Origin of the sequence: Roseobacter litoralis Och 149 (assembly GCF_000154785.2) — a bacterium.
Classification (GTDB): domain Bacteria; phylum Pseudomonadota; class Alphaproteobacteria; order Rhodobacterales; family Rhodobacteraceae; genus Roseobacter; species Roseobacter litoralis.
In genome coordinates this window covers 283237-398579 of sequence record NC_015730.1, presented here as the reverse complement: position 1 = coordinate 398579, position 115343 = coordinate 283237, and the positions used below count along the sequence as shown (strand labels likewise).

The 115343-nt window shown below is 57.5% G+C and carries 86 protein-coding genes (2 of these 86 only partly in view); 45 read left to right on the top strand and 41 right to left on the bottom strand.

The window, feature by feature from the left end:
- Positions 1-323: the 3' portion of a DUF1045 domain-containing protein gene (locus tag RLO149_RS01845; protein WP_013960348.1), read on the top strand. 361 nt of this gene lie to the left of the window's left edge; 323 of the gene's 684 nt are visible here — the last part of the coding sequence; its start codon lies beyond the left edge, outside the window; its stop codon occupies positions 321-323.
- Positions 324-378: 55 nt separating this feature from the next.
- On the opposite strand, the gene RLO149_RS01840 is transcribed toward RLO149_RS01845, so the two are convergent.
- A complete protein-coding gene (locus RLO149_RS01840; protein ID WP_425357868.1) occupies positions 379-3534 on the bottom strand; it encodes a reductive dehalogenase in 3156 nt (1051 codons plus the stop codon).
- Between the two features lie 182 nt (positions 3535-3716).
- Positions 3717-5312, bottom strand: a complete 1596-nt coding sequence (locus RLO149_RS01835; RefSeq protein ID WP_013960346.1) for a GMC family oxidoreductase — start codon at positions 5310-5312, stop codon at positions 3717-3719.
- A 107-nt stretch (positions 5313-5419) separates the two neighbouring features.
- Between RLO149_RS01835 and RLO149_RS01830 the strand changes: the two genes are divergently transcribed.
- The 4 genes from RLO149_RS01830 to RLO149_RS01815 all read left to right on the top strand — a co-directional run bounded on the left by RLO149_RS01830 (position 5420) and on the right by RLO149_RS01815 (position 9595).
- Positions 5420-6652: a TRAP transporter substrate-binding protein gene (locus RLO149_RS01830; RefSeq protein ID WP_013960345.1), complete on the top strand. Its 1233-nt coding sequence runs from the start codon at positions 5420-5422 to the stop codon at positions 6650-6652.
- A 116-nt stretch (positions 6653-6768) separates the two neighbouring features.
- Positions 6769-7437, top strand: a complete 669-nt coding sequence (locus RLO149_RS01825) for a TRAP transporter small permease (protein ID WP_013960344.1) — start codon at positions 6769-6771, stop codon at positions 7435-7437.
- Positions 7437-8798 carry a TRAP transporter large permease gene (locus RLO149_RS01820; RefSeq protein ID WP_013960343.1) on the top strand — a complete coding sequence of 454 codons (1362 nt, stop codon included), beginning with the start codon at positions 7437-7439 and terminating at the stop codon, positions 8796-8798. Before RLO149_RS01825 ends, RLO149_RS01820 begins: the two co-directional genes overlap by 1 nt.
- A gap of 17 nt (positions 8799-8815) precedes the next feature.
- The gene (locus RLO149_RS01815) at positions 8816-9595 is read left to right on the top strand and encodes an IclR family transcriptional regulator (RefSeq protein ID WP_013960342.1); all 780 of its coding nucleotides are present in this window, start codon (positions 8816-8818) and stop codon (positions 9593-9595) included.
- 163 nt (positions 9596-9758) lie between these two features.
- Here the strand turns inward: RLO149_RS01815 and RLO149_RS01810 are convergent, their stop codons facing one another.
- From RLO149_RS01810 to RLO149_RS01760, 12 genes are all read right to left on the bottom strand, one after another.
- Positions 9759-10556: a transglutaminase family protein gene (locus RLO149_RS01810; protein WP_013960341.1), complete on the bottom strand. Its 798-nt coding sequence runs from the start codon at positions 10554-10556 to the stop codon at positions 9759-9761.
- Positions 10556-11497 (bottom strand): alpha-E domain-containing protein, encoded by a 942-nt coding sequence (locus tag RLO149_RS01805; protein ID WP_013960340.1) that lies wholly within the window; start codon positions 11495-11497, stop codon positions 10556-10558. Before RLO149_RS01805 ends, RLO149_RS01810 begins: the two co-directional genes overlap by 1 nt.
- A gap of 1 nt (position 11498) precedes the next feature.
- A complete protein-coding gene (locus tag RLO149_RS01800) occupies positions 11499-12923 on the bottom strand; it encodes a circularly permuted type 2 ATP-grasp protein (protein WP_013960339.1) in 1425 nt (474 codons plus the stop codon).
- Between the two features lie 132 nt (positions 12924-13055).
- Positions 13056-13526, bottom strand: a complete 471-nt coding sequence (locus RLO149_RS01795) for a CIA30 family protein (protein WP_013960338.1) — start codon at positions 13524-13526, stop codon at positions 13056-13058.
- A gap of 97 nt (positions 13527-13623) precedes the next feature.
- Positions 13624-13971, bottom strand: a complete 348-nt coding sequence (locus RLO149_RS01790; RefSeq protein WP_245538107.1) for a potassium channel family protein — start codon at positions 13969-13971, stop codon at positions 13624-13626.
- Between the two features lie 273 nt (positions 13972-14244).
- Positions 14245-14511, bottom strand: coding sequence for a universal stress protein (locus RLO149_RS01785; RefSeq protein ID WP_083825434.1), 267 nt, complete (start codon positions 14509-14511; stop codon positions 14245-14247).
- Between the two features lie 7 nt (positions 14512-14518).
- The gene (locus RLO149_RS01780) at positions 14519-16606 is read right to left on the bottom strand and encodes a recombinase family protein (protein WP_013963133.1); all 2088 of its coding nucleotides are present in this window, start codon (positions 16604-16606) and stop codon (positions 14519-14521) included.
- Positions 16596-16760, bottom strand: a complete 165-nt coding sequence (locus RLO149_RS23730) for a hypothetical protein (protein WP_158308131.1) — start codon at positions 16758-16760, stop codon at positions 16596-16598. The genes RLO149_RS01780 and RLO149_RS23730 overlap by 11 nt, the downstream gene beginning before the upstream one ends.
- A gap of 260 nt (positions 16761-17020) precedes the next feature.
- Positions 17021-17257, bottom strand: a complete 237-nt coding sequence (locus RLO149_RS01775) for an adenine nucleotide alpha hydrolase family protein (protein ID WP_013960333.1) — start codon at positions 17255-17257, stop codon at positions 17021-17023.
- On the bottom strand, positions 17254-19854 hold the full coding sequence (locus RLO149_RS01770) for a TRAP transporter permease (protein ID WP_013960332.1): 2601 nt from the start codon (positions 19852-19854) through the stop codon (positions 17254-17256). Before RLO149_RS01770 ends, RLO149_RS01775 begins: the two co-directional genes overlap by 4 nt.
- A gap of 97 nt (positions 19855-19951) precedes the next feature.
- The gene (locus RLO149_RS01765) at positions 19952-20920 is read right to left on the bottom strand and encodes a TAXI family TRAP transporter solute-binding subunit (protein WP_013960331.1); all 969 of its coding nucleotides are present in this window, start codon (positions 20918-20920) and stop codon (positions 19952-19954) included.
- A 35-nt stretch (positions 20921-20955) separates the two neighbouring features.
- On the bottom strand, positions 20956-21816 hold the full coding sequence (locus RLO149_RS01760; RefSeq protein WP_013960330.1) for a MurR/RpiR family transcriptional regulator: 861 nt from the start codon (positions 21814-21816) through the stop codon (positions 20956-20958).
- A 110-nt stretch (positions 21817-21926) separates the two neighbouring features.
- Here RLO149_RS01760 and RLO149_RS01755 point away from each other — a divergent pair, with 110 nt between their 5' ends.
- On the top strand, positions 21927-24317 hold the full coding sequence (locus RLO149_RS01755; protein ID WP_013960329.1) for a GcvT family protein: 2391 nt from the start codon (positions 21927-21929) through the stop codon (positions 24315-24317).
- A gap of 103 nt (positions 24318-24420) precedes the next feature.
- Complete coding sequence (locus tag RLO149_RS01750; protein ID WP_013960328.1) at positions 24421-25761, top strand: aspartate aminotransferase family protein; 1341 nt, start codon at positions 24421-24423, stop codon at positions 25759-25761.
- Positions 25762-25778: 17 nt separating this feature from the next.
- Here RLO149_RS01750 and RLO149_RS01745 read toward each other — a convergent pair whose 3' ends face one another.
- The 8 genes from RLO149_RS01745 to RLO149_RS01710 form a co-directional block, all read right to left on the bottom strand.
- Entirely contained in the window at positions 25779-26918 is a 1140-nt protein-coding gene (locus tag RLO149_RS01745) for a M56 family metallopeptidase (RefSeq protein ID WP_013960327.1), read from the bottom strand.
- The gene (locus tag RLO149_RS01740) at positions 26902-27300 is read right to left on the bottom strand and encodes a BlaI/MecI/CopY family transcriptional regulator (RefSeq protein ID WP_013960326.1); all 399 of its coding nucleotides are present in this window, start codon (positions 27298-27300) and stop codon (positions 26902-26904) included. Before RLO149_RS01740 ends, RLO149_RS01745 begins: the two co-directional genes overlap by 17 nt.
- A gap of 80 nt (positions 27301-27380) precedes the next feature.
- Entirely contained in the window at positions 27381-27779 is a 399-nt protein-coding gene (locus tag RLO149_RS01735; RefSeq protein ID WP_013960325.1) for a DUF2160 domain-containing protein, read from the bottom strand.
- On the bottom strand, positions 27779-28576 hold the full coding sequence (locus tag RLO149_RS01730) for a carbohydrate ABC transporter permease (RefSeq protein WP_013960324.1): 798 nt from the start codon (positions 28574-28576) through the stop codon (positions 27779-27781). The genes RLO149_RS01735 and RLO149_RS01730 overlap by 1 nt, the downstream gene beginning before the upstream one ends.
- Positions 28573-29436, bottom strand: coding sequence for a carbohydrate ABC transporter permease (locus RLO149_RS01725; RefSeq protein ID WP_013960323.1), 864 nt, complete (start codon positions 29434-29436; stop codon positions 28573-28575). The genes RLO149_RS01730 and RLO149_RS01725 overlap by 4 nt, the downstream gene beginning before the upstream one ends.
- On the bottom strand, positions 29433-30506 hold the full coding sequence (locus RLO149_RS01720; protein WP_013960322.1) for an ABC transporter ATP-binding protein: 1074 nt from the start codon (positions 30504-30506) through the stop codon (positions 29433-29435). The genes RLO149_RS01725 and RLO149_RS01720 overlap by 4 nt, the downstream gene beginning before the upstream one ends.
- The gene (locus RLO149_RS01715) at positions 30506-31570 is read right to left on the bottom strand and encodes an ABC transporter ATP-binding protein (protein WP_013960321.1); all 1065 of its coding nucleotides are present in this window, start codon (positions 31568-31570) and stop codon (positions 30506-30508) included. The genes RLO149_RS01720 and RLO149_RS01715 overlap by 1 nt, the downstream gene beginning before the upstream one ends.
- A gap of 98 nt (positions 31571-31668) precedes the next feature.
- Entirely contained in the window at positions 31669-33402 is a 1734-nt protein-coding gene (locus RLO149_RS01710) for an ABC transporter substrate-binding protein (RefSeq protein ID WP_013960320.1), read from the bottom strand.
- 695 nt (positions 33403-34097) lie between these two features.
- Here RLO149_RS01710 and RLO149_RS01705 point away from each other — a divergent pair.
- Positions 34098-38003: an Ig-like domain-containing protein gene (locus RLO149_RS01705; protein ID WP_013960318.1), complete on the top strand. Its 3906-nt coding sequence runs from the start codon at positions 34098-34100 to the stop codon at positions 38001-38003.
- A 135-nt stretch (positions 38004-38138) separates the two neighbouring features.
- Here the strand turns inward: RLO149_RS01705 and RLO149_RS01700 are convergent, their stop codons facing one another.
- Positions 38139-39167, bottom strand: coding sequence for an extracellular solute-binding protein (locus RLO149_RS01700; RefSeq protein WP_013960317.1), 1029 nt, complete (start codon positions 39165-39167; stop codon positions 38139-38141).
- A gap of 351 nt (positions 39168-39518) precedes the next feature.
- On the opposite strand from RLO149_RS01700, the gene RLO149_RS01695 reads away from it, so the two are divergent.
- The 5 genes from RLO149_RS01695 (at position 39519) to RLO149_RS01675 (ending at position 44505) form a co-directional block, all read left to right on the top strand.
- A complete protein-coding gene (locus RLO149_RS01695) occupies positions 39519-40610 on the top strand; it encodes an ABC transporter ATP-binding protein (RefSeq protein ID WP_013960316.1) in 1092 nt (363 codons plus the stop codon).
- Positions 40610-41536 carry an ABC transporter permease gene (locus RLO149_RS01690; protein WP_013960315.1) on the top strand — a complete coding sequence of 309 codons (927 nt, stop codon included), beginning with the start codon at positions 40610-40612 and terminating at the stop codon, positions 41534-41536. Before RLO149_RS01695 ends, RLO149_RS01690 begins: the two co-directional genes overlap by 1 nt.
- A gap of 3 nt (positions 41537-41539) precedes the next feature.
- The gene (locus tag RLO149_RS01685; RefSeq protein ID WP_013960314.1) at positions 41540-42349 is read left to right on the top strand and encodes an ABC transporter permease; all 810 of its coding nucleotides are present in this window, start codon (positions 41540-41542) and stop codon (positions 42347-42349) included.
- 17 nt (positions 42350-42366) lie between these two features.
- Positions 42367-43401, top strand: coding sequence for an extracellular solute-binding protein (locus RLO149_RS01680; protein ID WP_013960313.1), 1035 nt, complete (start codon positions 42367-42369; stop codon positions 43399-43401).
- 66 nt (positions 43402-43467) lie between these two features.
- Positions 43468-44505, top strand: a complete 1038-nt coding sequence (locus tag RLO149_RS01675) for a histone deacetylase family protein (RefSeq protein ID WP_013960312.1) — start codon at positions 43468-43470, stop codon at positions 44503-44505.
- A gap of 45 nt (positions 44506-44550) precedes the next feature.
- Here the strand turns inward: RLO149_RS01675 and RLO149_RS01670 are convergent, their stop codons facing one another.
- Complete coding sequence (locus RLO149_RS01670) at positions 44551-45846, bottom strand: flavin-containing monooxygenase (RefSeq protein WP_013960311.1); 1296 nt, start codon at positions 45844-45846, stop codon at positions 44551-44553.
- 275 nt (positions 45847-46121) lie between these two features.
- Here RLO149_RS01670 and RLO149_RS01665 point away from each other — a divergent pair, with 275 nt between their 5' ends.
- The 5 genes from RLO149_RS01665 to argE all read left to right on the top strand — a co-directional run bounded on the left by RLO149_RS01665 (position 46122) and on the right by argE (position 51688).
- Positions 46122-46538 carry a RidA family protein gene (locus RLO149_RS01665; RefSeq protein WP_013960310.1) on the top strand — a complete coding sequence of 139 codons (417 nt, stop codon included), beginning with the start codon at positions 46122-46124 and terminating at the stop codon, positions 46536-46538.
- A complete protein-coding gene (locus tag RLO149_RS01660; protein ID WP_013960309.1) occupies positions 46535-47209 on the top strand; it encodes a DUF1028 domain-containing protein in 675 nt (224 codons plus the stop codon). Before RLO149_RS01665 ends, RLO149_RS01660 begins: the two co-directional genes overlap by 4 nt.
- Positions 47210-47416: 207 nt before the next feature.
- Positions 47417-48352 carry a LysR family transcriptional regulator gene (locus tag RLO149_RS01655; protein WP_013960308.1) on the top strand — a complete coding sequence of 312 codons (936 nt, stop codon included), beginning with the start codon at positions 47417-47419 and terminating at the stop codon, positions 48350-48352.
- Positions 48353-48457: 105 nt separating this feature from the next.
- On the top strand, positions 48458-50527 hold the full coding sequence (locus RLO149_RS01650; RefSeq protein WP_013960307.1) for an oxidoreductase: 2070 nt from the start codon (positions 48458-48460) through the stop codon (positions 50525-50527).
- A gap of 12 nt (positions 50528-50539) precedes the next feature.
- On the top strand, positions 50540-51688 hold the full coding sequence (gene argE, locus RLO149_RS01645) for an acetylornithine deacetylase (protein WP_013960306.1): 1149 nt from the start codon (positions 50540-50542) through the stop codon (positions 51686-51688).
- A 67-nt stretch (positions 51689-51755) separates the two neighbouring features.
- Here argE and RLO149_RS01640 read toward each other — a convergent pair whose 3' ends face one another.
- Both RLO149_RS01640 and RLO149_RS01635 read right to left on the bottom strand, forming a co-directional pair.
- Entirely contained in the window at positions 51756-54158 is a 2403-nt protein-coding gene (locus tag RLO149_RS01640; RefSeq protein WP_013960305.1) for a YbcC family protein, read from the bottom strand.
- A gap of 21 nt (positions 54159-54179) precedes the next feature.
- Positions 54180-55739: a proton-conducting transporter transmembrane domain-containing protein gene (locus tag RLO149_RS01635; protein WP_013960304.1), complete on the bottom strand. Its 1560-nt coding sequence runs from the start codon at positions 55737-55739 to the stop codon at positions 54180-54182.
- A 108-nt stretch (positions 55740-55847) separates the two neighbouring features.
- On the opposite strand from RLO149_RS01635, the gene RLO149_RS01630 reads away from it, so the two are divergent.
- Positions 55848-56726, top strand: coding sequence for a LysR family transcriptional regulator (locus RLO149_RS01630; RefSeq protein WP_044025501.1), 879 nt, complete (start codon positions 55848-55850; stop codon positions 56724-56726).
- Positions 56727-56794: 68 nt separating this feature from the next.
- Here the strand turns inward: RLO149_RS01630 and RLO149_RS01625 are convergent, their stop codons facing one another.
- Positions 56795-57739 (bottom strand): N-acetylmuramoyl-L-alanine amidase, encoded by a 945-nt coding sequence (locus RLO149_RS01625; protein ID WP_013960302.1) that lies wholly within the window; start codon positions 57737-57739, stop codon positions 56795-56797.
- A gap of 237 nt (positions 57740-57976) precedes the next feature.
- On the bottom strand, positions 57977-59209 hold the full coding sequence (locus RLO149_RS01620) for a urate hydroxylase PuuD (RefSeq protein ID WP_013960301.1): 1233 nt from the start codon (positions 59207-59209) through the stop codon (positions 57977-57979).
- A 100-nt stretch (positions 59210-59309) separates the two neighbouring features.
- Between RLO149_RS01620 and RLO149_RS01615 the strand changes: the two genes are divergently transcribed.
- A complete protein-coding gene (locus RLO149_RS01615) occupies positions 59310-60239 on the top strand; it encodes a LysR family transcriptional regulator (RefSeq protein ID WP_013960300.1) in 930 nt (309 codons plus the stop codon).
- Positions 60240-60293: 54 nt separating this feature from the next.
- Here RLO149_RS01615 and uraH read toward each other — a convergent pair whose 3' ends face one another.
- Positions 60294-60647, bottom strand: coding sequence for a hydroxyisourate hydrolase (gene uraH, locus RLO149_RS01610; RefSeq protein ID WP_013960299.1), 354 nt, complete (start codon positions 60645-60647; stop codon positions 60294-60296).
- Between the two features lie 147 nt (positions 60648-60794).
- On the opposite strand from uraH, the gene puuE reads away from it, so the two are divergent.
- From puuE to RLO149_RS01595, 3 genes are read left to right on the top strand one after another with little or no spacing between them, the layout of a single operon-like run.
- Positions 60795-62207: an allantoinase PuuE gene (gene puuE / locus RLO149_RS01605; RefSeq protein WP_013960298.1), complete on the top strand. Its 1413-nt coding sequence runs from the start codon at positions 60795-60797 to the stop codon at positions 62205-62207.
- Positions 62204-62695 carry an ureidoglycolate lyase gene (locus tag RLO149_RS01600; RefSeq protein ID WP_013960297.1) on the top strand — a complete coding sequence of 164 codons (492 nt, stop codon included), beginning with the start codon at positions 62204-62206 and terminating at the stop codon, positions 62693-62695. Before puuE ends, RLO149_RS01600 begins: the two co-directional genes overlap by 4 nt.
- Positions 62696-62740: 45 nt before the next feature.
- Positions 62741-64159 carry a uracil-xanthine permease family protein gene (locus RLO149_RS01595; RefSeq protein ID WP_013960296.1) on the top strand — a complete coding sequence of 473 codons (1419 nt, stop codon included), beginning with the start codon at positions 62741-62743 and terminating at the stop codon, positions 64157-64159.
- A 228-nt stretch (positions 64160-64387) separates the two neighbouring features.
- On the opposite strand, the gene RLO149_RS01590 is transcribed toward RLO149_RS01595, so the two are convergent.
- The 3 genes from RLO149_RS01590 to RLO149_RS01580 form a co-directional block, all read right to left on the bottom strand.
- Positions 64388-65230 carry a bifunctional allantoicase/(S)-ureidoglycine aminohydrolase gene (locus tag RLO149_RS01590; RefSeq protein WP_013960295.1) on the bottom strand — a complete coding sequence of 281 codons (843 nt, stop codon included), beginning with the start codon at positions 65228-65230 and terminating at the stop codon, positions 64388-64390.
- Between the two features lie 113 nt (positions 65231-65343).
- Positions 65344-65901 (bottom strand): hypothetical protein, encoded by a 558-nt coding sequence (locus RLO149_RS01585; protein ID WP_013960294.1) that lies wholly within the window; start codon positions 65899-65901, stop codon positions 65344-65346.
- Between the two features lie 31 nt (positions 65902-65932).
- Complete coding sequence (locus tag RLO149_RS01580) at positions 65933-66562, bottom strand: OmpA family protein (protein WP_245538106.1); 630 nt, start codon at positions 66560-66562, stop codon at positions 65933-65935.
- Between the two features lie 198 nt (positions 66563-66760).
- On the opposite strand from RLO149_RS01580, the gene RLO149_RS01575 reads away from it, so the two are divergent.
- From RLO149_RS01575 to RLO149_RS01565, 3 genes are read left to right on the top strand one after another with little or no spacing between them, the layout of a single operon-like run.
- Positions 66761-68197, top strand: coding sequence for a TolC family outer membrane protein (locus RLO149_RS01575; protein ID WP_013960292.1), 1437 nt, complete (start codon positions 66761-66763; stop codon positions 68195-68197).
- Positions 68194-70464 carry a type I secretion system permease/ATPase gene (locus RLO149_RS01570; RefSeq protein WP_013960291.1) on the top strand — a complete coding sequence of 757 codons (2271 nt, stop codon included), beginning with the start codon at positions 68194-68196 and terminating at the stop codon, positions 70462-70464. The genes RLO149_RS01575 and RLO149_RS01570 overlap by 4 nt, the downstream gene beginning before the upstream one ends.
- Positions 70461-71768 carry an HlyD family type I secretion periplasmic adaptor subunit gene (locus RLO149_RS01565; protein ID WP_013960290.1) on the top strand — a complete coding sequence of 436 codons (1308 nt, stop codon included), beginning with the start codon at positions 70461-70463 and terminating at the stop codon, positions 71766-71768. Before RLO149_RS01570 ends, RLO149_RS01565 begins: the two co-directional genes overlap by 4 nt.
- Here the strand turns inward: RLO149_RS01565 and RLO149_RS01560 are convergent.
- Entirely contained in the window at positions 71765-82735 is a 10971-nt protein-coding gene (locus RLO149_RS01560; RefSeq protein ID WP_013960289.1) for a calcium-binding protein, read from the bottom strand. The two genes, RLO149_RS01565 and RLO149_RS01560, sit on opposite strands and share 4 nt — an antisense overlap.
- A 492-nt stretch (positions 82736-83227) precedes the next feature.
- Here RLO149_RS01560 and RLO149_RS01555 point away from each other — a divergent pair, with 492 nt between their 5' ends.
- The gene (locus RLO149_RS01555) at positions 83228-84358 is read left to right on the top strand and encodes a lytic murein transglycosylase (RefSeq protein ID WP_013960288.1); all 1131 of its coding nucleotides are present in this window, start codon (positions 83228-83230) and stop codon (positions 84356-84358) included.
- Between the two features lie 3 nt (positions 84359-84361).
- On the opposite strand, the gene rarD is transcribed toward RLO149_RS01555, so the two are convergent.
- Both rarD and RLO149_RS01545 read right to left on the bottom strand, forming a co-directional pair.
- Entirely contained in the window at positions 84362-85258 is an 897-nt protein-coding gene (gene rarD, locus RLO149_RS01550; protein WP_013960287.1) for an EamA family transporter RarD, read from the bottom strand.
- 116 nt (positions 85259-85374) lie between these two features.
- Positions 85375-85965 carry a L,D-transpeptidase gene (locus RLO149_RS01545; protein ID WP_013960286.1) on the bottom strand — a complete coding sequence of 197 codons (591 nt, stop codon included), beginning with the start codon at positions 85963-85965 and terminating at the stop codon, positions 85375-85377.
- Between the two features lie 496 nt (positions 85966-86461).
- Between RLO149_RS01545 and acs the strand changes: the two genes are divergently transcribed.
- The 7 genes from acs to RLO149_RS01510 all read left to right on the top strand — a co-directional run bounded on the left by acs (position 86462) and on the right by RLO149_RS01510 (position 95126).
- Positions 86462-88411: an acetate--CoA ligase gene (acs, locus tag RLO149_RS01540; RefSeq protein WP_425357857.1), complete on the top strand. Its 1950-nt coding sequence runs from the start codon at positions 86462-86464 to the stop codon at positions 88409-88411.
- Positions 88412-88415: 4 nt separating this feature from the next.
- A complete protein-coding gene (locus tag RLO149_RS01535) occupies positions 88416-89102 on the top strand; it encodes an adenylate kinase (protein WP_013960284.1) in 687 nt (228 codons plus the stop codon).
- 55 nt (positions 89103-89157) lie between these two features.
- Positions 89158-89442 (top strand): DUF4212 domain-containing protein, encoded by a 285-nt coding sequence (locus RLO149_RS01530; protein WP_013960283.1) that lies wholly within the window; start codon positions 89158-89160, stop codon positions 89440-89442.
- A 3-nt stretch (positions 89443-89445) separates the two neighbouring features.
- The gene (locus RLO149_RS01525) at positions 89446-91248 is read left to right on the top strand and encodes a sodium:solute symporter family protein (protein WP_013960282.1); all 1803 of its coding nucleotides are present in this window, start codon (positions 89446-89448) and stop codon (positions 91246-91248) included.
- A 94-nt stretch (positions 91249-91342) separates the two neighbouring features.
- Positions 91343-93169, top strand: coding sequence for a DUF294 nucleotidyltransferase-like domain-containing protein (locus RLO149_RS01520; RefSeq protein ID WP_013960281.1), 1827 nt, complete (start codon positions 91343-91345; stop codon positions 93167-93169).
- Between the two features lie 33 nt (positions 93170-93202).
- Positions 93203-93727 (top strand): hypothetical protein, encoded by a 525-nt coding sequence (locus RLO149_RS01515; protein ID WP_013960280.1) that lies wholly within the window; start codon positions 93203-93205, stop codon positions 93725-93727.
- 1 nt (position 93728) lies between these two features.
- Positions 93729-95126, top strand: a complete 1398-nt coding sequence (locus tag RLO149_RS01510; RefSeq protein WP_013960279.1) for a 3'-5' exonuclease — start codon at positions 93729-93731, stop codon at positions 95124-95126.
- A gap of 99 nt (positions 95127-95225) precedes the next feature.
- Here RLO149_RS01510 and RLO149_RS01505 read toward each other — a convergent pair whose 3' ends face one another.
- Together RLO149_RS01505 and RLO149_RS01500 are read right to left on the bottom strand one after the other, a co-directional pair.
- Positions 95226-95885 (bottom strand): DUF2306 domain-containing protein, encoded by a 660-nt coding sequence (locus RLO149_RS01505; RefSeq protein ID WP_013960278.1) that lies wholly within the window; start codon positions 95883-95885, stop codon positions 95226-95228.
- A gap of 48 nt (positions 95886-95933) precedes the next feature.
- On the bottom strand, positions 95934-96692 hold the full coding sequence (locus RLO149_RS01500) for an SDR family oxidoreductase (protein ID WP_013960277.1): 759 nt from the start codon (positions 96690-96692) through the stop codon (positions 95934-95936).
- A gap of 112 nt (positions 96693-96804) precedes the next feature.
- On the opposite strand from RLO149_RS01500, the gene RLO149_RS01495 reads away from it, so the two are divergent.
- The 4 genes from RLO149_RS01495 to rpe all read left to right on the top strand — a co-directional run bounded on the left by RLO149_RS01495 (position 96805) and on the right by rpe (position 101274).
- On the top strand, positions 96805-97836 hold the full coding sequence (locus RLO149_RS01495) for an L-idonate 5-dehydrogenase (RefSeq protein WP_013960276.1): 1032 nt from the start codon (positions 96805-96807) through the stop codon (positions 97834-97836).
- A 67-nt stretch (positions 97837-97903) separates the two neighbouring features.
- Complete coding sequence (locus RLO149_RS01490; protein ID WP_013960275.1) at positions 97904-98653, top strand: sulfite exporter TauE/SafE family protein; 750 nt, start codon at positions 97904-97906, stop codon at positions 98651-98653.
- A 92-nt stretch (positions 98654-98745) separates the two neighbouring features.
- Positions 98746-100443: an AMP-binding protein gene (locus tag RLO149_RS01485; RefSeq protein WP_013960274.1), complete on the top strand. Its 1698-nt coding sequence runs from the start codon at positions 98746-98748 to the stop codon at positions 100441-100443.
- Between the two features lie 138 nt (positions 100444-100581).
- Positions 100582-101274 carry a ribulose-phosphate 3-epimerase gene (gene rpe / locus RLO149_RS01480; RefSeq protein ID WP_013960273.1) on the top strand — a complete coding sequence of 231 codons (693 nt, stop codon included), beginning with the start codon at positions 100582-100584 and terminating at the stop codon, positions 101272-101274.
- Positions 101275-101295: 21 nt separating this feature from the next.
- Here rpe and RLO149_RS01475 read toward each other — a convergent pair whose 3' ends face one another.
- A complete protein-coding gene (locus RLO149_RS01475) occupies positions 101296-101781 on the bottom strand; it encodes a class I SAM-dependent methyltransferase (protein ID WP_013960272.1) in 486 nt (161 codons plus the stop codon).
- A gap of 170 nt (positions 101782-101951) precedes the next feature.
- Between RLO149_RS01475 and RLO149_RS01470 the strand changes: the two genes are divergently transcribed.
- The 4 genes from RLO149_RS01470 to RLO149_RS01455 are packed head-to-tail and all read left to right on the top strand — an operon-like array spanning position 101952 to position 107821.
- The gene (locus tag RLO149_RS01470; protein ID WP_013960271.1) at positions 101952-103727 is read left to right on the top strand and encodes an ABC transporter ATP-binding protein; all 1776 of its coding nucleotides are present in this window, start codon (positions 101952-101954) and stop codon (positions 103725-103727) included.
- The gene (locus RLO149_RS01465) at positions 103720-105645 is read left to right on the top strand and encodes an ABC transporter substrate-binding protein (RefSeq protein ID WP_013960270.1); all 1926 of its coding nucleotides are present in this window, start codon (positions 103720-103722) and stop codon (positions 105643-105645) included. Before RLO149_RS01470 ends, RLO149_RS01465 begins: the two co-directional genes overlap by 8 nt.
- Positions 105642-106670: an ABC transporter permease gene (locus RLO149_RS01460; protein ID WP_013960269.1), complete on the top strand. Its 1029-nt coding sequence runs from the start codon at positions 105642-105644 to the stop codon at positions 106668-106670. The genes RLO149_RS01465 and RLO149_RS01460 overlap by 4 nt, the downstream gene beginning before the upstream one ends.
- Positions 106667-107821 carry an ABC transporter permease gene (locus tag RLO149_RS01455; RefSeq protein ID WP_013960268.1) on the top strand — a complete coding sequence of 385 codons (1155 nt, stop codon included), beginning with the start codon at positions 106667-106669 and terminating at the stop codon, positions 107819-107821. The genes RLO149_RS01460 and RLO149_RS01455 overlap by 4 nt, the downstream gene beginning before the upstream one ends.
- Before the next feature lie 52 nt (positions 107822-107873).
- Here the strand turns inward: RLO149_RS01455 and RLO149_RS01450 are convergent, their stop codons facing one another.
- From RLO149_RS01450 to RLO149_RS01440, 3 genes are all read right to left on the bottom strand, one after another.
- Positions 107874-108254 carry a VOC family protein gene (locus tag RLO149_RS01450; protein WP_013960267.1) on the bottom strand — a complete coding sequence of 127 codons (381 nt, stop codon included), beginning with the start codon at positions 108252-108254 and terminating at the stop codon, positions 107874-107876.
- A gap of 71 nt (positions 108255-108325) precedes the next feature.
- On the bottom strand, positions 108326-109066 hold the full coding sequence (locus RLO149_RS01445; protein WP_013960266.1) for a helix-turn-helix domain-containing protein: 741 nt from the start codon (positions 109064-109066) through the stop codon (positions 108326-108328).
- A 94-nt stretch (positions 109067-109160) separates the two neighbouring features.
- Positions 109161-111542 (bottom strand): mechanosensitive ion channel family protein, encoded by a 2382-nt coding sequence (locus tag RLO149_RS01440; RefSeq protein WP_013960265.1) that lies wholly within the window; start codon positions 111540-111542, stop codon positions 109161-109163.
- A gap of 256 nt (positions 111543-111798) precedes the next feature.
- Between RLO149_RS01440 and RLO149_RS01430 the strand changes: the two genes are divergently transcribed.
- The 3 genes from RLO149_RS01430 to RLO149_RS01420 all read left to right on the top strand — a co-directional run.
- Positions 111799-113031: a glycosyltransferase family protein gene (locus RLO149_RS01430; protein ID WP_013960264.1), complete on the top strand. Its 1233-nt coding sequence runs from the start codon at positions 111799-111801 to the stop codon at positions 113029-113031.
- Positions 113028-114275: a glycosyltransferase family 4 protein gene (locus RLO149_RS01425; RefSeq protein ID WP_013960263.1), complete on the top strand. Its 1248-nt coding sequence runs from the start codon at positions 113028-113030 to the stop codon at positions 114273-114275. The genes RLO149_RS01430 and RLO149_RS01425 overlap by 4 nt, the downstream gene beginning before the upstream one ends.
- 65 nt (positions 114276-114340) lie before the next feature.
- Positions 114341-115343 carry the 5' portion of a glycosyltransferase family 4 protein gene (locus RLO149_RS01420; RefSeq protein WP_013960262.1) on the top strand. The gene runs 5 nt beyond the window's last position, so 1003 of the gene's 1008 nt are visible here — the first part of the coding sequence; it begins with the start codon at positions 114341-114343; the stop codon falls past the right edge of the window.

Sequence of the window (115343 nt, the reverse complement as noted above, 5' to 3'; positions counted from 1 at the left end):
ACCCTTTTCGCGCGCCCTTGAGCGAAGCGGAGCGTCTGCGAAAAACAAAACCGCATATGACGCAGGCGCATCGCCAGAACCTCGAACAATGGGGATATGCCCATGTGATGGACTCGTTTCGGTTTCACATGACGCTGAGCGGTCCGCTCCCCAAACACATCCGCGACAGGGTGATGACGCAGGCCGAGGCGCATTTCGCACCAGCGCAAATTGCACCGCTGACAATCGCCACGATCACGCTTGTCGGCGAACGCGCGGATGGTACTTTCAAGTCGATAGAACAGGCGAGGCTGCGCGACCCGCAGACCGGTGCCGCAATATGAAGGCCAGCCGCATGAGGTCGCTCCCCACCTGATCCACAAATGCGGGCGGCGTGTTTTACAGATCAAGCACCAATTCACCGCCATCCTGCAGCGCACGCGACTGGCACAAAATCATCTGATCGCTGCGCTGTTTAGCGGACAGAACAAAATCTCGATGCTCGACCTCACCGGAGATGACGCCGCATTTGCACACGCCGCATAGACCGTCGGAACATTTCAGATCAACGGCGACGCCCGCTGCAATCAGCGCCTGCGCGGCAGATTGATCGGCGGGCACCGGGATGCGCCGACCGTCTTTCAATGCCAGCGTGAAATCATGGTTTTGATACTCCGGCAGGTCGGGAACCGTAAAATACTCCTGATGGCGCGCCTCCTCAAAGACGCCCGCCTTTTCGGCCGCCTCCATAACGGCCGCCATATAGCGATCAGGGCCACATGCGTAGACATGCGCACCTGTCCGGGGGGCGAGGAAAATCGCATCGAGCGGTGCGCGCGTGCCATTCTGACTGTTATGAACATGCACCCTGTCTGCCCAAGGCACGGAGTGCAGCAACGGCACAAATGCCGCCGTTTTCTGATGTGAGACCGAGTAATGCACCTCGAACGACCGCCCCTCAGCATGAAGCGCATGGGCCATCGCGATCATGGGTGTCAGCCCAATGCCCCCGCCCATCAGAAAACTGTGGTCGGCGTCGCGCACCAGCGGGAAATGGTTGATCGGTCTGGAGACAAAGACCTTTCGGCCCTCAGCGAAAATACGGTGCAGCAGCCGCGAACCGCCCTTGCCGGTCTCTTCGCGCAACACCGCAATTTCATAGCATGTGCGATCTGCCGGGTCTCCCATCAGGGAATACTGGCGCAGGGCATCAGGCGCGATGACAATGTCCAGATGCGCCCCGGCGTCCCAGCGGGGCAGCACCGCACCATCTGTCGCTTTCAGCAGGTAGTGACTGATTTTATCCGTCAGATGGGTAACGCGCGCGACCTGCACCTGAACGACAGGGCTGTCATTGGTGTCGGCCGCGTAAGCGTGCGCCCAGGCACCTGTTTCGCCGGCCTTGCGCCGACGCTTGTATTCCGCTGCAGATATCAGGTTCTGATAGGCCGCGATCCCCGCCTCACGGTCCATCGGAAACGGGTAGGCCCAAGGCGGTGGGGCCAGCGGTGCCGGGTATACCGCCAGCGTCTGATCGGCGTATTTCAGGTCGAGGTCGACCTGCAGATCCCGCGCATTCACCGGTGCGCGCGCAGGGTGGTAGCCGCCGTCCTGATCAAGCTCGATGTCCCACCACCACTTTTTGACGGGCTTCAGCCCCCCATTGCCCAAAGCGTCATCCAACCGCGCCAGCACCGGTGCGGCCTTTGGCACCTTCATCGCCGCCCAGCGAAACGGCTTTTCCGCAAACAAACCCTCAAGGTTCCACGGGCAGGTTTTCATGCAGCGCCCACACATCGACCCGCCCTTGGTCGTAATGCGATAGGTTGCGCATTTCTGGCTGTCCGATTTCCAGATTTCATAGCCGTTGAACATCTTTTTCGGCCCTGCGGTGATTGCGCCCGAGGGACACTCCCGCGCACATTTGTTGCAGCTTTCGCAAAACCGCTGGAGCCCGAAATCAATCGGCTTGTCATGCGCAAGCGGCATATCGGTCGTCACCACCCCGGATTTCAGGCGCGGCCCCAGAAACGGGTTCAGGATCACCTCACCAATGCGGCTGACCTCGCCCAGACCGGACAACAGCAACAGGGGCGGTTGCAGCACCTCGCCATCCATGACCGTGTGCGCCTTGGCCTGATACCCCATGCGTCTGATCTGACGCGCGATCACCCCCCCGAGCAGCGAGAACCGCAGATAGGCCCGCATGGATTGCGCCACGCTGATCCAGTCATCCCCCGAGGCCCCCTCCATCGTTTCGAAACCCTGATCTATAATCATGCTGATCGCCTGATCGTGCGGCGGATCCAGCACGGCACCCGTTGCATCATGGCTATACCACGTCCAGTCTGGGCAACGGCTGATGCCGACCGCATCCACGCCCAGATAATAACTCGTGGCCTTGATGTTAGCTGCGTTCTCTTCTGCCGTCGCAATGTGTTTCTGCCCCGCTTCGGAGCCATCCTGAAACGGGATCAAAGCACCCAACATCCGCCGTTGCGCCATCGAAGGGGCCGATTTGAGCGCGTAGTAGCCCCCGGCGGCGGCCTTTTGCACCGCCTTGCCCAGATCACCGAATTGCGCGCGCGCGAACATGTCCGCCCGTTTGGGCACCCGCGCGACATGCGCCTCATCAATATAGGTCGTCGGCTGCTCAACCCGTTTCAGCGTCTCGAAAGGGTGCGGTCCTTTGGCAAAATCGCGCCGCGCAAACGGGTCCTTGTTCAGTGCTGATTTTGCGGTTCCATAGCCAACCCACCACGCAGGTGCATTTGTTTTCAGCCATCTTTGCTCGGGCAATGGACGCAGCGGTCGGTCATGCGCGACTGGCAGTGTCGTCGTGACAACCGCCACCCCAAAACGATCCCCCACAAAGGGGTTCACCAGTTTACCGGCATCAACAACGGCCAAGCCTGCCGCGACGGTCAACTGGTTCAGATCAACGTCCGTGCTGGTGGCGGTATGCGCCTTGGCATCCCAGCCCAGCAACCTGATGTATTCGGCCAGAACGACCGCCGTTTCGGACGCGCGCAGACAGGCCCGATGCGCCTGCGCATGCTGGATCCAGGCGGCGCCCGTTTCGTCGGCGCGTGGGTCGCGCGGCATGTCATAAAGAAAGACCAACGCGTGCTCATGATCCACAATGGTGCTGGGGGGTGCCTGCACGCTTTCCTGCAAATCCGCCATGATCGTATCGATGCCGGACGCCAGCGTCTTGACCTGCTTGGTCTTGAGTTCCTGCGCCAAGCGATCAATGCCCGCATTTCGCACAGGCTGCGCGAGCAAGGCGCTTCGGGGCACAGGCCCAACGCCCACCATGGCCGCATCGCTGAAATAGCCGAAGGCTTTCAAATGCTTGGACCGCTCATCCGGGTCATCCGGGCAGGTCGCACGGGTGCGGTTCACCAAACCGTCGCGGATCGCATCCATGGTGGCCTGATATTCATCCATCGCATGAATGATCGACAGCGGGTCATCGTGGTTTTCAAACGACAGGGGCTTCATCGCAGGCACGGACGTAAGGTCGGGCATTGCGCCACGCTCCAAGCGTTCCATCGGGTAAGGGCCAAGGTGCGGCGGGCGTTTTGCAGTAGAGAAAAACCTTGTCGTCACTGTGGACACTCAATCAGCCTGACAGGAGACCACAACGGCACCCTTCACCGGGCAGCAGCACCGCCAGATCAATCAAACCTATACGCAAACGGCGCGGCTTTACCAGCCCTGCGCCATCACGCGCATCAGGCAGCGTTCAAAACCAGATCGGACGCCTTTTCTCCGATCATGATCGCGGGCGCATTCGTATTGCCTGAGACGATCTCGGGCATGATCGAGCAATCGGCAACGCGCAGCCCGTCGATGCCGTGAACGCGCAATTTATGATCCACGACCGCATCCGCGCCATCGCCCATTTTACAGGTGCCCGTGGGGTGATAGATGGAGGCGGTATTGTTGCGTGCCCAATCAAGTGTCGCGTCAAAGTCATCCATATCCAGACTTTCATGCGGGCGATACTCCTGCGAAATCTTGGAGGTCAGCGGGGCATGGCGCGCAATGGAGCGGGCGATGTTGACGCCAGCCACCACCGTCCGGCAATCCGTTTCAGTCGAGAGGTAATTGGGGATGATCTTGGGGTAGGCGCGCGCATTGGCCGAGGCCAGTCTGATTTCACCTTTGCTTTCAGGGCGCAGCTGACACACGGACATCGTGAAGGCTGAGAACTTGTCCGCCCCCTTGCCCGGGTTTTCCGCCGACAAGGGTTGCACATGAAACTGGATATCAGGGGTTTCCAGATCATCGCGGGTTTTCAGAAACCCGGTGGCAAGGCTGGCGGCCATGGTCATGGGACCAGCACGGAACAAGGCGTATTTCAGCCCGATCTTGGCTTGCCCCATCAGGCTTGTCACCTCATCATTGAGTGTGGGTTCATTGCATTTATAGACTAAACGCGCCTGCAAATGGTCCTGCAGGTTCTTGCCAACGCCCGGCAGGGCCTTTTTGACGTCTATGTTGTGTTCAGACAATTGCTCCGCATCGCCGATCCCCGACAACATCAAAAGCTGCGGCGAGTTGATCGCCCCGCCACACAGGATAACCTCGCGGTGGGCATGGATCATGTGCTGTTGACCAGACCGATCCGTATAGGTCACACCAACCGCGCGGCCCTCTTTGATCTCGACCTTGTCCGCCTGCGCATGCGTAATGATCTTGAGGTTGGGCCGTTTCTTGACAGGATTCAGATAGGCCACCGCAGAACTGCACCGCCGGCCATTGCGGCTGGTCAACTGGAAAAAGCCGACGCCTTCCTGTTCGGCGCCATTGTAATCGGGATTATATTTGTAACCCGCAGCCTGCGCCGCCGCGACCCATGCATCCGTGATGGGCCGCTGGATACGCATGTTCGAGACCGAAAGCGGCCCCTGATCCCCGTGAAACTCATCCGCACCGCGTTCATTGCATTCGGCCCGCTTGAACAGCGGCAGAACATCATCCCAGCCCCACCCGGTATTGCCCATCTGCCGCCAGCGATCATAGTCCTGTGGTTGCCCACGGACATAGAGCAACCCGTTCAGCGATGACGACCCGCCCAGCACCTTGCCACGCGGCCATTCAATGGACCGCCCGTTCAGGCCCGGATCGGGTTCGGTTTTGTAACACCAATCAACGTTTGGATTGTGGATGGTTTTGAAGTATCCAACGGGAATGTGGATCCACGGGTTCAGATCGCGCCCGCCTGCCTCCAACAGGATCACCTTGTTTTTGGGGTCAGCGCTTAAACGATTGGCAAGGACACAACCGGCTGAACCTGCTCCGACAATGACAAAATCTGCTTCCACGACGCACTCCCCCATGTAGAATAAAAAAACTCTAGGCAAAAACGATTAACCATACTAGGGTTTTTTGGGACGAAATGTCTCAATAATCGACGTTCAGGGAGGAACGCATGAAATTACATAACAATTTGAAGGGCATCTCACGCCGCGATCTGTTTAAAATCGCAGGTCGCTACGGCATGAGCTCGACCCTCCTTGCAGCCGGCACGTTCGGCGGTGCAATGAGTTTTGCAAATTTGGCAAAAGCTGCTGAATCCACATATGAAAAACGCTTTGCGAAAGAGGCGAAGTATACGCTGAAGTTTGGTGCTTCGGGCTTCAATGCACGCAACCTTTTGATTGAGCGCGCAGGCTGTCTCGAATTCGCGCGCGACCTCGAAAGCCGCACGGACGGCGAGATTCGCGTCGAGTTCATCGGCGACAATCAGATCTGTGGACAAACATCCTGCGTTGAGAAGACGCAGCAAGGTATCGTCGATATCTATGCGGCATCCACGCAGAACTCTGCGGGTGGTGCCCCATATTTGAACGTTCTCGATTACGCTTACATGTTCCGCAACCGGGCGGATCAGTACCACTTCCTCTATTCACCCGCGTCGCAGGCTCTGCTGCGCGAGCCCTATGAAAAGCGCCACGGCCTGAAGTTCCTGTTCAGCCATGCAGAACTACGCGGCATCCAGTTGGGCCTGAACTTTGAAGACAAGCCTTTGGTGACGTCCGTTGAACAACTTGCAGGCACCAAGAACCGTGTCACAGGGACACAGCTTGGCCGGATCGCTATGGAAGCGCTGAACCTCAACCCGGTTCCGGTGGCGTGGGAAGAAACCCTTGATGGCCTCAAGCAGGGCCTGATTGACGGTGCCGAAACATGGGCATCTGCCGTTGCCTATGCCAATATGTCACCAGTTGTATCGCAGTCGGTTCACCTGAACTTCTTCTGCGGCACAGAGCATACAGCTATGTCTGCGTCTGTCTTTGACAGCCTTGGTGGCGAATTGCAGGATGCTGTGATGGAATCGTCCTATTTGGCGCAGGTCCATGTTCAGGCCGCGAATGAGGTCGCGCTGATCAACACTGTTGGTCAGTCTGATCCACAGCTGCCAAACACGATCTTTGCCCAGAACAACGTGCGCAACGCGTTCCTGTCTGCCGAAGAGATCAAGAAAGCCGAAGAAATGTGCTCGCCAGAGTATCAACCACAATTGTGGGAATCATGGCGCGAGCGGCTCAACGGCTGGTCCGGTGGCCTCGACACTTATCAGGACATCTACGACGAAGTACGCAAGATTCCCGGTGACACCTTGCCCGAGAATGTTGAACCTCGCCGGTGGTGGAAAGCCTAAATCAGGCTTGATACAAATGAGAAAGGGCCGACCCGAAGAGGCGTTTGGGTCGGCCTTCTTATCTCAAAAATACCACCTCATAATGGTGGAATTCCTAAAGTGAGGGGGAGATCTATATGTCTTTAATTTCTGAAGCCGTAGCTATTGTTCCTGCTCTTTTTTCAGGTAGTGCCTGGGAAAAGAGAAGCGCGTTTGACACAGATGGCATGTGGCTGTTCTGTTTCGTGGCCACGCTCGTTTGCGGGTATCTGGCGCATCTGTTCTACAAGTTTGTCCCGTTCTGCGAAAAGCATCTTGAACGTGGCTTGTCAGTTACAATGTATCTCATCATCGCGGGTATCATCTGCTGGGGTGTGATCGACCGCTTTGTGTTCTCGCACCAATGGTCCGGGTCCACGACGGTTCCCCCCTTCCTCTTCATGGTCATGGCGTGGTTTGCCTGTTCCTATAACGTCAAACTGCGAACGCACCTTAGTTTTAGTGAATTTCGCTCGAAAATGCGCCCTGTCGGGCAGATGGCGACACTGACGCTGGACGCTGCTTTGTGGCTCGGTTTTTGCTGGATCGCTATTACAACCTCCTTGCGGTTTACCGCACTGTCCGCTGACAATTTCCAGTTGGTCGATGGCGTCGATGATGTCATGAAATGGTGGTTTTACCTGACCGTCCCGATTGCATTCACGCTCATGTCAGGCCGCGTCATCGGGAACTGGCTGGAGGACTGGAACAATTTCCGCTCCGGCACCCCCATCATCAAACAAGCTGTTATCGGCGGAGACGTATAATGTCAGATGGATCTTGGATTACACTTATTTCGCTGGCGGTCACGGCTTTGTTCATGCTCGGCACGCCTGTCCTGCTCGTCATTTTCTACTGGGTGATTGGCTGTAGCTTTGTCATTGATCTGCCACTGGCCAACACTGGCAACGAGTTGATCAACGTGTTCAGCAAAGGCTTTGCCCTGCTTGCCATGCCCCTGTTCATCCTGACCGGGGATTTGATTAACCAATCCGGAATTGCGCGACGATTATCGAATTTTGCCTATTCCTGTCTGGGGTGGCTGCGCGGCGGTTTGGCCATGGCATCCATCGCGGCATGCGGGCTTTTCGCGGCGATCTCAGGGTCGAACTCAGCCACAACAGCTACCATCGGGTCGATGCTGCATCCCGAAATGGTCAAAGGCAACTACGACGAACGCTTTTCTGCGGCCACGGCGGCGGCGGGCGGTACGGTCGGCATCATCATTCCGCCGTCGATCATCTTTATTGTCTACGGGTTTCTGATGAACCTTCCCATTTCCGAGCTGTTCATCGCGGGTATCGTGCCCGGAACGATGATGGTCCTCGCCATGATGACGGTTGCGTTCATCGTCTGCACGATCAATGGCTGGGGTATCCTGATCGGTCTGTCCTTTCAGCGGGTGATCAAAACCGCATTCGGGGCGTGGCTGGGGTTCTTTGCAATCGGGTTGGTACTCTGGGGTATCTACACGGGTAAATTCTCGCCAACCGAGGCTGCGGGTGTGACCGTTGGTTTCTGTGTGTTCGTGGGTCTGCTTTGTTATCCGCTCAACAAGGTCCTCGGTAGTGATGCCGACGTGCCAGTGAACGAAAAGAGCTTTCTGTCGATGTTTGTCGTCGAAGGTTTCACCTTGCCAAGCGTGCCAGGCATCGTGTCCCGGTCCGCACAGATTACAGGTATTCTGGTGCCACTGATCGCGGTGTCGGTTGCGATGCAACAGGTCCTGTCATCGCTGGGTGCAAAAGAATACATCGGCGAGTTCGTGACCGGCATGGGCGGGTACTACGCGGTGCTGTTTACGGCGATGGCGATTGTCTTCATCACGGGCATGATCCTTGAATCCCTGCCTGTGACCATCATCCTTGCGCCAATTCTGGCCCCGATTGCCGTGTCTGTCGGTGTTGATCCGGTCCACTTTGCGGTTGTCTTCCTTGTGGGTGCGTCAATTGGGTTCATTACGCCGCCCTATGGGTTGAACCTATATGTGGCCTCAGGGGTGACAGGGGTGCCTTACTTCAGGCTGCTCAGGTTCTCCACGATGTACCTTGCTGCGCTGCTGATAGTTTGGGTATTTGTCGCACTCACGCCGATCACCGCTTTGTGGTTGGTTGGGTTCATGCAGTAACCTGAGACGGAACCACTATGCCTGACGACCTCTCTCCTGAAAAGCACGGCCAGATACCGACGAATTTGCGGCTGCTGGTCTTGCTTGAAGAGGTCGCCAGGGTTGGGGTTCCGGTCACGCCTTCGGCGTTAAAAGATACGCTCAACTTGCCGAAACCAACCCTGCACCGCCTCTTTCACACCGCAGAGGAAGCAGGGTTCTTACAGCGCGACATCGACGGCCGGTCCTATAGTCCCGGCCCTCGATTGCGCAAACTGGCGGTCAACACGGTTTCTTCGCAACGGGTGCGCATGCTGCGACTCGTGATCCTGCGCCGCCTTGCCGAGGAAATCGGAGAGACCTGCAACATCTCGACACCTGACCGCGAAGGGATGACCTATCTCGACCGGGTGGAAACCCATTGGCCCTTGCGTATTCAACTGCCTGTCGGCTCAAACGTGCCCTTTCATTGCACCGCAAGTGGCAAGATGTACCTCTCTGCACTGCGCCCCGCCTATCTCGACAGGCTGCTGGCCAATCTGAAATTGGATGAATATGTCCCCGGCACAATCACCGACCGAGACGCGCTCAAGGCAGAGCTGGAACTGACCCGCAAACGTGGTTTCTCCACGGATGCCGAAGAGTTCATGGAAGGTATGGCAGCCGTTGCTGTACCAATCTATGATACGCAAAAGAGACTGGTCTCAACCCTGTCCGTGCATGCACCCTTGCAACGCCAGAGCCTTGAGGACCTTGTCGCCAAAGTTGACAGTCTGTTTGCCGCTGCAAGCGATCTGTCAGAGCTGATCAACTCCTAGCCGACGACGCCATCCACCCAAACGTAGCTTGTTTAAGCGCAATGATTGAACCGCTTGTTCATTATTGGAGGCCACGCTGTTACAGCACATGAAAGCGCGACACAGGCGCAAGCCAGAGGCTATTTGACCTCAATCCAACACGTTTTTGCCGCGCTGCTCCGGGCTACTGCTGGACTTGCAAAGAGACCATCATGCTCTCTGCCCCGGACCCGCTGCGCAGACCGGACACTGGTGCTGCGTCATGCGCATCTCGCCCGATGGCAATACGAATGTACTTTTCATCCGGGGAGACACCATTGGACACATCAAAGCCGACCCATCCAAGGTCATCAAGATGGACTTCGGCCCATGCGTGGCTGGCATCCTGATCAATGGTTTCGTTCATCAACAGGTATCCGCTGACATAGCGCGCGGGCAATCCGGCGACCCGGGCGGCAGACACAAAGATGTTTGCATGATCCTGACACACGGCCTTGCCCACATTCACCGCCTCTTCGGCCGGGGTCGATGAATGTGTGTGGCCAGCCTCGTAAGGCACCGTTTTCAGGATCGCCGCGCTCAGCGCATGCAGCCCATCCAGCCTGTCCTTTTCAGCGCCGACAGTCTCAGCGAGTACTGTAATCTGCGGTCCCGCCTTGGTCAGCGGCGTGTTCTGCGCGAAATGCCAAAGTGGCGCGCACCCGTACACTTTGCCCACGACACCGGCGGTATCACGCGTTTGCACGACCCCGCTGGCGACAAGCTGCAGTTTTTGCGTGCCGGTTTCGGCGCTGACCAGATCAACGTGATTGCCGTAGTGATCACTGTAACTCGCCTCCACCTTGCCACCGGTAACGTCAAGGCTCCAGCGATGGACCGTTTGCAGGCCAGAATCCAGCGGATGCAGCCGTACCTTCTGCAAGGCAAAACCAACTGGCGCTTCATACGCGTATTCGGTTTTATGTCGGATGGAGAGTTCCATTATGCGTTGAACCTGTAATCTTGCTGGATCTGAAGACCAAGCGTGTTTGTATCGCGGATCACCGCATTCAGAAATTCGTGCAACCCTTCATCAAAAATCGAACTGATATCGCGGTCCCTGAGACGTGCGTTCAGATCCTGCGCAAGATCAAGGCTTTGGGGACGGTCGCGGTATTCGTCCGAAAGATAGGTCAGGTGATCCACGATCTGTGACGCGCAAAAGGCCAGAGATCGCGGCAGGCGACGGTCGAGGATCAGAAAGCTGGCAATGTTGGGTGCGTTGTAATCTCCTTCGACAGCCCAGCGAAACGAGGCATGTGCTGAAACCGACCGCAGGATCATTTCCCATTGCACGTTGTCCATGCGGCTGCCCACAAAAGACGTGGCAGGCAGCAGGGCGTGGTACTTCACATCAATGATCCGCGCCGTGCTGTCCATCCGTTCGATAAAATTCCCCAAACGGCTGAAATCGTAGATGTCATTGCGCAGCATCGTGCCATGCAATGCGCCGCGTACCAACGCCGATTGCTGGCGGATCAAGCTCAAAACTTCGGGCAGATCTGTTTCCGGAACAGGATCTTTCAGGGCTTTTGTCAGCACCATCCATGTTTCGTTGACCGCCATCCAGACTTCGGTGGTCAGTGCCGTGCGCACCAGTCGCGCATTGTCGCGCGCGCCCTTGATCACGGATAGAACCGAGTTCGGGTTGTCCGGGTCGCGCAACAGAAAATCCGTGACCCGCGCGCTGTCATAACCATCATGTTTGGCTGTGTACGCCGGCCGCGACGCCGAGGTTACGATGACCGATTTCCATTCAGATTCCGGATCGTTTGATCGCGTCAGCGCGATGCGAAACCCTGCCTCAATCAGACGCGCCGTATTTCCGGCACGTTCCAGATTGCGGAACATCCAAAATAATCCACCTGCGGTTTTGCCCAGCATATCAGCTCTCCAATACCCAAGTGTCTTTGGTTCCGCCACCTTGGCTTGAGTTCACAACCAGACTGCCTTCGGTCAGCGCCACGCGTGTCAAACCACCCGGCACGATATTGATGGAATTGGGGGACACCAATGCAAAGGGTCGCAGATCAACATGCCGCGGGGCAAGACCCGCGTCGGTCAATATGGGCACAGTCGAGAGCGACAACGTCGGCTGCGCAATATAGTTCGCAGGGTTGCCCCTTAGCTTATCCGCAAAATCCGCCAGTTCCTTTTTGTTGGCGGCTGGTCCTACAAGCATGCCGTAGCCGCCCGAGCCATGCACCTCTTTGACCACCAGATCCGCGAGGTTATCGAGCACATATTTCAGCGTGTCCGGTTCTGAACAACGGTGCGTCTGAACATTTTTCAGGATCGCCTTTTCACCGGTGTAGAATTCAATGATTTCAGGGACGTAGCTGTAGATTGCCTTGTCGTCCGCAACCCCTGTGCCCGGCGCATTCGTGATCGTGATATTTCCGGCACGGTACACATCCATAATACCCGGCACACCCAGCATGGATGCGGGATTAAAGGTGAGTGGGTCGAGAAAATCATCATCCACACGCCGGTAGATGACATCGATCACCTTGTAGCCGCGTGTGGTCCGCATTGCGATGTGCCCGTCAATGACGCGCAGGTCGTGCCCCTCCACCAGTTCGACACCCATCTGGTCCGCGAGAAAGCTGTGCTCATAATAGGCAGAATTGTGAATGCCCGGGGTAAGTACCACAACACACGGTCGCCCGGTGCATCCCGCAGGTGCCGAGCCCTCAAGTGAGCGGCGCAAGTTCTTGGGATAATCGCTCACCCGCTGCACTTTGATCTTGCTGAAAAGCTCGGGGAACATCTGCAGCATTGTTTCGCGGTTTTCGAGCATGTAGCTGACACCGGATGGCGTCCGCGCGTTGTCTTCCAACACGTAGAAATCATCTTCGCCGGTGCGCACGATATCTGTCCCGACAATATGCGTATAGACGCCACCGGGCGGTGTAAAATCCATCATCTGCGGCAGAAATGCTGCGTTCTTTGCGATCAGTTCAACAGGAACAATACCCGCACGCAGGATTTCCTGCCGATTGTAAATATCATGCAAAAACGCATTGATTGCCCGCACGCGCTGTTCGATGCCGCGCGACAGCTTTGTCCACTCCGCCCCCGACAGAATACGCGGCACCAGATCGAAAGGGATCAGCCGTTCTTCGGCGTCCGATTGGCCGTAAACGTTGAATGTAATCCCGGTGCGTCGAAAGAAGACTTCCGCTTCCTGCGCTTTTCGCGACAATCTGTTAACATCCTGTCCGGCAAACCAGGATTGATAGTGGCGATAAGGTGCGCGCACATCATCCCCTGCCGTCATCTCACTGAAGTGATTTATTTTTTTTGTCATGTCGCCAGCGTAGCGGACCGTTCAAAGGGTGCAACCAAGTTTATGAAAAGGCCCTGACGGCGTAGCTAACAGGCTGAAAAATATGACCTTTGCCTAAATATTAACCAATTCCAGCATCGTGTTCAGGCAAGGCTAGCGGTAAAATCCAATGTGCGCGACGCTAATGTCAGCCTCAAACGCTTTGCCAATCGCCAGAATACCAATCCTGCGCAGGGCCGCAGGGTTAAACGTACTGTCGGTTCGGTGCGGTTGAAAACTAGAAAAGGGAAGACGTGCAACGCGCCACGATGCGGTTGATGTGACTTGTGCGCGAAAAGACTGCCACGGTCGGCTCAGCTGTGCAGTGCGCAACCTGACATCATAGCTTTCGCCATTGCCCCTCAATTTGATTTCCAAACCGGTCCAATCCGATGCATCCACCACGCCGTCGTCCGGGGACAGATCAAAAGCCATCTGAATAAAACCACCATTGTTCTGCAGACTTACGTGCCCCGTCAGTCGCGCCACCAGTTGTTGAGCGTCCATATCAATGGACAAGCTACCGTCGGACACACCGCCCATGACACGGTCCGACACATATTCCCATGTTGGGTTCAGTTTCACAAAGCCCCCAAAAGTACATTGCTTTGGCACAGAAAGATCATGGAACGGCCCGTAAAAGAGCCGACAATTGAAATGCGGTTTTCGCGGCGAAAATGCATCACGGTTTCGGGTCGTCCTTTTCTGTCGGCAAGCCAAGGACACGCGGAAACAAGCCAACCAGAAAGGCTGTCGTCATCCCAAACGCAAGAATCCCGTTCACCGATGCCATGGCCCCAAAAATGCGGAAGGCAGGCCCAAGCGTTGTGTCCCCATACCCAACAGTTGTGTAGGTCACGAGTGCAAAATAGATCGGCTCTTCGTAGCCCGGTAAAGCCCCAAGGGCCCAGATAGAGAATGCCCAGATATAGAGGTGTATCGTGTGCGACAGCATCAATGCGAAGACGACAGCCGAATGGACCGCAAAATATTTCTTTTGGGTGGTGGGCTCCATGGCCTGCTTCATCATTCGAAGTCGCCGGGTCAACGACACCATGACACCCACGTGAATAAAGGTGCACAACACCAGTAACGAGCTGCCTAGCGTGATTTGAAACAGAACGGACACGTCAGATATACATCCAGATGACACTTGTCGGACGCGATAGCAAAAACGCGCTGCAATCTAAAGGCAAAACAGTTGCCGTTGCACAGACCCGGTTTCAACAGGAACGGGCATTTTAGCGACGGGCCTTTCGGATCATCACAGCCTTGGCGAACACACCTGTATCAACTCAATCGATTACACCCGCAAAACCAACGTCGATATCCCCGCGTGTCGCGCAATACGGGCGGCGTTCGGCCCCATAAAGCGATCGGCGAGGTCCGGCTTGTGCGCACCAACGATAACGAGGTCAGCGTGGCTCAACGCGATGGCTTCAAGAACCTTTTCATAAACCACGCCGATCTCAACGATATGCTGGACACCTTCCGCCTGTGGCAGCGTATCGCTGACGAGTTTATGGAGCGCCTCATTTGCCGCTTCGGCGAATGGTTGGTCATTATGCACCCCCTTTTTAAGTGCTTGTAAACATTGAAAGCTGCTGGTCGCTTTGTCTGCGACACGGGCGCTTTTTGCGGCGTAGTGCTTGTATTACCTGACCAGATTGTAGGTCTTCGGTCCTGATTTGGTAAGGCGCGCCATCGACAACCTGTTTTGCAGGCAGAATTGCGTCCTTGATCAGCCGTCGGATCACGTGATTGGTCACACCGAGCTCTTTTGCGGCCTCAGACATGGTGCGCCACGGGCTATCCTTGTCAGCGGAGAGGTAGCCGCGGATGTTGTTCACGCGCCTTATGGAGGACACGCGCTTTGCATTCCATGTTTTGTCCTGACCGGTGCGGATGCCCATGCGGTTCAGCGAGGCCGCAATGGATCCATCTGACCATCGCCCTGCCATCTCGCGGATGATCGCTAAGGCCTCCTCGCTGGTTTTTGCACCATGCTCGCCAGTCTTTGGTTTTTTGACCCGCAATTCCGTGTGTCGCCCGCCTTTCCAGTGGACGACCAGCACAATCTCACGGCTTGTGTCATCCACATCGGCGACGATGTCCTCGATCAAGGTCCGGAGCAGTTGCTGGCGAGCACGCATGCTCACCGTAGGTGCCTCCCATGCGGCTTTTAGATCCTGCGCCAATCCGTTCAATGCGCTTGGATCAAAGGTCTCGTGCGCGTCTGGAGAGCTCGCCATGCGTTCCTTGAAGGCTTGGACCCGCGAGAGAGCTTCCTCCCAGCGTTTCTCCAGCGTCGCGGCTATCAGGCGGTTCTCCGGGTCACACGCCGCATATCGACGTTCTGCAAGCGTGGCGTCATATTCCGCTTGCTTCAGTTCCAGCTCCAACAGCTGGCGTCGATCTTCCTCTGCATTGCTCATGTAGATTTGCGCCTGTAGCGCTGCCTCAATGGCCAGCGGGGCAACGGCTTGCAAAACGGCGCTAACAATGAGGGTCTCTGCGCGCGCACCACCGAATGTGAAGCACCGCTTTTGGCCCAAAAGCAGGTTGGGATTGTCACACCGATAGACAGGACGGTGTGTTCGGCCCGCATAGACAACGTGCAGCCGTCTCCCACATTTGGCACAGGACATGAGCCCGGCGAGCAAAGCTCGACCACCGCGGGCCGACTTTGTCCCACCGGCCTTGCCAAACGCATTGCGCGCGAGTTGCGCCTGATTGCGTTCATACGCCCCCAACTCGATATAGGCAGCGTGGTGGTCGTGGAGAACCACCTCCCAATCCTCGGGCGATTTGTGATTTTTGTAGCTGACATGGGCGCGGCCGTCCCTGATCTCCGTCTTCTTCCCAGTTTTACCATAAGCATAAACGCCTGCGTAGAACGTATTTTTGAGAATGCTGATGACATTGCGATACCGGATTGGCTGCCACTCAAAAGATGTCAGCCGGATACCGTCCGATGGCCGTGGAAAATGGATACCCTGATCAGCCATCGACAACAGGACCTGTCTGGCGCTGCCAAGTTCTTCAAAACGAGTGAATATCCCGCGTATCACCTCCTGAATCCGCACGTCTGGATCAAACATGATCCCGGCATCTCGGTCCCAAAGATAGCCAATCGGTGGGGTGTAGCGCAGTTCGCCACGCCTGGCCTTCGCACGGGCAGCGTCCAGCATCCGCGTTCGCAGTATCCCCAGTTCAAACTCGCTGATGCTGCCCTTCATGCCTAACAGAAGTCGGTCGTTCGGGAGGCGAGGATCATAAACGCCATCGTGATCCACAACGCGTGCCTCAACCATGCCACAGATCTCAAGAACATGGTGCCAGTCCCGTCCGTTGCGGGCCAATCGAGAGACTTCTAAGCAAAACACTGCACCAACTTCGCCAGAACAGAGAGCCGCAACCAAACGTTCGAATCCCGGTCGGACAGCGCTTCCACTCGCGGATATCCCGAGATCATCGTCGATGACATCTACCGCTTGGAAACCGTACTGGCGTGCAGAAGACACCAGGTCGTATTGCCGCCGTTGGCTCTCAAGATTGGTCATGACCTGGCTTTGTGTCGATTGCCGGACATAGACTATAGCCCGGCGCTGCAACAACGCAGGCGGCAATATTGCGATAGGTGTGAGGTCATTGTTACCCATCATTTGATCCCTCCTGTGTCAGGCTGGCCGCTTCCAGAAGCAATTGTGCAAGAGCCTGCCTCAGCATCTCTCGCTCCTGCTCGTTCATCGGGGCAGTCACTGGCGGATGAAATGGAAGAGGCAGTTGCGCCAGATTGGTTGTTCTGAGGGTGGTCATGTTCGGCTTCCTTCGATGAGTCGCTCTCATCAAAGCTTCGCCGAAAACCTTGCAATGTCAGAATTGAGGACAAATCCAGCAATCCGGCCACCGACACCTCCGGTGATCCCAATGTCATCAGCCCGCAAACTGTAGCATCCAGAACCCAGGCCGGAGCCATGACAGCAACGCCCGGATCTCGTTCAATCCCCACATACGTCCCATCGCCGCGCCGATAGGACCTATAGACTTTTACATTGGCACCAAAATATGCGTGCCACCTATACTGCACGCGATAAACTGACCCGACATGGGCAGAATAAACGGAAACTGGCGGCGTCATGCATCGTGCCCTCTTTGAAAAACGAGCCGACCCATGATGACCCATAATCCGGCAGGACCGTCACAACGCTGAGCGTGGCACCATAGAAACCCGCCAGATTGTAAGCTTCACGCAGCAATTTGGCAGCTTCATCCTCATGGGTCAGATCAACAGAACACAGGATGTGATTTGTCATGCGACGGCCTCCTTCGCTTCATGTTTGCGTTTGCGGCCCATTTGCAGCAGGTAAACACCGCCCACCAAAAGGAAAGCGGGGAGGTAAAAGACCTCTTTGGGTATCCGGTCCGCTTCGACTTCCAACTCGACAATTTCCCAGTCAAAATCGATGCCCAATTGCTCGGCTGGTCCGCCAAAGTTGAGGTTGTCGACAAATATCCTGTCGTCTTCCTCACGGAATTCTATGCCTGCGCCATCAAACAGGCGGGTAACCCCGTCGGCACCTGCATCCCCCACCGGCAAAAGATAGCGCGCGTCGATCATGTCACCGTTGAGGTTTTCACCAACCAATCGCACCCTGAGCGACGCCCCCGATTCAGCCGATTGCGCCATTTCAAAGAGTTGCGTGCCCGGCATCGTTTCGAATTCCGGTGCAATCCGGTTCAGGAAATACCCCGGCTGGAACAGCATAAAGGCCGCAAACAGCAGCACAGCACTTTCATAAAGCCTCGATTTTACCATGAAGTAATTCATCGTCCCGGCGGCAAACAAGAGCATGGCGATCAGGGCCACGATAAACACGAAGATGGCCTGCACCGGCCCCACATCAATCAACAGAAGATCCGTGTTGAAGATGAACAGGAAAGGCAAAAGCGCGGTCCTTATCGAATAAAAGAACGCCTGAAACCCGGTCTTCAGCGGATCGCCCTTGGAAATCGCGGCGGCGGCAAAACTCGCCAGTCCCACAGGGGGCGTCACATCCGCCATGATACCAAAGTAAAAGACGAACATATGCACCGCGACCAGAGGGACAATCAGACCCGATTGAGCACCCAGTTCGACAACAACACCGGCCATCAATGAGGATACGACGATGTAATTTGCCGTTGTCGGCAGACCCATCCCCAGAATGATCGAAATCACCGCGACGAAGAACAGCATCGCCAGAAGGTTCCCGCCAGACAGGAATTCAACGAATTCGGCCATGACCTGACCGATACCCGTCAGGGTCACCGCACCAACGATGATACCGGCGACGCCCATCGCGGCGGCCAGTCCGATCATGTTGCGCGCCCCGGCAATCATGCCTTCCGCGATGTCGGAAAGACCTTCGCGCACGTGACGCAGGGCCTCCCCCTCGCCTCTGAAAAAGGCCTTTAGCGGGTTCTGCGTCAGCAGGATGAAAAGCATGAAGATCGTGGACCAGAAAGCCGACAGCCCCGGCGATTTTCTTTCAATCATCAGCAGATACATCAACAAAAGGATCGGCATCAGGTAATGCACGCCAGTCTTGAAAATCTCGCGCGTGGGCGGCAGGTGCTGCATGGAGTCGATGCTCATATCCAGATCAGGACCCTGAGCTGCGTAGCGCACAGCCGCGATATAAGCGACCAGCATGATCGACAGAATGACCCAGAGAGATGCGCCGCCAAAGGTTGAACTGATCACGTCCACGAGAAAGCCGCACAAAAAGAGCGTACCGCCCGCAATAACGATAGAAATCGCAATGATGAAAATCGCGCCAAGGATAAACTTGACCGGGTGCATGCGGCTTGTACCCGTCATGCCCATTTTAAGCGCTTCAAGGTGAACGATGTAGACAAGCGCCACGTATGAAATGGCGGCAGGCACGATAGCGGTTTTCACAACCTCGACGTAGGATATGCCCACATATTCCGTCATCAGAAAGGCAACCGCGCCCATGACAGGTGGCGTCAGCACCCCGTTGATCGAAGAGGACACCTCAATCGCGCCAGCCTTTGTGGCCGGAAAACCGACCTTTTTCATCAGTGGGATCGTGAATGTGCCTGTCGTGACCACGTTGGCAATCGAAGACCCTGAGATCAGTCCGGTGGCAGCCGAGGCGATAACCGCCGCTTTGGCCGGGCCGCCGCGCAGATGGCCGAGTGCCGCGAAAGCCAGCTTGAGGAAATAGTTGCCCGCCCCCGCCTGATTGAGCAAAGCACCAAACAGCACGAACAGGAACACAAAGCCTGATGAAACACCAAGTGCGACGCCAAACACCCCTTCGGTCGTGAGCCACATGTGACTCATCGCCTTTTCGAAGGAGGCCCCTTTCCATTGCACCACTTCTGGCAAGCCTGACCAGGATCCAAAGAAAACATAGGCGAGGAAAAACAGCGCCACACCCATCAGCGGGAACCCGAGGGACCGTCGTGCGGCCTCCATCAAGAGAACGATCCCGATGCCCGCGATCACCACATCTGTCGTGTTGGGCGCGCCGGTGCGTTGGGCGACGCCGCGATAGTCCCACCAAAGGTACGAGGCTGCAATCGCCGCGACGATCGCTACGGCCCATGTGATCGCCGGAATACGGTTGCGCGGGCTGGATTTCAGCCCCGGAAAGGCGAGGAAGGCCAGCAAGACCGCAAAGCCAAGGTGGATGGCGCGCGTCTGCGTGTCGTTCCAGACGCCCATGCCGAGCATGAACGGTAAGGGGGATGCGATCCAAAGCTGATAGATTGCCCAAACCAAGGGCAGATACCAAAGAGCCGCTCTGCCAAATGCGTCGTCCGGGTTGCGCCCGCCGGTATCGGCATCGGCCACGATATCTTGAAGGGCCGTATCCGGGCCCTTTGACTGTGCATCTGTCATGCTGTCCCCCTTGTTGGGAATATCAATTTATTTTTGTTTTTATCGGTTTTTGCTCCCGCCGCTCAGAGCGCCGGGAGCTGTTTCAATTCTGAAAGGCTTACATCCAGCCACGCTCAGCATAGTATTTCGCAGCACCGGGGTGCAGCGGGGCGCTGAGGCCATCCTTGATCATCTCTTCTTCCGTCAGGCGACCAAAGGCAGGGTGCAGTTTCTTGAAATCTTCAAAGTTCTCGAAAACCGCTTTGACAAGCACGTACACCACTTCATCCGGTGTATTGGCGTCTGCTACGAATGTGGCTTTGGGACCCCAGGACGCAATTTCTGCGTCATTGCCCGGGTACAGGCCCGCCGGGATGGTCGCGGCCGCATAGGCAGGGTTGGCTGACAGTACCTTGTCCGTACCCGAGGTCGTCAGGTCGAGGATTTTGATCCCGCAGGTCGAAGTCGCCTCCATGGTGGAGCCGTTTGGAAGACCAGCGGCCCAGATAGCTGCATCAATCTTGCCATCACACAGTGCTGCTGCTTGCTCTGACGACTTCAATTCCGCCGCAAGAGAGAAATCACCCGGCGTAACACCGGCAGCTTCCATCAGGACGTCTGCAAGCACGCGCGTGCCCGATCCGGGGTTGCCGATATTGACCCGCTTGCCCTTCATATCCATGACGGAATTGATGTCTGCGTCTTCGCGGACCATCACATGCATCGGTTCAGGGTGTACTGAAAAAACTGCGCGCAGGTCAGCGTATGGTTCATCCCCGTCAAAGGCACGAACACCTTCCATGGCTGCGGATTGAACGTCTGACTGAACAATGCCAAAGTCCAATTCACCTTCGCGAATTGTGCGTGTGTTATAGACAGACCCGCCAGTGGACTCCACAGAGCAGCGGATATTGTGCTCTTTGCGGTCCTTGTTCACAAGACGGCAAATTGCACCGCCGGTTGGATAGTAAACGCCCGTGACACCACCTGTGCCAATCGTGATAAACGTCTGCTCGGCACTTGCGGCTCCAGCCATGCCAAGCGAAGCGGCCATTGCCGCCCCTGTCAGAAAGTGTTTTGCGAACATGTGTTGATCTCCCTTTATATGTTGCAAGTCGGTATTTACGGCGTCCAGTTCTCTCCAAGACGCTCAATAGTTTGTTCTGCTGCGCGTATTTGCTCTTCAGCATCGGGTCCGGCCCGGGCGATGAGCATAGAAATTATCGTCTCCAGTAATACTAGCGTTGCCGCATAGGATGAAAAGAACTGAGGGCTCTGCGTCGCCACGATGAAGCTATGATTGGCAAATTGCAATGCGGGAGATGTCGGACTGTCAGAAATGACAACCGTTTTCGCCCCCCTGTCTTGCGCAGCTTTCAGCGCAGCGACGGTACGGCGTGCATATGGTGCTTTGACCAGTCCGACGACGACATCGCCCTCATTGATCCGCGACAGCGTGGCAGAAAGCTCAATCCCGTTGCGCCCTGCCACCTTCCAGTTTTGTTTGAACCACTGGCCCATGTATCCCAGATAATCGATAACCCCCGCCGACCCCATGGAGCCGACCAACAAAACGGTCTTCGCCTCGTCAATTTGCCGGACGGCGCGCTCAAGCGCATCCCTGTTTACGCTTGCGACCAGCTTTTCGACATTTGCAATGCAGGCTGCGGATTGATGTTCAAGCAGCGCGCGGCCTTGCTCCTTGCCTGCCTGCGCGCGTAGTTTGGCCGCGCGCTCCGAGAATGGCGACATCTGACGCTCAACGACAAGACGACCCTCTTCGCGCAACTGTTCGTAGTCACGATACCCCAGCGCGCGCGCAAGCCGCGAAAACGTCGCCGGTGATACGCCACTGCTCTGTGCAACCGAGCGCAGAGAGCGCGTTGCAATTTCCGCAGGGTTTTCCGACACGAATTTTGCAGCAACCCTCAGCTTGTCGCTCAAATCTGCATATGACCCGCTGATCCTGTCCTGAACTGTCATGTTGGCAATAATGGCTCCATCCTAAACGTTAAATACACTGTTTCATATGTTTTGATATTGTCAATGGCTGAAACAAGTGTTTCAAATGGGGTGTAACCGAAAGAAATACCATGACACCTTCAGAATTACCTGCACATGCCTCCGTCGTCGTCATCGGGGGCGGCATCATGGGCTGCTCGACCCTCTACCATCTGGCCAAGATGGGCGTTACAGACGCGATCCTGCTAGAGCGCAACAAGCTCACCTCGGGCACCACATGGCATTCCGCGGCGCAGGTGCGCGCGCTCAGACACTCGCGCAACCTGACGCGCATGATCCAGTATTCTGTGGATCTATATGCGCAGTTGGAAAAGGAAACCGGCCAGAACGTGGGTTGGATCCAGAAAGGGTCCCTGTCCATCGCGACAACACCAGACCGGGCAATTCACGTCAGACGGCAAGAAGCCCTTGCGCATGCTTTTGGCATCAAGGCCGATTGGGTCAGTGCGGGCGAAGCACAAGAGCGTTGGCCCCTGATGAACGCAAGCGATGTGCTGGGAGCTGTCTGGTCGCCTGAGGATGGCCGCGTTTCACCCTCAGACGTCTGTGCCGCGCTGGTCAAATCAGCCAAAAGCCACGGCGCAGGCATTTTCGAGAACACAGGCGTCACCGGCATTCTGACTAAAAACGGGCGCATCACGGGTGTCGAAACAACAAAGGGAACCGTCAGTTGCGATGCCGTGGCACTATGTGCGGGGCTGTGGTCGCGCGAGATTGGCGGCATGGCAGGTGCCGAGGTACCCGCGCTGGCCTGCGAACATTTTTATCTGCTGACAAAACCGCTTGAGGGGATCGAGGGCAATGTGCCGACCCTCAGCGATCATGACAATCATCTTTACATCCGCGACGACAGCGGCGGTTTGTTGGTGGGGTGCTTTGAGCCGATGGGCAAGCCAATTGCCCCCGGAGTTCTGGATCAGAATTTCGAATTTGGCCTCTTGCCCGAAGACTGGGATCATTTCGAGCCCATGATGCTCAACGCCCTGCACCGCCTGCCCTGTCTGGAAACGGCAGAAGTTAAAATGCTGCTGAATGGCCCCGAGAGCTTTACGCCCGATGGCATGTTCATGCTTGGGGAAACGGCTGAGACACGCGGGCTGTTTTTGGGCTGCGGCATGAATTCGGTCGGCATGGCATCCGGGGGCGGGGCGGGCATGAATCTGGCCCATTGCATCGTCCATGGGCATACTGCTTATGACCTTGGCGAAGCGGATGCCAAACGGTTCGCGCCTGTGTTCAACTCGGTTGATCATCTGATGGCCCGCGCGCCTGAAATCCTTGGCACACATTATGAAATCGCCTACCCCGGACGTCAGCTTAAGACCGCGCGCGATCTGCGCGTGCTGCCGCTGCATGCGGAATACGCCAAGGCCAATGCGCATTTCGGTCAGGTCTACGGGTGGGAAAGGCCGCTCTATTTTGGCAAATCAGCGGACCCAAAGATGACCTTTGGACGGCCCGACTGGTTTGAGAATGTGCGCAGGGAAGTCCACGCAGCACATGAGGCCGCCGCAGTTTTTGACGCATCCCCTTTTGGCAAAATCGAAGTGACAGGCCCGGATGCCTGCGCCTTCCTGCAGCATCTGGCCATGCGCAACATGGATCGCCCCGCCGGAACGGCGATTTACACCCCCCTGCTGAATGAGCGCGGCACCTATGAAAGCGACATCACGGCACACCGCATCGCAGACGATCATTACAGGCTTTTCGTCGGCACCAATGCGATCAAGCGCGATCTGGCTTGGGCACTGCGGCAGAGCGACGGTTTTGACGTCACGCTGAAAGACAGCACCGAAGACTACGCAGTTCTCTGCCTGATGGGGCCGGAGGCCGCACGCATTGTTGCCGCGACGGGTGCACCGGAACTATGCGACCTTGGGTATTTCAAAGTCGGGCCTGCATTCATTGCAGGCAAACATGTCCGCGCCGTGCGTATGTCCTATGTGGGCGAAGCGGGCTGGGAAATCACCTGCAAAGCCGAAAACGCGCAGGCGATTTACGCAGCATTCCAATCTGCGGGTGCGGTCCCTGCAGGTCTTTTTGCGCAATCCTCCATGCGCATTGAAAAAGGGTTCGCGGCCATGGGCCATGAACTTGACGGTGATCTCAGCCCGGTCGAGGTTGGCATGCACGGCATGGCGAAAAAGACCGGTGGGTTTATCGGTGCACAGGCTTTGGCAGAGCGCGTGCAGACGTCAAAACGCTCTCTGGTCACGATTGTCTTTGACGATGAAACCGCCGTGCCTCTGGGTCATGAACCGGTTTACGCAGGCCCGGACATCATCGGCCAGATAACCTCTGCCAGTTTCGGGTATCGGATTGGCGCACCTGTCGCCTTGGCCCATGTAAACGCTACCGTTGATGGCGGCGCGGTCGAGATCGATATCGCAGGGACCAAATACACCGGACGCATGCAGTTTGCAGCGGCGTTTGATCCCAGCGGTGCGCGGATGCGCCCATGATCAACCAAACCGCCCCGGCAGACGCAGATGGATTCTGCGCGCGTCATGCTCTAGAAAAAACCAACGCTCACTTCGCCATTCCGCCTTGCACAGGAGAAACCTGATGTCGCATGTGTTTCCGCGTCATTGTAAAAAAACCATCCCCACCGCCGTCCGTGGCGCGGGGTGTTATCTCTATGACAGCACCGGCAAGGCGTATCTGGATGGATCAGGCGGTGCTGCCGTTTCCTGCCTTGGGCATGGTGATGCGGATGTGATCGCCGCCATACAGAAACAGGTCGCTGACCTTGCCTTTGCGCATACCGGGTTTTTGACGTCTGAACCAGCCGAAGCGCTCGCCGATCTGTTGATTGAACATGCACCCGCTGACATAGAACGTGTTTATTTCGTCTCTGGCGGTTCCGAGGCGACGGAGGCCGCGATCAAACTTGCGCGGCAGTATTTTATCGAAAAGGGTCAGCCAGAAAAACGGCGCCTGATTGCGCGGCGGCAAAGCTATCATGGCAATACGCTTGGCGCATTGGCGGCAGGCGGGAACGAATGGCGGCGGCAGCAATTTGCGCCTTTGCTGTTTGACGTTCATCATATCGCACCCTGTTACGAATATGTGCTGCGTGAAGAGGGTGAAAGTGCCGCCGCTTATGGTCTTCGTGCCGCGCAGGAGCTGGAAGACGAGATTTTGCGCCTTGGGCCTGAAACCGTCATGGCCTTTATGGCCGAACCTGTGGTGGGTGCGACACTCGGTGCTGTTCCCGCTGTTGAAGGGTATTTCAAGCGCATCCGTGAGATTTGCGACACCTACGACGTGCTTCTGATCCTTGATGAAGTGATGTGCGGCATGGGTCGGACGGGCCATCTGTTTGCCTGCGATGCAGATGGGATCGCGCCTGATATCCTGTGCATCGCCAAGGGGCTTGGCGCGGGCTATCAACCCATTGGTGCGATGCTGTGCACAGGCGAAATCTACGAAACGATAAAGAACGGAACAGGCTTTTTTCAGCATGGTCACACCTATCTCGGCCATCCGGTTGCCGCCGCTGCCGGGCTGGCGGTTGTGAGCAAGATTGTTGGCGACGGACTATGCGATCGGGCCCGGCGGCAAGGCGAGGTGCTGTCAAAAGCGCTGCATGACCAATTCGGTCAACATCCACATGTGGGCGATATCCGCGGCAGAGGGCTGTTTCAGGGCATCGAAATCGTTGAGGACAGGGAAACTAAAACACCCTTTGACCCTGCAAAGGGATATGCCGCGAAAATCAAAACAGCAGCCTTCGACGCAGGGCTGATCTGTTATCCAATGGCGGGCACGCGCGACGGACGGGCGGGCGATCACGTGCTTCTGGCGCCGCCTTTCATCATCGAAGACAACCAGATCGATGAATTGATCGGCAAGCTGGCGACAGCCCTTGAACAGGTTATCGGTGCTGACCCTGCTGCGGTTTAACCGGGTCTGACGCTCGCTTAGTTACGGCCAAATGCGGACAAGCGGTTTATTTCATCAAGCCGTTCGAGGTTAACGACCGTGGAGAGCATCAAGCGATCCTGGCTCCAATCTGGCGGGGTTTGGATCGCCAGCGACAGCAGCGCTACTGCCGCAACGAAAGGCAAAACCAATGCCACAACGGCGAGCCGCGATTGCTTGGCATCCCGCAAGTTCGTGAGCGACAGAATGCGCGCTTCCAGAAAGCTCTTGCCGCCCTGCCGTAATGTGGGTCTGTCAGCGCTCACCAGCGTCACCTTTGGCACGGCGATGACAAAGTCACGGTCGCGGCTGAGGGTTTTTTGACACACCGACAAAAGCGTATCGCAATACTCGCGCATATCGATACGACCGCGCGACAAAACCTCGCTGTCGCAATTCAGTTCACGCAGGTTTTCGACCTGCCGCTTCCATGCGTGATAAACCGGGTTGAGGAAAAAGACCGGCTTGAGCGCCTCGATCAGGATTTCCCATTCAAGATCACCCTGCCGGATATGCTGAAACTCATGCGCCAAAGACACCTTAAGCTCATGTGCCTCCGCCAGCATGTGAGATGGGATCACCACGTAATAGTTGTAAAAACCACGCGTGGAGAACGGGACAAGCGATTGGTCTGACAATCGCAAATGCACCCTGCCAAAACGACGCCAAGCATAGCTGCCCCGCACAATCCGTCGCAAGCACATCACGGACACCACCAAACGCATCACCCCTATGACAAAGCCCATACCCAGCACAGCCATGGTCAGCCAGGCAAACCACCCCACGCCGGACACGATGTTCAGCGTGACCGTGTTGCGCAGCGTCACCAGCGCCTCAAACTCTGTTGCGCGCATCTGCAGACCGCCGTTCAGGTAGTAGGAAACCACCATATCAGACAGGTTCAGCGTCACACCCTGTGCAAGCCCGGTCTGTTGCAGCAGCCCGAAACCCATCGCGATCAGAGGCGCCAGCAAGATCGTCAGGAAAATACTGTTGAGCAACCGCAATTGCGTCCCATAGGCGCGCTCCAGACCAAAAAGGCTGAGCCGCCCGCGCACCAACACCCAGAAAACGTACGCACAGACAAAAAGGATATTGGCATTCACATAGGCGTCTAGCAGCTTATCCGCCGGTATCATTTTTCAACCTCCGGTCTACAAGTGCGCGGATTTCGCCAAGGGCTTCTTCGGTCAATTCGTCGTCGTTGACCAATCGCGCCACAAGGGATTCCGGGGTGTCGTCAAAGAGTTTGCGCGACAGATCCTTAAGTGAGCGGGATTGATAGACGTCTTTCTCCAACTCAGGCTTATAGACAAGCTGTTTGCCCACCTTGCGGCTGGTCACGAACTCTTTCTGCTCGAGGATTCGCAGAATGGTCGCGCCGGACGTATAGGCAAGGTCACGTTCTTTGGGCAATTGACTTAACACATCGCGCACGGTCCCCTCCCCCAAGGCCCACAGCTCGTTCATGAATTCCAACTCCACCTCAGTCAGAAGCTCACTTTTTTTGCGTTCTCTCATGAAAAAGCCATCCCTTGGCGCTGCTCATGCCAGAACGCCTGTAAGTAAATACTATGATTTTCGTATTCCAAAGAGATTTCTCATACCTTTCGAAAACAAAATATGGCCCAGACGATGGATATGCCCACCGGCCACCAGACGGGCTGGCCCACCAGACCGAGCCACGCAAGAAAGATGTAAGACGTCCCCAAAAGGGAAATAAACAGCCTGTCGCCCCGCGTGGTGGTCAGCCCGAGGATACCGCGCCGTTCGTCCCCGCCCGGCCTGCGTATTTCAAGAATGGTGAGGATCGCCATGGCACTGAATATACCGCAAAACAGCAGGAACGTTGCGGGCGTCCAGGCCATCCAGAACTCCGGCCAGAGCGGCTCGGTCCACGAAAACCCCGTCTCTTCCTCCTGTTGGGCGACGTTTCCCCAGCCTTGGGCGAGGACTGGGCTTGCCAGAAGAAATGTCAATAAGACTGTCAGCCGTTTCATCACACCCTCCCCAGGGCAAAGCCCTTCGCGATATAGTTGCGTACAAAGTAGATCACGATAGCGCCCGGAATGATGGTCAAGGTGCCTGCCGCTGCCAGCAGCCCCAGCTCGTATCCCGCAGAGGATGCCGTTTTGGTCATAGTGGCGGCGATTGGCTTTGCTGCAACCGCCGTCAGGGTTTTGGCGAGCAAAAGCTCAACCCACGAGAACATGAAACAAAAGAAGGCTGCAACGCCGACGCCCGCCTTGATTGTCGGCAGGAAAATCGTGACGAAAAAGCGCGGGAAGGAATAGCCATCCACATAGGCCGTCTCATCCAGTTCCTTGGGCACACCGCCCATGAACCCCTCAAGGATCCAGACCGCAAGCGGGATGTTGAACAGGCAATGCGCCAAAGCCACCGCGAGATGCGTGTCGAACAAGCCAACGGATGAATAAAGCTGAAAGAACGGCAGCGCGAACACCGCCGCAGGGGCCATCCGGTTCGTCAGCAGCCAAAAGAACAGCTGCTTGTCCCCCAGAAAGCGGTAGCGCGAGAACGCGTAGGCCGCGGGCAGGGCCACACAGATCGAAATCACGGTATTCATCGACACGTAGATGATCGAATTGAAATACCCCCAGTACCATGTCGGGTCCGTGAAAATGACCCGGTAGTTGTCCAGCGTGAATGTCTCGGGAAAGAGGCTGAAGCCCGAGAGGATGTCATTGGTGGTCTTGAAGCTCATCGTGACGAGCCAATAGATCGGCAGCATTAGAAAGATGATATAGAAAATGGGGATGAGGGAGCGTTTTCTCATTTGTCGTCATCCTTGGTCATCAATGTGTAAAACAGCCACGACACCAGCAATGTGATCGCAAAGTAGATCAGCGACATGGCCGCCGCAGGCCCCAGATCGAATTGGCCCAGCGCGATTTTCACCAGATCAATCGACAACAGCGTCGTCGAATTACCCGGCCCCCCACCGGTCAGCACAAAGGGTTCGGTGTAGATGTTGAAGCTATCCATGAACCGCAGCAGTATCGCGATGGTCAGAACGGTTTTCATCTTGGGCAGCTGGATGTAGCGAAACACCTTCCAAGGGGACGCGCCGTCGATCTTGGCCGCCTGATAATAGGCATCCGGGATCGACACGAGGCCCGCATAACACAGCAGCACCACCAATGAAGTCCAGTGCCACACATCCATCACGATGATCGTGATCCATGCGGCCAGCGGGTCCTGCGTCATGTCATAGCGCACGCCCAGCACGTCATTGATAAAGTACCCCATCATCCCGATCTTTGGCAGGGTAAAGATGTTCCACATCGCACCCACCACGTTCCACGGGATCAGCATCGGCAAGGCCATCAGCACAAGACACACCGGCACCCAGATGCCACGTTTCGGCATGGAGAGGGCAATGATAATGCCCAGTGGTATCTCGATTGCGAGGATCAGGCCGGTAAAGAGAAACTGGCGACCTAGCGCTGCGTGAAACCGCTCAGAACGCAGGATTTGTTCGAACCAGTCCAACCCCTGCCAGAAAAACAGGTTGTTGCCAAACGTCTCCTGCACGGAATAATTCACCACCGTCATGATCGGGACAAGTGCGTTGAACGCCACAAGGAAGAGCACTGGCAGCACAAAGAACCATGCTTTTTGGTTTTCGGTTTTCATGATGCGGCCTCCGTCGCGATCCAGTCGTTTCGGTAAAGGCGTGTCTGATCCTGCCGGAACGCCAGATGCACGGGCGCGCCCTGCTCGGGCACATCGCCTTCGACGACCGCTTTGACGGGTGTGTCGCCCACCATCGCCTCAACGACAGAATGGCGGCCCACATCGGACACTTTGCGCACCCGCGCAGGCAAGCCCGCATCGGAGAGCGTGACGAATTCGGGGCGGATGCCGATGGCGGTCTTGCCGCCCTCGCCCGCGATTGATCCCTCGAGCGCGACAGGGTGGCCTTCAAAGTGCACCGCACCACCGTTTTCGACCACCGGCAGCACATTCATGCCTGGCGAACCGATGAAATGGCCGACAAATGTGTGCTGCGGTCGGTCAAACAGTTCAACCGGCGTGCCGATCTGCACCACCTCGCCGTCCTGCATGACGACCACCTGATCCGCAAAGGTCAGCGCTTCGGTCTGGTCGTGGGTGACGTAAATCATGGTGGCTCGCACCCTTTGGTGCAGCTCTTTCAGCTTGGAACGCAGCTTCCATTTCAAATGCGGGTCAATGACGGTGAGTGGCTCATCGAACATTACCACATTCACATCATCGCGCACCAATCCGCGCCCCATTGAGATCTTTTGCTTGTTGTCCGGCGACAGATGCGCGGCGCGTGTATCAAGCATGTCTTCCACATCAAGCATGCCCGCAATCTCGGCCACGCGCTCTGCGATCTTTGCTTCGGGCACACCACGGTTGCGCAACGGGAACGCAAGGTTATTGCGCACCGTCATTGTGTCGTAAATCACCGGGAACTGGAATACCTGCGCGATGTTGCGTTGATCGGGTGGCAGGTCGGTGACGTCCTTGCCGTCAAACAGGATGCGCCCCTCCGACGGAACCAGCAGCCCCGAAATGATGTTCAGCAAGGTGGATTTACCGCACCCTGATGGCCCCAAAAGCGCATAGGCGCCCCCGTCCTGCCAATCGAGGTCGATTGCTTTAAGCGCATAGTCCTCAGGTCCCGACGGATTTGGGAAATAGGAATGGCGCAGGTTTGAAAGCGTGATCTTAGCCATCAGGCAACGAGGCTCCCGTCCGGGGCAAAGTAAAAGGCTTTGCTGATGTCCATGAAAAAGCGATGCTCCTCGCCGATTTGATAGGGATGCACGCCATGTGCCAATGACACCCAACCCTCATTCCCCATTTGGAAATGCGCGCTGGATTCCGACCCCGAAAGCTCGGTCACCTGCACCACGCCGTTCAGTTCCACCTCATTTTGCGAGGCTGAAAACGGGGTGACATGGTGGGGCCGCACAGCAACCGTATAGCTGCCATCCGCCAGATCAGCGACAGGACCTGACAGTGGCCATGTCACGCCAGTGTCCAGCGATGCCATGCCGCCCGTCTTGGTGATCTGTGCGGCATTGATCGGCGGGTCGGAAAACACCCGTGCCGCCGTCAGCGTCGCGGGTTTGCGATAAATCTCGGCGGTCGTGCCGAATTGAGTAACCAAACCGTCATCCATGAGGGCCGTTTGCCCTCCCAACATCAACGCCTCTTCGGGTTCTGACGTGGCATAAACCACAACCGTTCCGCGCCCGGCGAAAAGCTCCGGCAATTGCTCGCGCAGTTCTTCGCGCAGTTTGTAATCCAGATTGGCCAGCGGCTCATCCAGAAACACCGCGCGACTTTCTTTGGCAATGGCGCGCGCAAGGGCGCAGCGCTGCTGTTGCCCGCCGCTCAATTCCTGCGGGCGGCGGTGTAGCATCGGGCGCAGTTGCAAAATGTCTGCCGCCTCCTCCACCCGTCCTGCGATCTCTGACTTGGCCATCCCGGCCACTTTCAGCGGCGAGGCGATATTATCGTAAACGGTCATATGGGGGTAGTTTACGAAAAACTGATGCACGAGGCCGATGTTGCGCTTTTGTGTCGAGAGTTTCGATACGTCCTGCCCATCCATCATAATTTTGCCGGACGCCAGCGGATCAAGGCCCGCCATCAATTTGATCAGGGATGTCTTGCCTGCTCCTGTCTGCCCCAAGAGCACGTTGAAGTGCCCTGTGTGCAAAACCAGTGATGTGGGTTTGATATGGGTGATCCCCCGGACCACCTTGGTGGCGTCTATCAGTTCGATGCTCATCTTGTACCTTGCGCCCTCGGTCCTTGAAACCGGAGCATCGCATCGGATGCTCCGGCTGTGTTCAGTGGCCCGACACGACTGCCGGGCCGCAGGTTGGCTTACTGGTTCCAGCGCGCAACGAGGTCGTCATAGTTGACGGTCTCGCCTTGCGGCTTTTCGTTGTCCAGCTTGGGCTTGGCACCGCCATTGGCAAACCAGAACTCGGCATCGCGTTCTTCGTTGAGGCGCGGACCACAGCCACCATAGACATTCGCAGCTTCATCCGCCTGCTGCATGCGTGCCATGGTGATGTCCATCTCTTCGGCCAGACGGTTCATCGCTTCCTGCGGCGTAAACGCACCGGAGTTCACGTCACCGATCTGCTGCCACCAGATTTGCGCCAGCTTGGGATAGTCAGGCACGTTGATGCCGGTTGGTGACCATGCCACACGGTCGGGCGAGCGGTAGAACTCCACCAGACCGCCCAGTTTAGGCGCGCGTTCGGTGAAGCTTTCGTGATTCACCGTGCTGTCGCGGATAAAGGTCAGACCCACGTGGGATTTCTTGACGTCAACGGTCTTGGAGGTGACAAACTGAGCATAAAGCCATGCCGCTTGCGCACGATCAGTGGGTGTTGATTTCAGGAAGGTCCACGATCCCACATCCTGATAGCCGACCTTTTGCCCTTCGGTCCAATAGGGACCATGCGGGCTGGGTGCCATCCGCCACAGTGGGTTGCCGTCTGCATCGACGGTATTGTTGCCTTCAGACTGCGGTTTCACCATGTCTGCGGTAAAGGCCGTGTACCAGAAGATCTGCTGTGCGACGTTACCCTGCGCGAGCGCTGGCAACGACTGGTAGAAGTCATAGCTCGCCGCACCCGGAGGGGCATAGTTACGCAGCCATTCGTCCCATTTGCGGATCGCATAGACAGCCGCCGGGCCGTTCGCCGCGCCCCCACGGGTTACAGATGCGCCAACCGGGTTGCAGGAACCCGCTTCCATCCGGATGCCCCATTCATCAATCGGGACGCCATTGGGTTCACCAACCGAACCGGCACCGGCCATGGAAAGCCACGCGTCAGTCATCCGCCAGCCCAGATCAGGTGCACGTTTGCCATAGTCCATATGGCCGTAGATCGTCACGCCGTCGATTTCCTTGACGTCGTTGGAAAAGAACTCCGCGATGTCTTCATAGGCGGACCAATTGACCGGCACGCCTAGTTCATAGCCGTATTTTTCCTTGAACGCCGCCTTGAGATCTTCGCGGTCAAACCAGTCCTTGCGGAACCAGTAGAGGTTCGCGAACTGCTGATCCGGCAGCTGGTAGAGGTTCCCATCGGGACCCGTCGTGAACTGAATCCCCATGAAGTCATCAAGGTCCAGCGTCGGCGACGTGGTGTCGGACCATTCGCCAGCCATCTGTTCGGTCAGATTGTAGGCCAGTTGCAAACGTGAGTGCGTCCCGATCAAATCGGAATCGTTGACATACCCGTCATAGAGGTTGCGGCGGGTCTGCATCTGGGTTTGCACCGCCTGCACGACTTCGCCCTCACCGAGGATCTGATGGTTTACCTTGATCCCGGTGATCTCTTCGAAGGCTTTCGTCAGCACCTCGGATTCGTATCCATGGGTCGGGATACCCTCGGACAAGACGTTGATTTCCATTCCGTCAAAGGGTTCCGCCGCCTGAATGAACCACTCCATTTCAGCGAGCTGTTCTTCTTTACTCAGGGTCGATGGCTGGAATTCCTGATCAATCCATTTCTGAGCTGCAGCCGTATCGGCAAAAGCAGTCCCAGACCCCGCGATGACGGCCATAGCCGCGGTCGCGGAGAGCAGATACTTGCGCATCTTTTCTCCTCCCAAATTTTTTAAAGTCGCCAGCCTGTGCCAGCGGGATCACGCTACTGTTATCTGCACAATTCTGTCAAACTAAATATTTAGTAGATATTCATACCACTGTTTTTATTTGACTATTTATGACTGGCAATACTCCGCTCAACTCGACAGACCTTTGATGCGAGTCTTTCCGGCGCGCACTGTTACTGTGGTAGCACCCTATCAGCGCCTCAAAAGAAAAGCGTGCATGCACGCATGATCCGGGCCGTTCACCGTCGCGAAATAGCACCTGCATTGGTTTCTTGCTGCATGCGGGCATTAACAAAAGATTAACCTTATTCGCTCTGTACTATGGTTAATGGACGCCTCAAAAAAATGTGTTCACATGCTCAAATCTGAGGCCTTGACCCGCAAAAAGGAGACGTTCAGCAAAAAAGAAAAACCAACAGGTTTGCGCGCGAAATACGGCTTTTACAGAACATTCATTATCCCACCACTTTACGTCGATTTGGACACGCACCAACCCGCCTCATTTAATTAAAGTATGACCAAAAGCCGCGAAACACTGCCGAAAACGATAGCGGCCAATTGAAACATTGCAGTAATCGTCCGTTTTCTTTTACAAATTTCGGGACGATACGAAGTATTTAAACTTTAATATCAATTAGAATGGACCGTAAGATGAGTGACCAATCGGTGGCCCTTTCATGAGTGGAAATATCAAAACAACCAGTGGCTCGGGCCAAAGCGTTCTGGCCTTTGAAAACAGTCTGGGCACGTATGGCCAGACCTCCCGGCTGGCGCAGTCTCTTTCGGATGCGAACACCACAGCCGCGGACAACCTTTCAGGTGGTGCCAAACCCATCGTTTCTTTCACACCCGGTCTTTTTGGCGCTGATGAAACGCAAGACGATATCCCTTTTGTCGAGATCAACCACCTGACCGGGTGCTGTTGTATCGGCTGCGGCGGCATGCCCCCCGAAGACCTCGTTCTCACCAGAGCCATCGTCGCGAATGATCCGGACAACGAGCTTGGGGCAGTCAACTTGTCCGCCCCCTCACAGCTCAGCGATCTGGCTGGTTTTCTGACGACAGATTTCTGGACAGCCTTTGGCACCGTCCCACGACAATTCAACCTGACGGATTCGGGCCTCAATCCAAAAAGCGGTGTACTGCATTATAATGTAAGCGGTTTTTCAAACGTGAACCGCGCTGGCACGGACACAAATGGGCTGACCGCGCCGCGTGCTGATCTGGTCCGCGATGTCATGGATGTCTTTGGCGAGGTGCTCGGTATCTCATTCGTTGAGACGAGTTCCTCGAACGCCGATTTCACGGATATTTTCTTCAAGGATACCGACGCAGGTCGTGCCTATGCGAACTCAACAGGGTTTTCAGCAGGCGTGCAATATTCATGGATCAACATTGGACAAGACTGGTCCGGGGGTACATCGACCTACAACGACTACACGCTGCAGACGATTTTCCACGAAGTCGGCCATGCATTGGGCTTGGGTCATCAGGGTCTCTACAATGGCAGCGGTTCATTTCCGAGTGATGCCGATTTTGACAATGACAGCTGGCAGGCGACGATGATGTCGTATTTCAGCCAGAACGAAAACACCACGATCCCGGCCAGCTTTGCCTTTCTCCAGACACCCATGGCCGTGGATTGGATCGCCTTGCAGGACATGTACGGCGATCAGAGCTCTGGCGGCACGAATTTTGGCATCAGCAACGCGTTTCTGGGCGATACGGTCTATGGGTTCAACACCAATATCTCCGCCAACACGTCGAATATCTGGGCTGAGTTTGCAACCTATGCAAACAGAACCGCCTCGACGATTGTGGATGCAGCCGGCATCGACACGCTTGATTTCAGTGGATATTCCGCAAACCAACTGATCAACCTGACCCCCACCAGCCAGTTCGCGACGGCACCGTCTATCTCCAACATCGGCGGTCTGACGGGCAATCTGACGCTCGCTGAAGGCACGATCATCGAGAACGCCATTGGCGGTTCGGGATCGGATACGTTTTTTGGCAATGATGCCTCGAATGTTTTCAGGGGCAATGGTGGCAACGACACCTTTAACGACAGCCTTGGGGATGACACCTATTACGGCGGCTCCGGCACCGACACGGTCGATTTTCTCGGTCTGTTTTCAAACTATTCCTTCAGCATCAGCGGCACGTTCCTTTCTGTGATCAATGTCGCGATGAACCTTGTAGAAAACACTGTTGAATTCCTCAGCTTTGATGATCAGACCTTCAGCTTTCAGAACATTCTGGATGGGCTGGGAAGCAATGCGGCACCCGTTGCGAGCGACGATGCCTTTGCAACCGATGAGGCCAGCCCGCTTGCAGCGGCCAGTATTCTGGCCAATGACACCGATGGCGATGGCGACCCGCTCAGCGTCGCCACCGTGAACAACGAAGCCGCGAATGTCGGCAGTCAGATTGCCCTCGCCTCCGGCGCATTGCTGACGGTCGATCCGAATGGGACGTTCGATTATGACCCCAACGGCGCGTTCGATGCCCTTAACGAGGGGCAATCAGCTACCGACAGTTTCACCTATACCGCAACCGATGACAGTGACCAATCGAACACGGCTACTGTGACGATCACGGTGAACGGCGTGGATGATAGCCCTTCGGCGGCACCCGTCGGGCAAAGTGGCGTGGCCACCGTGTCGCAAGCCGGCCCTGGTCAATGGCACACGGTCAGCTTTGCAACGGCAATTGCAGACGCTGTCGTCGTGATGGGCCCGGCAAGTGACTTTGACGATGCCCCGCTCAGCACACGGGTGCGCAATGTCACGGACACAGGTTTCGAGTTCCAGATCGACGAATGGGATTATCTGGATGGAGTCCACACAAGCGAGAGTATCGGCTGGCTGGCCGTGTCCGAGGGATCCCATACGCTCAGCAGCGGCGAGACGATTGTTGCCGCGACCGCATCCGTTGGCACCGGCCTTGAAACGCTCAGCTTTGGTGAAACGCTGAGCAACGCCGTGGTTTTGGCTGAGGTTACATCACTCAATGAGGCCAGTGCCGTGACCACCCGCATCCGCAACGTCACCGATCAGGGCTTTCAGACGCAGATCACCGAAGAAGAAGCAGGCGGCGCGCATGTGGATGAAACCGTGTCGTGGATCGCGATTGAAACCGGTCAAAACGCGATTTTCGAAGCGTTCATCACCCCGGATGAGGTGAACGAGACAGCGTCGCGCTATGATTTCAACGCCAACTTTGTGACCGCGCCGGTGGTGCTGGCCGACATGCAATCCACTGATGGCGCAGACACATCAACCACGCGCCTCGCCGCTGTTGACGCCACGGGCGTCTCTCTCTTTGTCGAGGAAGAGCAATCTCAAGACACCGAAATTGGCCATACGGATGAAACCCTTGGTGTCGTGGCGCTCAAAGGTGGCCTGATCTTTGTCAATGACCAGCCAAACACCGCACCGGTGGCGCAGAACGATACCGCAACCGTGACCGAGGACGTGGCGCTGTCGCTGGATGTTCTGGCGAATGATGTGGATGCAGACGGTGATGTGTTGTCTTTGTCCGGCATCGAGGGTCAGCCAGTTACCATCGGTCAGACGGTCACGCTTGCTTCGGGCGCGCGCGTCAAATGGGATACCGACCAGACCCTCACCTATGATCAGAACGGTGCATTCGATGCATTGAGTACAGGGCAGACCGCGACAGATCAGTTTGTTTATTCCGTCACGGATGCGGATGGCGCCATATCCAGCGCCTCCGTGACAGTGACCATCAACGGGTTGGACGAACCGCTGCTGACGGATGCTATCGGACAAGGTGGGGTCGCTTCGGTAGGTCAAACGGGACCAGATCAATGGCATAGCGTGGCGTTTGACACGCAAATCGAAAACGCAGTCGTGGTGCTGGGTCCCGTCACAAGTAACGACGCGCAAGAATTGACCACGCGTGTGCGAAATGTCACCGACAACGGTTTCGAGTTCCAGATCGACGAATGGGATTATCTGGATGGGGTCCATGGCGTCGAGGATATCGGATGGCTGGCCATCGCCGAAGGCTCACACACCCTAAACAGCGGCCAGACCATCGTCGCATCAACGGCGTCTGTTGGCGTTGGGTTCGCCGCTGTCGCCTTTGGGGAAACGCTGGACGATGCCATTGTCTTTGCGGAGACCACCACGGTGAACGACGCTGCAGCCCTTGCCACGCGCATCCGCAGCGTCACCGACCAAGGGTTCGAGGTTCAGATCGAAGAGGAAGAAGCCGGCGGCGCCCATGTCGCCGAGACCGTCTCCTGGATCGCCATTGAAACCGGCGGCAGCGGCGGGTTGGAAGCCGTGCGCACAGGCGATCAGCTTGATGAACGCGCCGACAGCTTTGTATTCACGCAACCCTTTACCGACACGCCCGTCTTTATTGCAGACATGCAAACGACAGACGGCGTTGATACGGCCACGCTGCGCCTGAGCGAGATCGACGCAAACGGCGTCTCGATGTTTGTGCAGGAAGAGCGGTCTGCGGACACTGAAGTGGACCACACAAACGAGGTTGCCGGGTATCTCGCCCTGCAAGACGGGTTGATCTATCTGGATAGTTTCATGGCCTGATCCGGTGGCTTTTACCTGTGGGAGAGATTTTTGCGCCAGCCTGCGCCGCGGGACATCTGTGCGTGGCAGAGGCCATCGTCTTTGGCTCCGGGATCCGGCGGTGCGTAAACCCGCCGGATCCATGCTATCGCCGGACTACTTTTTCAGATTGACCCAAATCTGATCGTACACCGCCTGTGTCGCCTCATCGCAAACCTGAATAAAGGCACCCGCACCCGCATCTGCTGGCGGGTTTGATTCAGGCAAAGTCGCCAGTTCCGGGTCAAGGAATTCACCGGTGCCCGTCACGCCATTGCCATAGCGGGCATAATTCGACACTACCGCGATGTTTTCGGGTTCCAGCAGGAAATCCATGAATTTGATGGCGTTGTCCCGGTTTGGCGCGTCGTTCAACAAAACCACATTGTCCATCCAGACAACGTACCCTTCGGCCGGGAAAGCATATGTGATCGACGCTTTTTCCGCACGGGCCTTGGCGCTGAAGCCGTCATAGATCATGCCAACATCCACATCACCGGACACAAGAACCTCTTTGGCGGTGTCAGAGTTGAAAGACGCCCAATGCGTTTTGGCCTCCTGTAGCATATCGTTCAAAGCGCTGAGTTGCGCACGATCCGTTGAACACTGCGGGATGCCCATATGCAGGGACGCCATGGCCAGAACTTCACCCTGACTATCCAGCATGTTGATTTTTCCCGACAGTTCGGCAGGCGGGTTAAACAGAATATCCGTCGTGTTGATGGCCCCGCTGAACGCGTCGGTATCAACGGCAAAAGCGGTAGAACCCCATTGATAGGGGATTGAATGCTTGCGTCCGGGGTCAAAGCTGGGGTCCGCCCATTCCGCTGCGATATTGCCCTTGTTGGACAGTTCACCTTCCGCAATCGTGTCCAGCAAACCTTCGCCCGCCATGATCTCAACCATATAGTCGCCCGGCACGGCGAGGTCATAGGTGCCCATACCACCGGCCTTGAGCGACGCCAGCATGGCTTCGTTTGAATCATATGTATCCATGGTGACGTTTACGCCGGTTTCAGCGGTGAACTTTTCCAGCAATTCCTGCGGCATATACTCAAACCAGTGATACAGAACCAACTCGCCCTCGGCAGCAACGCTGGTGGCGAATAATGCGGTGGCCAGGGCGGTGGAATTCAGTAGCTTCATGTTTTTCTCTCCGAGTTGTCGTTTGCTTTTTTATCGCTTTGCGTTGAAACAAAGCAGAAAATCGCAACGTTTGCGACCATCAATGACAAAATCACGGATCGCTGTGCTATGATCCTGAGCGGTGTTGCACGGTCTGCAGCCCCGACCCCCGGAAGACGCCTAAACCACAGGTAGAAAGACTTGCGCGACTGCCCCCTGTCTGTGCGGGTTGATCAAAAAATGGTCTGATTAATGTAGAAAAAGAACGATCCCCTTAGGCTGTGCCTAATACAGGCTGAGGCAGAGAATGCTTACGTGGTACAAGACCGCTCAATATGTTTTGTTAAATTCTGACGACTTTGGGGAGAGCCGGTGTCTCAAGAGGTTCCAAACGCGATTGATGTGCGAAATGCCGTAAAGCGCTATGGTGATTTCACCGCTCTCAAAACGATCTCACTGTCGATCAGAGATAATGAATTTTTCACGCTGCTTGGCCCGTCCGGCTGTGGGAAAACAACGCTTCTGCGGATGATCGCCGGTTTCGAAGACGTGACCGAAGGCGAGATATTCCTCTATGGCGAAGAGATTGAGGATTTGCCGCCCAACAAGCGCCCGGTCAACACGGTCTTTCAGAATTACGCGCTTTTTCCGCATATGGACGTGATGGAAAACGTGAGTTTCGGGCTGGAGATGCTGGGTAAACCCAAGGCGCAGGCACGCGCGCGGGCGGGCGAAATTCTGGAACTTGTGCAGTTATCGCAATTCGCCAATCGCAAGCCTTCGCAACTGTCTGGCGGCCAGCAGCAACGTGTGGCGCTGGCCCGCGCGCTGGCCCCGCAACCAAAGGTCTTGTTGCTGGATGAGCCACTGTCGGCCCTCGATCTGAAACTGCGCAAAGCGATGCAGCTGGAGCTAAAGCATTTGCAACGCGAGACAGGCATCACGTTCATCTTTGTGACCCATGATCAGGACGAGGCGTTGACGATGTCGGACCGGATCGCGGTGATGTCCGCAGGCGAATTACAGCAACTCGGCGATGCCCGCGACATTTATGAAAAGCCCGCAAACCGGTTTGTCGCTGATTTCATCGGGGAGACCAACCTGATCGAGGTTACGATCAAATCGCGCGACGCGACCCGTGTGCTTTGTGCGTTTTCAAATGGCCTCACCCTGACCTGCGACGCGGTGGAGGGTATAAACGTCGGCGACAGGGTGCATATGTCCATCCGCCCTGAACGGATAAAGCTGCGCAGCACCAAAGTTGAAACAGAGAACTTTCAGGGACAAGTCGTTGAAAATATCTATGCCGGAACAGATGTGCAGACCATTGTGCATCTGCAGGGCGGGATGCAGTTGGCCGTGCGCACGCAGAACTCCGAAACAGGCAGGACGATGACCTTTGAACCCGGCGCGGAGGTTTTCGTCGATGTCGAATTCGGCTCTGCCCGGTTGCTGGCGAACTGATGGCGGGCGGCACTGCCAGCGGCGGCACACAGGGCGATACTTACAAGGAAGCACGCACGTGGCTTTTGATGCCCGCCTGGGTCACGCTGATCGTGCTTGTCCTGCTGCCTGTATCGCTGATGCTGGTCTATTCTTTCCTGACCAAGGAGTTTCGCGGTGGCGTCATCTGGGAGTTCTCGTTCGCAGCTTACGAACAGTTTTTCTGCGACCGGGGCCTTTTCGATGATGAACCCTGCGCCATCGAATGGACATATATCACAATCTTCTGGCGCTCTATATGGCAGGCCGGGCTGGCGACCATCCTCAGCCTGCTGATCGGCTTTCCGACCGCCTATTTCATCGCCACGCGCCCTGCAAATGTGCGCCCGCTCTGGGTGTTCCTGATCACCATTCCCTATTGGGTCAACCTTTTGATCCGCACGGTCTCCATGCGGTTCATGCTGCGCGAGGAAGGGCCGATCAACAACACCCTGATGTGGAGCGGCCTGATCGACAGCCCCCTGCAGATGATCAACACCAATTTCGCAGTGCAGATCGGTCTGTTCTATTCCTACCTGCCCTTCATGGTCCTGCCGATCTACGCCGCCGTTGAACGCTACAACTTTTCCCTCAGCGAGGCGGCATCGGATCTTTATGCCTCCAAATGGACGACGCTGCGGCGGATCATTCTGCCTTCGATCAAACCGGGCGTCATCGCGGGCTGCATTCTGGTGTTCGTACCCTCTTTGGGCGCGTTTCTCGCCCCCGACCTGCTGGGCGGGGCCAAGAATTTCATGATCGGCTCACTGATCGAAGAGCAGTTCAAGGGCAACGCAGGCAACTGGCCCTTTGGGGCGGCGGCCTCCATGATCCTGCTGACCCTCGTGTTGCTGATCCTGCTCTTTTACGCGCGCCAGCAGGCACGCGCCAATCGCGGGAGCGGTTAAGCCATGGCCGCACGCAAATTCGACGTCAAAGCCTATCCCGGCTTCGCCCAGATCACAGTGCTGTGCCTGCTGATCCTCTATGTGCCGCTGATGGTGGTCATGATCTACAGCTTCAACGCATCCGCATCCATCGTGGTCTGGGAAGGGTTTTCCCTCAGATGGTACAAAGACGTCTTTGTCGGACCGGAAAGTGCCAAGTTCAAAGTCGCGGCACGCAACAGCTTTGTCATCGCCATCATCGCCGCCACGGTGTCCACGACGATCGCGACCTTTGCGGCAACGGCCATGATCCGGGGCGGGCGTTTTCGACTGCGCCTTGTGTCGCTGGGGCTGATTTCATTGCCGCTGATGGTGCCGGAGATCGTCACCGCCGTTGCGACGCTGATTTTCTTCAACTCCATTGGCTTTGACCGGGGTCTTTTGACCATTCTGCTGGCACATATCGCCTTTTGCATTCCCTTTGCCTATCTGCCCATTGCCGCGCGCATGCAGGGTATCGAGGACACATATGAACAAGCCGCCATGGACCTTTATGCCACCAAGCGGCAGGCGTTCACCAAGATCCTGCTTCCGCTGATGATGCCCGGTATCATTTCGGGGTTTCTGCTCGCCTTCATCATTTCGCTGGATGATTTCATCATCACGAATTTCGTAAAAGGCGCGGGCGTGGAAACGTTGCCGACGGCGATTTTCGGGGCGGTCAAACAGGGCATCAAACCCAATATCATGGCCATTTCGACCATGTTGTTGGCATTCTCGATCGTGATGGTCACGATCTCATATTTCGTCAGTAAATCCGGCGACAAGAAATAAACCAACGGGGAAAACCAATGAAACCACTACTCAGACCAACAGCCGCCATCGCGGCACTCATTTTGGCAACGGGCGGCGCACAGGCCGAGGGAAAGCTCTCCATCTATCATTGGTTTGAGTATATCCCGCAGGAATTGCTCGACAAATTCGCGGCAGAACACGATGTCGAAGTGGTCATGGACACCTACGACTCCAACGAAGCGATGCTGGCCACGCTGAAAGCCGGGGCCTTGGGCAGCTATGACGTAGTGGTTCCGACAGATTACATGGTCTCTATCCTGATTGCGGAAGGCATGGCGGGTGAGATCCCCGAGGGTGCGCGCAAAAATATGGCCAACATCAAAGCCGAGTTCCGCGACCCCGCCTATGATCCCGGCCTGCGCCATTCGATCCCCTATCAAGGGGGCACGACCAGCTTTTCGGTGGATACGGCGGCTTATTCCGGTGAGATAAACACCACCGACATTATCTTTAACCCGCCCGCGGAATTGCAGGGCAAGATCAATATGATCGACAGTCAGGGCGAAGTTCTCGCACTCGCCGCTGTACATATGGGCATCCCGCAGTGTTCAACCGACCGTGAACAGCTCAAGGCGCTGGATGCAATGCTACAGGCGGCAAAACCACATTGGGCCTCTTTCAACTCCGATACCGCCAAGGAAGTGCTGGAGGCCGGCGATGTGGCTGCGGGCATGATTTTTAACGGTTTTGGCGCCAAAGCCCGTGAGGCGCGCGCGAGCCTTCAATATGCCTTTCCCAAACAGGGTTGGGTGAATTGGATGGACAGCGTCGTCTTGCTCAAAGACGCACCAAACCCGGAAAATGCGATATTGTTCATGGATTTCCTGCTGGAACCTGAAAACATCGCCGCCGTGACGAACTACGCCCGCTATCGTGATGCGATCGAAGGCAGCGAGGCCTTTCACGATCCAACCTTGGCGCTGGAACCCGAAGGCAACCCACCGGCGGGTATTGAGGGCGTGTTTGTCGAAACATGCACGCAGGAAGTTCAGGCCGTCTATGACCGCATCTGGACCAACCTCAAGAAATAGGGACACTGGCACCGGGCGCTGCAGGCTGCACCGCCCGGTGCCACCAATGCCTGAGAAAGACCCCCGATGGAAACCATCTATACGGAAAAACACAAGCTCCGCGACGCCAAGACGGAGCTCTGCGGCGGTGAGCTGGTCGAACCTTTCGAGCGGCCCAGCCGCGCCGAATACGTGCTGGATCGCGTCCGCGAAACCGATCTGGGCCCGGTCAGCGATCCCGATGATTTCGGCATGGACCCGATCCTTGCCATCCATGATACCGAGTTCGTCGCCTTTCTGAAAACGGCCCCCGCGCGCTGGAAAGAGGCGGGGTTTAACGGTGAGGCGATCCCCACAACATGGGTCGGGCGGCGCATGTCACATATCCGGCCAAACCATGTCGAAGGCCAGTTGGGCTACTACGCGCTTGCCGGTGAAACGAGCCTGACGGAAGGCACATGGGAGGCCGCCTACGCCAGTGCGCAGGTCGCACTGACAGGGGCGGCCCGTATTCGTGCCGGTGCGGGGGCTGTCTTTTCGCTTTGCCGTCCACCGGGCCATCACGCGACGGCGGATATGTATGGCGGCTATTGCTTCTTCAACAACGCCGCGATCAGCGCGCAGCATTTCCTTGATCAAGGGGCCAAACGCGTTGCGATCCTCGATGTTGATTTTCACCACGGGAACGGCACGCAGGATATCTTCTATGACCGCAGCGATGTGTTTTTTATCTCGTTGCATGGCGACCCGCTGGAGACCTTCCCCTATCACCTTGGGCACGCCGAAGAGACAGGCAGCGGTGCCGGGACAGGCTTTAACCTCAACTTCCCAATGCCACCCGATACACCGTTTGATGTCTGGCAGGCAGCCTTGCACAAAGGGCTTGCGCGCATCGCTGAATATAAACCCGACGTGCTGATTATTTCACTTGGCGTTGATACGTTCGAAACCGACCCGATCAGTTTTTTCAAACTGAAAAGTGATGATTTCCTGACCATGGGTGCCGATATCGCCAGTGCAGGGCTGCCAACCCATTTCATCATGGAAGGGGGCTATGACGTCGATGAGATCGGCGTCAATGCGGTCAACGTTCTGCAAGGATTCGAACGCGCGAATGCCCCATAAACGATTGGGCCGGATCAGCGCATGCGCGTATTGATCCGGCGCCACTCAGCCAGTGGCGACCTTGTTCACGGTGTCTTCGCTTTGTGACTGCTGCGATGGGCGATAGGTCAGATAGCTATGCTGCGTAGCAATGTGATCCGCCACAAATTTCGCATCATGCCACACGCCCCAGATAAACGAGGAGCCGCGCCGCGACTGCCATGGCAGTCCGAGGAAATAGATCCCCGACTCTTTTGAAACACCGCGCGCGTGGATCGGCTTGCCGTTTGCATCAAAGGTATCGACCTGCAGCCAACTGTAGTCGCAGGAAAACCCGGTGGCCCAGATGATCGACGTCACCCCCGCCTCAGCCAGATCAAGCGTGCGGATCGGCTGCGTCAGACAGGCGGGGTCGGGCCAGCGCTTGCGCTCCTCCGGGTCCGGCGGCAGATCGAGGCCCAAACGCTCGATATAGGCGTCCGCCTCATCTAACAAAGATCGGTGATTTGCATCCCCCTTCGCGATGTTCGCGCGCAGGTCATCCGCAAAATGCAACTGGCCCTCCCGGAACGCCTGCGTTCGGCCCACAAGCTGCATGCCCTGCGCAGCAAACCGCCTGAAATCAACGGTCCGCCCGCCATTTGCACCGCTGACGGCAATGGTCACATGTTCGGTCCCCGGTCCGGGGGTTTGCATGTCCCATTTTCCCAGAACACCCAGCCACCAGCAGAAATCACGCCCCCGGTAGGCGCGTGGCGGGCGGTCATGTGGGCCGACCGACAGATAGACCTGCCTGCCTGCATTCATCAGTTCTTCGGCGATCTGCGCACCGGATGACCCGGCCCCGACGACCATCACCGCCCCTTTTGGCAATTGCGCGGGGTTGCGGTAGGCGTTGGAATGAATTTGCATAAGGCCATCAGCAGGCGGCACCAGAGCGGGCGTGACAGGATCTTGAAACGCGCCGGTTGCCGCAACGATATGCTGGACCTCAAAGTCACCACCGGTTGTTTTGACATCGAAACCGCCACCCGCCCTGCGCCGCGTGACCTGTTCCACCTCGACCCCGCAGCGCACCGGCGCGTTGATCTGGCCTACGTAATCGACGAAGTAGTCGGCAACAGCCTCCTTAGGGATAAAAGCATCATGATCGGGGTCATCATAATCACGGTTCGGAAAGCGGTCGTGCCAGGCCGGACCATTGGCGACCAGCGAATCCCAGCGCGACGTGCGCCAACGCTCCGCGATCCGGTCGCGCTCCAGCACAACATGCGCAATACCATGCGCGCTCAGATGCTCGCTCATGGCGATACCGGCCTGACCGGCACCGACAACCAACGTATCTGTTTTTTCAGCAGGCATGGTTTGATCCTTTCACAGGTTTCGACGGTGCAGGTCTTGATCAGGCAACCTAGGCCGCACATCTGGCCTGCGAAAACAGTAAATCATTCAGCACTGCTTAGGCTGAACCTAAAGTACCACGTCTCAGGCGCGCCCTTAGCCACAGGCTAACCACCAGTGAGGGAGACCGTGCGTTGTGTTGGCGCAAAAGCCCATGACTCTGCCCGTGATTTGCGGCACGCTCCGGCGCAATCTGGCCGCGCGCGCGGCTACGACTGGCACAAAGGGAAATGAGAATGGCGCATACCCGTATCCGGAAATTCAACACATCCGACACCTATCCAGAGCAGAACCTCGATAATGACCTGTGTCAGGCCGTGGTCACGCAGGGCGGCAAAACCGTCTGGCTGCGCGGCCAATGCCCGCAAAATCTGGATGACGCGGTCAATCTTGACAGCCATGACCCAGTCGCACAGACCCATAAGGTCATGCAGAACATCAAACAACTCATTGAAGAAGCAGGCGGCGGGATGGAGCATCTGGTCAAGGTTGTCGTCTACATCACCGATGTGCGCCACCGCGAGGCCGTCTATCGCACCATGGGCGCATACATCAAAGGCGTGCATCCTGTCTCAACGGGTCTTGTGGTGCAGGCGCTTGCCCGCCCCGAATGGCTGGTTGAGATTGATGGCACGGCGGTGATCCCGGAATGACCTTTTCCATTGTCGCCCGCTGCGCTGACACGGCCATGTTCGGCGTTGCAATCTCCTCCTCCTCACCAGCCGTTGCCGCCCGCTGTTCCTATGCCCGTGCCGGAATTGGCGCGGTTGCCTCACAAAACATCACCGACCCCAGTCTGGGGCCGCTGGCGCTGGATCTGATGGCGCAGGGTCTGGACGCGGCGCAGGCAATCGAACAGGTGCGCGCACGGGGCAAGCACATTGAATATCGTCAGGTGCTGGCCGTTGACGCCGCAGGGCGCACCGCCATTCATTCCGGTCCGAACTCACTGGGCATCTGGACACAGGCGACGGCGCAAAACGCAGCCTCTGGCGGGAACCTGTTGGACAATGATGGTGTCCCACAGGCGATGCTGGACGGTTTTTTGCGCAGCGAAGGCCATATCGGTGATCGTTTGATCTCAGCCCTGCGCGCGGCGCTTGCAGCGGGCGGAGAAGCCGGACCGGTTCATTCAGCGGGGATGATGATTGTCGACAAAGTCAGCTGGCCCGTTGCGGATTTGCGCTGCGACTGGACGACCGAGTGCCCGATTGAAAACGTCGCGACCGCGTGGGACGTCTACAAACCGCAACTGGAGGCTTACGTCCAACGCGCCCTCGATCCGCGCGAGGCGCCCTCATATGGCGTTCCGGGCGACGCCTGACGGTTACGCCTTTGGCGAAAGACGACCCAGCGCCTGTTTTGCCTTTGAACTGACCCTGCAACCCTACCAGTGGCACATTTTTCAGCCCGCGCGATGAAACGCTCTGGCCTGAACCTGATCTTTCGGTGCATGCATAGGGTATGTAACGCGGCATGACTCCCCGGATGGATAAAAACAAAGCGTGACCCAGATCGAACGGCAAAACACATGCTAAGGTTCACCCTACGTCAGTTGGAATACTTCGTCGCGGTCGGCGAGATGGGCAGCATTGCACTGGCGGCCGAAAAGGTGAACGTGTCCTCGCCGTCAATTTCTGCGGCGATCAATCAGCTGGAAAAGGAATTCGGCCTGCCGCTGTTCGTGCGTCAGCATGCGCAAGGGCTGTCGCCGACCCTCGCGGGCCGCGAGATGCTCAAACAAGCCAAGCTGGTGTTGCAAAACGCTGAAGGTCTGGTTGATCTGGCCGCAGATATTTCCGGCAACGTGCAGGGCCCTTTGTCAATTGGCGGGCTTTTGACGTTTGCGCAGGTGGTGGTCCCCGCCCTCAGGGCAAGTTTCGAAAAGCTCTATCCAGACGTCCGCGTAACACAGCATGAACTGGATCAGGCGCAGATCTTCTCGATGCTCAGGCGCAGTGAAATTGACGTTGCCCTGACGTATGATCTTGATTTGCCGAGTGATCTGAAATTTCAACCGATTGCGACACTGCCCCCTTACGCGATTTTATGCGAAGATCACCCTCTGGCAGGACGAGCCAGCATCAGCGTCACCGATTTGCTGGGCTTCCCGATGGTGCTGCTCGACCTGCCCTTCAGTTCCGAATACTTTCTGTCGTTCTTTGGTGCCACCGGCCTGAAGCCGCAGATCGCTGAAAGGACCCGCGATATGGCCGTGATGCGCAGCCTTGTTGCAAACGGTTTCGGGTTTTCGATCGTGAATGTGCGCCCTCTGAATGATCTGTCCCCCGACGGTAAACCGCTGCGTTTCATCCCCCTGGAAGGCGACATGCGCCCGATGAAGCTGGGACTGTTGACCTCATCCGAGGCGGAAAGCGTCAATGTCATCCGCACCTTTATCGAACACTGCAGGAACGAGCATAAAGACGGGCATGTACCCGGATTAAACCTGATCCGGGACCTTTGAAGCACCAAGCCTTAGGGCCGTCCTAATCAACGCTTTTGCAAGCCCGACTGTTGAGGTCACAGGGAGCCGGGTAGACTGCCGCAAAGGCAGCTGTAGGAGATAAGAGTGCGCGATCCACGCTACGATATTCTGTTTGAGCCGATGCAGATCGGGCCCGTCACCGCGAAGAACCGGTTTTATCAGGTGCCCCATTGCAATGGCGGGGGGTATCGTGACCCGTCAGCTGCCGCCGCCATGCGGGGCATCAAATCGCAGGGTGGATGGGGCGTTGTGTTTACCGAGCAATGCGAAATGCACCACACCTCCGAAATCACGCCGTTCATCGAATTGCGCCTCTGGGAAGATAAAGACATCCCGCAGCTGCGCAAAATGTCGGAAAAGATGAAGGAATACGGTGCCTTGGCGGGTATCCAGCTTGCCTATTCAGGGATAAATGGTCCGAACCTTTATACCAAAGAGGTCCCGCTGGCCGTGTCTGCCATGCCGATCCGCACCTTTACCAATGACCCGGTTCAGGCGCGTGCGCTGGACAAATCCGACATTCGCGATCTGCGGCGGTGGTTCGTGAACGCGGCCAAGCGATCCAAGGCGGCAGGGTTTGATCTGATCTGCCTTTATGGCGCGCATGGCTTTGGCATTTTCCAGCACTTTCTGAGCCGCGCCACCAATCAACGCAGCGACGAATATGGCGGCAGCCTTGAGAACCGCGCAAGGTTCGTCAATGAGGTCATTACCGAGATAAAGGAGGCCGTCGGGGACACGATGGGCATCACGCTGCGTGTCTCGCTGGATGAGACAATCGGTGATCTGGGGTTTTCAAACGCCGAGGTGCGCGACTTTATCGAGATGAACCGCGATCTGCCGGACCTTTGGGATCTGGCTCAGGGCACTTGGGAGGATTGCTCCGGCCCCTCACGGTTCAAAGAAGAAGCAGCACAAGAGCAACTGGTTCGCGGCATTCACGAGTTAACGGACAAGCCGATTGTAGGCGTGGGGCGGTTTACCTCGCCCGACGTAATGGCCAAGATGATCCGTTCGGGCACGCTTGACTTCATCGGCTGCGCACGCCCATCCATCGCCGACCCCTTCCTACCCAAAAAGATCGAAGAAGGGCGGATCGAGGATATCCGCGAGTGCATTGGCTGCAACATCTGCATAACGGGGGATATGACCATGTCGATCAGCCGCTGCACGCAGAACCCCACCTTCATGGAAGAATGGCGCAAAGGCTGGCACCCTGAACAGATGAACGCCAAAGGCGCCAGCGAAAACGTACTGATCGTGGGGTCTGGCCCGGCGGGTCTGGAGGCCGCACGCGCCCTGTCTGAACGCGGATATGAAGTGGCCCTTGCCGAAGCAAGCACCGTTTTAGGCGGCCGCGTCACCCGCGAGCGGCAATTACCGGGGCTGAGCGCATGGGGCCGCGTCGTGGATTATCGCGAATACCAGATCAGCCAGAAACCCAACGTCGAAACCTATTTTGACAGCGAACTGGACGCGGGCAGCATCCTCGAATTCGGGTTTGAAAACGTCTGTATCGCAACGGGGGCGCAGTGGCGTCGCGATGGGGTGAGCCGACAGCACGTGGTCCCGATGCCGCTGGATGCCAAGATGCCGCTCTATACACCCGACGACATCATGGGGGGCACAAAACCCGCCGGCAAGGTCGTGATCTATGATGATGATCACTATTACATGGGCGGCGTTCTGGCTGAACTATTGGTTCAGGAGGGCTGCGATGTCACGATCGTCACGCCCTCTGCCTATCTGTCGGACTGGACGGTGAATACGCTTGAACAACATGCGATCCACAAGAAACTGGCTGGTCTGGGCGTGGAAATCATCCTCAACCATGGTGTTGCTGAAATTGCGCAGGATCATGTCAAAGCCAACTGCGTTTACACGGATACGATCCGCAATTACGCCTGCGAAGCCGTCGTGATGGTCGCCTCAAAACACGAGAACAACGGCGTTTATCTGGACCTCAAGTCCCGCGAGGATGAGTGGGCGGATGCGGGCATAAAGTCGGTGAAGCTGATCGGCGATGCCAACGCGCCCGGCCCTATCGCGTGGGCCACTTACGCAGGTCACAGATATGCGCGCGAACTCGACGGGGACGACATCGGGGATGCCCTTCCCTTTCGCCGTGAAATAACCGAGCTAGCACGAGATTAAACCGGAGCCTTCATGCCGCACCCCACCCGCACTCTGGCGTTGCTCGACAGATTGGTGGCCTTTCCGACGGTCAGCCGTGACAGCAACCTCGATCTGATCGACTGGGCCGAGGCGCTGCTGAGCGGGTGCGGCTTTGAGGTGACGCGGATCTGGTCACCGGCGCGCGACAAGGCAGGGCTTTTTGCGCGGATCGGACCTCGGATCGACGGGGGCATCTGCCTGTCAGGTCATACCGATGTTGTGCCTGTCGAGGGGCAAAACTGGACCCGCCCAGCCTTCAAGCTCACGCAAGAGGGGGGGCGCGTTTTTGGGCGCGGGGCGACGGATATGAAGGGGTTTCTGGCCTCTGCCCTCGCCATGGCGGAACATGCACAGTCGAGATGCCTGAAAGCCCCGCTCAGCCTCGTTTTGTCCTATGATGAAGAGATCGGCTGCGTCGGGCTGCGCGAGATGCTGCCAGAGCTGAAGCCCCTTATCGCGAGACCCGATGTCGTAATCGTCGGCGAGCCGACCGCCATGCAGATCGCCATCGGGCACAAGGGCAAATCAGCGTTGGACATCACATGCCACGGGCAGGCAGGTCACAGCGCGCTGGCCCCGCAATTCGTCAATGCGATCCATGTGGCGTCCCATTTCGTGACCGAATTGCAAGCACTTCAGGCCAGACTGGCCGAGGGAGTCAAAGACGATGCCTATGACATCCCCTATTCCACGATCCATGTCGGGCAGATTTCCGGCGGGCAAGCGCTGAACATCGTGCCAGACCTTGTGACGCTGAGCATGGAATTCCGGCATCTTGCCGATGCATCACCCGGCGACATTCTGGCCGAGATCAACGCCGCCGCCACGCGCAGCACACAAGCCTTCGCCCCGGGCGGCGCAGTGACGATAAAGCAGCGCACCAGCTATCCGGGATTGTGCGTTGCACCGGATGCCCCGGCGATTGATTGGGCCCGCAAGATAACCCAAGGGGGAGAGACGACCAAGGTTGCCTTTGGCACCGAGGCCGGTTTTTTCGCCGAACTTGGATTGAACACGCTGGTGATTGGGCCGGGCGATATGGCGCGCGACGGGCATAAAGCGGATGAGGGTCTCGACCTTGCGCAACTTGATCAATGCGATGCAATGATGACGCGTGTGCTGCAGGATCTGACCGGCTAAGACAGCCGCGCAGTTGCATCCTTTGGCCACGCAGCCCGATACGGACCGCGCGGCAAAGTCAATGGCTTTACGCAGCCACCTCGGTTTCGGGCATGGCCTCAGAAGCGACTGGCATCTGCGACCATTCAAGGTCGCCCTCATAGCGCCACGCCATCTGGCCATTTTCATCCAGCGCGAACAAATGCAGCCAGCGGTTGTCAAACAAGGCCCGCACCCCGTCATGACGCTTGAGAATATCACTCATCGCTTCGCGCGGCGCTTCGATGCAAACCGACAGGCGCAAAGGCTCATGGGCGAAATCTTCACCCTCATGCACGGATTGCCATGGCAGGCCCGTGCGCAGCGTCCCGCCGTTGCCCTCAACGACGCCGATGCCGCCTGTGACATTGTGCAAAAGCTTGTTGCCGGAGCCGAACACATCGGGCGACACGGTCGAGCCATAATATTGCAGGCTGATCCAGCTGGCGACAACGACGGGGGCGGTCATGATCAATTCCAGCACGCCGAACCCCTTGTCCTGCTGCCAATCGTAGTCATGCAGAAACGCCCGCCCCTCAAGGCTCCTGCCCGCTGTCCGCTGGCGCGGGGCCGCGACAAAGGCCTTGCATCCGGCCAAGGCCCATTCCGGCCGGGTTTCCGCCCAGTCTCTGGAACGCAGGGCGATATCGTCAGTCCCATCCGCCCGCGGCAAGCGCAGCGCACGTTCCGCGCGGGTGACGGACCCTGCGGACAGGAACCACGCCTTGGCCTGTTTGAGGTCAGCGGCATGCGCCTTTGACGGATGATCCGCCTCATAAAGCGTGACCGCATCGGTGGTCGTGTCATGCAACGCGCCGACAAAGATCGTATCTTCGGGGATCGTAATCCCACGTTCAACCAACCCGCTGCGCACGTCCACATTGTTCAGCAAACCGGCCAGCAGACGCGCGTTCACCTCACCCGAATACCCGCCACAGGCCCCGCAATGCAGCCCGCTTGCAAAAGGGTTATTGACCACATTGGCCCCATGTCCCGCCAGAACGACGAGACGCGCAAAGTTGTCGGTAAACGACATGGCCCGCAGAATGGTTTCCGCCGCATCCGTTTGCGCGGCCAGATCAACCGACGGGTCCAGCCGGGGCATCGGCCCGCCCGGCACGTCATTCGGGGCCATGTTGAGCGCATCGCGCACCAGTTTGCCCGCATAGATTGGTCCCGTCGCCTCCACAAAGGCGAAAGAGGAAACCGCCGCCAGTTTGAACCGGCCCCATGCCCGGCTGGCGCGGGCCTTGAAACGGGCCGTCTGATCCGCCTCTGCATCATCGCCCTGCGACGTGGACGTCAGACCGGGGTTGAGCAGAACCGGCAGGCGCAACTCATCCACATCCGAGGCAAAACCCTTATGCGCGGGCGTCAAACCAAAGAAACCCGCAAAGCCAAGGGTCTTGATTTCAGGCGTCAGGCTTTCGAGCGCGCGCCTGAAGACCTCTGAACGCACGTCGATGCAAAAGGCTGCCTGCAGCGCAGGGCGCGTGTCGTCAGCCTTGGGCGCGGGCATGGAAAACGTCTCGGCCAGATCTCTTTGACCTGCCCGCTCCCACGCCTCTTGCAGCACCGCGTTCACCTGCAAATCCGCATCCGACAAGACGGGAGCGGCATGTGCAGCCACGACCTTTTGCCACTCGGCACCGATCTCTTCTTCGTATTGGGTGAAAAGCGCTTCTTCCCAGAGCAGCCGGATCGTCAGCATATCCGTGATTGTCGCATCGCTCTTGCCGGCAAGCTCTGCCTGCCACAGCCGGTAGCGCGCTACTTGCCCCCAACCGCCCAGCGTGAACAACAGCTGATGCAGGTAGGTCTCAAGCGCGGCATCGCTCAGACCCAAACGGTTTGCCGCCCGCGTGCTTGCCTGATCCGCCGTATCGGGCGTTTCGCTGACAAATTGCGCAAAACCGCTCAGCCCGGCGATTTCGGGCGTCAGGTCATGGGTCGCGTATTGGCGCCATGCATCATAGGCCCCGCGCCTGTGCGGCGCAGCCCAAAGCGCCTGACCCTGATCAAAATACCCCGCCGCCCAGAGACCAATGCGATCCGCGAGGATGCCGGGCCAGTCGATGCCGGATGCTTCGGCGGCAAGGTCAGCCAGCGTTGGCAAAGGTTTCTGCGCGCTCTCGGGCTGTTCGGCACGTGCTTTCAGGGCTTCCGGATCAGCCGCCGCTGTCGGGTTCACGGCCAGAGCCGCCGACAGGTCCGCATCTGTAATCGTGCCATCCGCGATCCGCGCGGCATACCACGCGCGCGGCATCGTGACCGACACGCCCCCGACACGGCCCAGCCGCGCCCCTGCCTGCGCCAGCGTTTCAGCGGTCTGACCGAGGTAGGGGTTGACCGCGACAGAGGACGCGAGTGGCCAGAGCGGCGGGATCGCACGCGCGGCGGCATCACCGGCAGCATTGAGGTTTTCAAGCGAAAGTTCGGAATTGGTATTCATGATCTTGATCCTTTGCTGCGTTCAGGAAGCACGTTTGGTTGACCAGCTGCGCAGCAGCTTGTCGAAGACGGCATTGGCATAAAGCCCGTTGGACAGATGCACCCGTAATCCGGCGGCGGCAGGGTGATAGGCCCAGAGCGGGAACATCGCCTGCGCAATCGCAACGATGCCAAAGCTGAGCAGGGCCAGAACGATCAGCGCCCATTCCAGCGGGCCCGGTGCCGGTGTGGCGGGCAATGTGCCAAACATCAGCCACTCCGCCGCGGTTTGTAGCGCGAAATACCCGAATGCGGCGGCGACCGAATAGGCGGCGGTGCGCTGTGTCAGAACCTTTGGGGCGGCATCCGCCAGCCCCTGCGCCAACAGGTAAGCCACGCCGAAAATCAGGATGGCCCCCAGCACGATGGCCTGCGGCGACTTTCCGGCGACACCAAAGATGAACCCGACGACCGCATAGATCGCCAGCGCAATCACAAAGGCACGCCCGACCGCCTTGCCATTCGGGATGGCGACAGGCCCGGGACGACGAATGGAGGCAACCCCATCCACCGCCATGCCAGAGGCCAGAAAGGCATGCGCCTTATAAAGCGAGTGGGCCACAATATGCAGCAGCGCGAGCGGGAACAGCGCCAGACCGCATTGCAGCATCATGAACCCCATCTGCGCCACGGTGGACCACGCCAGTGACGTCTTGACCGCCGACTGCGTCAGCATCACTAGACCGCCGAACAGCGCGGTAAAGCCACCGATGATGATCAGGACCGCCAGAACGGCTGGCGACAGGATCATCACATCCGCAAACCGGATCAGCAAAAATCCCCCTGCATTGATCACACCTGCATGCAGCAGCGCCGACACTGGGGTTGGGGTTTCCATGACTTCGGTCAGCCAGCCATGCATGGGAAACTGTGCCGATTTGAGGATCGCCGCCAGCATCAGCGCACCTGCGATGTAGACGGCGGTGTCCAGCCCCTCCCCCGCTCTGGCGGCTGCGAGGATATCCGCGATGTCACCGGTGCCATACTGACGATAGAGCAGAACAGCCGCGACCAGCAGTGCCACATCCCCAGCCCGCGCAGTGACCCATTTCTTGCGTGCGGCCCGCTGTGCAGCAACCCGGTCGGGATAATGCAGCAGCAGCTTGTGCAGGAAGATGCTCGTTGCAACCCACGCGAGCGTCAGCTGCACGATATTGCCCGCAATCACCAGGAGCATCACAGCCCCCAAGGTGGCACAGAGCCAGCCGGTAAATGGCCCTTGCAGCGGCTCGCCATCCATGTAGGTCGCGGCAAAACGCACCACGACCCAGCCCACAAAGGTGACAAGCAGCAGCATGACCGCGCTCACCGCATCAAGCCGGATGGAAAAGCCCAGACCCGAAAGACCAATAAGCCCGCTGGTTATCGGACCATTCAGGATAAGTAACACACCGGAAACAACCGCAACGGCCAAAGCGGCGAGCGACGCAGCCTCAACACCGCGCAACGTCTGAACAGGTCGTAACTGCTGTCCACGAAAGGCGAGGACGGCGGCAAAGATCAGGGCAAGGGGTGCCAGAAACGGCAGGACAGCGTGTAACAAAGCGAAGACTCCTTCTCGCGGGCGGATGCTCAGGTCAAGAGGTAGTCTGATGACTGATATAAATAAAATTCATTGTTTATTCTATTTCGTTCTGTTTTATAAATGCATATGTCTGAATTCAATTATCACCACTTGCGATACTTCTGGGCGGTGGCCCATGACGGCAATCTGACCCGCACGGCAGAACGGCTCAACCTGTCGCAATCCGCCGTTTCCATCCAGATCAAGCAGCTTGAGGCGCAGCTTGGCCATGCGCTGTTTGAACGGCGGGGGCGCCAGTTGATCCTGACCGAAGCGGGCCGGATCGCGCTGGATCATGCGGATGCGATTTTTTCGGCCGGACGCGAATTGGTGGGCACGCTGGAGGAACAAGGACGCGAGCGGCAGGCGATCCGCATCGGGTCCCTCGCAACCCTGTCGCGCAATTTTCAGATGGAGTTTCTGCGCCCAATTCTGGACCGGTCGGATGTGGATATCATCCTGCGCTCTGGCACCAGCGCCGATCTGTTGCGCGCGCTTGAGGCGTTGAACCTAGATATCGTGCTGATCAACCAGCCCCCGGCGCGCGATGCGGTGACCCCATTCGTATCGCACCGTTTGTCCGAACAGCCCGTCAGCCTTGTGGGCACGCCCGCGCGGCTGACCGGGAACCGCAGCCTGCCCGAACTGCTGAGCACAGAGCCGGTCATTCTGCCCATTGCAGACACCGGTATTCGGATCGGGTTCGATGCGTGGACGGAACGTTTGGGCATCAGACCCCAGATCGCCGCAGAGGTCGACGATATGGCCATGATGCGGCTGCTCGCGCGCGAGGGCGTTGGCCTCGCAGTTCTGCCGCCGATTGTCGTGCAGGATGAGCTGAACAGCGGTCGGCTGATCGAAGTGGGCCAGCTGCCCGATATTGGTGAGACCTTTTACGCGGTCACGATCACGCGCCGCTTTCCCAATCCGATCTTGAGCGACCTGCTGAAAAGCCGCGCGCTTTGAGGCATTCCTCCCATACGCAACATGTGCTGTTCAGCAGTACATCATCCTACATCTTTTGAAGGGCGTCTTTAGAAAACAGCGGCGCCTTCCAGAAGCTTGCGCGCATAGTCAGCGTGCAAAGGCGTTTTCGTCAGATAGCCCATGTACACGAACCCATGGTGTTTATTGTCGCCCTCCACATCAATGGACGCCCAACCGGTCAGTGCCCGCCCGGATGAATTGATCAGCGCCGCACTGCTGCGCCCGCTCGAATATGCAACAGAGCGGATATGAACCTTGTCCCCCTGCGACAGCACCTTGACCACGCGCCCGCCAAGGTACGCGGGCCGGTCGCGCATATTCAGCGTCCCATCGGGAGAATTCACCGCCGCCTCAAGCCCGAGGTCGCCCTGCATGTTGAACTTTTCGCGCCACGCTTGGGTCGGCAAGGCGGGGCCGGGATCAAGTTTGGCGTTGATCGACACATCATCATGGCCGACGATTTCGGTGATGCTCGGGTATTTGGCCACCAGCGCCTCGATCAGCGCCTCACAAGACGCCACCTGCGCGTCCGTGTAAGGCACCCAATGCATCACCAGCCCCGGATTATAGATCGACGACATCTTGTTGGCCTCGACATCCACCACTTTTGGCCCGCGCAGCTTGCCGCTGGATCTGGCATACCACCAGTGCCCCCCGGAAAAATGTTCATGAAAGCCCAGATTGACGAGACTGATCGCAATGGTTGACCCATTCAGGGACGATTGGTTCTTTAGGCCGGATGTCGCTTTGAAATTACTGCGCCCCGCGTGACCTGCACGCCGGTTGAACGCACGCGCCTGATGCAGGCTGCCATCCAGATCGACCAGCACATTATAGGAAAGACCGCGGGATTTGAGCGCGTTAACGGCCCCTGACAGGCTGGAACCGGCAGTGTAATGCACAACGATGCGCGTTGGCGTCATCGGGTTACCGGCCCCCAAACTCGTAATTCTCTTCGCACCATCGGCAAAATCATCGGAAATAGAAAGCATAATGCACCTCTGAAAATATGAATAAAAATATCTAAAAGATGCTCAACCTTAAGCCGAAATGGTGAAAAATCAAAATACAACCTGCACGGCAGTACACATCTGCGACGGCAGAGGTCGGTTACTTTGGATGGCGTTTCGTCAGGTTTACAAGGGAAAAGCGTGTCGTCTCACCCGCTCTTAGGGCCCCAGACCGCAGAAAGATCAGCTGTTCGCACGAGCGCACATCCGGGAAAACGACTACTGGCTGCGCGCCGCGCGTACCCAAGCCACAAGCGTTTCGCGCGCTTCGGCATCCATCTGCAAGGCATTCGGTGGCGGCATCGCGTGGCTGATCCCGGCCTGCAGGTAAATCTGACCGGCATGGCGTGCCACATCCGCTTCGGTTTCCAGATAAACGCCTTTGGGCGCCCATTGCATGCGCCCCCAAACGGGTTCGCGCGCGTGGCACATGGAACAATTGCCAACGACTGTGTCATAAGCCGCCTCAAAACCTTCAGCCGAGGCAAACCGCTGCTCATAGGCGGTCAGCGGACGCGCTTCTGCTTCTTCCCATGTTTCGTGACCAGGCACTGTAGAGAGCCAGGCGATGACCATCATCAACAGGACGGTGACGGCCCATGTCCAATGCGGCCCCTTGCCGGTGGCGTGCATCGTGTTGAAATAATGCCGGATCGTAACCCCGGTCAAAAAGATCAGACTGGCGATGATCCACGCATATTGCGTGCCAAAGGACAGCGGGTAATGGTTGCTGAGCATCAAAAAGATCACAGGCAGCGTCAGGTAGTTGTTATGCGTGGAGCGCAATTTGGCAATCTTTCCGTATTTCGCATCCGGTATGCGCCCCTCCTTGAGGTCTTTGACCACGATCCGCTGGTTGGGCATGATGATGAAAAACACATTCGCGGTCATGATCGTTGCGGTGAAAGCCCCCAGATGCAACAGCGCGGCACGCCCGGTGAATATCTGATTGTAGCCCCATGACATCACCACAAGGATGACAAACAACAGCAGCATCAACACGGTTGGCCTCTCGCCCAGCTTGGAGCGACACAAAAAGTCATAACACAGCCAGCCAATCGCCAGTGAGCCGCCGGAAATCGCGATACCCTGCCACAAGGACAGCTCAGCCTTTGTCGGGTCCAGCAGGTAAAGCTCCCCCCCGACCCAATAGACGATCATCAGGAGGGCGGCACCGGAAATCCAGGTGAAGTAACTCTGCCATTTATGCCAGATCAGGTGTTCCGGCATGTTTTCAGGCGCGACGAGGTACTTTTGAATGTGGTAAAACCCGCCACCATGCACCTGCCATTCCTCACCGTGGCATCCGGCAGGCATCTGCGCCGCCTTGCGCAACCCCAGATCAAGCGCGATGAAATAAAACGATGCACCGATCCACGCCATCGCGGTGATGACATGCAGCCACCGGACCGAAAAGGCGATCCAGTCCCAAATGATTGCCAGATCGTACATGGTTTCTCTCCTGTGTTGACGAGATGCACCCAGTCTATGCGGTGCTCGATTATTCTGCTATTGACACAAAAGACCAAAGAGCATCAAAAAAAACAAAACAATGTCGTATCTGGATAACATTCGCACCTTTGTCCGTGTCTACGAATTAGGCAGTATGTCCGCCGCCGGGCGCGATCTGCGTATTTCGCCCGCAGTGACGTCATCGCGCATCTCGCAACTTGAGGACCACCTCAGCGTGCGTTTGTTTCAGCGCACCACACGCAGCCTGACCCCGACCGAACAGGGCAAGGCGTTTTATGGCGGGGCCTGCGAAATTCTCAGCTCGGTCGAAAATGCCGAAGCACAAGTCGTTGATATCACCGAAAACCCCAAGGGCGCGCTTTATGTTGCGGCACCGCTTGGTTTGGGGCGACGCCTGATCGCGCCGCAGGTGCCTGCGTTTCTGGCGGCCTACCCGGAGGTCAGCATCCGTTTGCGCCTGACCGACCGCAAGGTTGATCTGACCACCGAAGGGCTGGATCTCGCGTTTTTCCTCGGCCAGCCTGCGGACAGCACCCTGCGCATCCGAAAAATCGCGGATGTGCCGCGCATTCTTTGTGCGGCCCCCAGTTATATCGCGGCGCGCGGCAACCCAACGTCTGGTGATGAACTGGTTGCGGACCGGCACGAATGCCTCAACTTGCGGTTTCCCGGCGCGACAGAGTTTCAGTGGCGGCTCAGGACGGAGGAGGGTTTGAAAAAATACCGTGTCACGGGGCGGTACGAATCTGATGACGGGGATGTTCTGACAGACTGGGCGCTGGCCGGGCACGGCATTACGCTCAAGCCTGTGTTTGAAATCAGTGACCACCTCAAGGCCGGGCGGCTGGTGCCAGTGGCGGCGAAAACCCCGCCCGAACCCAGCCAGATGGCCTGCCTTTTCACACACAGAAAGGGGCAGGACCCAAAAACACGTCTGTTCATGGATTTCGTGATTGAACGCATCGCCGCATCCGTGCGCGACGGCTCTGATCCGACCTATAGCGTCTGACGAAATATCTGATTTCAGACAGCGGCGGATTCTTCAGGTCTTTCGCATGACGTTTCAGCTGCCGCGATAGGTGGAATACCCGAAAGGCGACAGCAACAGCGGCACATGGTAATGCGTGGCCTCTGACATCCCGAAACGGATCGGAATGACATCCAGAAAACGGGGGGTCTCGGGCGCGACACCGATTGCATCGAGATACTCACCCGCATGAAAAACGAGTTCATAGGTGCCGGGTTCAAACGCATCCTCTGGCAAAATCTGCTGATCTGTCCGCCCGTCATCATTCGTAACCAGCGAGACAAGATGCTGTCGCGAATCCCCCTGCAACCGGAACAGTTCGATCCTGATGCCCTTGGCAGGGCAGCCGCGTGCTGTATCGAGCACATGTGTCGTCAAATAACCGGTCATACTTTCCTCGCATTGCTTTGACTGATTTATATGCAGAGTTCACTTCAATCAGCAAAGAAACCTTCACAAGAGGCTGCTTCGCATTTTTTTTGAAAAAGGATTGGATTGTTTTGATTTATACGTTGATCACACAAAAAGGATATGACTGTGAAGCGTTATCCCCGAAATATGTCCGGATACGGCGAGACCCCTCCGAATGCAAAATGGCCAAACGGCGCAAAGATCGCCGTGCAGATCGTTCTGAACTACGAAGAAGGTGGAGAGAACAACGTCCTGCATGGCGATGCCGCCTCGGAGGCGTTCCTGTCAGAGATAACCGGCGCGCAGCCTTGGCCCGGTCAGCGGCACTGGAACATGGAATCGATCTATGAATACGGCGCGCGTGCAGGTTTCTGGCGGGTGCATCGCCTGCTGAAAGACGTGCCGCTGACCGTTTACGGTGTGGCAACAGCCCTTGCGCGGGCTCCCGAACAGGTCGCAGCGATGAAAGCCGCAGACTGGGAGATTGCAAGCCATGGGCTAAAGTGGGTCGAGCACAAAGACATGCCCCAAGAAGAAGAGCGCGCGCAGATTGAGGCGGCCATCAAACTGCACCATGAAGTTGTCGGCACACCGCCGCGCGGCTGGTACACCGGGCGCTGCTCAAACAACACCGTGCGTCTGGTCGCCCAGACCGGTCAGTTTGACTATGTAGCGGACAGCTATGCCGATGATCTGCCCTATTGGATCAGGGAGGGCGCACGCGACCAGCTGATCGTGCCCTATACGCTGGACTGCAACGACATGCGTTTTGCCATTCAGGCCGGTTTCAGCACTGGCGATCAGTTTGAAAGCTACCTCAAAGACAGCTTTGATGTGCTCTACGAAGAAGGTATGGCCGGTCAGCCCAAGATGCTGTCCATCGGGTTGCATTGCCGCCTGATCGGGCGCCCCGGTCGCGCCGCCGCGCTGAAACGCGCGATTGAGTACTTCAAATCCCACGATGGCGTGTGGTTTGCCACAAGGCTTGAGATTGCCGAGCATTGGGCCAAGACACATCCGCCAGTCGACACGGCCGCCCCGTCTGACATGGACAAGGAGACCTTTGTGGCTGAATTTGGCGGGGTTTTCGAACATAGCCCATGGATCGCCGAAGCCGCACATGCGTTTGAACTGGGGCCTACGCATGACACGGCCCATGGGATACATCAGGCGCTGGCCCGTGTCTTTCGCGCCGCCAGCACAGACCAAAAGCTGGCCGTTCTAAACGCGCACCCCGATCTGGCAGGCAAGCTTGCCGCCGCTAAACGTCTGACGACGGAATCCACCGCCGAGCAAGCCTCCGTCGGTCTGGACCAGTTGACGGACGCCGAGCGCGCGGAATTCACGAAGCTGAACGACACCTATACTGCGAAATTCGGCTTTCCGTTCATCATCGCAGTGCGGGACAACACCAAAGCCAGCATCCTGAGTGCATTTCACAAACGGCTGGACAACAACCCCACGACAGAGCTTGACGCAGCCTGCACGCAGGTCGAACGCATCGCCGCGCTGCGCCTGTTTGAGAAGTTCGGCGCATGAGCGATACCGTGCACCTCGAACCGCTGACCGCGCTGGATTTTGCGCCCTTTGGCGATGTGTTGGAGGCCACAGGCACACCCGACAAGATGATCAACCAAGGGCTTTGTGGCCGCTTTCATGATCTTGCCCTGATGGATTTCACGCAAGGTCGCGCTGGCATCAGCCTGTTCTCGGCCGAGCCGGGCCAGTTGCCGCTGAAGCTTGAGATGGTGGAACGACACCCGGACGGCAGTCAGGCGTTCATCCCCATGGCGCTTAACCCGTTCGTTGTCGTCGTCGCGCAAGACATCGAGGGACACCCAAAGAACATACGTGCTTTCCTATCCGCGCCGGGTCAGGGCGTGAATTACCATAAAGGCACGTGGCATGGCGTGCTGACGCCGCTGCATGCGCCCGGTCTTTTTGCGGTCGTGGATCGCATCGGACCGGGATCAAACCTTGAAGAATACTGGTTCGACCACCCGTTAACGATCGACAAACCAAAATAAAAACTGGCCAGCAGGCCGGAACATCCAACAGAGGATACTTAACTGATGTCAGATACAGCTATCGGTACGGCAGAACAGCTGCGCGATCCCAATTACACGCCACCGCTTGTAAAAGCCGTCCCCTTGGGCATTCAGCATGTGCTGGCCATGTTCGTCTCAAACGTTACACCCGCGATTATCGTTTGCGGGGCGGCGGGGTTTGGCTTTGGCTCCAACAGCCCGGATTTTCCGCAGATGATCTATATGATCCAGATGTCAATGTTTTTTGCGGGCATCGCGACGCTGTTTCAGACCATCGGTCTGGGTCCCATCGGCGCGCGCCTGCCCATCGTACAGGGCACGTCCTTTGCGTTCATTCCGATCATGATCCCGCTTGTTGCTGGCAAAGGCGTGGATGCCATTGCCGTACTGATGGGTGGTATTGTGGCTGGCGGTTTGTTCCACGCGTTTCTCGGCCTGTTCATCGGCAGGCTGCGTTTTGCGCTGCCGCCGCTTGTGACCGGCTTGGTTGTGACGATGATCGGTCTGGCGCTGGTCAAGGTCGGTGTCCAATACGCGGCGGGCGGTGTTCCGGCGATTGGGACACCCGAATACGGATCGCTGATCAACTGGAGCATGGCGCTTCTGGTGATTTTCGTCACACTCGGGCTGAAGTTCTTTGCACGCGGCATGCTGTCAGTATCGGCTGTGCTGATCGGATTGCTGGCAGGCTACGCCTTTGCCTTTCTGCTTGGTGAAGTGTCCCTCAGCAACGTCGGGCGTGCGGCCTCCTTTGCCCTGCCCAACCCGCTGCATTTCGGGATGGAATTCACGGTTGCCGCCGTGATCGGCTTTTGCTTGATGTCCTTTGTTTCAGCGGTTGAGACCGTGGGCGACGTTTCCGGCATTACCAAAGGCGGCGCCGGGCGCGAAGCGACAGACCGCGAGATCGAGGGCGCGACCTATGCGGACGGTGTGGGCACAGCCATCTCAGGCTTTTTCGGCGCCTTGCCGAATACCTCTTTCAGCCAGAATGTGGGATTGATCGCGATGACGGGTGTGATGAGCCGGGGTGTTGTGACGATCGGCGCACTGTTTTTGATCCTATGTGGGCTGATCCCGAAAATCGGTGCCGTGATCTCGTCCATCCCGATTGAAGTCCTCGGCGGTGGTGTGATCGTGATGTTCGGCATGGTTGTGGCTGCAGGGATTTCCATGCTGTCTGACGTAAACTGGAACCGCCGCAACATGGTGATCTTTGCAATCGCGCTCAGCCTTGGGCTTGGCCTGCAGCTTGAACCCGGTGCCTTGCAGCATTTGCCTGATACGATGCGTGTTTTGGCAACCTCAGGCATATTGCCTGCCGCGTTGATCGCAATCGTACTCAATCTGGTACTGCCCGAAGAACTGACGGGCGAAGCGACAGAAGAAGTCTCCGGTGGCATGGCCGGTCACGGATCAGGGTCCCTGCCAAAAAGCGACTGAAGCACGTTGCGTTTGATTTGAAACGCACAGCGCTGCCTTTCCCGTCGCTCGAATGTGCCGTGCGATAGGAGTGCGCCGGATAAAACGCAAAAGGCCCGGTCGGATGATCGGGCCTTTTGCTTATCCTCGATTTGTTGTCGCTATCCATCGTGCGTGAACCCAGAACAGCCTGCACGAAAGATGGCCGCCGAAGCGGCCATCAGAACATGGAACTACAGGGCCTGCGGTTTAAGCGACGCCATCGCGGTGAAGAGGCCGCAGCCCCATGTGCCGGTTCACGTCTTTATACAGCAAATACCGGAAGTTACCGGGGCCGCCTGCATAACATGCTTGTGGGCAGAAGGCGCGCAGCCACATGTAATCGCCCGCTTCGACCTCGACCCAGTCGTTGTTCAGCCGATAGACGGCTTTGCCTTCCAGAACATATAATCCATGCTCCATAACATGGGTTTCAAGGAAGGGGATCACCCCGCCCGGCTTGAAGCTGACAACGGTCACATGCATGTCGTGGCGCATGTCGCTCGGATCAACGAAACGCGTCGTGGCCCATGCACCATCCGTGTCAGGCATGACCGTGGGTGCGATGTCTTTTTCGTTTGTGACGATCACGTCAGGATGCTCAAGACCCGGCACAGCCTCATAGGCCTTGCGGAACCAGTGGAACACAACCGGGTCCGACCCCTTGTTGTGCAGCGTCCAGTCGCTTGATGGGGGCAGATAGGCGTAGCCCCCCGGCTCCAGAACATGTGTATTTCCATCAACCGTCAGCGTGGCCTGACCTTCGAGCACAAAAAGGACCGCCTGCGCCTGCGGGTCAGTCTCAGTGCGATCAGACCCGCCACCGGGCGATACTTCCATGATGTAATGGGAAAATGTCTCCGCAAATCCGGTCATCGGACGCGCCAGAACCCACAGACGGGTGCCCGTCCAAAAGGGCAGAAAGCTCGTCACAATGTCCCGCATCGTCCCCTTGGGGATCACAGCGTAGGCAGGTGTGAAAATGGCACGGTCCGTCAGCAGGGTATTCTGATCCGGATGCCCCCCTTTCGGGGCGAAATATTGCGCGGACATAGCAACTCCTTTGAGGGTTAGCCGGTGCAGTATCGGCAACGGTTCACTCTCTCACCAGACCGAATAAAGCAACAACACCTTTCGGTTTCATTTGAAAATGAAGACCAATCAGATCACAGACAGACCCACGCTCCAAGATGGCTGTCATCAATATCCGAAAAGTGTATTTTCAAGGGTTCATGCTCATCAATAAATGACGAGGCAAACCCGCGCTGCGGGAGCGATCTGCGCACAAAGAAACCGGCAATCCAGACGCCCAGTAGCAGCCCGTTCTTTTCGCGCAATTCAATCCGGTGACCCTGAATATCGCCATAATCCAGTGTGCCGCTCGTGTTGGACATGCGCGCATCGAAACACACAAGACCGTTGCTGTAAAAGCGCCAGCGCACAGCCCCCCAATCACATTCGTCTATCGTTGCGGGCCCTGTCCACAGATACTCACGCCAGCGCAATTCGCCGTCGGTTCCCTCTTTCAGAACCCCCTGCGAGGACGCATCATTATTTTGCGCCTTCCAGCGCACGTAGCCGACAGGTTCATCTTCGCGGCCAATCGGGATGCCTTCACTGGAAAGACCAAACGTCTTTTTCAGGATATTGTCGCCATCCGCGCCTTTTTTCTTTGCGCTATCGGCAAGGTTGGTGACGAGCTTTGATGCAACTGACCAGATCATGGTTCCCCTTTCGAGCTATCCCGCAAGTGGATCAGTTCAGAGCGACGCGCATCCGTGCCGAACTGCAAAAACACCTTTGGGAATACTCAACCTTGCGAAGGGCGGACGCGTCATATCCGACGGCGATGTTGCAGTCTTCACGCGCGGCACCGGCCATCTGGAAGGCGGCACCGCTGCGGCGCGCTGCAGCGAGTTGCGCAAAAAAGCTCTCGGCTTCCGAGAGGCGCGTCTCAAGGTCGGTCTGCAATTCTGCACCGACCGACGACACGGTGAGCGGAATTTCGCGATATGTTCTACAGGCCGCAAGCATCTCGCCCAGCGTCACGGTTACGCGCCGGTTCTGCCGTTCAGGTCCGGCGACACTCACAAGCAACTCACGTTCGCCGCGGCTTGAGACCCCGCCAATTCTGTCAACACTCACACCCTGTTCCAGCAACGCGGCGGAAACCGCATTCGCGCGGCGCAGTCCCAGTCGGTCATTGTAGCCCAAACCACCGACAGCATCCGTAAAGCCAATCAGCACAGTGGGTTTATACGATGGGTTTTCCTTTAAACGCTCGGCGATCTCAACGATCTTGGCCTGAGCCTCCGCATCAAGTTCGGCAGAATCGAAGGCGAAATTGATCGTCCCGATATCCTGTGCGGAGAGCGAAACGGGCATAAAAAGGCAAATCGCCAAGAGCATTCTGAACAACACGTTGGATCCAAACAGCTAATCTAAGGTTGATGAAAGTGATACCCCACTGTCACACTCTGTACAACAAGAGAACAAAAATGAGGCATCTTCTGTACAATTCCCAGTGGAAACTATTTGATGCGTGGTAAAAGAGCAGAAGAAAAACAGTGTGAGTTGCAAAGTATGATTTTGTCGAAACAGGCACGCAAGAAAACGAAAACCAGCATTCTGGCTTTTGCATTGGGGCTGTGCGTCTCCCACAGTGCATCGTCGCTGACGCTGGAAGACGCGATCCTGTTTGTATTGGAGACCAACCCCGAGATCAAAGCCGCCGAAGCCAACAAACAGGCGATCGAATTCGAGCTTGATCAGGCGAGAAGCTTTTTTGCCCCGCGCGTCGAACTTGAATCCCGCGCCGAGGGCAGCATCAACGATGGCACGCGCACAAATGATCTGACCTCCTCTGATGATGCGATTTTCGGCTATGAAGTCACTGGCCGGGTGACCCAGCGGCTTTACGATGGCAAAGCCACAAGGTCTGAGGTTGAGCGTCAAGCTTACCGGATCGATGCGGCGGCCTATCGCGTGCTTGAGCGCGCTGAGTTTTTGTCGCTTGAGGCCATTCGGGTCTACAGCGACGTTTTGCGCACGCAACGAGTGACACAACTGGCCCGCGAAAACCTGACCTATCACCGCGACATCCTCGCACAAATTCGCAGCGGGTTTGACAACGGTATTCTGGGCATTGGTGATCTGCAACAGGCCGAAGAACGCCTGTTTCTCGCCGAAGACACCTTGCTTCAATTCGAACTGAACGAAATGGACACGCGCGCCCTGTTTCTGGAAACCGTTGGCGTCACACCTGATGGATTGAACGCGGTGCCAAGTCCTGCCGCGCGCCTGCCCGCAACGGTCGAAGAAACGTTAGCCACGGCATGGCGTCGCAACCCGACAATCCTGTTTTTCCAATCCGACGTCGGGGCCGCTGAGGCCTTGTCGCGCACGGCAAACGCCAACAAGGCACCCACCCTCGATCTGGAAGCTGTTACGCGCTACGGCGATGACATGCGCGGGTTCGAAGGAGAAGTGCGCGATGCATCCGTTGGCCTTGTTCTACGGTATGAATTTCAAGGCAACCGCAAGCGCGGAGAGCGCGAAGAACAAGTGCGCCGTGTGGGAGAGCAACGCGCCCGGCTTTTGACACAGACCCGTCTGGTTGAACGTGAAGTGCGCCAATCCTGGGCGAACCTGCAGTCAGCCCTGCGCCGCGCCGATATCCTTGAGCGTCAGGCCACCCTTTCGCGCGAGTTGTTGGAGAGCTACACGCAAGAATTTGACGTTGGCAACCGTTCGTTGCTGGACGTTTTGAACACGCAAAACGCGCTTTTTCAGGCAGACGTGAATTTACGAAATGCTAGGGCTTTGGAAGTATTCCTGAAATACCGTCTGCTGGCGGCTGCAGGGATCCTGTTACCATCGCTTGGAATTGAGCCGCCTGAAGACAGCAATGCATATGCCGCCAGCGCCGAAGGGGCACCCGGCGTCAGCTCCGAACCCGTAAAACTGCGGGACGACGCACGTGGCTTTAGCGATTGGCGCAAAAGCGTAAAGTCTGAGTGACCGCAGATCGGAGGGCTCACATCTCCACACCTGATAAACCAGCCAAATCGCGGGTCGCGCGTATCACCACAGGCAGCGGCGCAGAGGCAAAAGCACAGGAAATAGTTGCAAAAGTCACCCGATCCAATCTGGATTGGGCACTGCAGGCAAGTCCGGTCGATCCCTTGGCGGCATCGGTGGTCGAAGCGATGCGCATCAGCGGAACCGACATCGCCGTCGAAGTCCTGACCGGAGGCCTTGGTCTGCCTGCCGATGGGCGTCTGTCACCCGAACTGGCCGTATCCGCGGCTGAGCGGCACGGCATGCGCGCGCGGCTTGAACGGCGCCGGTTGAGTGATATTGATCCCGGAGAATACCCCGTTGTCTTGCTGTTACGCGGACGTGACGCTTGCGTTTTGACCGCCCGAAACGAGGATGAAACCTATTCGGTTTTGCGCCCCTCACAAGCGTCAGACACGTTGAAGATCACACAAAAGGCCCTGCTGGATGTTTATGCCGGCCATGTGATCCTGCTGCAGCGTCAGGCCGAAACGTTGGGGGATACCAAGCTGGCCACGTCCTCTGGCCATTGGTTGTGGGGGGCGTTGCGTCCGTTTTGGCCGGAATACATGCAGGTCGTGCTGGCCTCGGTGCTGATCAATTTTCTAGCCCTCGCGGTACCGCTGTTTACCATGAATGTCTATGACCGCGTCTTTCCCAATGCGGCCATCATCACGCTTTGGTCGCTTGTTGCCGGTGTTGGATTGGCGCTTGGCTTTGATGCGCTGCTCAAGCTTCTGCGCTCCGGGATTATTGACCGGATCGGGCGCAAGGTCGATGCCTCGGTTTCATCCAGCGTGTTCCGACATGTCTCAAACCTGCGGCTGGACGAAGATGTGCCGCCATCCGGCAGCCTGATGAACACGCTCAAAGATTACGAACAGGTTGCTGATTTCTTTTCATCCCAGACGCTGTCGCATCTGATTGATCTGGCCTTTGCGGTGCTTTTTATCGCGCTGATCTATTACATTGGTGGGCCGCTGGCCTATCCCCCTGCCCTTGCGCTCGGGTTTGTCATGCTGATGGGCCTGATCATCCTGCGCCCTCTGCGCGGCGCGTCAGAGCACAACCGCGCAACCGGCGGGGCGAAAACTCTCGTGGCCTCGGAGGCTGTGTCAGAACTCGAAACCCTGAAGGCCGTGGCCGGGCACAATCGCATGCAATCACGCTGGGAACGGCAAAGTGCGGACGCCGCGATGACCCAAGCCAAAAGCCGCCGCCTCGCGACACTCGCCACGACACTGACGGCGCTGGCCACGCAGGCCTCCTCCATCGGGATCGTGGTGATCGGCGTCTATCTCGCGCTGGAAGGGCAGATCACCATGGGTGCGGTCATTGCCGCGATGATCTTGTCAGGGCGTGCATTGGCCCCCACGGCGGCGGTCACGGGGCTTTTTGTGCGGGGGAGCTTCGCGATCTCGACCTTGCAGTCTCTGGGCAAACTCATGAACCAACGCTCTGATGCGGATGGTCGGGGGCGCACGATCAACACGACCGATCGTTCCGGTGAGATAGAATTGAAAGACGTCTCGCTGAACTATCAGGGCGCGGTGGTTCCGGCCTTGAAAAACGTCTCCCTCAAGGTACCCGCCGGCAGCCACATTGGCATTATCGGACCGATCGGAGCAGGCAAAACGTCGTTGACGCGGGTGATGGCCGGGCTGTGGCCACCCACGGATGGGCTGATCCTGCTGGATGGGTTGAATACCCGGCAAATTGCCCCCGAGACGCTCCGCCGCTTTGTGCAACTGGTCCCGCAGGAAGCGGTGCTTTTCACCGGCACCCTTGCCGAGAACATCGCCTTTGGTGTTCCCGGTGCACGAGACGAGGATATCCTGCGTGCCGCGCGTGACGCGGGCGTAGATCGGATCGCCGCCAGCCACCCGGATGGGTTTGGCATGCAGATCACCGAACGCGGGCGCAATCTGTCGGGCGGGCAACGCCAGATGATCGCGCTGGCCCGCGCATTGCTGCCGCAGCCGCGCGTGCTGATACTGGACGAACCAACTTCTGCAATGGATATGCAATCGGAGATGCTGTTCATTGACGGCGTCGAACGCGCACTTGCACGCAAACCCATGACCCTTGTGGTCTCGACACATCGCATGGCGCTGATGCGGCTTGTCACGCATGTGGCCGTCATGACCAGCGGCACCTTGCGCAGCTATGGACCCCGCGATGAGGTGTTATCGTCGTTGAAAGAAGCTGGCAAAGGCGCGCCGTCATGAGCGGCACCGAATGGGATTTTGAGGCGTCGCGCCGCCCCCGGTCGGCTGGTCGCGGGATCTTGACGCTGGTTTTTCTGTTGGTCCTTGTTGGCTTGCTGGTGGGGGCCGTGTCCTGGGCATCTTGGGCGCGCATTGAGGTGATGGCCCGCGCGCAGGGCGTTGTCGTCCCCTCAGGTCGTGCCCGCAATGTAGAAAGCCTTGAGGGCGGCATCGTGCGCGACATTCTGATTTCCGAAGGCGATGCCGTAACACAAGGTCAGGTGTTGATCCGCATTGATGATATCGGGGCCGCGTCGACCCTTGGCGAAATCACCGCGCGTCGCGATGCAATGCTGACCAAGGCCCTGCGGCTCGAAGCGGAATTGCTGGGCGAGGACGCCCCGGATTTTTCCAACCTTGGGCTGGCGGACGACCACCCGCTCGCCCTGCGCGAAATGGCGCTTTTCGACAGCCGTCAGGCGGCTGATCTGTCCCAGCGCACGGTTCTTGTCTCGCAGGTGGAACAACGCTCTCAGGAGATCGAAGAGCTTGGAAGTGCATTGGCCCGCATCGACGAAAGCCTCGAATTGCTCGACGAGGAAATCGCGTTGCGCACAGCCTCCGGCGTCGTGCCGCGCGCCCAGATCATCCCGATTGAGCGTGAGCGGACCAGAAAACGGCAGGAACGCGACTCCGTCCTCAGCCGCAGCCGTCAGGCCGTCACAGCACTGGGCGAAGCTGAAGCACGCGTCAAGGAATTGAACCTGAACCGGCGCGCAGAGATCAACACCGAGCGCTCAGATACGTTGAATGAACTCAGCGTGCTGGACGAAACCCTGAAACGCGCTTCTGATATCCTGAACCGCACCAGCCTGCGCGCGCCGGTCGAGGGCATCGTGTCGGTCCTGAACGTCAATACGCTGGGGTCCGTTATCGCACCGGGTGAAGAGGTCGCACGCATTGTGCCCGCCGATGACAATCTCGAAGTCGAAGCGCGCGTGCGGCCCGAAGACATCGCATTCATCCGACTTGATCTGCCCGCCAAGGTCAAACTCACGTCCTTTGACTTCACCATCTACGGTGCGCTGGAAGGTCGCGTCGTGCGCATTGGCGCCGATGCGGAGCGCGATGAAACAACCGGCGAGACATATTTCCCCATCATCGTGCGCACGGACTCGAATGCACTGTCGCGCAACGGTGAAACCCACGAAATCCGCACCGGCATGATCGCCTCGGTCGATATTCTGACCGGGGAACGGACGGTGCTGGATTACCTGCTCAAGCCACTGCGCAAAGCGCGCCTTGAGGCCCTGCGCGAGCGCTAGACGATGGCCGTTTGCGCGGCACCCGCGCTGTCTTCAAAGATCACTTCGACCTGCGCGGGGATACCGCCACCTGTCGATGCAACCTCGAAGGCATTGCTGCCATCGACCTGCAAGACGCCCGTGGTGTTGTCATAAGACACGCGGCCACCGACGCTGTTTACACCATTCACAACTTCGCTCAGGTCAATCTGATCGCCTGCGCCATAATCACCGATCTCATCCGCGATTGTGACAGGGCCGGAGGCCAGCACAAAGATGTCATCGCCCGCACCGCCAAGCAGCGTATCACGCCCGTCGGATCCCTGCAGGATGTCATTGCTCGCACCACCGTCAATCGTGAAGCCGCCCGCCGCCCCGCTGAGGTCGATGAAGTCAGACCCACCCATCAACTGGAACTCGGTGATCCCGGCGTATTCGCGCTGCGTGGCCAGCCAATCCACGGCATCATCATTGTCCGTGCCTTTTGCGACGGTCCCGCCGAGCGTTGCATCACCGGTGACATCCGTCATCAGGCTGCGCACAACACCGTCCGGACCCGTAACAACGGACCCGCTGTCCTGCATTTGCAACGTATCAATATCCAGATTTGCCGTTGCTGATGAGCGTGCAGGAACCGGGGCGCTATCGACCACTTCGTATTCCAATACAGGTGTGCCGACGTATCCCGGCGGCACCGTGATGGTCACATCTGTCCCCACGACGCTGATCTGAACCAACGGGTCGGGTGAGGTGATGTTTTCCACCGTCATGGCCGATGTATCCGTTGCATTGGCCAGTAGGTCCGCAAAAGTTACGACCTGTGACTGGTCAAACGTCGGCGTGACATCGACCGGTGCGACAATATCCGGGCGCGCATTAATATTGATTGCCAAGGGCACATCCGGTGCGGTGCCATGATTGGTCGTGACCGAAACCGTGCCCGTGATATCGCCCGCAAAGCTGGCAGGCACCGTCAGGGAAAGCGCCGCAATCGCCAGCGTAAAATCGGCAGGCGACAAAGCGCCGCGTGCGAAGGTCAGCGTGAAACGGGTCGCGGAGAGCGCGCCATCTGATGCCAATGTGCCCGCAGGCAGCGGCTGATCAAAGGTCACTACCACCGTTTCGAGTGTTTCGGATGGCGTCGATTGAATATCCGTGATCTGCGCGTCAATCCCCAGCGCGACCAGCAAATCCACGCCTTCCTGCTGCGCAAGGTCAGTGTTCGTCACACTGACATTGACATCCAACTCGCCAGTGATATCGAGATCAAAGCTCTCGCTCACGTTGCCGCCTTCATTCGTGGTGGCTGTCACGGTGGACGTAAGCGGCGTGCCGTTCGTGGCAAAGTCGGTCGGGAAGGTGATGACCAACGCGTTAAATTCTGCCTCGGTGCCGGTAAAGACAAGCGACCCGCTCGCCGCGATATCGCCTGCACCGAAGGAATAGGTGGTGCCAGCAGGCACGCCTGACATCTCGAAGGTGACGGAATCAATGCTCTCTGACCCGTCGGTATCGGTGACATCTAGGGCAACGTTTGACGAAGGCGTAAACGTCACCTGCGCATCTGTTTCAGGCAAGGTCACCACAGGGTCCGTCACCGTCACCGTCAGATCAGGCGTCGCGGTGATCGCGAGGTTCAGGTTTGCCACATCCGACAATTCGGTGTCCGTGTAGCTGTAGGTGGTGCTCTCATCCGTTGTGATGGCCACAACATCAATCGACACATCCCCTGCGAAATCAGCAGGTGGCACAAAGGACACCTGACCGGCTGGAATGAACCCGATGCCCGGCCCGCTAAAGCTCGGATCCGGGATACCCGGAATGACGACGATGCCGCTGGCCGGTACTGTTACTGGCGTCCCGCCGACGAACAGCTCACTGCCCGCAGGCAAAGTGACTTCAAAACTGATCGTTTCATGTACATCAGGCGAGGTAGCGGAAAGGGTGATATCATATTGCGTCCCGTCATCCTCAGCCCCCCCGGTCGGGGAGATACTGGCCTGCACTGTTGGTTTATCCGCATCCGGCAGAACCCGCAGGATAAAGTCGGTCGTGCCCTGATTCTGATCCGAGTTGGCCAGTTCCAGCGTGTTGATCGTGATGGAGACTGGGATTTCGGGCAGAATGGTTGCGTCTTCGCTGTCTGGTGTGCGCGCGTGTTCGTCCACCAGTGAAATCGTCAGCGCATTCAGTTGGGACACCGGCACGGTGAACGTGTCGTCCCCATTGTCGATGATGCCGCTGGCACCGGACAGGATCACGTAATCCGGCAACGGCCCGATGACGGCAGAGGCTGTTTCCGATCCGTCCTGATCCGGCGATTGCGCGGTTTGAAAGATTTCGCCAAAGCTGATGGGTTTGTCCTCAACGATGGTTACGATGGGCGTAGTACCCGTCGGATCCGTCACCAGTGGCAACCCGGTTTCGGTCGCTGTATGATCCGGATTATAGACGAACTCGGGTGCATCAGCGACCGGGATGATATCAATCGTCTGCGTTGTCGTGTTTGACGCGACGCTGCCGTCAATGTCCTCGCTGGACGCAGTTACGGTGATCTCCAAGGGTCCGCTGAAATGCTCGGCAGCGCGGACTTCAAGTGTGCCCACGGCGTTCGGGCTGAGAGTAAAGGTGGGCGGATTGCCCGTCCCCGGCCCGGTGCCTGCATCCGGTGTCAATTCACCATTGGCGTCAAATAATCTGGCGTCCGGGTCCCCCCCAAGAGTGATGACAACATCGCCTGTCGCACGCTCGCCCTCATCTGCACTGGACAGGGTAATATCAGCCGAGAAAGCGGTGTCTTCGAGGGCTGATGCCGGTGCGCCGATGGCAATCGTCGGGCCATCCACGACGGGCTGCACAAACACAGGCATTGTACCGGGTTGGCTCGAAAAACTATTGCAGGTGAAGTTGTTCAGAACCGATGTGGTCTGAATGTCGGGCAGGCTATCGTAAGGGTCAGCCGTACCGAATGTATCACCGACGGGGAACGGGTTGCTTGGGCTCGATTCTTGCGGTGGTGGAGTGTAAGTCACTGTCCCAGCAGTCAAAAGCGGGTTGCTGCTGTCCGTTCCAAGGGCGGCAAAATCGATTGTGTACTGGCCGGTGATCGGATCAAACAGCACTGCACCCGGCGTTGAGGACGTCAGCGTCGCGCCCGGTGGCAGTGTCAGGCCCACGCCGAAATCACCACTCACACCCAAGCTATCCACACCCAGTGGCTGACCGCTCAGATCATCAATGCTCTCCCACTGTCCGGGGACTTCGGTGAGCTGGATTTTCAGCTCATTGCCGGTGTCTTCGAATGCATCCCCGACAAAGGTCAATTCGGGGATCGGCAACTGCCGGGGGTCACCTGGCGGACAACTGCCACCACCGACCGCATTCCCGCTGGGCAGGACAATGATCGAGAAATCGGAGGAAGTCACGCTGCCCCCCGTCAACCCGTCAATGTCGTTCAAAACGTCCTGCACGTCGACACCCGGACCAATCTGGCGCACGCTGGACAGATCAACGTCGTTTTCTGTGACGATGGCGTTCAGTGTTAGGTTGAAATAGCTCGGATCGCTCACGGCCACATTCGGCACCACGGTCACAGTGGCCAGTTCCGCTGCGGTCACGAGGTAAGTCTCGCCGCTGGCATCTATGGGCGTGCCCCCGACAAAACGGATTTCGGGCGGAATATCTGTGAAGATGTAATACAGCGTCTCAGACCCATCAGGATCGCCATCGGTAAAGAGGATTTCATCACGCGCGCCCGTCAACGGATCCGCCGCTTCAAACGTATTTGTGACGGCCGGATCATTGAATCCCAGCTGCAGCGCATCATCGCTGAGGCGTTCGATCAGTTGGAACGGCGTGTCGTCGAACCCGGCGTAGGCGTAGGCGAGATCCTGATTAGGCACACCGTCGGTTGTCCCACTTGGATCATAGATCGCATTGATCGTCGTTTTGTCGATCCCACCGGGTGTCGCGGCAGGGTCGGCGTCCTGAACATCGACGTCCGGCGTATCTGCGACGCCTTCGACATTGATCGTTACGGTGCCAATGCCGGTTGTCGTCTCGGCAGGGCCGGGCGTGCCGGGCAAAACACTGGATTCGACATACGTCACCTCGACCTGAAAGACGACCGCCTCGTTGCTGTCCTGCCCGGGCAAGACATGCAGGTTTGGCGACTGCGCGGCAGTAATGTTGTAGGTGCCAGACGCATCAGGCGAAATCAGGTTGGAATAGATCGGACCCCCAGCCGGCGTCGTGCCCGTCTGATTTGGCACACCATCAAAAAACAGCGGCAGACGTCCTTCGCTATCGGCCTGAACATTGAAAATGGTATAGGCGTCTTCGATGATTTCCGGGGATTCCGGTGTCTGGTCGATGATATTGCCATCCAGAACAACGCGCACCGCCTGATCTTCGAGCGTACGGAACGTCTCGCTGGGGTTCCCGCCATCCGCGACCGGATCAATGCTAATGGTGGCGGTCGACAGGTTCGTCACACCGGTTGAGCCATTCGCCTCAAGGGTCACAATGTCGACGGCAATTGGAATATCGCCCGAGAAATGCTCAGGCACGCCGCGCAGTTCAACGCCTTGCCACTGATCTTCGTTCAGGCTCCAGTCCAGTGTGCCATCGCCGTTGATCTCGGTCAGCAATGCCGGGATTTTTGGCCCGCTTGGGTTGGCCGGGTCGGTCACATATACGGTCAGGAAGTTCGGGATATTGCGCAACACGGCAGAGATGATCGTCTCCGAGCCGTCCATATCCTCGATGAAGGGGATAAAGGAGAAATCGAAGGTGCCGCCTGCGGCATCGATCACCGCCTCATTTCCGCGAGGAAAGGCCAAAACAAACGCTTCGTTGTTGACCGGGTCGACATCAACATCGACCGTTACATCAACATTCAGATCGCTTGTCGTAACCGTGTTTCCATCTCTGGTGGTCAGCGCGAAATTCAGATCAGCGCCAAAGAAGTTGCCGTCATCCGTGAACGGATCCCCATTGGCACGATCCACGTCATAATCTTCGTAAAGTGCTGGATAAACAGCAACGGACCCGGCGAAATCGGTCACATCAGGCAAGAAGACGATGGTCAGTTCGCCGGTATTCGCATTGTAGGTGGCCGTGTCGATCTTGTCGAATTCAGCCTGCGCGATTGCACCAGTGCCCGTGATGTCAAAGAACATCGACTGGTTCAGTGTCACGTTCTGCGTGGTTTCCGCCACGCCAATCCAGGACGACGGAATGTTCGATACCACGATTTCGGTCAGCTCTTCGGAGCCATCCGTGTCGGGCGTCAGCGCGCTGAGCCGCAGGAACGCCTGAACCTGACCCTCGCCCGTGCTGTCGTTGGTGCTTTCGATCAAGGTCAGTGTCGTTGTGTCCTCAACCGTCGGGTTAGCCCTTGTGGCCACGGCGCCAACTTCATCCGTGCCCGCTGCGACGACGAAATCAGTATCCACGACAAACACACCCGCATCCAGCGTGGCTTCGGTCACGGGGCGGACGGTCACAACGGTCGAGAACGCCGCGCTGCCGAAGTTGTCGACAAAATCGATCTCTTCGTCGCCCGTTTCGGTCTCTTTCCAGAAGACTTCGCCTTGTGTGGTCAAAACACCGGAGAATTTCTGCGGCACACTATAGCGCAACCCGGTAATGGCCGAGGCAAAGTCTGCATCGCTCACCCCGGCAGGTCGGGTGAGAGCGATGCTGATTTCATTGTCACCGGGAACAGGGTCCGTGCGGGCCACGTCCACAAAGCTGTCGCGCCCGCGGAAGTTCAACACCAGATCGCTGAGGCTTGCCGGATCAAACGTATCGCTCAATGTATCCACGGTGACGGTGAAAATGACGGCGGTAAAGCTTTCCGAGCCATCGGTATCTTGCAGCTCAAGCCGCGTGATACCCGCATCGACAACACGGCGGTTGCCGAGGTTTTCGTTTGTATTGCGGTTCCGCGTCTGCAGGTTGATCTCGTCAACCACAGCGTCAAGGTTGACATCAACACCATCGCGCGCCGTGGCGGTATCGCTTGGCAGCCCGGCAGCGGTATCAATCGACGTGACCGTGGCCAAAAGATCACCGCCCGTCAGGGTTTCCACATCTTGATCCTGATCGCTGAGCGGGATCATCTGAAGCTGCGCGTTGAACGCCACGACGTTCGGGTTCAGGGTGATCGTCAGCGTCGTGCCCACCACATCGGCGCTGGCCACATCGCCACCACCGGATGCAAAACGCGACGCATCGACGGCACCATCCCCTGCGGTGAGCCATCCGGCTGGCACGTTTTCAATCACGATTTGCTGTAGCGCTTCGGACCCATCCTGATCCGGGGTGGTGGCATCAATCTGCAACAGGAAACCGTCGTCAGAGGTTCTGTTCGTATCCTCGCCTGCGTCTTCCTTGACAGAAAACGCATCGGGGCCGATCGCCGTGACAAAGGCACCCGGCACCACTGTCAGGACAATTTCGGGTTCGGCCACGGGGGTGACCTCAACGGTTGTCGAAACGCTCTCTCCTGCGGGGCCGGTTTCATTCGTCACAACCGTTGTTGTCAGGTCAATCACACCGGAAAAATGCTCTGGAAAACGCACAATCGACAGACCTGAAAGGTCGCTCAACGTGGTGCCCGTCCAGACATTGGAGGTGGCCGTCAGAAGCGTGCCATCAGACAATTCGACGGGGCCATTCGTTGGCAGCCCCGTGAAAGTCACGGACAGCGCGGTCAGCGTTTCGGACCCATCCTGATCGGTAATCGCCGCCGTAAGGCCAAGATCAATCGGCGTACCGAGGTCTTCGATCACAACGGAATCGACACCTGCGATGAACACATCCGCCTCTGGCGTGACCTCGATCGTGATTGCCTGCGCTAGATTGCCTGTCCCCGGTGCAGGCGTCGTTTCACCGTTCAGAATGGCCTCATCGGTGATAAAATTCAGCGTGCCGGTAATCGCGCCCTCGGGGCGTTGGGTCGAGAAATCATCCGGCAGGCGCAACACCACCGCTTCGAATTCAGCTAGAGACGAGACCTCGAAATTAGCAGAACCCGGTGTGCCAAAAGGCGCAAAAGTGGCCCCGCCATCGAGGGAAATCTGCGAATCCACTGGCAGGTCGGCCAGCGTAATGATCACACGGCTGATTTCTTCTGACCCGTCCGCATCTGTTGGGCTGGCCGTCAGCACATCCGCCAAACGCACATCCTGCGGTGTTTGCACCGTCCCGTCCAAATCAATCGCACCCGGCGCATCGTTTTCACTCAGGGTCACTGTCCCCGTGCCGATCAGCTGCAAATCGCCCTCGGCGGAGACGGTGACATCAAATGTCTCGTTCGCTGAACCAAATTCATCCGTTGTTGCGATGACGGTGCCCGTCAGCGTCGTTGCAGGCGATTGGGTTGAGAAATCGGCAGGCAGCCGAATGACAAGCGCGTCATATTCCGCAAGCGTGCCGACGAAGTTCAGATCAAAGCTTGCTGTCTGAAAGGTCACGCCATCTCTTGAAAACTCCGTGCCTGTGGGCAGCGCATTGAAGGTGACATTGACCAGTTGAACGGATTCCGACCCATCCGCATCCGTGGCGATGGGGTCAAGATAATCAGAAGGCTTGAAATCAATCGGCGCATCTGTTTCAGCAAAATCGGCCGTCCCGATCCGGTCAATCTGTACATCGCCTTCGGGTTGGATCGTGACGTCGATTGACGCTGTGACCGGGGCGTTCAGAATACCATTCTGGATGCTGACCACTACCAATTCCGCTTGCAGGGGCAGGTTCGGGTTTTCTGATGAAAAGTCCGTAGGAAAGGTCAGGGTTATGTCTGCCGGATCGACAAGAGGTTCGGCCGTTGAATCAAACACAAAGGTAAATAACCCGGACCCGTCAGGGGTGAACGTGCCAACAGGCTGGCCTGCGCCATCGAGCGCTACCATCCCCGCAGGCAAATCCGGCAGGGTGAAAACCAGTGAAGACAGGGTTTCATTCGCTGGGTTGATTGTCAGATTGATGAAGTCGGAAAACAGCACGGAAACCGGGCTATCGGTTTCCGTGGCAACGATTTCACCGCTGATATTGATGTCAGGTGTCGGTGTGATGACGATTGCGGTCGGGCTGCTTTCGACGCCTTCCAGCGTTGTCACAGTAACATTCGCCAATGTGGTGCCCGCGTAATCGCCCGGGAAATCAATTTCAAGGTTGCGCGCGTCGTCGACCGTGCCGGTCCAGTTTGTCCCGGTCAATGTGCCGGTGGTAAGGCTTGCGCCCGGTGGCAGATCGGTAAACTCAATCGTTACCTCAGCGCTGAAGGGGGAGCCCGCCACATCCGTTTCGGACCCGTCATTGTCCGTGATGTCGATCAGGATATTCAGCGGGACCCGCACGCCAATGCTGCTGTTTTGGACGCCGGCGTCTTCTTCGGCAGTGATCTCTAGCGCGAGCGTGAGGTCGATATCCTCGACAAAATCCACGTTGACAAAAGACTGTGCGGTGGCTTGCCCGCCTTCGTCCGTCTGGGCGGTCGCGCTGACCGCAATCGACTGGGTCATGCCTGCGATCAAATCGGAGCGGTTGGCGGTTGAAAAATCGATCGGCAGACTGATGGTCGCGGCATCGAACGCGGCCTGAATATTACCGCTGTCAAAGACAGCCGTCAGCGTTTGCGTGCCGTCAACAGGCGATGTCGCAAGCGATACACTAGATCCGAATCCAGACACATTCGCCAGCGTGAAATCAATCGCGGGCAGCCCGGTAATCTCGACCGAGACGGACGACAGAGATTCCGAACCATCGTTGTCAGTGACCTTTAGGTCCAGCACATCGCCCAACGTAAAGCTTTGCAGGGATTCTTCTTCGGTCAGGGTCGGGATGACAATCGGGTCAATCTGCACATCACCTTCCGGGGTGATCCTGAGTTCGACGTTGACCGGGCCCGCGTTGCCTTCGTTCGAAACACCCGAAATTGTGCCTTCAATAACGCCGCTCGCCAGCGGGGAGCTTTCGGTCGAATAGTCTTCGGGAAAGACCAGCCGCAGCTGGTTGTATTCACTCGGGGACCCGGTAAACGTGAATGTTCCACCCGCGACAGCATCGTAGGTAAACGTTCCCGGTGCCAAGTTCTGCACGATCACCCCGGCGGGCAAATCATCGAGGGTCAGTGAAATGGTTTGCAGCGTTTCAACAGGCAGGGACCCATCCGTATCCGACACCGAAACCAGCCAACCCACCAACGGGTCTGACGGGTTGATGACAACAGGCGCATCCGTTTCCGCCGCGACAATCGGCGAAACGTTGATATCAACGTCACCCGCCGGGGCCACAACGAAAGTCTGCGTTGCTGTCTCGCTGCCCTCAGGATTGGTGGCCGTAATCACCGAAGAGAAGGTACCAGAGTAATCGCCCGGCAAATGAAAAGTGAGCGCATTTGCCTGCGCCATCGTGCCGGTCCAGGTTGATGTCGCGGGGTCAAAAGAACCGTTGAAAGGACCGGTGATAGGACCGGTGTTATAACCGGTGAAGAATTCGTTCTCTGTACGCGCGGGCAGGTCAATAAAGACAATCTCCACGACAGTCGCGTCTTCCGAGCCGTCGATATCCTCGACAAAGATGCGGTCGGTGATCGCATTGGGGGTCGGGTCAATCGTCACACCGCCGCCGTCGGCACCATTCCCGTCTTCGACTGCATTGATGGTTGGCGGCAGATCAATCACGATATCCGGTGTTGCATCCACAATCAGGTTCATCGGGCGGATTTCGTTGCCGCCCTCATCTGTTGTCGCCTGCACCGTCGCGGTGATCGTGTTGCCCGGATTGGTGGTCGAATAGTCGGCCGGAAGCTCGACCAAAATCTGCTCATACTCGGCCAATGTGCCCGAAAACGAATAGGTGCCCGAAACGGCGGTGTAATTTGCACCCCCATCGGTGGAAACACGTGCACCCGCAGGCAGGCCGCTCAAATCCACAGAAACGGACAATACGGATTCCGATCCATCCGCATCTGTTGACTGCGGCGTGAGGCCATCGTTCAGCCTGAAAACAACGGGCAAATCCGTCTCCGGCGCGCGCAAAACGCTGGCACCAAAATCCAGATCCCCCTCTTCGGCGACCGTAACCGGAAAATCCAGAGACGCCTGGCCCAGAAAATTCGAGGTTGCCGTGATCGTACCCGTCAGATCACCGGGCGTGAAGTCGTTCCGGCTTTCGGTTGAGAAATCTGTCGGCAGCGTGATTTCCAGCGCGTTATATTGCTCAAACGTGCCGTTGAAGGTGAAGGTCTGTGTTGCGCCATTCGACGAAAAAGAGCCGTTGTTCGCCACTGTACCGGCAGGAAGCCCGGGCAAGGTCAGTGTCACATTGGTGATCTGTTCACCAATATCTGCACCGCCAGCGATCACTTCGACGAAGTTCGAAAATCGCATGACAAGGCCGCTGTCCGTCTCAACAAGCGAAACAAGTCCCGCGCCGCCAAACTGAACGTCCGGCTCGCCAAAACCACCGTCATCCGCGCCAACCTCACGGTCGCGCAATTCGGGAAACTGATACTCCGTCGGGGGCAGCAGCGGCGAAATCGGCAGGCCGTTTAACGGATCGCCCGCAAGAACCTGTTCCTGCTCACCTGACCCGCCATCACGACCGGGCACTGTTGTGCTCAAAACTTGCAAATCAACTTCGACCGCATCAGCAACCGTCGTCCAAGCGCCCTGCTGCAAGGCGACGGCAACGATATTCTGCGATGAGATCGTCAAGTCCTCAGCGCTCAGCGCAAAGTTGGCTTTGGCCCCGTCGAGCAGGCCGATAATCGTACCGTCCGGCTGCACAAAAAGCAGATCATCGCCCAGAATGAGTGGTTTGGTAATCTCTGCGCCATCCGCGACCATGACATCCAGCTTTGAGGCGGCATCGAGCAACATGAGCCCTTCGATACTGGCACCGTCTTTGAAGCTCGCGACGATATCTGCAACTTCCTGTTGCGTCGCAATCGATGAGATTTTGGGAGCATCTGTCATTGCAGTATCCACTTACCGTTTAAACTCAATCCGCGCCGGGCCAACATGGCCGTTTGCTGTCGTACTCTGGGGCGGTATTGACCGGAACAACCGGCGGAATGCCCAAATAACATGCGGTCACATACCTCGACCGATGTGCAGAAATACCCTGAAAACGGTCCAAAATACAATACAACTAAAATGCAATTAAAGTTTGTGGTTAACCTGCATCATGCTGAGAGACCACAGAAATTAATTAAATAACTGAGAGCTGCGAACAGGATTTCTGACCAAATTGACGCGCCGTAAGGAAGGGCCGCAATTCACCGTCTGGCAGACCTCTAAACCTTTAATCTAAAATGATTATATATGCAGATACGACTGGCGTGTTGGCGTCCAAGGCACCACACCAACTTATGGAGCGCTGCTTGAGGGAGGGGTTTTCGCTTTTGATCCGCACGGTAAGCGCTTAAAACCAGCGCAACTTTGGGCGTATTTGCGTAGGAGAACGCGATGTTTATGACGCGGCGTAATTTCAACTTTGGCGCGTTAGCCCTCGCCATATCGGGCTGCGCGGCAAGCCCGTCCCTGAGCCCATCGACCACTGCCCTGCCCGATGATCTGAGACCCATTCCGAACAGTGCTTATGACGTCTGGGTGGCCAACTTTCAGCAACGTGCTCGTACAGCAGGCATCTCGGATGACACTCTGCGCCGCGCTTTTCAGGGCACGGGTTATCTGCCCGGTGTCGTGCGCCGTGACCGTAATCAAACTGAATTCAAGCGCTCCCTTGAGGACTATCTGTCCATCGCCGTGTCAGACGAACGCGTCGCGCAGGGTCGCGATGCGCGACGTCAATACGCCAGCGTTCTGGAAACACTTGAAGCGCGTTATGGGGTGGATGCAAACATCATCACGGCCATCTGGGGGTTGGAGAGTTTTTATGGGGCCCGGCGCGGAAACGTACCGGTCGTGTCGGCCACCTCCACGCTGGCGTTCGACGGTCGGCGGGGAGCATTCTTCGAAAAGCAACTCATCGAAGCCCTGCGTATTGTGCAAAGCGGCGACATCACGGCGGACCGCCTTGTTGGCAGCTGGGCCGGCGCGATGGGTCACACCCAGTTTATCCCGACCTCTTATCAGGCTTTTGCCGTGGACTTCACCGGGGACGGTCGCCGCGACATCTGGTCGGACGATCCGAGCGACGCGCTTGCATCTGCCGCCGCCTACCTTGAACGCAACGGATGGGTGCGCGGTCAACGGTGGGGCAACGAAGTGACTGGCGCGTCCTCTGGTACAATTATTCAACCACAGGAAAACGGCCCCCGGTTTGCGGTGAACCAGAATTTCCGCGTCATCAAACGCTACAATAACTCGGATGCCTATGCCATCGGCGTCGGGCACCTGTCTGATCGCATCGCAGGGCGTGGGCCGTTGGTCACGCCGTTCCCGCCCGATGAAAACGGCCTGACAAAGGATGACCGGATCGCCCTGCAAACTCGGCTGACCGCAAGGGGATTTGACACCCAAGGGTCCGACGGCGTGATCGGTCCAAATTCGCAAGCGGCCATTCGTGCCTATCAGGCCAGCCAAGGCTTGCCGGTGACAGGCGTCCCGTCCCAGCAGCTTCTTAGCGGTCTGTAATAGTCAGGCGCGGGCCCGCCCTGCCTCTTTCCAAAGCGCATATGAGTAAAGCGCCAAGGCACACCAGATCATGGGAAAGGCGATCATCCGCGCGCGGCCAAATTGCTCACCAAAGACAAAGACCGCAATCAGAAAGATCATTGTGGGTGCAATGTATTGCAGCATGCCAATCGTCGAAAGGCGCAACAATTTCGCGCCATTTGCATACAACATCAGGGGAACAGCCGTTACGGCACCACAGCCGACAAGCAGCCAGCTGTTAACCGCATTGCCCACCATAAAGTGCCCCGTGCCAGAGTACGCCAGATATGCGATGAACCCTGCAGCCGGGACAGAGAGCAGCAAGACCTCGAGCAAGAAACCTTGATTTGGCCCGATCGGGAGCGACCGTTTAAAGTATGCATAAAACCCCCACGTTCCGGTCAGCGCAAGCGCAACGATAGGGATGGAACCGCTTTCAACCGTCAGGATGACGACAGCAGACAAGGCCAGCGCAATGGATGCCCATTTGATTTTATCAAGCCGTTCCCCCAGCAAAACGGCGCCGAGAAAAACACTGAACAAGGGATTGATGTAGTATCCAAGAGCGGCCTCAAGCGCATTGCCCGAAACGATGGACCAAATGTAAATTCCCCAATTCGCTGAGATCAGCGCCGCAGTCACAGCCCCCATCGCAAGCATGCGCGGTGAGGCGAGCGCCGCGCGCAGGTCTTTCGTGCGACCAAGCGCAATGAGCACAACTGCGGCAATCGGGATCGACCAGACAACCCGGTGCGCCAGCACCTCAAGGGGTGACACATCGGCCAGCGACTTCATGTAGATCGGCAGGAACCCCCACAAAAAGTAAGCGGACACCGCAAAAGCAAAGCCCTGCGGCGTATCAACATGAGCGGATTTCAAACAAGGCCTCCGTCAAAGAACGCAGAATTGCGGGATTACATCGCCCTTAAACACGGATTGACCGGCGAGGCAATTGACTCTGTCTCGCGACCAATAATGTTGCTGCAATTCCGGACCTAACCGCGCCCGATCGGATACAGCACGACGCGTGTTTTCAGGGGGACGCGATCATATAGGTCAATCATCTGATCATTGATCAGACGCGCACATCCATTCGACACACGCCGACCGATGGTTTCGGGGTCATTGGTGCCGTGAATGCGCAAAAACGTGTCACCACGGCTTGGCGTAAACAGATAAAGCCCACGCGATCCCAGCGGGTTGTTGATCCCACCCGGCATCCCATCCGCAAACCGCGCATAGCTTTGCGGATCCCGTTCGATCATTTCTGGTGTTGGCGTCCAGCTTGGCCATTCCTTTTTGGCCCCGACGAAAAACTCGCCATGCTCATAAAGTTGCGTGCGCCCAATGCCGACCGCATAGCGGATCGCTTTCTTGTCAGGAAGCGTCCAATAGAGCGCATATTGCCCCGGATCGACATGAATTTCAAAAGGTTCAAGATCGTTCCTGAGGCGCACTTCGCGCGGCAAAAACTCTTCCGGCATGTTGTAATCGGGCAGCGTGACGGGCACTGCCGCTTCTGCCGCAACCACGCCCCCCATAATCACGCTCAATGCAGAACTTTGCAGAAACTCACGACGTTTCACTGGCCTCTCCCTTACAGATAATCATCATAGTACCAAATATAATTCCATCCCGCAGCTTCTGAGCATTCCCGTCGCCTCAAGCACGGCGCCGACCTTGCAATCGGATCCGAAGTATCAGCGGCCCCGACTGTACCGCCACACATGTTCCGGCGACGCATAGCATTACCCGCCTTAAAATCTGGTTTCTCGCGCAATGGAGTGCCACATCAACCCTGCCACGCCCGAATGAATGGAAAATCCCTCGCGGAGGTCAGCGCTAACGGGTGACACCCCATGGCGCAATAATCTTTCAAACATTAACCGACAATCCATTGGAGTCATTAACTTTTGGCAGATTGTCGCACTTGAAATTTACAATTAACCAAGATCAGGTAAAAATTATTTACAAAATAATCTTTATGAAACAGTTATATAGTTACTAATTTTCTATTTTCACGTAGAAGTTATTCAACAAAAGCACTGAGTAATATTTTTTAACCGCTCTGCGCTTCACCTGTTGAAATACTACTGTGAGGAGAAACCAATGACCAGAACACCCCACGTCACGTTATCGCAATACGGATCGTTGTATTCGGAGTCTGTTTCGGATTCTGAGGGGTTTTGGCGGCGTGAGGGGGGGCGGGTTGACTGGATCAAGCCTTTCACCAAGGTCAAGGATGTGAATTTCGATCTCGGCCATGTGTCGATCAACTGGTACGCGGATGGCACCTTGAATGTGGCGGCCAATTGCGTGGACCGGCATCTGGCCACGCGCGGCGATCAGACCGCGATCATCTGGGAGCCGGATGACCCCAAGGATGCCGCCAAACATATCACCTACAAGCAGTTGCACGCTTCGGTCTGCAAGATGGCCAATGTGCTGGAAAGCCTTGGCGTGCGGCGCGGCGACCGGGTGGTGATCTACCTGCCGATGATCCCCGAGGCGGCCTATGCGATGCTCGCCTGCGCGCGGATCGGCGCGATCCACTCCATCGTCTTTGCCGGGTTTTCGCCCGATGCGCTTTCGGCGCGGATCAATGGCTGTGACGCCAAACTCGTCATCACCGCCGATCACGCCCCGCGCGGCGGGCGGGCCACAGCCCTCAAATCCAACACGGACGCCGCCCTGCTGCACTGCAAGGACACGGTCAAATGCCTCGTCGTCAAGCGCACCGGCGGGCAGACCACCTGGATCGACGGGCGCGATTACGACTGCGGCGAGATGATGCTGGAGGCCTCGGATATCTCCCACCCCGCCGAGATGAACGCCGAAGACCCGCTGTTCATCCTCTATACCTCCGGCTCCACCGGCCAGCCCAAGGGCGTCGTGCACACTTCGGGCGGGTATTTGACCTATGCCGCCATGACCCATGAGATCGTGTTTGATTATCACGATGGCGACGTCTTCTGGTGCACGGCGGATGTGGGCTGGGTGACGGGCCACAGCTATATCGTCTACGGGCCGCTGGCCAATGGCGCGACCACCATCATGTTCGAGGGCGTGCCGACCTACCCCGATGCCAGCCGCTTCTGGCAGGTCTGCGAAAAGCATAAAGTAAACCAGTTCTACACTGCCCCCACCGCCATCCGCGCACTGATGGGACAGGGCAAATCCTTTGTCGAAGGGTGCGATCTGAGTGACCTCAAGGTGCTGGGCACCGTGGGTGAGCCGATCAATCCAGAGGCCTGGAACTGGTACAATGACGTCGTGGGCAAGGGCAAATGCCCCATCGTCGACACCTGGTGGCAGACCGAGACGGGCGGCCATCTGATGACCCCCCTGCCCGGCGCGCATGAGATGAAACCCGGCTCCGCGATGAAGCCCTTCTTTGGCATCAAGCCGATGGTGCTGGAGCCCGCCTCGGGCGAAGTCCTTGAGGGCAATGACGTGGAGGGCGTGTTGGTCATCGCCGACAGCTGGCCCGGCCAGATGCGCACCATCTGGGGCGATCACGAACGGTTCGAAAAGACCTACTTCTCTGATTACAAAGGCTATTACTTCACCGGGGATGGCTGCAAACGTGACGCAGACGGTGATTACTGGATCACGGGCCGCGTCGATGATGTGATCAACGTCTCAGGCCACCGCATGGGCACCGCAGAGGTCGAAAGCGCGCTGGTCGCCCACGCCAAAGTCGCCGAAGCCGCCGTCGTGGGATACCCCCACGCGATCAAGGGGCAAGGCATCTACTGCTACGTCACGCTCATGAACGGCGAAGAGCCCAGCGATGAACTCTATCAGGAATTGCGCAAATGGGTCCGCACCGAAATCGGCCCCATCGCGTCGCCTGACCTCATCCAATGGGCCCCCGGCCTGCCCAAAACACGCTCGGGCAAAATCATGCGCCGCATCTTACGCAAAATCGCCGAAGACGACTTCGCAACCCTCGGAGACACCTCAACCCTCGCAGACCCAACCGTCGTCACAGACCTCATCACAAACCGAATGAACAAACAGGACGCTTGATAAAATGGATGGATCACCACACCCAAACACCGCACCCGTTCTGATCCTGCTTGGCCCTCCGGGGGCAGGCAAGGGCACGCAGGCACGCATGCTGCAAGAAAAATTCGGACTTGTGCAACTCTCCACCGGTGACCTTTTGCGCGCCGCTGTGGCCGCGGGCACCACGGCCGGGATTGAAGCCAAGGCCGTTATGGCCGCAGGCGGGCTGGTCAGCGACGAAATCGTCCTGCAAGTCCTTGCTGACCGCTTGTCAGAACCCGATTGCACCTCTGGCGTGGTGCTGGACGGGTTTCCGCGCACAACGGGTCAGGCCGAGGCGCTGGATCAGATGCTTGCAACATCTGGCCAGCACATCAATGCCGCAATTGCGCTGGAAGTCGACAATGTCAAAATGGTCCTGCGCATTGCAGGCAGGTTTACATGTGGCGGCTGCGGCGAGGGATACCATGACACGTTCAAACCGACCAAGGTCGATGGTGTATGTGACGGATGTCAAAGCACAAATATGACCCGCCGTGCAGATGACAACGCCCAGACGGTGATGTCACGGCTCGATGCCTACGAAGAACAAACCGAGCCGCTGATTGCATATTATGACGGCAAGGGCGCGCTGCGGCGGGTGGATGCGATGGGGGACATCGCGGCCATCGCGCAGAGCATCGCGCAAATCGTTTCCAAAGTAACAGCCTAACAAATTGCGGGCCACATCCGGCCCGCGACAGCACTTAAAAAGGAGGAACGCCAAAATGGCAGAACAACAGACAAACTCAGACGGCCGGGCAGCGGAGGACGCGGGGGGCTATTGGACCGCGAACGTCCGCATGATCCGGATCAGTCTGGTCATATGGGCCGTCGTGTCCTTTGGCTTTGGCATTTTGCTGCGCCCGTTACTGTCAGGTATCGGCGTTGGCGGCACGGACCTGGGCTTCTGGTTTGCCCAGCAAGGCTCCATTCTCGTGTTTCTCGGCCTGATCTTTTTCTACGCCTGGCGGATGAACAAGCTCGACAAACAATATGGTGTGGAGGAATAGGCAATGGACCAGTTTACACTGAACCTGCTGTTTGTGGGCGCGTCTTTCGCGCTTTACATCGGCATTGCGGTCTGGGCCCGTGCGGGGTCGACCTCTGAATTCTATGCCGCGGGCCGGGGGGTTCACCCTGTCACCAACGGTATGGCCACGGCGGCGGACTGGATGTCTGCGGCGTCCTTCATTTCCATGGCGGGTCTGATTGCCTTTACCGGGTATGACAACTCATCCTTCCTGATGGGCTGGACGGGCGGCTATGTGCTGCTTGCGCTGCTCTTGGCGCCTTACCTGCGCAAGTTCGGCAAATTCACCGTGTCCGAGTTTATCGGTGATCGTTTCTACTCCCCCACGGCGCGTCTGGTTGCCGTGATCTGTCTGCTGGTGGCCTCGATCACCTATGTTATCGGACAGATGCAGGGTGTGGGCATCGCCTTTGGCCGCTTCCTTGAGATCGACGCCTTCTGGGGTCTGCTTTTGGGGTCCTGTGTCGTGTTCGCCTATGCGGTTTTCGGCGGCATGAAGGGCGTGACCTACACGCAGGTCGCACAATACTGTGTGTTGATCCTCGCCTATACGATCCCGGCTGTGTTCATCTCCCTGCAACTGACGGGTACGCCTATCCCTGCGCTGGGTCTCTTTTCTGAAACAGTCAATGCGGATGGCACCAGCAGCGGTGTTTACCTGCTGACCAAACTGGACCAGATCGTAACCGATCTTGGTTTTGCAAGCTACACTGAAGCGCACAAAGACAACCTGAACATGGTTCTCTTTACCCTGTCGCTGATGATCGGGACCGCCGGTTTGCCGCATGTCATCATGCGCTTCTTCACCGTGCCACGCGTATCTGACGCGCGCTGGTCGGCGGGCTGGACGCTTGTATTCATCGCGCTGCTCTATCTCACAGCCCCTGCGGTTGGTGCGATGGCACGCCTCAACATCTCTGAGATGATGTGGCCAAGTGGTGTGAACGGCGAAGCGGTGTCGGTTGAAACAATCGAATCCGACGAGCGGTATAACTGGATGCTGACGTGGCAGAAAACCGGTCTTCTCGATTGGGAAGACAAGAACGGCGACGGCAAGATCCAGTACTACAACGACAAGAACGACGCGATGGCTGAAAAAGCTGCGGCAAACGGCTGGGAAGGCAATGAGCTGACCAACTTCAACCGCGACATCCTCGTGTTGGCCAACCCTGAGATTGCGAACCTGCCGGGCTGGGTGATCGGTCTGGTGGCGGCGGGCGGTCTTGCGGCGGCCCTGTCCACAGCGGCGGGTTTGCTCCTGGCGATCTCTTCTGCGGTCAGTCATGACTTGCTCAAGGGGCAACTCACGCCGAATATGTCGGAAAAGTCGGAACTGTTGGCCGCAAGGATATCCATGGCGGTTGCAATTGTGGTCGCGGTCATACTGGGCCTCAATCCTCCGGGTTTTGCAGCGCAAACCGTGGCTCTGGCCTTTGGTCTCGCAGCGGCGTCAATCTTCCCTGCGCTGATGATGGGTATCTTCTCCAAGCGGGTGAACAACGTGGGCGCTGTTGCCGGTATGCTTGCCGGTCTGGTCTTCACGCTGGTCTACATCTTCCTACACAAAGGCTGGTTCTTTATCCCGGACACCAACTCCTTTGTTGATACGGCAGAGGGCAGCTTGCTGGGCATCCAGTCCACAGCAATCGGCGCGGTCGGTGCGGCGATCAACTTTGCGGTTGCCTTCGGTGTCTCTTCGATCACCAAGGAAACACCTCAGGAGATCAAGGACCTCGTGGAAAGTGTCCGCGTACCAGCCGGTGCTGGCGGTGCAGTAGATCACTAAACCTTTCGATTGGCCGGGAAACGCCTCGGCCAATCCACAAAATACACCTGCCCCGCGCACGATGGGGCAGGTGCCTTTCTTCAAGGATGTATCGATGAACGAAGACGCCCTGACCTTTCTGTCGCGCCAGCACCCATATGATGAGTTGCCCGCCGGTGTTCTCAACGATGTGGCCGCACAGGTTGAGAAACTCAGCGTCGCTGAAGGCGAGATGATCTATGCTTACGGCGAACCGCTTGAGGGGCTCTATATCATCCAATCCGGGCTGGTCGATGTCAGGGATCATTCAGACGCACAGGTCTCCATGCTGGAGCGCGGAAATTCCTTTGGCGAACGCGGCTTGCTTGCAGATGGCACCGCCGTCACGTCGGCCCGCGCCGTCAAGGACACGCTTTTGATCCGCGTGCCCGTCCCCCTTTTCAACACCCTGCGCACCGAACAATCCCCGTTCCAACGCTTTTTTGCACGCAGCAGCGCGCGGACCGACAAGAGCGCAACGCAGCAGACCAGCCTCGCGCAAGTGTCTGTTGATGCGCTGATGGTCCATAACCCAGTGACCTGCACGGCGGGCACCTCCGTCGTGGATGCGGCGGTTCTGATGACATCACGGCACATTTCATGCCTGTGCATCACCGAACAGGATCGTCTGACCGGCATCGTGACCCTGCGTGATCTTGTGGGCAAAGCGCTTGCGGCAGGTCTGCCCCCGCAAACGCCGCTGAGCGACATCATCCAGAACGAACCCGTGTCACTGCCACCGACCGCTATCGGTTCGGACGTGCTGCATATGATGATGGAATACAACCTTGGCCATTTGCCGATTGTCGATGCGGGCAAGCTGGTCGGGATCGTCACGCAAACCGACCTTACCCGCTATCAGGCGACAACTGCCGCCGGGCTGGTTGCCGACGCAGCACGCGCCCAAAGCGTTGAGGCGCTTGCGGACATCACGGGCCGTATTCCGGCGTTGCTGGTGCAATTGGTTGCGGCCGGAAACCGGCATGACGTCGTGACGCGCATGATCACCGATATCGCGGATGTGGTGACCCGCAGATTGCTGAGCATGGCGCAGGAAAAACTCGGACCCGCACCGCTGCGGTATCTGTGGCTCGCCTGCGGATCACAAGGGCGGCAGGAACAGACAGGTGTGTCGGATCAGGACAATTGCCTGATCCTTGAGGATGGCGCATCGCAGGGTGACATCGCCTATTTTCGCGATATGGCCACCTTTGTCAGCGACGGGTTGAACGCCTGCGGCTACGTCTATTGCCCCGGTGACATGATGGCCACGAACGCGCGCTGGTGCCAGCCGCTGTCCGTGTGGAAGGAGTATTTCGCAGGCTGGATCAAAAGCCCCAGCAAAGAGGCGCAGATGCTTGCCTCGGTGATGTTTGACCTGCGCCCCATCGGCGGGGATGCCAGCCTGTTCCACGGGCTGCAACAAAGCACGCTGCGCATGGCTGCAAAGAACTCGATCTTCACCGCCCATATGGCCAGCAATTCGCTGACCCATCAGACACCACTTGGGCTGTTGCGCGGTCTGGCCACCATCAGTTCGGGCGATCATCGCAAAACGATTGATACCAAGCTGAACGGTGTGGTGCCGGTTGTCGATCTGGGGCGCATGTATGCGCTGCAAGGGCAATTGACGCAGGCCAACACCCGCGCGCGCCTCAAAGCCGCGCTGAGCAACAAGATCATCAGCGCCAAGGGCGGACGCGACCTGCTGGAAGCCTATGATCTGGTTGCACAGACGCGGCTTGAACATCAGGCGCGGCTGATCAAGGAGGGCAAGGCACCCGACAACTACCTGCCCCCGGCCCGCCTGTCGGATTTCGAACGCAGTCACCTGCGGGACGCTTTTGTCGTGATCAAAACAATGCAGTCGGCTTTGATGCAAGGACGTGGCATCTTGGGCTGATATCTACGGCAATTCTCGGGGAGGAGAAGGCTCATGTTTTTCGAATTGATCGGCACGATTATCGCAGGTGTTGCCATGGCGCTGCTTGTCTGGGCCGTGAACCGGACTCTGCTCAAAGGGCGTTTGCCCAGCTGGCTGGTGCCGGTGTCCGCAGGTCTGGCCATGATCGTGGCGACAATCTCCAGCGAATACGGCTGGTTTGCCCGCACGCAGGCCAATATGCCCGAAGGGTTCGTCGTCGCGCAGAGCGTGGAGGAACAGGTTTTCTACCGGCCATGGACCTATGCGGTGCCCTATGTCAGTCGCTTTGTGGCCGTGGATCAGGCGACCATGCGCAAACACGCCGAACAACCCGGTCAGCGCATCGTCGATCTGGTGTTCTATGGCCGCTGGGCGCGCACGGCCAAGGTGCCTGTGCTGTTTGACTGCACGCAAAGTCGGCGCGCTGACATCATTGACGGCGTGGAATTTGGCGACAACGGTGAAGCACTCGGCGTTGACTGGATCGCCGTCAGTGCCAGCGATCCAATCCTGAGGGTCGCCTGCGAGGAGGTGTGACATGAAAAACCTCAGCCTCCGGCTCCGGGTCTTTCTGTTCTTTTGCCTGACTGCCATTGGCAGTATCGCGATCTGCCTTGGCGCGCTTTACATGGGGTTTCGCCAGTTGGGGGAGGGTGATGCGCTGTCGGCCTTCATCACGTCAGGTGTGATCGCGGGCTTTGGCATTCTGGGTCTAGTGGTCCTGATCTGGCTTTTGTTCGACGAAAACGTCAGCAAACCGATCGAGGCATTGGCCGCCAGTTTGCGCGTGCGCACCCACGTCGATATCGGCACAGAAATCGAAGAGGAAACCGCGAAATACCTTGGTGATCTGGCACCGGCTGTCTGTGCGATCCACCGCAAGCTCAGGGACGAGACGCGCGCCTCCTCCGAGGCGGTGGTGGAACGCACCGCGCGGCTGGATGCGCAGCGCTCGCAACTGTTGCAAATCCTGTCTGACATTCCCGTCGCCGTGATCGTGGCGCGACAGGATCACCACATCATCCTCTATGACGGGCAGGCCGCCGACCTGATGGAACGGGAATGCCCTGCCCGCCTCAAAGGATCGGTGTTTGACTACCTTGACAAACAATCCGTGATTGAGGCCCTGGCTGCGCTGAAAAAACAAAACGCCCTGCGCCATGAGATCGCCCTCAAAGGCCGCTCCGGCGCGGTTTACAAAGGCCACATCCGGGTTTTTGGGGCAGATGCGGGCTACACCTTGATGCTGGAACCACTGCGCCCCGATGCCGCGCGCCCGCTGGTCTATGACTTTGACCTGCTCGACATCGAAGAACCTACATCGCTGGATCAAACCAGACTGCGTGATCTGACATTCGTTGTTTTTGACAGCGAAACGACCGGTCTTGATCCACATACGGACGAAGTTGTGCAACTGGGCGCCGTGCGTGTCGTCAACGGCAAGATCATCGAAGGCGAAGTCTTTGATACGCTGGTCAATCCCGGCCGGACCATCCCGCCGGGGTCCACGGCGGTGCATCAGATCAATGATGCCATGGTCGCCGATGCGCCGGGCTTTGATGTCGCCTGCCGCGCGTTCCACCAATTCGCCGAACACGCTGTGATCGTCGCCCATAACGCCCCCTTTGATATGGCATTCCTCAGACGCCAGTGTCGAAATCAGGACTACGCGTTCGACAACCCCGTTCTAGACACGGTGCATCTGTCCGCGGTGGTTTTTGGCGGCTCGGCAGAACATACGCTGGATGCCTTATGCAACCGTCTGAACGTGCATATCCCCGATGACGTGCGCCACACCGGGCTTGGCGATGCGCTTGCCACGGCCAAGGCGCTGGTTGCGCTGATCCCGGTGCTTGAGGCGCGGGGTTTTACAACTTTTGAACAGGTCCGCGCGGAAATTCAGAAACACAGCCGCATTCTGAAGGTTGAAGCCTAAAGCGTCATGCGAAAAGCCTGAATCACATAACGCTGCCTGAAATCAAGGATTTCAACGCGTTACGTGATACTTGATGTTTCAGGTATTTCGTCAGACGCTCTAACGCAATCCTCGCCTGCGCCAGAGCCAGCCGTGCAGCGCAAGGTAGGGCAGATAGAACGCAAAGACCTGAATGACATCAAACGGTCCGGAAAAGTCATCCCGTGACCCAAGCCCACCGGTCAGGATTTCCCAAACGCCGTAATGCACGCGGTAGAGCCATGAGGCCAGCGCGAGGATCACCAGACGTTCGGCCCAAAGCCGGTGAAGTGGGTGCCGCAACCGCGCATAGCGCACCGTCTGGACAGCGGCCAAAAGCATCAAGATGCCATATAGCGCAAAGCCGGTGCTCATGACCGGGCCACCGATCGTACCTTGCAGCGCAATATACATCAGCCCGCCAAGGCTGGTGAGGACGGCCGCACTGACAAGGACATACCCCAAAATGCGGTGTAGCAGGGCAGCGCGCTGGCGCAAAACCCGCGACAACTGCAGCGGCGCGAGCGCGGTGATCAAACCACCCGCGATCATGTGACCGTAGACCGCGATATTGCTCAGCGCGGCACCACCGTGAAACAGTCGGGACAGTGCCTGTTCGCCCGGATCGTTCAGCGCCATGCCGCGCGCCAACGCATAATAGGCAAAGGGCAGCGCAAAAAGGATCAGGACAGCCACAAACAGCGTATTGCCCACGGGTCTCTTTGTGCTCTCAGGTATCATGGGGCCGAGTTGAACACGCCACGTCCCACTTTGAAAAGCGCTTTGCGTCTAAAGCGATGCCGTGATCCCGCCATCCACAAAAACGGTCGTCCCATTGACAAAAGATGACGCATCCGATGCCAGAAAAATACAGGTGCCGACCAGTTCCTCGACCTTGCCCCATCGGCCCGCAGGGGTGCGTTTTTCAAGCCACGTCGTGAACTCAGGGTCCGCGACCAATGCGGCATTCAGCGGCGTGTCGAAATACCCCGGCGCCAGCCCATTGCACTGCAACCCGTATTGCGCCCAGTCGGTGGCCATGCCTTTGGTCAAGTTCGCAACCGCACCCTTGGTCATCGTGTAAGGCGCAATGCCGGGCCGTGCCAGCGCGGTCTGCACCGAGGCGATATTGATGATCTTGCCCTTGCCCCGGCTGATCATATGGCGCGCGCAGGCTTGGCCCACATGGAAAACACTGGCGATGTTTGTTTGCATCAGCTTTTCAAAGGCATCCGCGGGGAAATCCTCAAGGGCGGTGCGGTGCTGCATTCCGGCATTATTCACCAGAATATCAATCGCCCCATGCTCGGCCTCGAACCCGTCCACAGCCGCGCGCACACCCTCGTGGTCCGTTGCATCAAAGGGCAGCTGGTGCGTCCCCTCGCCTAACTGCGCGGCGGCAGCGGCCAGCTTAGCAGTGTCCCGCCCGTTCAGCACGATGTCAGCGCCCGCCGCTTGCAGTCCCTTTGCGAGTGCAAAGCCAATGCCTTGCGACGATCCGGTGATCAGGGCGCGGCGGCCCGTCAGGTCAAATAGGCTAAGGCTCATGATATTCCTCTTTGTGCTCGACAATTGCGATCCGTCCCGCTTATTTTACCCCCAACCCTCAAAGTCAAGGATGCCGGGCACCCCGCCCCTTGAACAGCCCAAAGAGACCTCTATGAAATCGCTTGTTATCCACGGCGCGCATGATTTGCGCATTGAAGAGCATGAGCCACAGACCCTTGGTGCCGGACAGGTTCAGATTGCGCTGGCGACCGGGGGCATCTGCGGATCGGATCTGCACTACTATCACAATGGTGGCTTTGGCACGGTACGCCTCAAGGAACCCATGGTGCTGGGTCATGAAGTATCCGGGCATATCACAGCACTTGGCGCCGCGGTCAGCGGGCTTGAGGTCGGGCAGTTGGTGGCGGTGTCACCCTCGCGCCCCTGTGGCGCCTGCTGCTATTGTGCTGAAGGGATGCGCAACCAATGCCTGAACATGCGGTTTTACGGCTCCGCCATGCCGTTCCCGCATATTCAGGGGGCATTCCGGCAGGTGCTGGTCGCGGATGCCGCGCAATGTGCCGTGGCCGACGGTTTATCCGCTGGCGAAGCTGCCATGGCCGAACCCCTGGCCGTCTGTCTGCATGCCGCCCGTCAAGCCGGCCCGCTGCTGGGCAAACGCGTGTTGGTGACAGGCTGCGGCCCCATCGGGTTGCTGAGCATTCTGGTTGCCCGCCGCGCGGGTGCGACGGAAATCGTCGCGACGGACCTGACCGATTTCACGCTGCGGATGGCTGCCGCACAGGGGGCGGATGTCACGATCAACGGCGCGACCGATCCCGACAGATTGGCGACCTATCAAGCGGGCAAGGGCACCTTTGACGTGCTGTTTGAATGCACGGGCGTGGCCGCCGCACTGGCTGGCGGGATCGCGGCCCTGCGTCCGGGTGGCATCATTGTGCAACTGGGGTTGGGCGGAGACATGACCCTGCCGGTGCAGGCATTGACGGCCAAGGAGTTGCAACTGCGCGGCTCGTTCCGCTTTCACGAAGAGTTCTTTACCGGTGTGGCGCTGATGCAAAAGGGGCTGATTGACGTAAAGCCCCTGATCACGCAAACGCTACCGCTGGCAGATGCCATCGCCGCCTTTGATCTGGCCAGCGACAGAACACAAGCGATGAAGGCTCAGATCAGTTTTGCCTGACTTCCCGACCTTCTTGCACACGCAAAGCAGTGCTGCGGGCCTCTGCCCGGCGTGGAACGGGTAAACTATGGACCTGACAACGCTTATCGTGATCGCGGGCTTTGCCTTTCTGGTGTCCGGCGCGATCAAAGGGGTCACCGGCATCGGCCTGCCAACAGCGGCCATTGCGTTCATGACGCTTTTTCTGGATCCGCGCACGGCAATTGCGCTGGTACTTTTCCCGATGCTGGGCTCGAACCTGTGGCAGATGCTGCGCGGTGGATTCCTGAAACGAACGGCGCGCAGATACTGGCTTTTTGCCGTCGTTCTGTTTTTGGGCGTAGGTACAACGGCCATCATGACGCAAACCACATCAGACCGCGCGCTGCTTGCCATCCTTGGCACCGTTGTGCTGATCTTTGTCGCCGTCAGTTGGCGCAAACTGCTGCCCCCGCTTGCCGATCGTTACGATACTGCAGCGCAGGTTTTCTTTGCGCTGGTTGCTGGTGTGGTGGGCGGCATGACCGCCGCTTGGGGGCCGCCAATGGCGATGTATCTGCACACCAAAGGCGTCGATAAGGATGAGTTCATTCGCGCCACAGGGTTCATGATCTCGGTCGGGTCACTCCCGCTTGTGATGACTTACGCGCAGGTCGGGTTTTTATCCGGTGAACTTGCTGCGATTTCGTTTTCGATGCTGCTGCCGACCCTGATTGGCTTCACCGCCGGGGAAATTCTGCGCCGCAAGATGTCCATCGAAGCCTTTCGCAACGCCATCCTGATCCTGTTCTTCTTTCTCGGTCTGAACCTGATCCGCCGGGCAATCTGGTACGTCTGATGGCGATCAAGTCATAAAATAGTCATAGCACCACTCGCCTGCACCGCGCCTCTGCGCTAGCCTTGAGGCAAATCAGCAAAGGGATCACAGCCGTGAGCGCATTGGGTCGGCAGCCACAAAACAACCTCTCTCATGTCTACGGGTCCACGGCGGATGCACTGTGGAACCTGACGATCCCGCAGCTTTTGGCGCAAACGGCAGCGCGTCTGCCAGATCACCCCGCCGCAGTTTTCACCCGGCAGGCCATCCGCTGGACCTATCGCGACTTTGTGCGCGAGGTGGACAGGCTGGCGGCAGGTTTGCTGACGCTTGGCATCGAAAAAGGGGATCGCGTCGGCATCTGGGCGCCCAATTGTGCAGAATGGCTGCTGACACAATTCGCCACGGCCCGGATCGGCGCGATATTGGTATGTATCAACCCCGCCTATCGTCTGTCCGAACTGGAATACGCGCTCAACAAGGTCGGCTGCTCAGCGCTGGTCATGGCGCCGCGGCACAAGTCATCAGACTACGTTGCGATGCTGACGGAACTGATGCCGGAACTGGCAAACGCCACACCCGGCCAGTGCCAAGCCGCCCGCGTGCCCAAGCTGCGCCACGTGATCGTAACCGGCGACGCACCACCGGAAGGAACCATCGGGTTTGACGCAATTTGTGCGGCAGGCAGTGCGGTTCCTGTCGAAACGCTGGATCGGATTTCCAACGACTTATCCCCCCAAGACGCGATCAATATTCAATTCACCTCCGGCACCACAGGCAGCCCGAAAGGCGCGTGCCTGACGCACCACAACATCGTCAATAACGCGCATTTCGTGACGCAAACGATGCAATTTACCGAAGAGGACCGGCTGTGCATCCCGGTGCCGTTTTATCACTGCTTTGGCATGGTCATGGGCACATTGGGCTGCGTGTCCAAAGGGGCCACGATGGTCATTCCCGGCGAAGGATTCGATGCGCGCGCCACCCTTGAAGCCGTTACGCAGGAAAAATGTACGGCCCTTTATGGCGTGCCCACGATGTTCGTGAACGCCTTGGAACTTGCGGACTTTGATACCTTTGATCTCTCCAGCCTGCGCACCGGGATCATGGCCGGGGCACCCTGCCCGATTGAAGTCATGCGGCAGGTTCAGGCGCGCATGCATATGCAGGGTGTCACAATCGCCTATGGCATGACGGAAACCTCACCTGTGTCATTCCAAAGCAACATGGATGACCCGCTGGAAAAGCGCGTGTCCTCCGTCGGTCGCATCCACCCGCATGTGGAGGTAAAAATCGTCGATGACACGGGCAACACCGTCAAAACAGGTGAACAGGGCGAGTTGCTGACACGCGGCTATTCCGTGATGCAGGGCTATTGGGAGGACGACGCACAAACCGCCGCCAGCATTGATGCGCAGGGGTGGATGCACACCGGGGATCTGGCGCGGCTGGATGCGGATGGGTTTTGCACCATCACAGGAAGGCTCAAGGATATGATCCTGCGCGGTGGCGAAAACATATACCCGCGCGAGATCGAAGAGTTCCTCTATACCCACCCTGACATCTTGCAGGCGCAGGTCTTTGGCATTCCCGACAACAAACTGGGCGAAGCGGTTTGCGCGTGGATTGTGGCCCGCGCGGGCAGTGATTTGGCCGAAACCGATGTGCAGGATTTTTGCCGTAGCGCCATCGCGCATTTCAAGGTCCCTGCCTATGTTTCCTTCAAGGATGAGCTGCCTATGACCGTGACCGGAAAACCGCAGAAATTCGTGATGCGCGACCGGATGATCAAAGAGCTTGGGCGGGGTTGACGGCGAGGCACACCCCCATTCCTGCCGCGCCCCACAAGCAACCTGCGGCACGCAAAATTCATCGGCGACACCCTTGGACAAAAGGAACCCGGACCGATATAGCCGGGATGATTACATGTCACCCGAAAGGTTCGTCCAATGGCACTCAACCGCTCACTTAAAATCGCGCCGTCGATCCTTTCTGCCGATTTCGCGAACTTTGGCGCAGAATGCGAAGCCATAGAGGCGCAAGGCGCGGATTGGGTGCATGTGGATGTGATGGATGGGCATTTCGTGCCCAACATCACCTTTGGCCCCTCGACCTGCGCTGCGATCCGCCCGCATATCAAGACCGTCATGGACGTGCACCTGATGATCGCGCCCGTCGATCCTTATATTGACGCCTTTGCCAAGGCGGGGGCCGATGTTATCACCGCCCATGTCGAAGCGGGCCCGCATATTCACCGCACCATGCAGGCCATCCGCGCAGCTGGCGCAAAGGCAGGCGTTGCGCTGAACCCCGGCACCCCCGCCTCTTCGGTAGAATATCTGCTGGATATGGTCGATCTGGTCTGTGTCATGACGGTAAACCCCGGTTTTGGCGGGCAGAAATTCATCCACAGTCAGGTTGAAAAGGTGCGCCAGCTGCGTGCGATGATCGGGGATAGACCCATCCACATCGAAATTGACGGCGGTGTTGATCCCGCCACCGCGCCCTTGGTGGTGGCGGCGGGCGCGGATGTGTTGGTCGCGGGATCGGCCGTGTTTCGGGGCGGGTCTGTCAGCAAGCCCGCGCCTTATGGAGCCAACATCAAGGCCATACGCGACGCGGTTTTGTCCACAACAGTCTGACGCGAAACTCTGCACAAGATATCAGCGCTGATATATGAAACACCGCCCCTCGATGGCGTCTTGCGGCAGCGCGATCTGCGTCAAGGTCTCAAAATACATCCGGTCACTTGAGACCATCAACCCTCCGTCGGCCAACAAGGGTTCAATCAACGGGGACACCCGGCGCGCAAATTCATCGTTTTTCTGTGCGTTGTGCCCGCCAAGGTCTGCATGGATAAGGCGTGCCGTTGCGCCAAAGCGCGTCAGGGCCAGCGGCAGCGTTTCAAAGACATCCCCCAAAAGAACCTGATCGTCCGGCGGCGTGCTGTCAGGATGGGAGGCAATCGCGCGCTCAAAGACATAGATGTCTTCTTTCGGCATGATTTCACACATGTGGTGATAGGTGCGCCCATTGCCCAGACCAAGCTCGAAAACCGGCCCTGAGATATCCGCCGTAAGCGCGGCGGCATGGTTCAGGCAGGCCCGTTGTGACACCATGCGGGCGATGAATAAATCGAGTCGGCTCATCACGTCATCCTTTGCAAAACTCGCGCTCCCAATGCCTGCTTTTGTCAAAAATTGGTAGCACAAAGCGCACCCCACCGTTCAATGCTGGACCTGAGGAAAGAAATCGCGTTGACTGACGCTGATAAATCCGCAGCCTGCATGATGGAAGAGATGTAAAAAGTGGCCCCTCGATGACGACACCACTGCTGGAAGTATGCAATCTGAGCATTGGCTTTGGTGCCGCCGACCCGGTCGTGCGGGACGTGAGCTTTCGCGTCATGCCCGGTGAGACGCTCGCACTTGTCGGGGAAAGCGGGTCCGGCAAAACCATTTCCTGCCGCTCTGTGCTGCGCATTCTGCCAGAGACGGCGCAGATACGCAGCGGCACCATCAATTTTGCATCCGCCAGCGGACCTACCGTTGACCTGCTGGCGATCAAGGAACGCGCCATGCGGGCCATTCGCGGCGATCAGATTTCGATGATTTTTCAGGAGCCGATGCGCTCCCTGTCGCCACTGCACCGGCTGGGCGATCAGGTCGCCGAAGTATTGACGCTGCACCGCAACCTGAGCCACACCGAGGCGAAGAAATCAGTTCTGGAGACATTCGAGCGCGTTGGTTTTCCCGACCCCGCGCGGGTCTGGAAATCCTATCCATTCGAGATGTCCGGTGGGATGCGCCAGCGCGCCATGATTGCAATGGCCATGGTCGCCAAGCCAGAATTGTTGATCGCGGATGAGCCGACAACGGCCCTTGATGTGACCACGCAGGCACAGGTCTTGGGTCTCATCAAGGATTTGCAACGCGACACGGGCATGGCCGTGATACTGGTCACGCATGATTTGGGTGTCGTGGCAAATATGGCTGAATCCGTTGTGGTCATGAACAAGGGCCGGATCATGGAAAGTGGCCCCGCGGCGGCCGTTCTGGGCGCTCCTGCACACGGGTACACGAAAAAGCTCTTTGCCGCAGCGCCCACCATTCCGCAGGTTGCCAACCCGGTAGAGCGCACGAAAAGCGCGGATAACATTCTGGAACTACGCAGCGTCTGCAAGACCTATACGATGCGCGCGGGTGGCTGGCGTGCGCCCCAGAAGATCACCGCCTGCCATCAGGTTAACCTGACATTAGAGCGTGGCAAAACACTCGCTGTTGTCGGGGAAAGCGGGTCGGGCAAGACAACCTGCGCCCGCATCGCCCTTGGTGCCGAAGCACCCGATGAAGGCGGTCATGTTCTGTTTCGCGCCGAGGCAAACGCAGAGCCACTGAAAATTCACGCGATGACGCCTGCAGAGCGGGTCGGGTTTCAAAAACAGGCCCAGATGGTCTTTCAGGACCCTTATTCGTCGTTATCGCCACGCATGCGAATTTCGCAGACAATGACCGAGCCGATGGAGATCCACAAGATCGGCACCAAGGCCGAGCGGCGCGAGAAGGCCGAGGAAATGCTAAGCTGGGTGGGGCTTGATCCGTCCATGCTGGTGCGGTTCCCGCACGCGTTTTCCGGGGGGCAGCGGCAAAGACTGTCGATCGCGCGGGCGCTGACCCTGAACCCGGTGTTACTGGTCTGTGATGAGCCGACATCGGCGCTGGATGTCTCGGTTCAGGAACAAATCCTGAAGCTGCTGGAGGACATTCGCGACTGTATGGGCTTGAGCTATCTTTTCATCAGTCACGATCTGGCTGTTGTCGCGCGCATTGCCGACGAGGTGGCCGTTATGCGTCAGGGCGTTGTGGTGGAACAGGCGGCACCTGACATGCTCTTTTACAACCCGCGCCACCCCTATACGCGGGCTTTGATCGCGGCCCAGCCGACGCCGGATGTGAACCGGCCTATTGATCTTAATCTGGTGTCGCAGGGTGCGGGCTCACCAGCGAGCTGGCCCGATGAATTCCGTTTCGAGGGGGTCGCGGCCCCGGCATTAACTGAACTCGCACCCGGTCATAAGGTACGTTGTCATGTATAAAACCCTATCCGCTCTCTTTTTGGTTTTCTGCCTGCACCAGACCGCTCTGGCGCAGACACCAGCAGCCTTTCAGGAAAGCACATTCTGGGCGCAGGAAGTATCCGTCGGAAATATGCCCCCTATTGCCGAACGTCTGCCGCTTGATCCTCTTGTCGTTGATCTGCCCGCGAAAGGGCGCACCTATGGGCAACAGGGCGGCACGCTGCGCACGTTGATCTCGCGTTCAAAGGACGTGCGCCAGATGGTGGTCTATGGATATGCCAGACTGGTTGGCTATGACCACAACTACGAGCTTTACCCGGACCTGTTACGGGACTTTGAGGTCGAAGAGGGACGCAAATTCACACTGCATCTGCGCCGGGGGCACAAATGGTCCGACGGTCATCCCTTCACCTCTGCCGACTTTGAATATTACTGGCGTCATGTTGCCCTCAATGAGGAATTGAGCCCCTCCGGCCCGCCGCAGAACCTCTTTGTGGACGGCGCTTTGGCCAGTATGACATTCCCGGATGCCCATACCGTCGTCATCGAATGGCCCACGCCAAACCCCGGGTTTTTACAGCTTCTGGCTCAGGCGAGCCCCTTTCTGATCTATCGTCCCGCGCACTATCTCAAACAGTTTCATGCGGATTTCGTGGACAAAAAAGACCTGCGCAAACAGATCAAAAAGGCGCGGGTCAGAACCTGGGCGGCACTGCACAACGGGCTTGATAACATGTACAAGTTCGACAACCCCGCCCTGCCCACGCTGCAACCTTGGATCAACGCCAGTGCTGGTAAAACCAGCCAGAGACTGTTTGTGCGCAACCCCTACTATCACCGGATGGACAAGCGCGGCGTGCAACTGCCCTATATCGACATCGTCAAAATGACCGTTGTCGGGGGTGGGCTGATCGCCGCCAAGGCAAACGCCGGCGAGGTTGATTTACAGGCCCGCGGTCTGGATTTCCCCGATATCTCAATCCTGAAAAAGGGTGAGCTGGATGGCGCAGGATATAAAACGCTGCTTTGGGCGAACAGTACGGCGAACCAGATTGCAATTTATCCGAACCTGAACTTTGCCGACCCGGTCTGGCGCGAGATCATCCGCGATGTGCGGTTCAGGCGCGCGCTGTCCATGGGCATTGACCGGCGGATGATCAACCGCGCGCTCTACTTTGGCCTCGCCTCCGAGGGGGGGATGACGGCCCTGCCCACTAGCCCGTTTCATGATACCGCAAATGTGTACAAATGGTCCGTCTACTATCCCGCCAAGGCCAACGCGTTGCTGGATGAAATGGGTCTGACCGGACGGACGCCGGATGGTATACGTCTGCTGCCCGACGGACGCCCTATGGAGTTTGTCATCGAAACCGCAGGCGAACGTAAAGAGGTCGAAAACGCGCTGGCGATCATCACCGATACATGGCGCGAGATCGGGGTCAAACTGGTCATGCGCCCGCTTGACCGGGATATCCTGCGCAACCGCGTCTATTCAGGCCTGAGCATGGCCGCCGTCTGGTTCGGCTGGGACAATGGGTTGCCGCAACCCTATACGCCACCGGAATATCTTGCCCCCAAACATCAGGAATTTTTCGCCTGGCCCAAATGGGGGCAGTATTATCAGACCGGTGGCGAGGTCGGCGAAGCACCCGATATGCCAGCGCCCAAACGCCTGATGCAGCTTAGCTACGACTGGAGCCATACAACAGACCCTGCGCTGCGCTCGGAAATCTGGCGCGAAATGCTGGCGATCCACGCGGATAATCAGTTTGGGATTGGCATTCTGGCGCAAGCGCCTCAACCGATTGTTGTCTCAGAACGCCTGCGCAATGTGCCGGAAACCGGAAAATGGGCATGGGATCCGGGGTCGCATTTCGGCATCCACCGCATCGATGAATTTTACTACGAAGACGCCTTTCAGCAGTTCACCCAATGATGTTTCTCCGCTACGCCATCTATCGCTTTATCACGATGCTGCTGACCCTCTGGGTCGTGTCGCTACTGATTTTCGTGATCATCAACCTGCCCCCGGGCGACTATCTGAGCAACCAGATCGCTGAGTTGCGCGCAACAGGTCAGGCCGAAGGGGTTGCCAAGGCGGAATTCCTGCGCACCGAATATGCGCTGGATCGTCCGATTTGGGAGCAATATCTGATCTGGGTCGGCATGGCCCCCGGACCGCAGGGCTGGTACGGGCTGATACAAGGGAACTTTGGCTGGTCATTTGAATTTGACCGCCCCGTCGATGAAATCGTGGGGGACGCGCTGTGGCTGACGGTTCTGGTCAACCTCGCGGCGGTGCTGTTTGTGTATGTTGTCGCGCTGCCTCTGGGGGTTCTTGCGGCGGCACGCTCTGAAACATGGGTCGATTATTCGGCGGCCTTTGTGGGGTATCTGGGTCTGGCGACGCCGAACTTTCTGCTCGCCCTGATGCTGTTTTATTACGGCAACAAGTACTTTGATCTGCCAATTGGCGGCCTGATGGACCCAAGGTTCGAAGGGCAGCCGATGACGTGGGACAAGGTCTATTCCATTCTGATCCACCTGATTGTGCCGACCTTTGTGATCGGAACGTCCGGGGCCGCTGCGATGATGCAACGCCTGCGCGCCAATATGCTGGATGAACTCAGCAAGCCTTATGTGGAAACGGCCAAGGCCAAGGGGCTTGCCCCCGCAAAACTGCTCGCAAAATACCCGCTGCGCATGGCATTCAACCCTTTCGTGGCAGATATTGGCAACCTGCTGCCGTCCATGATCTCAGGCTCTGTCCTTGTGTCTGTGGTTCTGGGGCTGCAAACGATTGGCCCGTCGCTGCTGACCGCGTTGAAGTCGCAGGATCAGTTTCTGGCCGGGTTCATACTGATGTTCGTGGCATTGCTGACCCTGATTGGCACGATGGTGTCTGATCTGTTGCTGGTCCTGCTTGATCCGCGCATCAGGTACGGGGCGCGCAACGGATGACACAGATGCCAGACGGTCGCTACGTCGACGACGCCCCCTATACCGATGATGTGGACCTCAGCGCACTTGAGCGCTCGGATATGGATGCGCCGAACTGGGTGCTGGTCTGGCGTAAGTTCAAGCGCCACAAGCTGGGTTTGATTTCGGGGATATTCTTGCTGCTCAGCTACATGATGCTGCCGGTCGCGGGTTTTATCTCTCCCTACACTCCAAATGAGCGCAGTGCGGATTATCTTTATGCGCCGCCACAATCCATCAACCTGTGGCACGATGGCCGCTTCATCGGGCCTTATGTCTATCCGATTGAGGCGACGGCAGATCTGGTTAATTACCGCTGGACCTATGAGACCGATACCAGCACGCCGATGCCACTGGAATTCTTTTGTGAAGGCCAGCAATACAGGCTGATGGGGCTTATTCCGTCGGACACGCATTTGTTCTGCGCGCCCGAAGGGGCAACGGTCTTTCTGTGGGGTTCCGACAGGCTGGGGCGTGACGTGTTCAGCCGCATTCTCTACGGCGCACAACTGTCCCTGACGGTTGGTCTGATCGGCATTACCGTATCCTTTGTGCTGGGTATCTTCTTTGGGTCGATTGCGGGCTACTTCGGCGGGCGCACCGACTGGATCATCAACCGCATGATCGAAATCCTGAGGTCCCTGCCAGAACTGCCCCTGTGGTTGGCACTGTCGGCCGCAGTTCCGTCGAACTGGAGCCCGGTATCAGTCTTTTTCATCATTTCGATCATTCTGGGGATATTGGATTGGCCGGGGCTGGCGCGGGCGGTGCGATCCAAATTTCTGTCCCTGCGCGAAGAAGAATACGTGCGCGCCGCCGAGATGATGGGGGCCAAGCCGGGGCGTGTGATCCGCCGCCATCTATTGCCGAACTTCATGTCGCATCTGATCGCCTCTGCGACGCTCTCCATCCCTGCGATGATCCTTGGCGAGACCGCGCTCAGCTTTCTGGGGCTGGGGTTGCGCGCACCTGCGGTCAGTTGGGGCGTCATGCTGAATGACGCGCAAAACCTCGCATCGATTGAGATCTACCCGTGGACTGCCATCCCAATGCTGCCGATTATCTTTGTCGTGCTGGCGTTCAACTTCCTTGGTGATGGATTGCGTGCGTCACTTGACCCTTACAAGGGCTAAACGACGGCATGCAGACAGCTATTCAACCTGCCTGCATGCCCTTAATCTGTGCCTATTTCATTGAACTCAGGCCAAACATGTTGCCTTCGGTATCCTGACACAGGGTAATCCAGCCGAACTCTCCGATCGAAAACTTTGGTCTGACCACGATACCACCCGCTGCCTCGACGCGGGCTTCAGGCTCGGCCGTGTCCTCAACTGAGAAATACACGATTGTGCCGCCGACACCCGGTGAGGCGTGCGCCGCCTTTGTCAAAGCGCCGCCTGCCCCGTAAGCGCTCATCTCAGTGGCAAAGCTCATCATCTGCGATTGACCGCTCGGGTCGATCATTGGTTCCAGTTTCTGATCCAGAACGGTCTGATAAAAGGCAACGGCCCGATCCAGATCGTCCACGAATATGTCAAACCATCCAACTGCGTTCATTTGTGCCATGTCTCATTCCTTTGTGTGTTGTCGAACATGGCACAGATCTAACAAGGAGCATTAGGCCTGTATTGTAGATATCAGACATCAAACTTTCGGGCGTATTTTCCCGGCGTGTACCCTGTGGCACGTCGAAAGGAATGGATGAAATGCGACTGGTCCGCATAGGACCACGTATCATTCCCGTTCAACGCCTGCTGCAGGCGCAGTATCTTCAGAAAGTCATGCGGGGCAAAGCCGGTCGTGCGTTTCAGGGTCCGTTGCAACTGACGCGCAGAGATTTCCGAAACTGCCGCCATATCGGACACGGTATGAATATCATCAAGGTTCTGGAATATCCTTTCCGTGACCGGATTCGGGGCGACCATCTTACTGTCGATCAACTGCTCCACAAGCTTGATCAGAATGACTTGCTGATCCGAGAAATCCCGTCCGGTCAGGTCATCATTGATCTCGATCAGGGGCAATCCGCCTTTGTATGGGGTGTCCAAAAGGCCATATGCAATGGGTTCATGACTTTCCTGCCAGACCCCCGGCAAAAACCTGATGTTCACAAAGTGGAACGTCTGACCCAGGTTGAACTCTTCGGATTCCGCGCGGAGTTTCGATACGCCCGCAACGTTCCTGTTGCGTTGGTCAAAGACAATATAGGTACAGGCATCTGGCAGCGCATGAAACCGATAGTCCTGTTGCAAGGGGGCGTGTGTTTTCAGTTCCAGAAACCGATGTACGATGCCGCGCAAATGGCTTGGCGGCTCGACCTCGTCAAAATGAACGGCCTGCACGGTTTTGTCTTTCCCGTTGCCTTTCGGATCATACATCTGCGTTTCGCTTTTCTGGCCCGGAAAATTTATATTTTACGTCAAGCTCATAGCAGGCAGAACGACCCGCCAACACAGGTCAAATGGGACAGGGCTAGCGATCATCCGCTTCATCCTGTGCGCCACCTTCCAGCAGATCATCATCCATCGCGGCGCGGGCGGCTGCGGTGATGGCCTGTTTTTCCTTTTCTGTCAGATTCTCGACCTTGGTTTCAGTATCCGCAAGGCGCACCGTGACTTCCTTATGCGCAAAGTGGATTCCTTCGCGTTCGAACAAGGAGCGGATTTCTTCGTATACTTTCTTGCGCACCAGCCATTGATCGCCCGGTTTGGTCATGAATTTGACCCGGATGATCATCGCGCTGTCCTGCATCTCGATCACACCCTGCGATTTGAGCGGTTGAATAAAGTTCTCGCCAATCACGGGATCATCCAGCAACTCAACACCGAGGTTCTTGATCAGTTTTCGTACCTTCTCGACGTCGGTGTCATAGGTAACCCGCAGCTTGAGTTTCATAATGACCCAATCGCGGGAATAATTCGTCATGACCTGAATTTCGCCGAAGGGGATCGTGTGCAGCGCGCCTAGATGGTGGCGCAGCTGAAACGAGCGCACGGAAATTTTTTCGACCGTGCCTTTCACGCCCCCGATGTCCAGATATTCGCCTTTGCGAAACGCATCATCAAACAGAAAGAACCCGCCGGAAAAGATATCGCGCACCAGCGCCTGTGAGCCAAACCCCACGGCCACGCCCACAACACCCGCACCGGCAAACAAGGGCCCCACATTGACCCCCATCTCCATCAGGATAATCAGCGTGATGGTCACGATCAGCACAATCAGGATAAAGTTGCGAAACAGCGGCAGCAGCGTGGCCAGCCGGGACGCAGAAGAGCCGCTGCCTTCATCCCCCAACTCACCTTCGGTGATGTCACCGAGTTCATCGGCGATCTTATTGTCGATCCAGATGCGAAACGCGTGATAAACCACATATCCGATGAACAGGATGACCATAACGTCGAGCAGCCGGTTGGCAAAGCTTTCAACCATCTGCGTGCTGTTATTGTCCCAGATGTAAAAGAACGCATATGCACCTGCCACAAAGGCCACGATGCCAGCAACGCGCTGCGCCAGTTCCTCGTAGGTGCGCATACCCCTTGGGGCATAGCGCGCGTTTTCTTGCGTTTGAGCGGCCTCGTCAGGGCTATCGTCCGCTTCACTTTCGCTTTGAGGGTAGGATTGGTTCAGAGCACGCATTGCCCGAGCACGGGCAAAACCACGCTCGATACCGAAGTTGATGACCCCGAAAACCACCAAAATCGACAGCAGGATCGCGTAGGCTCCGGCAATCAGCGGCACCGCTGGCGGCGTGCCCAACACCAGATCATAGGTCACCTGAAACCACGCATAAAGCATGTAGATGATCACTGCCGGCGCCCAGATTGAGGACAGTGCCTTGATCACCCAACTGCAGTTCTCACGCGGCTCGCCTTTCCGGATCGCATTGGACAGCGCCCGACGATTGACCAGAACCATCATGATGTTCGCCACAACGACAGCGGCCCCAAGCAGGGACGCCATGAAGGCAAAGACATCGTAATTCAGGCCCAGTTCGCGCACCCATACGGTGAACAGCAGCCTGAAGATATCGAACGTACCGAGTGTGACCAGCCAATAATTCAGGTGTTTCGCATCGCGCGTATTAAGATAGGGGATGCGGTATTGCGGCATGTAGGGTGACAGGATCATACGCCACAGCGCGGCCACCGCACGGCTTAGAAAATACGCGACGTTTATGACGCTGACGGTAAATTGCAGTCCGGGGTCTTCGAGCGGGCCAAAAATAAGCACGCCCAAGGCGTAGGCCACCGCCATGGAAACCAGAATACCCACCACCCCGAGAAAGAAGCGGAACACCAACCAAGGCATCTTTTGCGAATAGCCCTGCGGATTTTCCAGCGTCCGCGCAACGATCATGGAGCGCGCGATGTAACGACCAAAGACATATCTCTGAACCAGCATCCCAACGCCAAAAAGCGCCATTGAGATGTATAACGCTTCGAAATACGCCCACATCGTGCCATCCGGGCTGGTGGCGCGCAGAATAAAGATCACCTCGTTGAAATCATCCGGCAGACCAAGGATGCGCTGCACAAGGGTCGCGCGGAATTTCACAAGGGAATCCTGCGTCTTCATCAAAACGGAGCCGCTGCTCTCGACTGGCGCGACTTCTGCATTGGGCGGGGGCTGACCTGTCGTCGATACGACGTTGCCCTCCAGATCAATGACCACAACGCCAACGCCGTTTTCGGCGGCTTTTTCCATGATGTCGGATATGCGATCCGTGCTGCTTTCTTCTTCGGCCCCCCCGGTATTGCCAAAAAGTGAGCCGACGCTTTGTGCCTGACTTTCGATTGGCGTCGCCAAGATGACCGTCAATAGAACAATAAAAAGAGCGATAATGGATGCGCGCATCGCGATAATGTCCAACACAGTTAACAAACCCGGACGGTAGGTGAGCTTGGCAGACAATGCAATTGCGCAACATCTGTGAAAACAGCAGGGAATTCGGGTTTTGCACTGCTGGTGCTTTTGTGCCAAAGAGAAACCGCGACAAAACCATGCCAACGCAAGGGACCGGGGACCGGGCAATGCGCCATATAGAAAACGACCCTGCCCTGACGTCTGACAGTATCGTCACAGCGCGGGCAGACTGCGGGGCCTGCGCCTCATGAATTATCAGAACACATCGGCTGGCACTGTCTTGCGTAACGATCCTGCGTTGCAAAATCAAAAACCCATATCAAAGCGGATCATGTTTTACAGCCATGACACCTTTGGCTTGGGTCATCTGCGGCGTTCGCGGGCACTGGCGTCTGCACTGACGGCTGCGGATGACAATACCTCGGCAATCATTCTGACAGGATCGCCTGTTGCCGGGCGTTTCACATTTCCCGAACGTGTCGATCACGTCCGTTTACCGGGTGTCACGAAACTACACGATGGGTCTTATGTAAGCGAGACGCTCGGGCTTGATATCGACAAGACGACAGCGCTCAGGTCTGCTTTGATCCAGAGCACGGTAGAGCAATATGACCCGGACCTTTTGATCGTCGACAAAGAACCCGCCGGCTTTCGGGGTGAATTGCTGCCCACGTTGGAGTGGCTGGCAGGGCGCGGGCAGACACGTCTGGTGCTGGGGCTGCGCGATGTGTTGGACGAAGCCGAAGTTCTGGCCGCAGAGTGGGCGCGCAAAGGGGCAATTGAGGCCACAGAAAAATTCTATGACGAAATCTGGGTGTACGGACCCCGATCTGTCTATGATCCGACCGAAGGTCTGCAATTATCCGCTGAAACCCGAAACAGAATGCATTGGACAGGGTATCTGCGCCGCGAAATCACGGATGAAGTTGAAACACCGGAAACACCCTATGTATTGATTACACCCGGCGGTGGCGGTGACGGTGCCGCGCTGGTTGATCTGGTCTTGCAGGCCTATGAACAAGCGCCCGATCTGGCACCCGATGCGGTGCTGATCTATGGGCCGTTTTTGTCGGGTGACGTGCGCGAGGCGTTCGAACAGCGGGTCGCGAGGCTGAACGGACGCGTCAGTGCCGTGGGCTTTGACGGACGGATTGAATCGCTATTTGCAGGCGCGCAGGGCGTTGTCTGCATGGGCGGGTACAACACATTCTGCGAAGTCCTCTCATTTGACCAGCGGGCGGTCATCGTGCCCCGCACCGTGCCCCGGCTTGAACAATGGATCAGAGCCGCGCGCGCCGAGGAAATCGGCCTTGTGCGCATGCTGGACGAAAAACGTGACGGCATGACCCCGGATGCCATGATCAAGGCGATCCGGGGGCTGCCAGCGCAACAAAAACCATCGCAGGCGGGTGCCGAAGGCTTGCTGGATGGGCTTGACATCGTCGTTGCCCGAACCAAAGCGTTGATGGCACAGAAATGACAACGACGCCCGCACGGCTTGCCGTTCTGGTCAAGGGATGGCCACGCCTGTCCGAGACTTTTATTGCGCAGGAACTTGTCGCGCTGGAAGACGCGGGGCTGACGCTTGAACTCTGGTCTTTGCGCCATCCGACCGATGAAAAAACGCACCCGCTACATGACCGGCTGAAGGCGCGGGTGAATTACCTGCCCGAATACCTTGAGGATGATCCGCCGCGTGTCCGGCGCGCGCTGTTCAGCGCCAGACGCCTGCCCGGTTTCAAAGACGCCGTGCGCTGCTTTCGTGCGGATTATGCACGCGATCAAACCGAAAACCGCATCCGCAGGTTTGGTCAGGCCTGCGTCTTGGCGCATGAACTACCGCAGGATGTGACCGGCCTCTATGCGCATTTCCTGCACACACCGTCGTCGGTCGCGCGCTATGCCGCGATCCTGACCGGGCTGCCGTGGTCGTTTTCCGCCCACGCCAAGGACATCTGGACGTCACCTGACTGGGAATTGCGCGAAAAACTCTCGGCCCAGAGCTTCGGGGCGCAGTTCGGGGCCACCTGCACCGCCTTTGGTGCTGAACATTTGCGCAGCCTTGCGGACAGGACCGACCGCGTTGATCTGGTCTATCACGGGCTGGATTTGACGCGCTTTCCTGACCCTCCGGACCGGAAGGCGCGCAAACCGGATGCACCGCTGGCCCTCATGTCGGTCGGACGGCTGGTTGAAAAAAAGGGCTTTGATCGGCTGATCGAAGCGCTCGCTCTTTTGCCGGATACACTACCCTGGCACTGGACGCATATCGGCGGCGGGACACTCAAGGATCAGATGCAGGATCTGGCTGCTGCAAAGGGCGTGGCAGACCGTATCACATGGCGCGGGGCCTGCGATCAGCCCGAGGTTATCGCAGAAATGCGCACATCCGACCTGTTCGTTTTGCCCAGCCGAATTGCGGCAGATGGCGACCGCGATGGTCTGCCCAATGTCTTGATGGAAGCCGCCAGTCAACGGCTGCCCATTCTGGCGACCCCTGTTTCTGCCATTCCGGAATTCATTGACACAGGCGTGCATGGCATTCTGGTGGATGATGCCCCGGACAGCCTTGCGCAGGCGATCCGGGATTTTGCCGCGCGGCAAGACAAGGGCCGTGCCTTTGCCGATGCGGCCTACATACGGCTGAAAACCGAGTTTCAGATGCAGCCGGGCATCAATCAGCTGACCAAGCGGTTGCGCGCGATGATGCGGGACGCGGCGTGATACCCGCCGCCTTTTATGCTCCGATGAAACCACCTGATCACCCTGTGCCCTCAGGGGATCGCGCCATGGCCCGCGCCTTGCTGGCCGCATTGCAGATGTGCGACGTTAAGGCAGATGTCGCCTCGCATCTGCAAACACGCGACGGGACCGGGGATGCACAGATACAGGCGGAAAAACAAGCGGCCGCATCGGTCGAAATCGACGCCCTGATCCAGAAGGGGCGACAAGCCGGATGGCGGTTCTGGATCACCTATCACAACTACTACAAAGCGCCCGACCTGATCGGGCCAGCCGTCGCGCGGGCGTTGCAAATCCCCTATCTGCTGGTTGAGGCAACCCGCGCGCGCAAAAGACTGTCAGGACCTTGGGCCGACTACGCCAAAGCGGCAGAGGCGGCGAGCGATGCGGCAGCCGTGATTTTTTATCTGACCTTGCGGGATAAAGAAGCGCTGCGCAATTACGCCGCCACCGATCAAAAACTGATCCACCTGCGCCCATTCCTGCCGCGTGAGAATTTGCCCCCCATAGGCCGCAAGGAGCGCAGCATGCTGAGCGTCGGGATGTTCCGTAAGGGCGACAAGCTCGCGTCCTACGAGATTATCGCCGAAACGCTGGCCAAGCTGCAAACACCCGACTGGCACCTCGAAATCGCGGGGGACGGCCCGGCGCGCGCGGAAGTTGAGGCGCTTTTTGCGCCTTTCAGCAACAAGATATCGTTCCTTGGGGCCTTGTCGGCGCAGGATTTGCAAGACGCTTACGCGCGCGCGAAGATCCTCTTCTGGCCCGGTGTCAACGAAGCCTTCGGGATGACCTACCTTGAGGCACAGGCCGCCGGAATGGCCGTTGTGGCGCAGAACCGCCCAGGCGTCCGTGACGTCCTTGCACCGGGAGCGGATTATCCATCGCCCGAGGCTGGCAGCGGCGCACTTGCAGCGCGGCTTGATATGCTGCTTGAAATGCCGAAACTGACGATGCACCTTGGTGCGGCGGCGCGCGCGCATGTCGGCGCGCATCACCTTCTGGGTTCTGCCAGAACCACCCTTAGAACCGCAATTGACGAGATATTGA

Bases quoted from the DNA above. Each gene is read 5' to 3' on its own strand.
- RLO149_RS01425 (WP_013960263.1), top strand. From the start codon at position 113,028: ATGACAACGACGCCCGCACGGCTTGCCGTTCTGGTCAAGGGATGGCCA.
- RLO149_RS01675 (WP_013960312.1), top strand. From the start codon at position 43,468: ATGGAAACCATCTATACGGAAAAACACAAGCTCCGCGACGCCAAGACG.
- RLO149_RS01720 (WP_013960322.1), bottom strand. From the start codon at position 30,506: ATGGCTAAGATCACGCTTTCAAACCTGCGCCATTCCTATTTCCCAAAT.
- RLO149_RS01520 (WP_013960281.1), top strand. From the start codon at position 91,343: ATGAACGAAGACGCCCTGACCTTTCTGTCGCGCCAGCACCCATATGAT.
- RLO149_RS01735 (WP_013960325.1), bottom strand. From the start codon at position 27,779: ATGAAACGGCTGACAGTCTTATTGACATTTCTTCTGGCAAGCCCAGTC.
- RLO149_RS01775 (WP_013960333.1), bottom strand. From the start codon at position 17,257: ATGACAAATCACATCCTGTGTTCTGTTGATCTGACCCATGAGGATGAA.
- RLO149_RS01685 (WP_013960314.1), top strand. From the start codon at position 41,540: ATGGCCGCACGCAAATTCGACGTCAAAGCCTATCCCGGCTTCGCCCAG.
- RLO149_RS01580 (WP_245538106.1), bottom strand. From the start codon at position 66,562: ATGCCCGTTTCGCTCTCCGCACAGGATATCGGGACGATCAATTTCGCC.
- RLO149_RS01430 (WP_013960264.1), top strand. From the start codon at position 111,799: ATGAATTATCAGAACACATCGGCTGGCACTGTCTTGCGTAACGATCCT.
- RLO149_RS01655 (WP_013960308.1), top strand. From the start codon at position 47,417: ATGCTAAGGTTCACCCTACGTCAGTTGGAATACTTCGTCGCGGTCGGC.
- RLO149_RS01750 (WP_013960328.1), top strand. From the start codon at position 24,421: ATGTCGCATGTGTTTCCGCGTCATTGTAAAAAAACCATCCCCACCGCC.
- RLO149_RS01620 (WP_013960301.1), bottom strand. From the start codon at position 59,209: ATGTACGATCTGGCAATCATTTGGGACTGGATCGCCTTTTCGGTCCGG.
- RLO149_RS01770 (WP_013960332.1), bottom strand. From the start codon at position 19,854: ATGACAGATGCACAGTCAAAGGGCCCGGATACGGCCCTTCAAGATATC.
- RLO149_RS01450 (WP_013960267.1), bottom strand. From the start codon at position 108,254: ATGGCACAAATGAACGCAGTTGGATGGTTTGACATATTCGTGGACGAT.
- RLO149_RS01715 (WP_013960321.1), bottom strand. From the start codon at position 31,570: ATGAGCATCGAACTGATAGACGCCACCAAGGTGGTCCGGGGGATCACC.
- RLO149_RS01495 (WP_013960276.1), top strand. From the start codon at position 96,805: ATGAAATCGCTTGTTATCCACGGCGCGCATGATTTGCGCATTGAAGAG.
- RLO149_RS01840 (WP_425357868.1), bottom strand. From the start codon at position 3,534: ATGGAACGCTTGGAGCGTGGCGCAATGCCCGACCTTACGTCCGTGCCT.
- RLO149_RS01595 (WP_013960296.1), top strand. From the start codon at position 62,741: ATGTCAGATACAGCTATCGGTACGGCAGAACAGCTGCGCGATCCCAAT.
- RLO149_RS23730 (WP_158308131.1), bottom strand. From the start codon at position 16,760: ATGACCACCCTCAGAACAACCAATCTGGCGCAACTGCCTCTTCCATTT.
- rpe (WP_013960273.1), top strand. From the start codon at position 100,582: ATGGCACTCAACCGCTCACTTAAAATCGCGCCGTCGATCCTTTCTGCC.
- RLO149_RS01515 (WP_013960280.1), top strand. From the start codon at position 93,203: ATGTTTTTCGAATTGATCGGCACGATTATCGCAGGTGTTGCCATGGCG.
- uraH (WP_013960299.1), bottom strand. From the start codon at position 60,647: ATGACCGGTTATTTGACGACACATGTGCTCGATACAGCACGCGGCTGC.
- RLO149_RS01600 (WP_013960297.1), top strand. From the start codon at position 62,204: ATGAGCGATACCGTGCACCTCGAACCGCTGACCGCGCTGGATTTTGCG.
- RLO149_RS01765 (WP_013960331.1), bottom strand. From the start codon at position 20,920: ATGTTCGCAAAACACTTTCTGACAGGGGCGGCAATGGCCGCTTCGCTT.
- RLO149_RS01465 (WP_013960270.1), top strand. From the start codon at position 103,720: ATGTATAAAACCCTATCCGCTCTCTTTTTGGTTTTCTGCCTGCACCAG.
- RLO149_RS01555 (WP_013960288.1), top strand. From the start codon at position 83,228: ATGTTTATGACGCGGCGTAATTTCAACTTTGGCGCGTTAGCCCTCGCC.
- RLO149_RS01790 (WP_245538107.1), bottom strand. From the start codon at position 13,971: ATGATGAAGCAGGCCATGGAGCCCACCACCCAAAAGAAATATTTTGCG.
- RLO149_RS01725 (WP_013960323.1), bottom strand. From the start codon at position 29,436: ATGAAAACCGAAAACCAAAAAGCATGGTTCTTTGTGCTGCCAGTGCTC.
- RLO149_RS01660 (WP_013960309.1), top strand. From the start codon at position 46,535: ATGACCTTTTCCATTGTCGCCCGCTGCGCTGACACGGCCATGTTCGGC.
- RLO149_RS01710 (WP_013960320.1), bottom strand. From the start codon at position 33,402: ATGCGCAAGTATCTGCTCTCCGCGACCGCGGCTATGGCCGTCATCGCG.
- argE (WP_013960306.1), top strand. From the start codon at position 50,540: ATGCCGCACCCCACCCGCACTCTGGCGTTGCTCGACAGATTGGTGGCC.
- RLO149_RS01745 (WP_013960327.1), bottom strand. From the start codon at position 26,918: ATGATACCGGCGGATAAGCTGCTAGACGCCTATGTGAATGCCAATATC.
- RLO149_RS01820 (WP_013960343.1), top strand. From the start codon at position 7,437: ATGTCAGATGGATCTTGGATTACACTTATTTCGCTGGCGGTCACGGCT.
- RLO149_RS01680 (WP_013960313.1), top strand. From the start codon at position 42,367: ATGAAACCACTACTCAGACCAACAGCCGCCATCGCGGCACTCATTTTG.
- RLO149_RS01760 (WP_013960330.1), bottom strand. From the start codon at position 21,816: ATGACAGTTCAGGACAGGATCAGCGGGTCATATGCAGATTTGAGCGAC.
- RLO149_RS01815 (WP_013960342.1), top strand. From the start codon at position 8,816: ATGCCTGACGACCTCTCTCCTGAAAAGCACGGCCAGATACCGACGAAT.
- RLO149_RS01670 (WP_013960311.1), bottom strand. From the start codon at position 45,846: ATGCCTGCTGAAAAAACAGATACGTTGGTTGTCGGTGCCGGTCAGGCC.
- RLO149_RS01730 (WP_013960324.1), bottom strand. From the start codon at position 28,576: ATGAGAAAACGCTCCCTCATCCCCATTTTCTATATCATCTTTCTAATG.
- RLO149_RS01510 (WP_013960279.1), top strand. From the start codon at position 93,729: ATGAAAAACCTCAGCCTCCGGCTCCGGGTCTTTCTGTTCTTTTGCCTG.
- RLO149_RS01740 (WP_013960326.1), bottom strand. From the start codon at position 27,300: ATGAGAGAACGCAAAAAAAGTGAGCTTCTGACTGAGGTGGAGTTGGAA.
- RLO149_RS01810 (WP_013960341.1), bottom strand. From the start codon at position 10,556: ATGGAACTCTCCATCCGACATAAAACCGAATACGCGTATGAAGCGCCA.
- RLO149_RS01525 (WP_013960282.1), top strand. From the start codon at position 89,446: ATGGACCAGTTTACACTGAACCTGCTGTTTGTGGGCGCGTCTTTCGCG.
- RLO149_RS01500 (WP_013960277.1), bottom strand. From the start codon at position 96,692: ATGAGCCTTAGCCTATTTGACCTGACGGGCCGCCGCGCCCTGATCACC.
- RLO149_RS01665 (WP_013960310.1), top strand. From the start codon at position 46,122: ATGGCGCATACCCGTATCCGGAAATTCAACACATCCGACACCTATCCA.
- RLO149_RS01490 (WP_013960275.1), top strand. From the start codon at position 97,904: ATGGACCTGACAACGCTTATCGTGATCGCGGGCTTTGCCTTTCTGGTG.
- RLO149_RS01615 (WP_013960300.1), top strand. From the start codon at position 59,310: ATGTCGTATCTGGATAACATTCGCACCTTTGTCCGTGTCTACGAATTA.
- RLO149_RS01575 (WP_013960292.1), top strand. From the start codon at position 66,761: ATGATTTTGTCGAAACAGGCACGCAAGAAAACGAAAACCAGCATTCTG.
- RLO149_RS01440 (WP_013960265.1), bottom strand. From the start codon at position 111,542: ATGCGCGCATCCATTATCGCTCTTTTTATTGTTCTATTGACGGTCATC.
- RLO149_RS01560 (WP_013960289.1), bottom strand. From the start codon at position 82,735: ATGACAGATGCTCCCAAAATCTCATCGATTGCGACGCAACAGGAAGTT.
- RLO149_RS01830 (WP_013960345.1), top strand. From the start codon at position 5,420: ATGAAATTACATAACAATTTGAAGGGCATCTCACGCCGCGATCTGTTT.
- RLO149_RS01460 (WP_013960269.1), top strand. From the start codon at position 105,642: ATGATGTTTCTCCGCTACGCCATCTATCGCTTTATCACGATGCTGCTG.
- RLO149_RS01800 (WP_013960339.1), bottom strand. From the start codon at position 12,923: ATGACAAAAAAAATAAATCACTTCAGTGAGATGACGGCAGGGGATGAT.
- RLO149_RS01630 (WP_044025501.1), top strand. From the start codon at position 55,848: ATGTCTGAATTCAATTATCACCACTTGCGATACTTCTGGGCGGTGGCC.
- RLO149_RS01825 (WP_013960344.1), top strand. From the start codon at position 6,769: ATGTCTTTAATTTCTGAAGCCGTAGCTATTGTTCCTGCTCTTTTTTCA.
- RLO149_RS01755 (WP_013960329.1), top strand. From the start codon at position 21,927: ATGACACCTTCAGAATTACCTGCACATGCCTCCGTCGTCGTCATCGGG.
- RLO149_RS01640 (WP_013960305.1), bottom strand. From the start codon at position 54,158: ATGAATACCAATTCCGAACTTTCGCTTGAAAACCTCAATGCTGCCGGT.
- RLO149_RS01535 (WP_013960284.1), top strand. From the start codon at position 88,416: ATGGATGGATCACCACACCCAAACACCGCACCCGTTCTGATCCTGCTT.
- RLO149_RS01690 (WP_013960315.1), top strand. From the start codon at position 40,610: ATGGCGGGCGGCACTGCCAGCGGCGGCACACAGGGCGATACTTACAAG.
- RLO149_RS01470 (WP_013960271.1), top strand. From the start codon at position 101,952: ATGACGACACCACTGCTGGAAGTATGCAATCTGAGCATTGGCTTTGGT.
- RLO149_RS01780 (WP_013963133.1), bottom strand. From the start codon at position 16,606: ATGATGGGTAACAATGACCTCACACCTATCGCAATATTGCCGCCTGCG.
- RLO149_RS01705 (WP_013960318.1), top strand. From the start codon at position 34,098: ATGAGTGGAAATATCAAAACAACCAGTGGCTCGGGCCAAAGCGTTCTG.
- RLO149_RS01585 (WP_013960294.1), bottom strand. From the start codon at position 65,901: ATGATCTGGTCAGTTGCATCAAAGCTCGTCACCAACCTTGCCGATAGC.
- RLO149_RS01590 (WP_013960295.1), bottom strand. From the start codon at position 65,230: ATGTCCGCGCAATATTTCGCCCCGAAAGGGGGGCATCCGGATCAGAAT.
- RLO149_RS01505 (WP_013960278.1), bottom strand. From the start codon at position 95,885: ATGATACCTGAGAGCACAAAGAGACCCGTGGGCAATACGCTGTTTGTG.
- RLO149_RS01455 (WP_013960268.1), top strand. From the start codon at position 106,667: ATGACACAGATGCCAGACGGTCGCTACGTCGACGACGCCCCCTATACC.
- RLO149_RS01475 (WP_013960272.1), bottom strand. From the start codon at position 101,781: ATGAGCCGACTCGATTTATTCATCGCCCGCATGGTGTCACAACGGGCC.
- RLO149_RS01565 (WP_013960290.1), top strand. From the start codon at position 70,461: ATGAGCGGCACCGAATGGGATTTTGAGGCGTCGCGCCGCCCCCGGTCG.
- RLO149_RS01700 (WP_013960317.1), bottom strand. From the start codon at position 39,167: ATGAAGCTACTGAATTCCACCGCCCTGGCCACCGCATTATTCGCCACC.
- RLO149_RS01530 (WP_013960283.1), top strand. From the start codon at position 89,158: ATGGCAGAACAACAGACAAACTCAGACGGCCGGGCAGCGGAGGACGCG.
- RLO149_RS01805 (WP_013960340.1), bottom strand. From the start codon at position 11,497: ATGCTGGGCAAAACCGCAGGTGGATTATTTTGGATGTTCCGCAATCTG.
- RLO149_RS01445 (WP_013960266.1), bottom strand. From the start codon at position 109,066: ATGTATGATCCGAAAGGCAACGGGAAAGACAAAACCGTGCAGGCCGTT.
- RLO149_RS01625 (WP_013960302.1), bottom strand. From the start codon at position 57,739: ATGCTTTCTATTTCCGATGATTTTGCCGATGGTGCGAAGAGAATTACG.